The organism is Pseudomonas sp. PA1(2017), from assembly GCF_001945375.1.
GTDB lineage: Bacteria > Pseudomonadota > Gammaproteobacteria > Pseudomonadales > Pseudomonadaceae > Aquipseudomonas.
On the sequence record NZ_MSXU01000002.1, the window covers coordinates 1 to 112,407 of the forward strand.

At 64.0% G+C, this 112,407-nt stretch carries 109 protein-coding genes (1 of these 109 only partly in view); 42 read left to right on the forward strand and 67 right to left on the reverse strand.

The window, feature by feature from the left end; all coding sequences use genetic code 11:
• Positions 1-48: 48 nt before the first annotated feature.
• The gene (locus tag BVH01_RS04235) at positions 49-1,380 is read left to right on the forward strand and encodes an IS4 family transposase (RefSeq protein WP_075929147.1); all 1,332 of its coding nucleotides are present in this window, start codon (positions 49-51) and stop codon (positions 1,378-1,380) included.
• Positions 1,381-1,432: 52 nt separating this feature from the next.
• On the opposite strand, the gene BVH01_RS04240 is transcribed toward BVH01_RS04235, so the two are convergent.
• Both BVH01_RS04240 and BVH01_RS04245 read right to left on the reverse strand, forming a co-directional pair.
• Positions 1,433-1,762, reverse strand: a complete 330-nt coding sequence (locus BVH01_RS04240) for an RnfH family protein (RefSeq protein ID WP_075929148.1) — start codon at positions 1,760-1,762, stop codon at positions 1,433-1,435.
• Entirely contained in the window at positions 1,752-2,189 is a 438-nt protein-coding gene (locus tag BVH01_RS04245) for a type II toxin-antitoxin system RatA family toxin (RefSeq protein ID WP_075929149.1), read from the reverse strand. Before BVH01_RS04245 ends, BVH01_RS04240 begins: the two co-directional genes overlap by 11 nt.
• A gap of 343 nt (positions 2,190-2,532) precedes the next feature.
• On the opposite strand from BVH01_RS04245, the gene smpB reads away from it, so the two are divergent.
• On the forward strand, positions 2,533-3,015 hold the full coding sequence (gene smpB, locus BVH01_RS04250) for an SsrA-binding protein SmpB (protein WP_013792693.1): 483 nt from the start codon (positions 2,533-2,535) through the stop codon (positions 3,013-3,015).
• Between the two features lie 63 nt (positions 3,016-3,078).
• Here smpB and BVH01_RS04255 read toward each other — a convergent pair whose 3' ends face one another.
• Positions 3,079-3,846: a GntR family transcriptional regulator gene (locus tag BVH01_RS04255; protein WP_075929150.1), complete on the reverse strand. Its 768-nt coding sequence runs from the start codon at positions 3,844-3,846 to the stop codon at positions 3,079-3,081.
• Between the two features lie 296 nt (positions 3,847-4,142).
• On the opposite strand from BVH01_RS04255, the gene BVH01_RS04260 reads away from it, so the two are divergent.
• The 6 genes from BVH01_RS04260 (at position 4,143) to BVH01_RS04285 (ending at position 10,841) form a co-directional block, all read left to right on the forward strand.
• Positions 4,143-5,828 carry a lactate permease LctP family transporter gene (locus BVH01_RS04260; RefSeq protein ID WP_075929151.1) on the forward strand — a complete coding sequence of 562 codons (1,686 nt, stop codon included), beginning with the start codon at positions 4,143-4,145 and terminating at the stop codon, positions 5,826-5,828.
• 164 nt (positions 5,829-5,992) lie between these two features.
• Positions 5,993-7,132 carry an FMN-dependent L-lactate dehydrogenase LldD gene (gene lldD / locus BVH01_RS04265; protein ID WP_075929152.1) on the forward strand — a complete coding sequence of 380 codons (1,140 nt, stop codon included), beginning with the start codon at positions 5,993-5,995 and terminating at the stop codon, positions 7,130-7,132.
• Position 7,133: 1 nt separating this feature from the next.
• Positions 7,134-8,840, forward strand: a complete 1,707-nt coding sequence (gene dld, locus BVH01_RS04270; RefSeq protein WP_075929153.1) for a D-lactate dehydrogenase — start codon at positions 7,134-7,136, stop codon at positions 8,838-8,840.
• Positions 8,841-9,162: 322 nt separating this feature from the next.
• Positions 9,163-9,642 (forward strand): Lrp/AsnC family transcriptional regulator, encoded by a 480-nt coding sequence (locus tag BVH01_RS04275; protein WP_027903635.1) that lies wholly within the window; start codon positions 9,163-9,165, stop codon positions 9,640-9,642.
• Between the two features lie 533 nt (positions 9,643-10,175).
• Complete coding sequence (locus BVH01_RS04280; RefSeq protein WP_075929154.1) at positions 10,176-10,379, forward strand: DUF2788 domain-containing protein; 204 nt, start codon at positions 10,176-10,178, stop codon at positions 10,377-10,379.
• 63 nt (positions 10,380-10,442) lie between these two features.
• On the forward strand, positions 10,443-10,841 hold the full coding sequence (locus BVH01_RS04285; RefSeq protein WP_075929155.1) for a globin: 399 nt from the start codon (positions 10,443-10,445) through the stop codon (positions 10,839-10,841).
• 10 nt (positions 10,842-10,851) lie between these two features.
• Here BVH01_RS04285 and BVH01_RS04290 read toward each other — a convergent pair whose 3' ends face one another.
• Both BVH01_RS04290 and BVH01_RS04295 read right to left on the reverse strand, forming a co-directional pair.
• On the reverse strand, positions 10,852-11,421 hold the full coding sequence (locus BVH01_RS04290) for a pseudouridine synthase (RefSeq protein ID WP_168177264.1): 570 nt from the start codon (positions 11,419-11,421) through the stop codon (positions 10,852-10,854).
• 122 nt (positions 11,422-11,543) lie between these two features.
• The gene (locus BVH01_RS04295) at positions 11,544-12,470 is read right to left on the reverse strand and encodes a LysR family transcriptional regulator (protein WP_075929157.1); all 927 of its coding nucleotides are present in this window, start codon (positions 12,468-12,470) and stop codon (positions 11,544-11,546) included.
• A gap of 126 nt (positions 12,471-12,596) precedes the next feature.
• Here BVH01_RS04295 and BVH01_RS04300 point away from each other — a divergent pair, with 126 nt between their 5' ends.
• Both BVH01_RS04300 and lipA read left to right on the forward strand, forming a co-directional pair.
• Entirely contained in the window at positions 12,597-12,992 is a 396-nt protein-coding gene (locus BVH01_RS04300) for a RidA family protein (protein ID WP_075929158.1), read from the forward strand.
• A 126-nt stretch (positions 12,993-13,118) separates the two neighbouring features.
• Positions 13,119-14,171, forward strand: coding sequence for a lipoyl synthase (gene lipA, locus BVH01_RS04305; protein ID WP_075929159.1), 1,053 nt, complete (start codon positions 13,119-13,121; stop codon positions 14,169-14,171).
• 76 nt (positions 14,172-14,247) lie between these two features.
• On the opposite strand, the gene lipB is transcribed toward lipA, so the two are convergent.
• The 11 genes from lipB to BVH01_RS04360 all read right to left on the reverse strand — a co-directional run bounded on the left by lipB (position 14,248) and on the right by BVH01_RS04360 (position 24,418).
• Complete coding sequence (lipB, locus tag BVH01_RS04310) at positions 14,248-14,871, reverse strand: lipoyl(octanoyl) transferase LipB (protein ID WP_075929160.1); 624 nt, start codon at positions 14,869-14,871, stop codon at positions 14,248-14,250.
• Positions 14,871-15,149 (reverse strand): DUF493 domain-containing protein, encoded by a 279-nt coding sequence (locus BVH01_RS04315; RefSeq protein WP_075929161.1) that lies wholly within the window; start codon positions 15,147-15,149, stop codon positions 14,871-14,873. Before BVH01_RS04315 ends, lipB begins: the two co-directional genes overlap by 1 nt.
• A 67-nt stretch (positions 15,150-15,216) precedes the next feature.
• Complete coding sequence (locus BVH01_RS04320) at positions 15,217-16,392, reverse strand: D-alanyl-D-alanine carboxypeptidase family protein (RefSeq protein ID WP_075929162.1); 1,176 nt, start codon at positions 16,390-16,392, stop codon at positions 15,217-15,219.
• Positions 16,393-16,524: 132 nt separating this feature from the next.
• Entirely contained in the window at positions 16,525-17,538 is a 1,014-nt protein-coding gene (locus BVH01_RS04325) for a septal ring lytic transglycosylase RlpA family protein (RefSeq protein WP_075929163.1), read from the reverse strand.
• Positions 17,535-18,548, reverse strand: a complete 1,014-nt coding sequence (gene mltB, locus BVH01_RS04330; protein WP_075929164.1) for a lytic murein transglycosylase B — start codon at positions 18,546-18,548, stop codon at positions 17,535-17,537. Before mltB ends, BVH01_RS04325 begins: the two co-directional genes overlap by 4 nt.
• Positions 18,549-18,565: 17 nt before the next feature.
• The gene (gene rodA / locus BVH01_RS04335) at positions 18,566-19,669 is read right to left on the reverse strand and encodes a rod shape-determining protein RodA (protein ID WP_177344600.1); all 1,104 of its coding nucleotides are present in this window, start codon (positions 19,667-19,669) and stop codon (positions 18,566-18,568) included.
• A gap of 44 nt (positions 19,670-19,713) precedes the next feature.
• Positions 19,714-21,618 (reverse strand): penicillin-binding protein 2, encoded by a 1,905-nt coding sequence (gene mrdA, locus BVH01_RS04340; RefSeq protein WP_075929166.1) that lies wholly within the window; start codon positions 21,616-21,618, stop codon positions 19,714-19,716.
• 12 nt (positions 21,619-21,630) lie between these two features.
• Positions 21,631-22,098 (reverse strand): 23S rRNA (pseudouridine(1915)-N(3))-methyltransferase RlmH, encoded by a 468-nt coding sequence (gene rlmH, locus BVH01_RS04345; RefSeq protein ID WP_013792712.1) that lies wholly within the window; start codon positions 22,096-22,098, stop codon positions 21,631-21,633.
• An 8-nt stretch (positions 22,099-22,106) separates the two neighbouring features.
• Positions 22,107-22,466, reverse strand: coding sequence for a ribosome silencing factor (rsfS, locus tag BVH01_RS04350; RefSeq protein WP_027903646.1), 360 nt, complete (start codon positions 22,464-22,466; stop codon positions 22,107-22,109).
• 42 nt (positions 22,467-22,508) lie between these two features.
• The gene (gene nadD / locus BVH01_RS04355; protein WP_075929167.1) at positions 22,509-23,153 is read right to left on the reverse strand and encodes a nicotinate-nucleotide adenylyltransferase; all 645 of its coding nucleotides are present in this window, start codon (positions 23,151-23,153) and stop codon (positions 22,509-22,511) included.
• Positions 23,153-24,418, reverse strand: coding sequence for a glutamate-5-semialdehyde dehydrogenase (locus BVH01_RS04360; RefSeq protein ID WP_075929168.1), 1,266 nt, complete (start codon positions 24,416-24,418; stop codon positions 23,153-23,155). The genes nadD and BVH01_RS04360 overlap by 1 nt, the downstream gene beginning before the upstream one ends.
• 244 nt (positions 24,419-24,662) lie before the next feature.
• Here BVH01_RS04360 and BVH01_RS04365 point away from each other — a divergent pair, with 244 nt between their 5' ends.
• Positions 24,663-25,979 carry a bifunctional DedA family/phosphatase PAP2 family protein gene (locus BVH01_RS04365; RefSeq protein WP_075929169.1) on the forward strand — a complete coding sequence of 439 codons (1,317 nt, stop codon included), beginning with the start codon at positions 24,663-24,665 and terminating at the stop codon, positions 25,977-25,979.
• On the opposite strand, the gene BVH01_RS04370 is transcribed toward BVH01_RS04365, so the two are convergent.
• From BVH01_RS04370 to BVH01_RS04380, 3 genes are read right to left on the reverse strand one after another with little or no spacing between them, the layout of a single operon-like run.
• Positions 25,973-26,566 (reverse strand): LON peptidase substrate-binding domain-containing protein, encoded by a 594-nt coding sequence (locus tag BVH01_RS04370; RefSeq protein ID WP_075929170.1) that lies wholly within the window; start codon positions 26,564-26,566, stop codon positions 25,973-25,975. The two genes, BVH01_RS04365 and BVH01_RS04370, sit on opposite strands and share 7 nt — an antisense overlap.
• Positions 26,567-26,574: 8 nt before the next feature.
• Positions 26,575-27,291, reverse strand: a complete 717-nt coding sequence (locus tag BVH01_RS04375) for an LrgB family protein (protein WP_075929171.1) — start codon at positions 27,289-27,291, stop codon at positions 26,575-26,577.
• Complete coding sequence (locus tag BVH01_RS04380; RefSeq protein ID WP_075929172.1) at positions 27,288-27,650, reverse strand: CidA/LrgA family protein; 363 nt, start codon at positions 27,648-27,650, stop codon at positions 27,288-27,290. The genes BVH01_RS04375 and BVH01_RS04380 overlap by 4 nt, the downstream gene beginning before the upstream one ends.
• Before the next feature lie 178 nt (positions 27,651-27,828).
• Between BVH01_RS04380 and BVH01_RS04385 the strand changes: the two genes are divergently transcribed.
• Both BVH01_RS04385 and BVH01_RS04390 read left to right on the forward strand, forming a co-directional pair.
• Complete coding sequence (locus BVH01_RS04385; protein ID WP_083659424.1) at positions 27,829-29,508, forward strand: C13 family peptidase; 1,680 nt, start codon at positions 27,829-27,831, stop codon at positions 29,506-29,508.
• Between the two features lie 202 nt (positions 29,509-29,710).
• Positions 29,711-30,352, forward strand: a complete 642-nt coding sequence (locus BVH01_RS04390; protein ID WP_075929174.1) for an oxidoreductase — start codon at positions 29,711-29,713, stop codon at positions 30,350-30,352.
• A gap of 37 nt (positions 30,353-30,389) precedes the next feature.
• Here the strand turns inward: BVH01_RS04390 and BVH01_RS04395 are convergent, their stop codons facing one another.
• The gene (locus BVH01_RS04395) at positions 30,390-31,703 is read right to left on the reverse strand and encodes a CitMHS family transporter (RefSeq protein ID WP_075929175.1); all 1,314 of its coding nucleotides are present in this window, start codon (positions 31,701-31,703) and stop codon (positions 30,390-30,392) included.
• Positions 31,704-31,900: 197 nt separating this feature from the next.
• Between BVH01_RS04395 and BVH01_RS04400 the strand changes: the two genes are divergently transcribed.
• Complete coding sequence (locus tag BVH01_RS04400) at positions 31,901-32,587, forward strand: SDR family oxidoreductase (protein WP_075929176.1); 687 nt, start codon at positions 31,901-31,903, stop codon at positions 32,585-32,587.
• Positions 32,588-32,773: 186 nt separating this feature from the next.
• Here BVH01_RS04400 and BVH01_RS04405 read toward each other — a convergent pair whose 3' ends face one another.
• Positions 32,774-33,868 carry a calcium:proton antiporter gene (locus tag BVH01_RS04405; RefSeq protein WP_075929177.1) on the reverse strand — a complete coding sequence of 365 codons (1,095 nt, stop codon included), beginning with the start codon at positions 33,866-33,868 and terminating at the stop codon, positions 32,774-32,776.
• A 156-nt stretch (positions 33,869-34,024) separates the two neighbouring features.
• Between BVH01_RS04405 and BVH01_RS04410 the strand changes: the two genes are divergently transcribed.
• Complete coding sequence (locus BVH01_RS04410; protein WP_075929178.1) at positions 34,025-34,972, forward strand: adenosine deaminase; 948 nt, start codon at positions 34,025-34,027, stop codon at positions 34,970-34,972.
• A 395-nt stretch (positions 34,973-35,367) separates the two neighbouring features.
• Here BVH01_RS04410 and BVH01_RS04415 read toward each other — a convergent pair whose 3' ends face one another.
• The 4 genes from BVH01_RS04415 to BVH01_RS04430 all read right to left on the reverse strand — a co-directional run bounded on the left by BVH01_RS04415 (position 35,368) and on the right by BVH01_RS04430 (position 38,697).
• Positions 35,368-35,847, reverse strand: a complete 480-nt coding sequence (locus BVH01_RS04415) for a copper chaperone PCu(A)C (protein ID WP_075929179.1) — start codon at positions 35,845-35,847, stop codon at positions 35,368-35,370.
• Between the two features lie 57 nt (positions 35,848-35,904).
• Positions 35,905-37,266: a PepSY domain-containing protein gene (locus BVH01_RS04420; protein WP_075929180.1), complete on the reverse strand. Its 1,362-nt coding sequence runs from the start codon at positions 37,264-37,266 to the stop codon at positions 35,905-35,907.
• Between the two features lie 71 nt (positions 37,267-37,337).
• Entirely contained in the window at positions 37,338-37,721 is a 384-nt protein-coding gene (locus tag BVH01_RS04425) for a DUF2946 domain-containing protein (RefSeq protein ID WP_075929181.1), read from the reverse strand.
• A gap of 58 nt (positions 37,722-37,779) precedes the next feature.
• A complete protein-coding gene (locus BVH01_RS04430) occupies positions 37,780-38,697 on the reverse strand; it encodes a LysR family transcriptional regulator (RefSeq protein WP_075929305.1) in 918 nt (305 codons plus the stop codon).
• Between the two features lie 110 nt (positions 38,698-38,807).
• Here BVH01_RS04430 and BVH01_RS04435 point away from each other — a divergent pair, with 110 nt between their 5' ends.
• The gene (locus BVH01_RS04435) at positions 38,808-39,824 is read left to right on the forward strand and encodes a zinc-binding alcohol dehydrogenase family protein (protein WP_075929182.1); all 1,017 of its coding nucleotides are present in this window, start codon (positions 38,808-38,810) and stop codon (positions 39,822-39,824) included.
• Between the two features lie 78 nt (positions 39,825-39,902).
• Here the strand turns inward: BVH01_RS04435 and BVH01_RS04440 are convergent, their stop codons facing one another.
• The 5 genes from BVH01_RS04440 to BVH01_RS04460 form a co-directional block, all read right to left on the reverse strand.
• Positions 39,903-40,787: a ChaN family lipoprotein gene (locus BVH01_RS04440; RefSeq protein WP_075929183.1), complete on the reverse strand. Its 885-nt coding sequence runs from the start codon at positions 40,785-40,787 to the stop codon at positions 39,903-39,905.
• Between the two features lie 10 nt (positions 40,788-40,797).
• On the reverse strand, positions 40,798-41,565 hold the full coding sequence (locus tag BVH01_RS04445) for a heme ABC transporter ATP-binding protein (protein WP_075929184.1): 768 nt from the start codon (positions 41,563-41,565) through the stop codon (positions 40,798-40,800).
• Positions 41,565-42,602 carry an iron ABC transporter permease gene (locus tag BVH01_RS04450; RefSeq protein ID WP_075929185.1) on the reverse strand — a complete coding sequence of 346 codons (1,038 nt, stop codon included), beginning with the start codon at positions 42,600-42,602 and terminating at the stop codon, positions 41,565-41,567. The genes BVH01_RS04445 and BVH01_RS04450 overlap by 1 nt, the downstream gene beginning before the upstream one ends.
• Positions 42,599-43,486, reverse strand: a complete 888-nt coding sequence (locus BVH01_RS04455) for a hemin ABC transporter substrate-binding protein (RefSeq protein WP_075929186.1) — start codon at positions 43,484-43,486, stop codon at positions 42,599-42,601. Before BVH01_RS04455 ends, BVH01_RS04450 begins: the two co-directional genes overlap by 4 nt.
• A 69-nt stretch (positions 43,487-43,555) precedes the next feature.
• Positions 43,556-44,617 (reverse strand): hemin-degrading factor, encoded by a 1,062-nt coding sequence (locus BVH01_RS04460; RefSeq protein WP_075929187.1) that lies wholly within the window; start codon positions 44,615-44,617, stop codon positions 43,556-43,558.
• Between the two features lie 199 nt (positions 44,618-44,816).
• Here BVH01_RS04460 and BVH01_RS04465 point away from each other — a divergent pair, with 199 nt between their 5' ends.
• On the forward strand, positions 44,817-47,021 hold the full coding sequence (locus BVH01_RS04465) for a TonB-dependent hemoglobin/transferrin/lactoferrin family receptor (RefSeq protein ID WP_075929188.1): 2,205 nt from the start codon (positions 44,817-44,819) through the stop codon (positions 47,019-47,021).
• Positions 47,022-47,106: 85 nt separating this feature from the next.
• Positions 47,107-47,424, forward strand: coding sequence for a Rieske (2Fe-2S) protein (locus BVH01_RS04470; protein WP_075929189.1), 318 nt, complete (start codon positions 47,107-47,109; stop codon positions 47,422-47,424).
• Between the two features lie 97 nt (positions 47,425-47,521).
• Here the strand turns inward: BVH01_RS04470 and sfsA are convergent, their stop codons facing one another.
• Both sfsA and BVH01_RS04480 read right to left on the reverse strand, forming a co-directional pair.
• Positions 47,522-48,232 (reverse strand): DNA/RNA nuclease SfsA, encoded by a 711-nt coding sequence (gene sfsA / locus BVH01_RS04475; protein ID WP_075929190.1) that lies wholly within the window; start codon positions 48,230-48,232, stop codon positions 47,522-47,524.
• Complete coding sequence (locus BVH01_RS04480) at positions 48,222-49,403, reverse strand: pyridoxal phosphate-dependent aminotransferase (RefSeq protein ID WP_075929191.1); 1,182 nt, start codon at positions 49,401-49,403, stop codon at positions 48,222-48,224. Before BVH01_RS04480 ends, sfsA begins: the two co-directional genes overlap by 11 nt.
• Positions 49,404-49,718: 315 nt before the next feature.
• Between BVH01_RS04480 and dksA the strand changes: the two genes are divergently transcribed.
• From dksA to BVH01_RS04495, 3 genes are all read left to right on the forward strand, one after another.
• A complete protein-coding gene (gene dksA / locus BVH01_RS04485; RefSeq protein ID WP_013792734.1) occupies positions 49,719-50,162 on the forward strand; it encodes an RNA polymerase-binding protein DksA in 444 nt (147 codons plus the stop codon).
• Between the two features lie 63 nt (positions 50,163-50,225).
• Positions 50,226-51,113 carry a tRNA glutamyl-Q(34) synthetase GluQRS gene (gluQRS, locus tag BVH01_RS04490; protein ID WP_075929192.1) on the forward strand — a complete coding sequence of 296 codons (888 nt, stop codon included), beginning with the start codon at positions 50,226-50,228 and terminating at the stop codon, positions 51,111-51,113.
• Between the two features lie 52 nt (positions 51,114-51,165).
• Positions 51,166-51,696 carry a hypothetical protein gene (locus tag BVH01_RS04495; RefSeq protein ID WP_075929193.1) on the forward strand — a complete coding sequence of 177 codons (531 nt, stop codon included), beginning with the start codon at positions 51,166-51,168 and terminating at the stop codon, positions 51,694-51,696.
• Positions 51,697-51,738: 42 nt separating this feature from the next.
• On the opposite strand, the gene BVH01_RS04500 is transcribed toward BVH01_RS04495, so the two are convergent.
• Positions 51,739-52,629, reverse strand: coding sequence for a triacylglycerol lipase (locus tag BVH01_RS04500; protein ID WP_075929194.1), 891 nt, complete (start codon positions 52,627-52,629; stop codon positions 51,739-51,741).
• A gap of 159 nt (positions 52,630-52,788) precedes the next feature.
• Between BVH01_RS04500 and BVH01_RS24910 the strand changes: the two genes are divergently transcribed.
• Positions 52,789-52,923: a hypothetical protein gene (locus tag BVH01_RS24910; protein WP_256562701.1), complete on the forward strand. Its 135-nt coding sequence runs from the start codon at positions 52,789-52,791 to the stop codon at positions 52,921-52,923.
• Between the two features lie 120 nt (positions 52,924-53,043).
• Positions 53,044-53,397, forward strand: a complete 354-nt coding sequence (osmE, locus tag BVH01_RS04505; protein ID WP_075929195.1) for an osmotically-inducible lipoprotein OsmE — start codon at positions 53,044-53,046, stop codon at positions 53,395-53,397.
• A gap of 113 nt (positions 53,398-53,510) precedes the next feature.
• Here osmE and cysN read toward each other — a convergent pair whose 3' ends face one another.
• Both cysN and cysD read right to left on the reverse strand, forming a co-directional pair.
• Positions 53,511-55,400, reverse strand: coding sequence for a sulfate adenylyltransferase subunit CysN (gene cysN / locus BVH01_RS04510; RefSeq protein WP_075929196.1), 1,890 nt, complete (start codon positions 55,398-55,400; stop codon positions 53,511-53,513).
• 12 nt (positions 55,401-55,412) lie between these two features.
• The gene (cysD, locus tag BVH01_RS04515) at positions 55,413-56,330 is read right to left on the reverse strand and encodes a sulfate adenylyltransferase subunit CysD (RefSeq protein ID WP_075929197.1); all 918 of its coding nucleotides are present in this window, start codon (positions 56,328-56,330) and stop codon (positions 55,413-55,415) included.
• 620 nt (positions 56,331-56,950) lie between these two features.
• Here cysD and BVH01_RS04520 point away from each other — a divergent pair.
• A complete protein-coding gene (locus tag BVH01_RS04520; protein WP_168177263.1) occupies positions 56,951-59,626 on the forward strand; it encodes an autotransporter outer membrane beta-barrel domain-containing protein in 2,676 nt (891 codons plus the stop codon).
• A 59-nt stretch (positions 59,627-59,685) separates the two neighbouring features.
• Here the strand turns inward: BVH01_RS04520 and BVH01_RS04525 are convergent, their stop codons facing one another.
• On the reverse strand, positions 59,686-60,444 hold the full coding sequence (locus tag BVH01_RS04525; protein WP_075929198.1) for a Nif3-like dinuclear metal center hexameric protein: 759 nt from the start codon (positions 60,442-60,444) through the stop codon (positions 59,686-59,688).
• A 108-nt stretch (positions 60,445-60,552) separates the two neighbouring features.
• Between BVH01_RS04525 and algW the strand changes: the two genes are divergently transcribed.
• From algW to BVH01_RS04540, 3 genes are all read left to right on the forward strand, one after another.
• Positions 60,553-61,698, forward strand: coding sequence for a Do family serine endopeptidase AlgW (gene algW, locus BVH01_RS04530; RefSeq protein ID WP_075929199.1), 1,146 nt, complete (start codon positions 60,553-60,555; stop codon positions 61,696-61,698).
• A 96-nt stretch (positions 61,699-61,794) separates the two neighbouring features.
• On the forward strand, positions 61,795-63,894 hold the full coding sequence (locus BVH01_RS04535; RefSeq protein WP_139317781.1) for a TonB-dependent siderophore receptor: 2,100 nt from the start codon (positions 61,795-61,797) through the stop codon (positions 63,892-63,894).
• 14 nt (positions 63,895-63,908) lie between these two features.
• Complete coding sequence (locus tag BVH01_RS04540) at positions 63,909-64,634, forward strand: DUF4198 domain-containing protein (RefSeq protein WP_075929200.1); 726 nt, start codon at positions 63,909-63,911, stop codon at positions 64,632-64,634.
• Between the two features lie 77 nt (positions 64,635-64,711).
• Here BVH01_RS04540 and hisC read toward each other — a convergent pair whose 3' ends face one another.
• The 10 genes from hisC to BVH01_RS04590 form a co-directional block, all read right to left on the reverse strand.
• A complete protein-coding gene (hisC, locus tag BVH01_RS04545; protein WP_075929201.1) occupies positions 64,712-65,764 on the reverse strand; it encodes a histidinol-phosphate transaminase in 1,053 nt (350 codons plus the stop codon).
• Between the two features lie 74 nt (positions 65,765-65,838).
• Positions 65,839-67,149, reverse strand: coding sequence for a histidinol dehydrogenase (gene hisD, locus BVH01_RS04550; RefSeq protein ID WP_075929202.1), 1,311 nt, complete (start codon positions 67,147-67,149; stop codon positions 65,839-65,841).
• 130 nt (positions 67,150-67,279) lie between these two features.
• On the reverse strand, positions 67,280-67,915 hold the full coding sequence (hisG, locus tag BVH01_RS04555; protein ID WP_075929203.1) for an ATP phosphoribosyltransferase: 636 nt from the start codon (positions 67,913-67,915) through the stop codon (positions 67,280-67,282).
• A 4-nt stretch (positions 67,916-67,919) separates the two neighbouring features.
• Positions 67,920-69,185 (reverse strand): UDP-N-acetylglucosamine 1-carboxyvinyltransferase, encoded by a 1,266-nt coding sequence (murA, locus tag BVH01_RS04560; RefSeq protein ID WP_075929204.1) that lies wholly within the window; start codon positions 69,183-69,185, stop codon positions 67,920-67,922.
• A gap of 15 nt (positions 69,186-69,200) precedes the next feature.
• The gene (locus BVH01_RS04565; protein WP_027909990.1) at positions 69,201-69,440 is read right to left on the reverse strand and encodes a BolA family protein; all 240 of its coding nucleotides are present in this window, start codon (positions 69,438-69,440) and stop codon (positions 69,201-69,203) included.
• Between the two features lie 198 nt (positions 69,441-69,638).
• Positions 69,639-69,947 (reverse strand): lipid asymmetry maintenance protein MlaB, encoded by a 309-nt coding sequence (locus BVH01_RS04570; RefSeq protein WP_075929205.1) that lies wholly within the window; start codon positions 69,945-69,947, stop codon positions 69,639-69,641.
• Complete coding sequence (locus tag BVH01_RS04575) at positions 69,944-70,576, reverse strand: phospholipid-binding protein MlaC (protein WP_075929308.1); 633 nt, start codon at positions 70,574-70,576, stop codon at positions 69,944-69,946. Before BVH01_RS04575 ends, BVH01_RS04570 begins: the two co-directional genes overlap by 4 nt.
• An 11-nt stretch (positions 70,577-70,587) precedes the next feature.
• Positions 70,588-71,061 (reverse strand): outer membrane lipid asymmetry maintenance protein MlaD, encoded by a 474-nt coding sequence (gene mlaD, locus BVH01_RS04580; RefSeq protein ID WP_075929206.1) that lies wholly within the window; start codon positions 71,059-71,061, stop codon positions 70,588-70,590.
• A complete protein-coding gene (mlaE, locus tag BVH01_RS04585) occupies positions 71,061-71,858 on the reverse strand; it encodes a lipid asymmetry maintenance ABC transporter permease subunit MlaE (protein WP_074881392.1) in 798 nt (265 codons plus the stop codon). The genes mlaD and mlaE overlap by 1 nt, the downstream gene beginning before the upstream one ends.
• Positions 71,858-72,667 (reverse strand): ATP-binding cassette domain-containing protein, encoded by an 810-nt coding sequence (locus BVH01_RS04590; RefSeq protein ID WP_075929207.1) that lies wholly within the window; start codon positions 72,665-72,667, stop codon positions 71,858-71,860. The genes mlaE and BVH01_RS04590 overlap by 1 nt, the downstream gene beginning before the upstream one ends.
• A 241-nt stretch (positions 72,668-72,908) precedes the next feature.
• Here BVH01_RS04590 and BVH01_RS04595 point away from each other — a divergent pair, with 241 nt between their 5' ends.
• The 10 genes from BVH01_RS04595 to BVH01_RS04640 all read left to right on the forward strand — a co-directional run bounded on the left by BVH01_RS04595 (position 72,909) and on the right by BVH01_RS04640 (position 79,962).
• The gene (locus BVH01_RS04595) at positions 72,909-73,883 is read left to right on the forward strand and encodes a KpsF/GutQ family sugar-phosphate isomerase (protein WP_075929208.1); all 975 of its coding nucleotides are present in this window, start codon (positions 72,909-72,911) and stop codon (positions 73,881-73,883) included.
• Positions 73,883-74,404, forward strand: coding sequence for an HAD family hydrolase (locus BVH01_RS04600; RefSeq protein ID WP_075929209.1), 522 nt, complete (start codon positions 73,883-73,885; stop codon positions 74,402-74,404). Before BVH01_RS04595 ends, BVH01_RS04600 begins: the two co-directional genes overlap by 1 nt.
• 9 nt (positions 74,405-74,413) lie before the next feature.
• Complete coding sequence (gene lptC, locus BVH01_RS04605) at positions 74,414-74,983, forward strand: LPS export ABC transporter periplasmic protein LptC (RefSeq protein ID WP_075929210.1); 570 nt, start codon at positions 74,414-74,416, stop codon at positions 74,981-74,983.
• Positions 74,970-75,518 carry a lipopolysaccharide transport periplasmic protein LptA gene (gene lptA, locus BVH01_RS04610; protein ID WP_075929211.1) on the forward strand — a complete coding sequence of 183 codons (549 nt, stop codon included), beginning with the start codon at positions 74,970-74,972 and terminating at the stop codon, positions 75,516-75,518. Before lptC ends, lptA begins: the two co-directional genes overlap by 14 nt.
• A gap of 2 nt (positions 75,519-75,520) precedes the next feature.
• Positions 75,521-76,246 carry an LPS export ABC transporter ATP-binding protein gene (gene lptB, locus BVH01_RS04615; RefSeq protein WP_075929212.1) on the forward strand — a complete coding sequence of 242 codons (726 nt, stop codon included), beginning with the start codon at positions 75,521-75,523 and terminating at the stop codon, positions 76,244-76,246.
• Positions 76,247-76,417: 171 nt separating this feature from the next.
• Positions 76,418-77,926: an RNA polymerase factor sigma-54 gene (locus BVH01_RS04620; RefSeq protein ID WP_075929213.1), complete on the forward strand. Its 1,509-nt coding sequence runs from the start codon at positions 76,418-76,420 to the stop codon at positions 77,924-77,926.
• Between the two features lie 88 nt (positions 77,927-78,014).
• Entirely contained in the window at positions 78,015-78,323 is a 309-nt protein-coding gene (gene hpf / locus BVH01_RS04625) for a ribosome hibernation-promoting factor, HPF/YfiA family (RefSeq protein WP_013792760.1), read from the forward strand.
• A 15-nt stretch (positions 78,324-78,338) separates the two neighbouring features.
• On the forward strand, positions 78,339-78,803 hold the full coding sequence (gene ptsN, locus BVH01_RS04630; RefSeq protein ID WP_075929214.1) for a PTS IIA-like nitrogen regulatory protein PtsN: 465 nt from the start codon (positions 78,339-78,341) through the stop codon (positions 78,801-78,803).
• 16 nt (positions 78,804-78,819) lie between these two features.
• Positions 78,820-79,677: an RNase adapter RapZ gene (rapZ, locus tag BVH01_RS04635; protein WP_075929215.1), complete on the forward strand. Its 858-nt coding sequence runs from the start codon at positions 78,820-78,822 to the stop codon at positions 79,675-79,677.
• A 12-nt stretch (positions 79,678-79,689) separates the two neighbouring features.
• Entirely contained in the window at positions 79,690-79,962 is a 273-nt protein-coding gene (locus tag BVH01_RS04640) for an HPr family phosphocarrier protein (protein WP_075929216.1), read from the forward strand.
• Between the two features lie 15 nt (positions 79,963-79,977).
• On the opposite strand, the gene BVH01_RS24915 is transcribed toward BVH01_RS04640, so the two are convergent.
• From BVH01_RS24915 to pmbA, 6 genes are all read right to left on the reverse strand, one after another.
• On the reverse strand, positions 79,978-80,112 hold the full coding sequence (locus tag BVH01_RS24915; protein WP_256562703.1) for a hypothetical protein: 135 nt from the start codon (positions 80,110-80,112) through the stop codon (positions 79,978-79,980).
• Between the two features lie 21 nt (positions 80,113-80,133).
• Positions 80,134-80,745 (reverse strand): superoxide dismutase, encoded by a 612-nt coding sequence (locus BVH01_RS04645; protein WP_075929217.1) that lies wholly within the window; start codon positions 80,743-80,745, stop codon positions 80,134-80,136.
• Between the two features lie 12 nt (positions 80,746-80,757).
• Positions 80,758-81,207: a hypothetical protein gene (locus BVH01_RS04650; RefSeq protein ID WP_075929218.1), complete on the reverse strand. Its 450-nt coding sequence runs from the start codon at positions 81,205-81,207 to the stop codon at positions 80,758-80,760.
• Between the two features lie 45 nt (positions 81,208-81,252).
• Positions 81,253-82,641, reverse strand: a complete 1,389-nt coding sequence (gene fumC, locus BVH01_RS04655) for a class II fumarate hydratase FumC (RefSeq protein WP_075929219.1) — start codon at positions 82,639-82,641, stop codon at positions 81,253-81,255.
• Positions 82,634-83,029, reverse strand: coding sequence for a hypothetical protein (locus tag BVH01_RS24785; protein ID WP_075929220.1), 396 nt, complete (start codon positions 83,027-83,029; stop codon positions 82,634-82,636). The genes fumC and BVH01_RS24785 overlap by 8 nt, the downstream gene beginning before the upstream one ends.
• Before the next feature lie 217 nt (positions 83,030-83,246).
• A complete protein-coding gene (gene pmbA / locus BVH01_RS04665; protein ID WP_075929221.1) occupies positions 83,247-84,593 on the reverse strand; it encodes a metalloprotease PmbA in 1,347 nt (448 codons plus the stop codon).
• A gap of 102 nt (positions 84,594-84,695) precedes the next feature.
• Between pmbA and yjgA the strand changes: the two genes are divergently transcribed.
• Complete coding sequence (gene yjgA, locus BVH01_RS04670) at positions 84,696-85,214, forward strand: ribosome biogenesis factor YjgA (RefSeq protein ID WP_075929222.1); 519 nt, start codon at positions 84,696-84,698, stop codon at positions 85,212-85,214.
• Between the two features lie 38 nt (positions 85,215-85,252).
• On the opposite strand, the gene tldD is transcribed toward yjgA, so the two are convergent.
• The 8 genes from tldD to mreB form a co-directional block, all read right to left on the reverse strand.
• Complete coding sequence (tldD, locus tag BVH01_RS04675) at positions 85,253-86,695, reverse strand: metalloprotease TldD (RefSeq protein WP_075929223.1); 1,443 nt, start codon at positions 86,693-86,695, stop codon at positions 85,253-85,255.
• On the reverse strand, positions 86,692-87,546 hold the full coding sequence (locus BVH01_RS04680; protein ID WP_075929224.1) for a carbon-nitrogen hydrolase family protein: 855 nt from the start codon (positions 87,544-87,546) through the stop codon (positions 86,692-86,694). Before BVH01_RS04680 ends, tldD begins: the two co-directional genes overlap by 4 nt.
• Before the next feature lie 13 nt (positions 87,547-87,559).
• Positions 87,560-91,387, reverse strand: a complete 3,828-nt coding sequence (locus tag BVH01_RS04685; RefSeq protein WP_075929225.1) for a YhdP family protein — start codon at positions 91,385-91,387, stop codon at positions 87,560-87,562.
• 31 nt (positions 91,388-91,418) lie between these two features.
• Positions 91,419-92,876: a ribonuclease G gene (gene rng / locus BVH01_RS04690; protein WP_075929226.1), complete on the reverse strand. Its 1,458-nt coding sequence runs from the start codon at positions 92,874-92,876 to the stop codon at positions 91,419-91,421.
• 82 nt (positions 92,877-92,958) lie between these two features.
• Positions 92,959-93,555, reverse strand: coding sequence for a nucleoside triphosphate pyrophosphatase (locus tag BVH01_RS04695; RefSeq protein ID WP_075929227.1), 597 nt, complete (start codon positions 93,553-93,555; stop codon positions 92,959-92,961).
• 34 nt (positions 93,556-93,589) lie between these two features.
• Positions 93,590-94,078, reverse strand: a complete 489-nt coding sequence (gene mreD / locus BVH01_RS04700; RefSeq protein WP_075929228.1) for a rod shape-determining protein MreD — start codon at positions 94,076-94,078, stop codon at positions 93,590-93,592.
• Complete coding sequence (mreC, locus tag BVH01_RS04705; RefSeq protein ID WP_075929229.1) at positions 94,075-95,067, reverse strand: rod shape-determining protein MreC; 993 nt, start codon at positions 95,065-95,067, stop codon at positions 94,075-94,077. Before mreC ends, mreD begins: the two co-directional genes overlap by 4 nt.
• An 81-nt stretch (positions 95,068-95,148) precedes the next feature.
• Positions 95,149-96,186: a rod shape-determining protein MreB gene (mreB, locus tag BVH01_RS04710; protein ID WP_070884352.1), complete on the reverse strand. Its 1,038-nt coding sequence runs from the start codon at positions 96,184-96,186 to the stop codon at positions 95,149-95,151.
• Between the two features lie 328 nt (positions 96,187-96,514).
• Between mreB and gatC the strand changes: the two genes are divergently transcribed.
• The 4 genes from gatC to BVH01_RS04730 all read left to right on the forward strand — a co-directional run bounded on the left by gatC (position 96,515) and on the right by BVH01_RS04730 (position 100,167).
• A complete protein-coding gene (gene gatC / locus BVH01_RS04715; RefSeq protein WP_013792779.1) occupies positions 96,515-96,802 on the forward strand; it encodes an Asp-tRNA(Asn)/Glu-tRNA(Gln) amidotransferase subunit GatC in 288 nt (95 codons plus the stop codon).
• 15 nt (positions 96,803-96,817) lie between these two features.
• Complete coding sequence (gatA, locus tag BVH01_RS04720; RefSeq protein WP_075929230.1) at positions 96,818-98,269, forward strand: Asp-tRNA(Asn)/Glu-tRNA(Gln) amidotransferase subunit GatA; 1,452 nt, start codon at positions 96,818-96,820, stop codon at positions 98,267-98,269.
• An 11-nt stretch (positions 98,270-98,280) separates the two neighbouring features.
• Complete coding sequence (gatB, locus tag BVH01_RS04725; RefSeq protein ID WP_075929231.1) at positions 98,281-99,729, forward strand: Asp-tRNA(Asn)/Glu-tRNA(Gln) amidotransferase subunit GatB; 1,449 nt, start codon at positions 98,281-98,283, stop codon at positions 99,727-99,729.
• A 63-nt stretch (positions 99,730-99,792) separates the two neighbouring features.
• Positions 99,793-100,167: a septal ring lytic transglycosylase RlpA family protein gene (locus BVH01_RS04730; protein ID WP_075929232.1), complete on the forward strand. Its 375-nt coding sequence runs from the start codon at positions 99,793-99,795 to the stop codon at positions 100,165-100,167.
• 403 nt (positions 100,168-100,570) lie between these two features.
• Here BVH01_RS04730 and BVH01_RS04735 read toward each other — a convergent pair whose 3' ends face one another.
• The 7 genes from BVH01_RS04735 to BVH01_RS04765 all read right to left on the reverse strand — a co-directional run.
• On the reverse strand, positions 100,571-101,431 hold the full coding sequence (locus tag BVH01_RS04735) for a LysR family transcriptional regulator (protein ID WP_075929233.1): 861 nt from the start codon (positions 101,429-101,431) through the stop codon (positions 100,571-100,573).
• An 89-nt stretch (positions 101,432-101,520) separates the two neighbouring features.
• On the reverse strand, positions 101,521-102,651 hold the full coding sequence (locus tag BVH01_RS04740; protein ID WP_075929234.1) for an HPP family protein: 1,131 nt from the start codon (positions 102,649-102,651) through the stop codon (positions 101,521-101,523).
• Between the two features lie 532 nt (positions 102,652-103,183).
• Positions 103,184-103,984 carry a YfaP family protein gene (locus BVH01_RS04745; protein ID WP_075929235.1) on the reverse strand — a complete coding sequence of 267 codons (801 nt, stop codon included), beginning with the start codon at positions 103,982-103,984 and terminating at the stop codon, positions 103,184-103,186.
• Between the two features lie 4 nt (positions 103,985-103,988).
• Complete coding sequence (locus BVH01_RS04750; RefSeq protein WP_139317772.1) at positions 103,989-105,644, reverse strand: DUF2300 domain-containing protein; 1,656 nt, start codon at positions 105,642-105,644, stop codon at positions 103,989-103,991.
• Positions 105,637-110,166 carry an alpha-2-macroglobulin gene (locus BVH01_RS04755; RefSeq protein WP_075929236.1) on the reverse strand — a complete coding sequence of 1,510 codons (4,530 nt, stop codon included), beginning with the start codon at positions 110,164-110,166 and terminating at the stop codon, positions 105,637-105,639. Before BVH01_RS04755 ends, BVH01_RS04750 begins: the two co-directional genes overlap by 8 nt.
• Entirely contained in the window at positions 110,163-110,765 is a 603-nt protein-coding gene (locus BVH01_RS04760) for a DUF1175 domain-containing protein (protein WP_075929237.1), read from the reverse strand. The genes BVH01_RS04755 and BVH01_RS04760 overlap by 4 nt, the downstream gene beginning before the upstream one ends.
• 167 nt (positions 110,766-110,932) lie before the next feature.
• Positions 110,933-112,407, reverse strand: partial view of a DUF2138 domain-containing protein gene (locus BVH01_RS04765; protein WP_075929238.1) — the 3' portion only. 169 nt of this gene lie beyond the right edge of the window; only the last 1,475 of its 1,644 coding nucleotides appear in the window; the start codon falls outside the window, past its right edge — the gene reads right to left on this strand; its stop codon occupies positions 110,933-110,935.

Sequence of the window (112,407 nt, forward strand, 5' to 3'; positions counted from 1 at the left end):
CGGGGTTTCTAGAAAATCCGATACCAGCCTCCTGGTATCGGATTTTTTATGCCCATTCAGCAGCAACTGCTCGACCTCGGCGATCTCTTCAACTTCTCCGACCTCAGCACTTTCACACAGAACATCCCTGTTGAATGGGTCGCCAGTGCGCTCAATCTCTCTACTCAAGCCACCATACGACGTCGGCGCCTGCCGAGTGATCAAGTGCTTTGGCTGGTACTGGGCATGGCCTTGTTCCGCGATGAGCCTGTGCATGAGGTGGCCAGACGCCTGAATATCTGTGCTCAAGGCCTGGCTTCCGATCAGTTGCTGGCGCGCAGCGGAATCACCGAAGCGCGTAAGCGACTGGGAGCTGATCCGGTCGAATCCTTGTTCCGCCAAACAGGCATGCAGTGGGGTTGCGAGCGCTACGAGGGTGATCAATGGCACGGCCTGCAAGTGTTCGCGGTAGATGGCGCATTACTGAGAACCCCTGATTCTCCTGAGCTGAGGGAGCATTTTGGCTCTGGTAATACGGGCACCGAGCGCCAGACACCCTTTCCGATGCTGCGCCTCGTAGCCTTGATGAATGTGCGCTCACACGTGATCCTCGATGCTCAGCTCAGCCCTTATCGGGGCAGCGAGATGCGCTTGGCCGAAACCTTCCTGGGCCAGATTCCGGACAATTCGATCACGTTGTTCGACAAAGGCTTTTGGGGGGCTGATTTGCTGCTGAGCATTGCCGATGGGGGAAACAATCGGCACTGGCTCACGCCGGCTCGCAAGAACCTGGTGATGGAGGAAGTCGAGCGCTACGGCGAGCATGATCGCCGCGTACGGATGAAAGTCTCGCCTCAGGCTCGCAAACGAAACCCGGCTCTCCCCACGCACTGGGAAGTGCGCGAGGTCAGCTATCAAAGCCAGGGGCGTATCAGATCGCTGCTCACGTCGCTGCCGGTCGAGGACTACAGCGCAGAAGCGGTCGCCGAACTATATCTGGAACGCTGGGAAATCGAGCTGGGCTTCCGGGATATCAAAAGCTCAATGCAGCAGAATGCGGTAACGCTGCGCAGCAAGAAGGTCGACCTTATTTATCAAGAGGTCTGGGGACTTTTACTGGCTTACAACATCATCCGTCGAGAGGCCAGCCACGCCGCAATAGCCTTTGGCCGAACGCCTTCAGACATACGCTTCAAACCTGCCTGCCAGTACATTGCGGTACAACTGATCGTCATGGCAGCTGCTAATCCGGTCTCGGCGACAGGCAGAAGGTTGGCTGAGCTGCGGGGAGGTATCGGAGGAATGTTTCTGGATCACCGTCCAAGGCCGGGAAGACCCAGGACGGTGAAGATTTCCAAAACCCGATATCCGGTGGATCGTAAGGCTGCTCCGCTTAAGTGAACAGCATTACGGCACTGCCGGGGCTTTTTCATTGAGCACTGGAACGTGCAAGCTAGCGCCGATCGGCGGTGCCTTGCTGCTTCGCCCGCTCCGCCGCCTGGGCAGCGCGGCGCTTGCGCACTTCCTTGGGATCGGCCAGCAACGGCCGATAGATCTCCACGCGATCACCATCTTCCAGCACTTGCGTATCGGGCGACGCCACCACTTTGCCGAACAGGCCCAGGGGCGCTTCGGCCAGATCCAGCTCTGGGAAATCCGCCTGCAGCCCGGACTGCAAGGCCGCCTGGCGCACCGTGCTGTTCACGGGCAGTTGCAGGGTGATCAGCTTCTGCCGGTCAGGCGCGGCAAAGACCACCTCCACCGACAGCCGATCACTGGCCATGGAGTTCCTTGGCGCGCTGGCAAAAGGCATCGACCATGGTGTTGGCGGCCTGATTGAACAGCGGCCCCAAGGTCGCGCGCATGATCGGGCCGGCGTAGTCGAAGGTCAGATCGAGGCTGATCTTGCAGGCCTTCTCGCCTAGCGCCTTGAACGTCCACTGGCCATGCAGGTGCTCGAACGGACCATCTTCCAGGCTCAGTTCGATCGACTGCCCCGGCACCAACACATTGCGCGTGGTGAAACGCTGGCTCAGGCCGGCCTTGGCCACTTCGAGGCTGGCGACCATGTGTGTGTCGCTGGCCTCGATGACCTCGCTCGACGCACACCAGGGCAGGAACTCGGGGTAGCGCTCGACATCATTGACCAGGTCATAGAGAGCCTGGGCCGGATAAGGGAGCAAGGCCGAGCGCTGGATGTGAGTACTCATAACGATTGAATTTCCACGGTTGACGACATCGCAGCAGCGCGATGTCGCGGGCTGATGCTCTTACAACAGACATCAACCCGAAGCGAGTATCACAATATTGTCGGGGATTCGCCCCGAGGGCTCAAGCGCACGGCCGCCGCCGTGCTTTTTAGGGTCTGCACGAAGAGTTTCCGAGCGAAGGTCAGGCGAGGCAAAAATCGGTGAGGACGCGGAGTTTACGAGCTGTAAATGAGCAGTCCGAACCGATTTTTAACGGAGCATCACCGAGCGCAGGTACTTTTCGTACAGAGCCTAGCGCGCCTGCATGGCGCTCCGTCACCGGACTCCCTATAATGCGCCGCCTATGGCTAAACAAAAGAAACATCCGCAAGGCAGCATCGCCCAGAACAAGAAGGCGATGCACGACTATTTCGTGGAGTCCCGCTTCGAGGCCGGCCTGGCGCTGGCCGGCTGGGAAGTGAAGAGCCTGCGCGCCGGCAAAGCTCAGCTGGTCGACAGCTACGTCCTGCTCAAGGACGACGAAGCCTGGCTGATGGGCTGCCATATCACGCCGCTGAAGACCGCCAGCACCCACGTCATCGCTGATCCGACGCGCACGCGCAAGCTGCTGCTCAATCGTCGCGAGCTGGAAAAGCTGTTCGGCGCCGTACAGCAGAAAGGCCACACCTGCGTGGCACTTTCGCTGTACTGGAAACAGCATCTGGTAAAGTGCGAGATCGCCCTGGCCAAGGGCAAAAAGGATTTCGACAAACGCCATACCGAGAAAGAGCGCGACGCCGATCGCGAAGTGCAGCGCGCCATGCGCAGTAAAGGCAAGGACGAGTAACTGCAGTTCCAGCAACTGCAGTGCCCTGCCCATCACCTCAACTGAGACAATCCCCGCGCCGCTCTAGAGCCCCTTGCGACGCTGCGCACGCAGTTCGCGTACTTCCTGCTGCAACACATCGGCCAACACTTCCTGCACGTAATCGATGTGCTGATTTGACAGCGTACGCGCATCCTCGGCACGCCCCTGCATGATCGCTTCGTACAGGGCGCGGTGCTGCGCGTTCAGCATGCTGCGAGTCTCGCCACGCAAGGCATACATGCCGCCGATGTTGGTGACCACATTGCGCTTGAGCAGGTCGAACAGCCCACGAATGGTGTGCAACAGCACGGCATTGTGGCTGGCCTCGGCGATGGCCAGGTGAAAGCTGGCGTCCGCCGCCCCCTCTTCCGCCCGCGTCACTTCGCCGGCGCGACCGTAGCAATCCTGCAGGCGCTCGAACGCCTCGCTCAGGCGCTGACGATCAACATCGGTGGCGCGCAATGCAGCGTAGTAGGCGCAGGAACCTTCCAGGGTATGCCGGAACTCGAGCAGATCGCGCTGCGCATCGGTATTGCTTTCCAGCAAGTGCATCAGCGGGTCGCTGAAGGTCGAGCCCAGGTTCTCGCACACGTAGGTGCCGCCGCCCTGGCGACTGATGAGCAGGCCCTTGGCAGCAAGTTTCTGAATGGCTTCACGCAGCGACGGGCGAGACACGCCGAACTGCTCGGCAAGCACCCGCTCGGCCGGCAGCCGCTCGCCAGCCTTGAGCGTGCCTTCGAGGATCATGGCCTCGAGGCGCTCGACGATATCGTCTGACAGCCGCCGCTGTCGCAGCGGACCAAAGTTCATTGTTTCAACACTCCACAACCCCCGCAAACGGCGCCAGATCGCCCGGCTGCCGAAAATCCGAGCAGCCTACCCAGTGGCATCTGGCGCCACAAGCACAGCACTCTTAGGCGCCCACTGCGACCAAAGTCGCAACGGTGCAAATTGACGCACCCAAGCAAAAGAAATTATTCTGGCGCTCGCCACTTGTAAATTGGTCTTACCAATAATAACAACCCGTTCGCAAAACTGCTCTGCATTCGGTGAATCACCAGCAGCTCGCGATCAGGCGATACCAACAACAATCAGCGAGCCTCCCCATGCAAACATGGCAACAGTTCTACACGCCGCTCGGCAGCCTTGGCCTGTCCGCACTAGCGGCCGTGATCCCCATCGTCTTCTTCTTTCTCGCCCTCGCCGTATTCCGCCTCAAAGGGCATGTAGCGGGCAGCATCACTCTGGCGCTGTCGATCATCATCGCCATCGCTGCGTTCGGCATGCCGGTGGACATGGCCCTGGCCGCCGCCGGCTATGGCTTCGCCTACGGCCTGTGGCCGATCGCCTGGATCATCGTCGCGGCAGTGTTCCTCTACAAACTGACCGTCAAGAGCGGCCAGTTCGAAGTCATCCGCAGCTCGGTGCTGTCGATCACCGATGACCAGCGCCTGCAGGTACTGCTGATCGGCTTCTCGTTCGGCGCTTTCCTCGAGGGCGCGGCGGGCTTCGGCGCACCGGTGGCGATCACCGCCGCCCTGCTCGTCGGCCTGGGTTTCAACCCGCTCTATGCCGCTGGCCTGTGCCTGATCGCCAACACCGCCCCGGTGGCGTTCGGCGCCCTGGGCATCCCGATCATCGTCGCCGGCCAGGTCACGGGCATCGACGCTTTCAAGATCGGCGCCATGACCGGCCGCCAGTTGCCCATCCTGTCGATCATCGTGCCGTTCTGGCTGGTGGCGATGATGGACGGCTGGAAAGGTATCCGCGAAACCTGGCCGGCTGCGCTGGTGGCTGGCGTGAGTTTCGCCATCACCCAGTACTACACTTCCAACTACATCGGCCCGGAGCTGCCGGACATCACCTCGGCGCTGGTCAGCCTGGTATGCCTGACCCTGTTCCTCAAGGTCTGGCAGCCCAAGCGCGCTGCCGACAGCCAAGTCGCCGGCACTTCCGGTGGCGCTGCGGTAGCCGGCGGTTTCGGCGGCGTGCGCAGCACCACGCCGTCGCCCTACAGCTTCGCGCAGATCCTCAAGGCCTGGTCGCCCTTCCTGATTCTCACTGCCATGGTCACCGTCTGGACGCTGAAACCCTTCAAGGCGCTGTTCGCCCCAGGCGGCGCGCTGGATCACCTGGTGTTCATGCTGCCGATCCCGCATCTGGATCAGTTGGTGGTCAAGGTCGCCCCCATCGTCGCCAACCCGACGCCGATCGCTGCCGTCTTCAAGCTCGATCCGATCTCGGCGACCGGCACTGCGATCTTCTTCTCCGCCGTCCTGTCGATGCTGGTTCTGAAGATCAACATCAAAAATGGTCTGACCACTTTGAAGGAAACCTTTTACGAACTGCGCTGGCCCATCCTGTCCATCGGCATGGTGCTGGCATTCGCCTTCGTCACCAACTACTCCGGCATGTCGACTACCCTGGCCCTGGTGTTGGCGGGAACCGGCGCGGCCTTCCCGTTCTTCTCGCCGTTCCTCGGCTGGCTGGGCGTGTTCCTGACCGGCTCGGATACCTCGTCCAATGCGCTGTTCGGCTCGCTACAAGCCACCACGGCGCACCAGATCGGCGTCAGCGATACCCTGCTGGTCGCGGCCAACACCAGCGGCGGCGTAACCGGCAAGATGATTTCACCGCAATCGATCGCCGTGGCCTGCGCCGCGACCGGCATGGTCGGCAAGGAATCCGACCTGTTCCGCTTCACGCTCAAGCACAGCCTGATCTTCGCCACCTTCGTCGGCCTGATCACCTTGACGCAGGCTTACTGGCTGACCGGCATGCTGGTGCACTGAGGTACGAGCAGCTGCGCGTCGGCCCTGCGGCCACGCGCTGTTCAGAATCACTGAATGCAAACGCAACGCCCTGACGGGGCGTGCTACACACCCAAAGCCCGCGACAGTGTCCGGGCTTTGTCGCTGCCGCGGCGACGCGCCAGCCCAGACACGGAATAGAGCCCATGATCATTTCTGCCTCCACCGATTACCGCGCCGCTGCCCAGCGGCGCCTGCCGCCGTTTCTGTTCCACTACATCGATGGCGGCGCCTATGCCGAGTACACCCTCAAGCGCAACGTCGAAGACCTGGCAGGCATCGCCCTGCGCCAGCGCGTGCTGAAGAACATGGCCGAGCTGAGTCTGGAAACGAGGCTATTCGGCGAAACCTTGTCGATGCCGGTGGCCCTGGCACCGGTCGGCCTGACCGGCATGTACGCGCGCCGCGGTGAAGTGCAGGCCGCCAAGGCAGCGGCGGACAAGGGCATCCCCTTTACGTTGTCGACCGTGTCGGTGTGCCCGATCGAAGAGGTCGCACCAGCGATCAGTCGGCCAATGTGGTTCCAGCTGTATGTACTGAAAGACCGCGGCTTCATGAAGAACGCCCTGGAGCGCGCCAAGGCCGCGGGCGTGACCACTCTGGTGTTCACCGTGGACATGCCCACGCCCGGAGCCCGCTACCGTGACGCCCACTCCGGCATGAGCGGGCCGAACGCTGCCATGCGCCGCATGCTGCAGGCTTTCACGCACCCGGCCTGGGCCTGGGACGTGGGCCTGATGGGCAAGCCTCACGATCTGGGTAACATCTCCACCTACCGCGGCAACCCGACTGGGCTGGCTGATTACATCGGCTGGCTGGGCGCCAACTTCGACCCGTCGATTTCCTGGAAGGATCTGGAGTGGATTCGTGAGTTCTGGGACGGCCCGATGGTCATCAAGGGCATTCTCGATGCCGAGGATGCGCGCGACGCGGTCAAGTTCGGCGCCGACGGCATCGTGGTCTCCAACCACGGCGGTCGCCAGCTCGATGGCGTGCTGTCCAGCGCCCGCGCACTGCCGGCCATTGCCGATGCGGTGAAAGGCGACCTGAAGATTCTCGCCGATTCCGGCGTCCGCAGCGGCCTCGACGTGGTGCGCATGATCGCCCTCGGCGCCGACACGGTGATGCTCGGCCGCGCCTTCGTGTATGCCCTGGCTGCCGCAGGTGGTACCGGGGTGAGCAACCTGCTGAGTCTGATCGACAAGGAAATGCGCGTGGCCATGGTGCTGACCGGCGCCAGGTCCATCGATCAGATCAGTGCCGACTCTCTGGTTCGGGAGCTCTGAGATGATCAGCCGCGACAGCCTGCTCAAACAACTACGCGACGCCGTCGGCCACGACCATGTGCTCACCGACGGGCAAAGCACCCGGCGCTTTCGCAAGGGCCACCGTACCGGCGAGGGCAACGTACTGGCCGTGGTGCGCCCCGCTACGCTGCTGGAACAGTGGCGGGTGCTCGAAGCAGCCGTGGCCGCCGACCGCATCGTCATCATGCAGGCGGCCAACACCGGCCTGACCGGCGGCTCGACGCCGGACGGTAACGATTACGACCGCGAAATCGTGCTGATCAACACCCTGCGCATCACCGGCGTACAACTGATCAACGAGGGCGCGCAGGTGATATGCCTGCCCGGCGCCACCCTCGACCGCCTGGAGCAGGCCCTGGCACCTCTGGGCCGTGAGCCGCATTCGGTGATTGGCTCGTCGTGTATCGGCGCTTCGGTGCTCGGCGGCGTGTGCAACAACTCTGGCGGCTCGCTGGTACGCCGTGGACCGGCCTACACCGAGCTCGCGCTCTATGCCCAGGTGAGGGCCGATGGTTCCTTGGAGCTGGTCAATCACCTGGGTATCGACCTGGGCAACAGCCCCGAGGAAATCCTCACGCGCCTGCAGCGCGGCGACTACAGCCCGCACCAGGTCAGCAACGAGGCAGCCGGCAAAGCCTCGGACCAGCGCTACGGCGAGCACGTACGCGATGTCGACGCCGACACGCCGGCACGTTTCAACGCCGACCCTTCACGGCTGTTCGAAGCCTCGGGCTCGGCAGGCAAGCTGTGCCTGTTCGCCGTGCGCCTGGACACCTTCCCCAAGGAGCCGAGTACGGTCTTCTACATTGGCACCAATGCCGCAGACGACCTGACCGAGGTACGCCGCCACCTGCTCAACCGGCTGCCGAGCCTGCCGATCGCCGGGGAATACATTCACCGCACCGCTTTCGACATCGGCGAGCGGTACGGCAAGGACACCTTTCTGTTGATCGACCGCTTCGGCACCGCCCGGGTGCCTGGGGCCTTCGCCCTGAAAAGCCGGGTCGATGGTTTCTTCGAGCGCTTCGGCCTACGCGGCGTCAGTGATCGTGTCATCCAGCTGGCCATGAACCTGTTACCCAGCCACCTGCCGGCGCGCATGCGCCAGTACCGCGACCGCTTCGAACATCACCTGATGATTCGCGTGGCCAACGACAGCCTGGATGAAACCCGGCGTTTTCTCGCCGAGTACTTCGGCAGCGCCACCACCGGAGCCTTTTTCGAGTGCGACGCCGACGAGGGCCGCAAGGCCTTCCTGCACCGCTTCGCCATTGCCGGCGCGGCGATTCGCTACCGTGAGGCGCACCCCGGCAGCGTCGAGGACATCCTCGCCCTGGATATTGCCCTGCGCCGCAACGACCGCGACTGGGTGGAAACGCTACCGACGCAAATGGAGGCGCAGATCATCCACAAGCTTTACTACGGGCACTTCTTCTGCCACGTGTTCCACCAGGACTACATCGTCAAGAAGGGCGTCGATCCAATCGCCATGGAGCACGCGATGTGGAAGCTGCTCGACGAGCGTCGCGCCGAGTACCCGGCCGAGCACAACGTTGGCCATCTTTACGTCGCCAAACCGGCCCTGGCGGACTTCTACCGCGAGCTGGACCCGACCAATGCCTTCAACCCGGGCATCGGCCAGACGTCGAAGAAAAAGCACTGGGAATCCTGCTGCAAGAATCACTGAGGCACGAAAAGAAGAAAGGGGAGACCTCTCGGCCTCCCCTCTCGTAGATGTCCTGTGCTGGCAATTCTGTCGCCGCTTTCGTCGCCCGCCTGGTTGGGCAGTGCGGACCCGGGTGCCGTGACGACCCGGTAAGGTCGGCGGCGCCAGCTCCCCTGATTGGGCGAGCCGGATGGACGTGTCGTCCGGGCCGTGAAACTGAGGTAAAGATTACGCCCACGGCCGCGACGAAAGATTGCTAACATTGCTGACCATCCGATTATTTGCGCAATAATAAATCGATAAATACACCAAAACAGCAATCTGATAACGAAATCGGTTACCCATGAACAAACTCGATCGCTACGACCTGAACATTCTCGCCGAATTGCAGCGCGACGCGACGCTGTCCAATCAGGAACTGGCCGAGCGTATCGGCCTATCACCCTCGCCCTGCTCACGCCGCGTCAAACAGCTGCAAGATGACGGCTACATCACTGGTCAGGTCGCGCTGCTCGACCGCCGCCAACTGGGTCTCACCCTGACCGCCTATGTACTGATCGGCATGGATCGCCATACGCCCGAACGCTTCGAACACTTCCAGGAAGAAATCCGCAAATGCCCGGAAGTGCTGGAATGCTGCCTGGTCACCGGGATGGACGCCGACTACCAGCTCAAGGTGGTGGTGCCTGACATGGATCATTACCAGAAGCTGCTGCTCGGCACCCTGACCCGGATCGATGGCGTGTCCAGCGTGCGCTCGAGCTTCGTGCTGCAGCAGATCCTCTCCAGCACTCAACTGCCACTGCAGCACCTGCGCGGCTAGGAACCTATTCACAATCTTCCAGCCCAGGCTCGTCGATTCTGGCAGTTAAGTGGCGGGAGCGGCCTTTTGTAGGGTGGACCGGGTCGCGTTGACGACGCTTCACCTACGCGGCCCGACCCGTCCACCGCTCTGCGATCGCAATGGTGGATGACAAGAGCGTCAGCTACACGCCCCGATCCACCCTATGTGGCGGGCGACCGCTTCTGCCTTGTAGTTGCCTCTACATGCGCATACAAGACTTTGAACTTGGCCCGTTTTTGTGGGAGCCGCGACCTCGCGGCGAATTAGTCAGGCTCCGCCGATAGGCAGTTAGGCTGCAATCGTTTCGCCCCGAGGTCGGGGCTCCCACAGGTTGGTTTGAATGTCCGCCTCTGCCTTGTAGCTGCCGCTTCATGTTAATGAAGATCATGAACAGGCTCTAAGACCATCAGGCAACTACGCCTACTGGCCCGCAACGCTGTAATATCCACACCTTTGTTGTGCCTTGCCGCCCGCCCCTGGGCGGCAGCCGATGGATCGTCGCCGAGGTCAGGATGGAACCCGAGTTTTTCGAAGAGCTGATGATGACCCTGCTAGTCGGCGGCCTGGTGCTGTTCATGGCATTCATCGTCTGGGACCTGGCGAAAAAATCCCGCGCCGGCCGCTTCGGCACCTTCATCCTGTTCTTCGCCCTGGGCCTGGGCGTACTCGGCTTTCTCATCAAGAGCTTGGTCATCGCTGGCCTGGAAGGCGTCTGAAACCCACAAAAAAGAATCGCGGCGCCCGCCGCATTGCCTTGTCTGCTGCCCATGGAGAAACACATGAACGCCACCGATCGCGTCATGCAGAGTTACGGACGCTGCTGTGCCAGCCCGGCCATTTTCGACGATTTCTACCGGCACTTCCTCGCCAGCTCACCAGCCGTGCGTGAGAAGTTCGCCAACACCGATATGGCCGCTCAGAAGCTGCTGCTGCGCCAGGGCATTCTCAACCTGGTGATGCACGCCCGCGGCATGCCGGACACCAAATTGCGCGCCCTGGGCTGCACCCATGCGCGCAGCGCCATGGATATTCGCCCCGAGCTCTACGATCTGTGGCTGGAAGCGCTGCTCAAGACCATCGTGGAACACGACCGGCAAGCCGATGCGGCCACCTTGCAAGGCTGGCGCGAGGTGCTGATCAAGGGCATCAGCGTGATCAAGGCGGGTTACGACGGCTAAGCCGCCCGCTTCAATCGAGGCGCGGCGACAGGTCGCGCCACTCCCCCGGCAGTAAGCCATCCAGGGACCAGGGACCGATGCGCACGCGCACCAGGCGAAGGGTCGGCAAGCCGACTGCAGCCGTCATGCGCCGCACCTGGCGGTTGCGGCCCTCGCGAATCACCAACTCCAGCCAGCTGGTGGGCACGCTCTTGCGAAAGCGCACCGGCGGATTGCGCGGCCATAGCTCGGGCTCATCCAATTGCCGCGCCTCGGCAGGCAGCGTCGGCCCATCGTTGAGCTGCACGCCGTCGCGTAATTGCTGTAGCTGCTGCGCGCTGGGCTCGCCTTCTACCTGCACCCAATAAGTCTTGGCCAGCTTGTGCTTGGGGTCGGCGATCTTCGCCTGCAGTTGCCCATCATTGGTGAGCAGCAGCAAACCTTCGCTGTCGCGATCCAACCGGCCAGCCGGATACACGCCGGGCACGACAACGAAATCCTTGAGCGTGGCGCGGCCCTGGTCATCATTGAACTGGGTCAGCACGTCGAACGGCTTGTTGAGCACGATCAACCTCGGCTCGGCGGGCGGGGCCTTGGCCACACGATAGGGACGCGGTGCGGGGCGTTTAGGTCGGGACATGCAACGAACATCATGGCGAAACGGGCGCGCAGTTTACCGCAACGCGGTTGCTATCCGCGGCACGATCGCGTCTGCCCAGGCGTTCAGCGGACGCTGCGGTCGATCACCGGCGCATGCAGCGCCATGAGCTCGATGATCCACTCGATGAACACCCGCAGCTTGGCGCTGACGTGACGGTTGGGCGGATAGGCGATGTACATGGGCATTGGCTCGAACTGCCAATCCGTGAACACCGCGACCAGCTCGCCGCGTTGCACGTACTCATCGGCCATGTAAGTGGGTAGCCAGAGCACGCCCAAGCCGGCCAGGCCGGCAGCCTGATAGGCATTGCCGTCATCCACCGCCAGTACGTAGCGACCTTCCACCTCCAGGCGTTCAGCGCCGCGCTGCATGCGGTAGGCAAACAGCTTGCCGGCCCGTGCCCGCTTGAAGCCGACGATACGGTGGTGGCTGTCGACCAGTTGCTGTGGATGCAGCGGCGTACCACAACGCTGCAGATAATCCGGCGCGGCATAGACGCCGGAACGCAGGTCGCCGACGCGGCGGGCCATCAGTGACTGATCGGTGATCTCCCCGCCGCGGATCACGCAATCGACGTTCTCGCCGAGCAGATCGACGAGACGATCACTGGCGCCGAGATCGAGCTGGATATCCGGATAGCGGGCATGAAAGGCCGGCAGCGAGGGCACTAGGATCATCCGCGCGAACGGGCTCGGCACGTCGACGCGCAGGCGCCCGCGGGGCTGGCTGCTGGCGTCGGACAGGCTGGTCTCGGCGTCGTCCATGTCGGCCAGCAGGCGCACCACGCGCTCGTAATAGGCAGCACCATCAGCGGTCACGGCAACCTTGCGGGTGGTGCGGTTCAGCAGGCGCACGCGCAACCGCGCCTCGAGTTGCTGCACCAGTTGGGTCACGCTGGTCTTGCTCATGTGCAGGGTGTCGGCTGCCTTGGTGAAGCTGCCTGACTCCACCACCCGGGCGAAGGCACGCATCGCATCGAATCGGTCCATCTGCTCAGCCGCTGATTGTTTGGGATTTGCAAACAGTGTTGAACGAACTGGCCTGTTTATCCAGCGCCCCAGCGTTTCTAAAGTGAACCCATCACTTGGACGGGCTACAGGCCCAAAGGAGACGACATGACAACGCGCGACGTGGTATTCCCCGCCGGCCGCCAGGCCCTTTACGAACGCAACCGCTACTCGCCGGCAGTGCGCTCCAACGGCTTGCTGTTCGTATCCGGCCAGGTGGGCAGCCGCCCGGACGGCTCGCCCGAGCCGGAGCTCAAAGCTCAGGTTCGCCTGGCCTTCGAAAACCTCAATGCAGTACTCAAGGCCGCCGACTGCAGCTTCGACGACGTGGTCGACGTGACGGTATTCATCGTCAACCCCGAAGAGCGCTTCGAGACCATCTGGGAAGTGGTGCCCGAGTATTGGGGCGAAGCGCCTTTTCCGAATATCACCTGCGTGGGCGTGACCTGGCTGTATGGCTTCCAGTTCGAGATCAAGGTGATCGCCAAGCTGCCGGACGCTTGATCGCCGCCCCAGGCGGCTCCAAAGGGCAGACGGTCGGGCGCTTGCAACCGCGCGCTGTGATACACTGCGCGGCGGCCAAAAGCTGCCCCTCCGCCACCGCAGCCCCTACCGGAGCCGAGATTTTCGATGTCCGATACTGCCCCCCAAAAGCCCATTGCCAGCGGCGAAAAATTCCGCACCGCGCAGGGTATTACCGCCATCAAGGACGGCCAGAAGCGCCGCGCCTCGACCGAAGCCAAGGTGTACGAGCCCAAGCCGAGCTGGTTGCGGGTCAAGGCGCCGGGCGGCAGCCGTTTCGAAGCGGTCAAGCGTAACGTCGGCGAGCATCGCCTGAGCACCGTCTGCCAGGAATCGCACTGCCCGAACATGGGCGAGTGCTGGTCCAACGGTACGGCCACCATCATGCTGATGGGTTCGGTGTGCACCCGTGCATGCCGCTTCTGTGCCGTGGACACCGGCAACCCGAACGGCTGGCTGGACAAGGAAGAGCCGCAGAACACCGCCAAGTCGGTGGAGCTGATGGCCCTGCGCTATATCGTGCTGACCTCGGTGGACCGCGACGACCTGCCCGACGGTGGCGCCGCGCACTACGCGGCCTGCGTCCAGGCGATCAAGGCCAACACGCCGCAGGTGGTGGTAGAAGCCCTGACGCCGGACTTCGACGGCGACCTGGCGTGCATCGAGCGCGTAGTGGATTCGGGCCTCGAGGTATTCGCTCAGAACGTCGAGACCGTCAACCGCCTGACCCGTGAAGTGCGCGACCCTCGCGCCGGCTACCGCAAGACTCTCGACGTGCTGGCCCACGCCAAGCGCCATCGTCCCGACGTGCTCACAAAGACCAGCCTGATGCTCGGCCTGGGCGAGACCGATGACGAAGTGTTCGAAGCCATGGAGGACATGCGCGCCGTGGGCGTGGACATCCTTACCCTCGGCCAGTACCTGCAGCCAACCCGCAACCACCTGCTGGTCAAGCGCTGGGTGAGCCCGGACGAATTCAACCGTTTCCGCGATATCGGCCTGCAGATGGGCTTCATGGAAGTGGCAGCCGGCCCGCTGGTGCGCTCCAGCTACCGCGCCGACAAGGTGTTCGAGAAGAACAACCTGGGCCTGGCTGCACCGGTTCCGGTGCCGGGCCAGCAGGTCGACAACAGCCTGATCCCCGCGCTGAACGTCAACTGAGCACGCTCTGGTTGAGCCTTCGGGCAACCGGACGAACGAAAAGGGACGCCTCGGCGTCCCTTTTCGTTGCTTGCAGTTAGGCGTAGCCCAACCGTTGGCGCAGCACCTGCTCAAGGCGCTTGGCGACTTCATCGAAAGCAGGCGGCGCCGCCACCAGATCCTTCAACTGGGTCATCTTCAAGCCGGCATAGCCGCACGGATTGATGCGCCCGAAGGGCGTCATGTCCATGTCGACATTGAGCGCCAGGCCGTGGAACGAGCAACCACGGCGCACCCGCAAGCCCAGCGAAGCGATCTTGTCGCCCTTGACGTAGACGCCTGGCGCATCGGCCTTGGGCGCTGCCTGCACACCATAGCTGGCCAATACCTCGACCAGCGCCTGCTCCATCACCGTGACCAGTTCACGCACGCCCAGATCGAGGCGACGCAAATCCAGCATCAGGTAGCCAACCAGTTGGCCGGGGCCGTGGAAGGTCACCTGCCCGCCGCGCTCCACCTGCACCACCGGAATGTCACCCGGTGCCAGCAGATGCTCGGGCTTGCCCGCCTGCCCCTGGGTGAACACCTGTGGGTGCTGCAGCAGCCAGATCTCGTCGGGCGTGGCTTCATCGCGCTCGGCGGTCAGCGTGCGCATCGCCTCGAGGGTCGGCAGATAGTCCACCACCCCGAGGTGCCGCACGATCAACTCGGCTGCGGCCACTACAGCACCATGTGCACGCGGCCGGTGGCACGCAGGTCGACGTGGATGGCCTGCAACTGCTCGACGCCAGTGGCGGTGATCAGCACCTGCACGGAGAGAAAGCGGCCCTTGCTGCTGTCGCGCGTGACCAGGGTTCCGGCATCGAGATCCGGAGCGTGGCGCTGGATCACCTCGATCACCATGTCGGTAAAGCCGTCGCCAGCCTCACCGATCACCTTGATCGGGTAGTTCTTGCAGGGAAATTCGATTTTCGGGGCTTGTACGTCGGTGTCGGTCATGATGTTCCTGATCCAAAATGAAACGCCCTCAGTTCGAGGGCGTTCATCACAACATGGGGGCTGGCTGTCAGTTAAACAACCCGTAGAAGAACAACCGGATGCTATCCCACAGCTGGCGGAAGAAACCACCCTCCTCGACGGCTTCCAGGGCGACCAGGTCAGCGCTGTGCACCACTTGGTCACCCATCTTCACTTCCACCTTGCCGATCACGTCACCCTGGGCGATCGGTGCGGTGATCTGCTGGTTGAGGGTCATGCTCGCCTGCAGCTTCTCCAGCTGGCCTTTGGGCAGCGTGAGGGTCAGGTCATGAGCCAGACCGGCCTTGACCTGGGAGACCTGGCCTTTCCATACCGGTGCCTGGGCCAACTCGGTACCCTTTTGGTAGAAGGTACGGGTTTCGAAGAAGCGGAAACCGTATGTCAGCAGCTTTTGGGTTTCCGCAGCACGGGCGCTTTCGCTGTCGGTGCCAAATACCGAGGTGATCATCCGCGCGCCGTCACGTACGGCCGATGCGACCAGGCAGAAGCCCGCTTCGTTGGTGTGGCCGGTCTTCAGGCCATCAACGGTGCGGTCGCGCCACAGCAGCAGGTTGCGGTTGGGCTGCTTGATGTTGTTCCACAGGAACTCTTTTTGCGAATAGATAGCGTAGTGCTCGGCATCTTCGTTGATGATCGCACGGGCCAGGATCGCCATGTCGTGAGCACTGGAATAGTGATCAGGATGGGGCAGACCGGTGGCGTTCATGAAGTGGCTGTTATTCATGCCCAGGCGCTCGGCGGTGGCGTTCATCATGTCGGCGAAAGCGTCTTCACTGCCGGCGATGTGCTCGGCGATGGCGATGCTGGCGTCGTTGCCGGACTGAATGATTACACCATGCAGCAGCTCGTCGACGGTGGCCTGGCTGTTGACCGGCAGGAACATGGTCGAGCCACCCGAGGCAGCGCCACCGGTACGCCAGGCATGCTCGCTGATGGTGACCTTGTCCTGCTCACCGATCTTGCCGTTGCGAATTTCCAGCGTGGCGATGTAGGCGGTCATCAGCTTGGTCAGGCTCGCCGGCGGCAGGCGCTGGTCGGCATTGTTCTCGATCAGGACGTTGCCACTGGCGCCGTCCATCAGCACATAAGACTTGGCGGCCAGTTGCGGCGGAGCCGGCAGCGGCGCTTGGTTGGCCCAGGCGCTGGAGGCGCCGAGCAACGTAAGTGACAGGAAGATGCGTTGCGCGAAGCTGGTGATTTTCATCCGTCTCTCTAGATCGCTGGAGGGTGGAACAGGCCCTCGCGGGCCGATATGAAACGTGGGCGCCGCACCGCGACGACCCACTGCTTAGTCAGGCGGCGAGCCATTTAGTTGCTCACCCATGAGCCGAAGCCCTCAGTCCGCCTTGACCAGGGTTGCTTGCCCTAGGTTAGCGACACGAATGCTGTCACGCACCCGGTCAGCCTCGCCCTGGCTGCTGATCGGTCCCAGCCGCACGCGGTGCAGTATCTGCTGGTTGCGCACCACTGAGTTGATGAATACCGGCGCACTCACCGACTCGCTCAGCTTGGACTTGAGAAGCTCCGCAGCGTCGGGATTGGCGAAGGCTCCCACTTGGAGATACAGGCCAGACGCTGCGGCTGAACCGTTTTTTTTTGAGTCGATCTGCACCGGCACGGTGGCGGCTGCATGCTGCTGCGGGGGCGGCGAATACTGCTCCACCGGCGCGTTGGCCAGCCTCAGCTGCTCCATCTGCGCGGGTTTGACCTTGGCCATCTGCGGCTGCGCCATCACCATCGGCACCGGGCGGCCCTGCTGGGCCCACCACTCGGTGGGATCGATGCCTTCGACGCGCACCTGGGCCGTGCCCTTTTCGGCGTAACCGAGTTTCTTGGCGGCAGCGAAGGACAGGTCGATGATGCGATCGGAATAGAACGGGCCACGGTCGTTGACGCGCAGAATCACGCTCTTGCCGTTTTCCAGGTTGGTTACCCGCACGTAGCTGGGCAGCGGCAGGGTCTTGTGGGCCGCGGTCATGCCATACAGGTCGTAGGCTTCACCGTTGGCGGTGGCCTGGCCATGGAACTTGGTGCCGTACCAGGAAGCCGGACCGGTGGCCACGTAGCGGCGGGCATCGGAGAGCGGATAGTACTGTTTGCCGAACACCACGTAAGGGCTGGCCTTGACCGGGCCGTAGTGCGGCATCGGGATGGCGTCCTGGATCTTCGAGACGTCTACGTCCCACCACGGCGCGCCATCCTTGTGGGGACGGTTGAAATCATCCGGGCCGGACATCGAGCTACTGGCCTGGGTCGGCGACGAACTGGTCGGCGCCCGGCTGGAAGAACAGCTGGCCAGCAGCAGAACAGCGACGCCGCAGGCGGCCAGCTTGAACGGCAAGCGCGTCATTGATTGGCACCTCGGGCCTGAACCAGCAACTCGGACAACTGATTGACCGCCATGGCGTACATCACGCTGCGGTTGTAGCGGGTAATCACGAAGAAGTTGGGCTGGCCCATCCAGTACTCGGGCCCTTCGGCGCCGTCGAGACGGAACGCGGTCACCGGCAGGTCGTCGGCCAGCACGTCATTGCTCGACCAACCCAAGGCACGCAGCTCACCTACGGTTTTCTCGGGATCCAGACCGGCGCTAAGGCCCTGATCGGCCTGTTCGCCCTTGACGCTTGCCAGGCTGGCTACCGGCTGCCCAGGCTGCCAGTTGTGACGCTTGAAGTAGCTGGCCACGCTGCCAATGGCGTCGGTCGGGTCGCTCCAGATGTTGATGTGGCCGTCGCCGTCGAAATCCACGGCGTAGGCGCGGAAGCTGCTCGGCATGAACTGCGGCAGGCCCATGGCGCCGGCATAGGAGCCCTTCAGGCTGGCCGGGTCGACCTGCTCCTCACGGGTCAGCATGAGAAACTCGCGTAGCTCCTTGCGAAAGAACGGCGCGCGCGGCGGATAATCGAAGGCCAGGGTCGACAAGGCATCGATCACCCGGTAGCTGCCGGTGTTGCCACCGTAGGAAGTTTCCACGCCGATGATGGCGACGATGATTTCGGCCGGTACGCCGTATTCCTTTTCGGCACGCGCCAGGGCTTCGGCGTGCTCGTTCCAGAACGCCACGCCTTTGCTGATGCGCGCGTCGGTGATGAAGATCGGCCGGTATTCCTTCCAGGGTTTGACCCGCTCGGCAGGTCGCGAGATGGCATCGAGGATGGCCTGTTTGCGCTCGACTTCGGCGAACAGCGTGCTCAATTGCTCGCTGGCGAAACCGTAGTCACGGGTCATCTCGGTGATGAACTCGCCGACCTGTGGCGAGTTCGCGTACTCCCCGGCGGCCATCGCCTGCGGCGCCCCGAGCAGGCCGGCGACCGCCAGCCATTGTGCATGTCGTGCGGCCCAGCCACGCAGAATCTGCATTGAATTCATAACCCCAATCAAGCCTGAGCGATCCACTTACGGTGCGTGTGGATGGACATCAGGATTCCGAAACTCGACAACAACGTAATCAATGACGTGCCGCCATAACTGATGAACGGCAGCGGCACTCCCACTACCGGCAACAACCCGCTGACCATGCCGATATTGATGAACACATAAACGAAGAAGGTCATGGTCAAACCGCCGGCAAGCAGCTTACCGAACAGCGTCTGCGCTTGCACGGTAATCACCAGACCGCGTGCAATCAACAAAATGTACAAGAGCAGCAACAGACAGACACCAATCAGGCCGAATTCTTCGGCCAGAACGGCAATGATAAAGTCCGTGTGGCTTTCCGGCAAAAAGTCCAGGTGCGACTGGGTGCCGAGCAGCCAGCCCTTGCCGAACACGCCGCCCGAGCCGATTGCCGCCTTGGACTGGATGATGTTCCAGCCAGCGCCCAGCGGATCGCTTTCCGGGTTGATGAAAGTAAGCACCCGGCGCTTCTGGTAGTCGTGCATGACGAAGAACCACATGGCCACGGCAATCGGTGCGACCGCCGCCACGGCGCCGGCGATCCAGCGCCACTGCAGGCCGGCCATGAACAGCACGAAGGCGCCGGAGGCAAGGATCAGCAGCGAGGTGCCCAGGTCTGGCTGGAGGAGGATCAATACGAACGGCGTGACCACCAGGCCCAGGCTCACCGACACGTGCTTGAGGCTCGGCGGCAGGGTGCGCTTGGACAGATACCAGGCCATGGTCGCCGGCATCAGGATTTTCATGAATTCCGACGGCTGGAAGCGGATCACGCCGGGAATGTTGATCCAGCGCGTGGCCCCCATGGCGTTGTGGCCCATGACGTCAACCACCACCAGCAACCCGACGCCGCACAGATAGCCCAGCGGCACCCAGCGGGCCATGAAGCGCGGCTCGAACTGGGCGATGACCACCATCGCCACCAGGCCGATGCCGAAGGAGCTGGCCTGTTTCATCAGCAGGTCGACATTCTTGCCGCTGGCCGAGTAGAGAACGAACAGGCTACCGGTGGCGAGCAGCAGCAACAACAGCAGCAGGATGCCGTCGATGTGCAGACGCTGCAGCAGGCTGGAGCGGCGGCGCAGAACGTCGTCACTGGACAGCGTGCGGTCGAAGCTGCCGGTCAGGCTCATGGTTGCTTCACCTCTGCATTGAGCGGCGCAGCGGCGCCGGGCTTGGCATATTCGGCCTTGAGCTGGCCGTTCTCGTCGAGCAGCCAGGCATCCATCACCTGCTTGACCACCGGTGCCCCAACAGCACCGCCAGCCTCTCCGTTTTCGACCATCACCGCGACCACGATCTGCGGGTTTTCCGCCGGCGCGAAACCGACGAACAGGGCATGGTCACGGTGGCGTTCCTGCACCTTGTTGCGGTCATATTTCTCACCCTGCTTGATCGCCACGACCTGGGCCGTGCCGCTCTTGCCGGCGATCCGATAGGCGGCAGTATCGCCAACCTTGCGCGCCGTCCCCCGAGGACCGTGCATTACCGATTCCATGCCCTGGCGCGCGTAATCCCAGTACCTGGGGTCGCGCAGTACGATATCCGGGATCGGATTAGGATCGTGGGGCAGGCTGCCGTCGATGGTCCGCGCCAAGTGTGGGCGAACCCACTTGCCCCGGGTCGCCACCAGCGCGGTGGCCTGGGCGAGCTGCAGGGGAGTCACCTGCATATAGCCCTGCCCGATGCCGAGAATCAGCGTTTCGCCGGGGTACCACGGCTGCCGGTAGCGGGCGCGTTTCCAGTCCCGCGACGGCATCAGGCCGGCGGTTTCCTCGAACATGTCCAGGGACACGCGCTGGCCAATGCCGAAACGGGTCATGTAGTCGTGCAGGCGATCGATGCCCATCTTGTGGGCAAGATCGTAGAAGTAGGTGTCGTTGGAGCGCATGATCGCGGTGTTCAGATCTACCCAGCCGTCGCCGGTGCGGTTCCAGTTACGGTACTTGTGGCTGTTGTTGGGCAGTTGATAGAAGCCGGGGTCGAACACCCGCGAGGTGGGCGTCACCACCCCGGCATCCAGGCCGGCAACCGCCACCATCGGTTTGATGGTCGAGCCCGGCGGATACAGGCCGCGCAGCACGCGGTTGTAGAGCGGCCGGTCGATGGAGTCGCGCAGCTCGGCGTAGGCCTTGAAGCCGATACCGGTCACGAAGGGGTTGGGGTCGAAGCTCGGCTGGCTGACCATTGCCAATACCTCGCCAGTCTGCGGCTGGAGCGCCACTACCGCGCCGCGTCGCCCGCCCAGGGCATTCTCGGCGACTTCCTGCAGGTGCACGTCGAGGGTCAGTACCACGTCACGGCCGGGCAATGGGTCGGTGCGGTTGAGCACTCGCAGGACGCGGCCACGGGCATTGGTCTCGACCTCTTCGTAACCGACCTTGCCGTGCAATTCATCTTCGTAGAACCGTTCGATACCAGTCTTGCCGATATGGTGGGTACCGCTGTACTCCACCGGATCGAGCTCTTTGAGTTCCTTCTCGTTGATGCGCCCCACGTAGCCGACCGAATGGGCGAAGTGCTCGCGCTGCGGATAGTGCCGCACCAGTTGCGCGACCACCTCGACGCCGGGCAGGCGGAACTGGTTCACCGCCAGCCGGGCGATCTGCTCCTCGCTCAACTCAAACAGCACCGGCACTGGCTCGAACGGCCGGCGCCCCTGTTTCACGCGGCGCTCAAACAGTTCGCGATCATCGGGCGTGAGCTCCAGCACCTCGACGATCACATCCAGCACCTGCTCCCAGTCGCCGGCGCGTTCGCGGGTCAGGGTGAGGCTGAAGCTGGGGCGGTTGTCGGCGATGATCACCCCGTTGCGGTCGTAGATCAGGCCGCGGTTGGGCGGAATCGGCTGCACGTGAATGCGGTTGTTTTCCGCCAGGGTGGAGTGGTATTCGTACTGGATCACCTGCAGGTAATACATGCGGGCGATCAGTATCAGGGTCAGCATCAGGAATACCGAGCCACCGACCAGCGCGCGCTTGCGAATCAGGCGCGCGTCCTTCTCGTGATCTTTTAGACGGATCGGCTGGGGCATCGGGACCGCTGACTACTTGTGATAAGGGTGACCGGACAACACCGTCCAGGCACGATAGATCTGTTCGCCGACCAGTATCCGTACCAGCGGGTGTGGCAAGGTCAGCGGTGACAGCGACCAGCGCTGCTCGCTGCGGGCCATCACTTCCGGCGCCAGGCCCTCAGGGCCGCCGACCATCAGGTTGACCGTGCGCGAGTCCAGCCGCCACTTGTCCAGCTCGACCGCCAATTGCTCGGTGCTCCAGGGTCGCCCTTCGACTTCCAGGGTGACGATGCGTTCCCCAGGCTGCACCTTCGCCAGCATGGCTTCGCCTTCCTGACGGATCATCCGCGCCACGTCGGCATTCTTGCCACGCGTGGTCAGGGGAATCTCCACCAGTTCCAGGGACAGCTCTGAAGGCATACGCTTGGCATATTCCTGCCAGCCATCCTCGACCCAGCGCGGCATGCGCGAGCCGACCGCGATCAGTTTGATGCGCACGGGAAGCCTTACTCGCGCTCGCCGCCCTGCTGGGCACGGCTCTGCTCGGCGCCCTGCCACAGACGCTCCAGGTCGTAGAACTGGCGGGTGGTCGGCAGCATCACGTGAACGACGATGTCGCCCAGGTCGAGCAGGGCCCACTCGCCGCTGTCCAGGCCTTCGCTGCCAATCGGGCGCACGCCCTGTTCCTTGGTCTTTTCCAGCACGTTGTCGACCAGCGACTTGACGTGACGGCTGGAGGTACCGCTGGCGATCACCATGTAGTCGGTGATGCTGGTCTTCTCACGCACGTCGATGGTGGTGATGTCCTGGGCCTTGATTTCTTCCAGTGCTGCGATGGCCACTTTGACCAGGTCTTCACTGTGCATGGTTTTGTCCGTCATAACGTGCTCGTTTGCCTCGTGTTCGATTCACCCACGGTACAGTCCATGGGCGTTGATATAAGCCAGAACCGCATCGGGCACCAGAAAGCGCACCGAGCGGCCGTTCGCCAGTAGCGAACGAATCTGGGTGGCAGACACCGCCAGGGGCGTCTGCCAGATGAAAGAAATCTGCCCTGCCGGGCCTCTCAGCGCCAGCGGGTCTGCCACGTTGCGCGCGGCTACCAGGTCGCGCAGCGGCTCGCTCGCCTCGCTGTCAGCATCCGGGCGCTGCAGTACCAGAATGTGGCAGTGCTGCAGCAGCTCGGTCCAACGGTGCCAGGCTGGCAAACCGCAAAAGGCATCCCAGCCCAGAATCAGAAACAACTGGTCGTCCGCAGCCAGCTCAGCACGCAGCGACTCCAGGGTATCGATGCTGTACGACGGCTTGTCGCGTTTGAGCTCGCGATCATCCACCTGCAGCGGCGAGAGCCCTGCCACCGCCTGCTCGACCATCGACAGGCGATCCTGCGCCCCGACCTGCGGGGTTTCACGGTGTGGCGGCCGCGCACTGGGGATCAGCCGCAACTCGTCCAGTGCCATGAACTCGGCCACCTCCAGCGCACCGCGCAAGTGGCCGATATGCACCGGGTCGAACGTACCGCCGAGCAGCCCGATGCGCCTGGGATCGGCCATCAGGTGCGCACGTGCCCGTCGCCGAATACAACGTATTTCTCGCTGGTCAGCCCTTCCAGGCCGACCGGGCCGCGGGCATGCAGCTTGTCGGTGGAAATGCCGATCTCGGCGCCCAGCCCGTACTCGAAGCCATCGGCGAAGCGCGTCGAAGCATTGACCATCACCGAGCTGGAATCCACTTCGGTGAGGAAGCGCCGCGCATCGCTGAAGTTCTCGGTGATGATCGCGTCGGTGTGCTGCGAGCCGTAGGTGTTGATGTGCTCGATGGCGGCGTCCAGCGAGTCGACCACACGGATCGCCAGGATCGGCGCGTTGTACTCGGCGTACCAGTCGTCTTCGCTGGCCTCCAGCACGTCATCACCGAGCAGCGCGCGCGTCTGCGCGTCGCCGCGCAGCTCGACGCCCTTGTCGCGGTAGATGGCGGCCAGTGGCGGCAGCACGCGGGCGGCGATATCGGCGTGCACCAGCAGGGTTTCCATGGCATTGCATGGCGAGTACCGCTGGGTTTTCGAGTTGTCGCAAACGCGGATGGCCTTGTCGAAATCGGCGGCGATATCCACGTAAACATGGCAAACACCGTCGAGATGCTTGATCACCGGCACCTTGGCGTCGCGGCTGATGCGCTCGATCAGCCCCTTGCCGCCCCGCGGCACGATGACGTCGACGAATTCGGGCATTGTGATCAGCGCACCCACGGCCGCGCGATCGGTGGTTTCCACCACTTGCACCGCACTGGCTGGCAGGCCGGCCTCGGCCAAGCCGGCCTGGATGCAACGGGCGATGGCCTGATTGGAATGAATCGCTTCCGAGCCGCCGCGCAGGATGGTGGCGTTGCCGGACTTCAGGCACAGGCTGGCGGCATCGATGGTCACGTTTGGCCGCGACTCGTAGATGATGCCGATCACGCCCAGCGGTACGCGCATCTTGCCGACCTGGATGCCGGACGGCAGATAGCGCATGCCCTGGATCTCGCCGATCGGGTCCGGCAGCGTGGCGACCTGACGCAGGCCTTCGATCATGCTGTCGATGACCTTCGGGGTCAGCGCCAGGCGGTCGACCATGGCCGGCTCCAGCCCGTTGGCGCGGGCAGCGGCAACGTCCAGCTCATTGGCGGCAGCCAGCTCGCCACGCGCGGCATCGAGGGCGGCGGCGGCGGCCTGCAGGGCCTGGTTCTTCTGCGCGGTGCTGGCCCGCGCGAGTACGCGCGAAGCCTGGCGGGCAGCGCGGCCCAGGCGGGTCATGTAGTCAAGCACGGACTCGGTCATGGCAACTCAGGTCGGCAGTTGGAAAAAGTTGCTGATTATAGCGGTCATGCCGCCCCGCGCACAGCGGTGCCTGGCAGATGGTCATCAAAGGCTTGTAACCGAGCGTTCGAACGCCCTTTCAATCACCTGGCGCGTTGCTATGATCCACCGCTGTCGCCGCCTGGCCGCGTTCGCCCGCCAAAGGAACCGCTTTTCAGCTGGGCAGGTCGAAGCCTCGATTTCTCCTCTATGAAGGTGTCCATCCATGGGCCAATGGCTCGATAGTCTGACTACCTGGCTGGCGGCCAACCCGCAATGGCTGGGCCTGGCGATCTTCGTGATCGCCTGCATCGAATGCCTGGCCATCGCCGGCATCATCGTTCCCGGCACCGTGCTGCTGTTCGCCGTCGGCGTGATGGCCGGCAACGGCGCCCTGAGCCTGTGGGAAACCCTGGCGCTGGCCTACTTCGGCGGCCTGCTCGGCGATGCCATCTCCTACGCCCTGGGGCGCTACTTCCACCAGGACATCCGCCGCTTGCCGGGTTTGCGCAGCCACCCGCAGTGGCTGAGCGGCGCGGAAACCTATTTCGAACGCTATGGCGTCGCCAGCCTGCTGCTGGGCCGCTACATCGGCCCGCTGCGCCCGATGCTGCCGATGGTCGCCGGCATGCTGAGCATGCCGCTCGGCCGCTTCATCGCCGTCAGCATGCTGGCCGCCGCCGGCTGGTCGGTCGCCTACCTGCTGCCGGGATGGGCCGCAGGCGCTGCCTTGCGCCTGCCGCTACCGGAGGGTTTCTGGCCACAGGCCGCGGTGGTGGCAGGTGGCCTTGCCTTGTTGCTGGTGCTGACGGTTCAGAGCAGCCTTCGCGAACAGCGCCAGGCCAGCGTGATCGCCGCAGGGCTGGGCACCATCCTGCTGGTCGCCCTGTTCATCGGCTGGCCACATCTGATCGCCCTCGACCAGGGCCTGATGACGCTGATCCAGGAACAACGCAATCCGCGCTTCGACCACATCGCCGTGATGATCACCCACTTCGGCGACTTCGACGTGCAATTGGCGGTCGCCGCGCTGCTGTGCATCCTGCTGCTGATCACCCGCAAATGGCAGGCGCTGCTGTTCGCCGGCGGTGCCATGCTCAGCACTGCGCTGGCCAACGGCATGCTCAAGAACTTCTTCGAGCGGGCGCGCCCCGAGGTTCTGCTCGAGCCGCTGCATACCTACAGTTTTCCCAGCGGGCACAGTTCGGCGGCCTTTGCATTCTTCCTTACAGTTGCCATCCTCGCCGGTCGCGGCCAACCGGCCCGCCTGCGCCTGACCTGGATCTTGCTGGCCTGCCTGCCGGCGCTGTTCATCGCCTTGTCGCGGGTCTACCTGGGTGTGCACTGGCCGAGCGACATCATCGCCGGCGCCCTGCTGGCCAGCAGCCTGTGCGCGCTGAGCCTGGCGCTGATGCAGCGCTTCGCCTCGCTACCACCGCTGCCGGCCAGGGTCTGGTGGATGATCGTGCCGGGCTGCGCGTTGCTGCTGACGAGCATGGCGCTGCTGCGTATGTCCGAAGGCGTGGAAATCTATCGCTATTGAGCAGCGCCGTCGCCCTGCAGCTCTTCCACCCAGGCCTGGAGCATCTCCAGGCGCTGGGTGGCATCGGGCTCGGCGAGCAAGGCGACTTTCTGCTCGGCACTGAACGGCAATAGATAGCCGAGCTTGTCGGCCAGCTCGGCCTGGCTGTCGGCGCCGCCGCCCATGTCCAGGCTGGCGACCATCGGATGCTCGGCCAGGGCGCCGAGCAGCGCCAGCAAGTCAGCCTGGTCTTCGCCCAGCGGCAGTTCGGGCTGCTCGTCCAGCCACTCGACCTGAGCCAGGGTCAGCTTGTCCGGCAGCACCTGGGCCTGCTTGACCCGAAAGCGCCGCCCGCCCTGCACACGAATGCCCAGCAGACCGTTGGGGCGCTGCTGAAAATCGGTGATTCGCGCTTCGCAGCCGATCTGCGCGACGCGCTCGGCGGCCTCACCGACCTCGGCGCCTTCGACGATGCACACCACGCCAAAGCCTTCACCCTGTTTCATGCAGCGGCTGATCATGTCCAGATAGCGCGCCTCGAATATCTGCAGATCCAGCGTGCAGCCGGGAAACAGGACGGTGTGCAGCGGAAACAGAGGTAAGGTCATTGCAACTCTCAATTCAGGAAGACGATGGCGAGCGGCAGCAGGATCGCCGTGAACACACCCATCAGGCTCATGGCCAGCGCGGCGAAGGCGCCGCACTCCTCACTCTCCTGCATGGCCCGGGAGGTGCCGACCGCATGGGCGGTCATGCCTAGCGCCATGCCCATGGCGGCATGATTGCGCACACCACACAGGCGCAGCAACGACGGCCCGATGATTGCGCCCAGCACCCCGGTGATCATCACGAACACCGCCGCCAGCGCCGCCAGGCCGCCGATCTGGCTGGCCACCAGCATGGCGATCGGCGAGGTGACGGACTTGGGCGCCATGCTCATCAGCATGTTGTGCTCGGCGCCCAACATCCAGGCCAGGGCGACGCCGAGCACGGTGGCGACCACGCCCGCAACCAGCAGGGTGAGCACCGTGGGCCAGAACACCTGGCGGATGCGCCGCAGGTTGAGATACAGCGGCACCGCCAGCGCGACGGTGGCGGGACCGAGGAAAATGGTCAGCGCATCGGCGCTGATCTTGTATTCGGCAAAGGTCAGGCCGCACAGCAGCAGGATGGCGATCACCAGCATGGTGGACACCAGCACCGCCTGCAGAAATACCAGGCGAGTCTTCTCGTAAACGGCAATCGCCAACTGATAGGCGCCCAGGGTGACGCCCGCGCCGAACAGCGGGTGATGGGTGACGGCCATCCAGGCGCCGTGCCAGTCGAGCATCATGGCAGCTCCCGACGGCGCGCCTGGCGCTCGATCAGCTTCTGCATCATCCAGCCGGCGAACACCAGGGACAGGATCAGCGACAGCACCAGCGCGCCGATCACCGCCCAGAAGTCGGCAGCGATGGCCTCGGCATAAGCCATCACCCCCACCGCTGGCGGCACCAGCAGCAGCGGCAGGTACTTGAGCAAGCCGCTGGCCGCCTGCTGGATCGGTTCGTCGACCTGGCCCCGACAAAGCAGGAACACCACCAAAAGCAGCATGCCGAGAATCGGCCCCGGCAGCATCGGCAGAAACAGCGCATTGATCGCCGTGCCGAGCAATTGACACAGCACCAGCCAGAACAGGCCACGAAGCAGCATGATTATTCCCCGCAAACTCGACGAGCGCGGCCCGTCAACAAGGCGGCATTATAGGCCGCGAATGCAGGCCGCTTAACAGGGGCAGATCCCGCTCCAGCAGCCTGATCAGCATGGCTGCGCGTCGCCAGGCGGTTTGCGGCATACTGCCGGCAACGCTTATCCGACAGGGATGTACTGCATGTTTCGCCTCGCGCCTTTGGCCCTGACCCTCGCCCTCACGGCCTGCGGCCCGAGCACTCAACTGCTTCCTCCCGACGCAATCCTGCCCGACGGTTCGCGCTACCACGGCGAGGTGATCGAAGGCCTGCTGCAGGGCGAAGGCCGCCTGGACTATCCCGATGGCAGCCGTTATGTCGGCCATTTCGTCGATGGCCAACGCCAAGGCGCCGGGGAGTGGCAGAGCGCCGACGGCGAGCATTACGTCGGTGAATTCGCCGCCGGCCGTTACGATGGCCAGGGCACGCTGAGCAAAGCCGATGGCAGCCGCTACAGCGGCGGCTTCCGCCAGGGCCGGTTCAGCGGCGAAGGCGTGCTGGAGGAAGCCGGGCAAACCTACCGCGGGCAGTTCCACGCAGGCCGCTTCCACGGCTTCGGCATTCTCGAACAGGCTGACGGCAGCCGCTTCCAGGGGCTCTTCACCAAGGGTTTGCCAGACGGTCAGGGCCTGCGCGAGGACGAACTCGGCAACCAGCTTTCCGGGCACTTCGCTGGCGGCCAGCTCAAGGGTGCCGGCAGCTACCGCGGCAGTGACGGCGACAGCTACGACGGCGAATTCAAGGACAGCCTGTTCCACGGCAAGGGCCGCTATCAGAACGCGGCCGGCGATGTCTGGAGCGGTACCTTTACAGAAGGCGCGCTCAACGGTAAGGGCGAATACCGCGGCACCGATGGCAGCCGCTATACGGGGCAATTTCGCGACTGGCGCTACCAGGGCGAAGGCCATCTGCAGCAAGCCGACGGCGGCCGCTACGACGGTCAGTTTGCCAATGGCCAGTTCAATGGCCAGGGCACGCTGGTCGGTGTTGACGGTACCCGGCAGCAAGGCACCTGGCGCCGCGGCCTTCGGGTACGCGACGAAAACGGCCTGGCGTTGCCTGATCCGCTGGAAATCGGCCTGCTGAAACAAGGCGATTTGCTCGACCAGGCCATTGCCGCACTGCCGACCTCGACGCCACGTGGCGAACTCTATGCCCTGACCCTGGCCGGAGACGGCAAGCAGAGCGTGTTCCTGCGCGAAGCCGATTACGTGGCGGACCTGCTGGCCGAGCGCTTCGCAGCCCACGGCCGCATCACCCTGGCCAACCATCGTGACCACCTGGCCGATCGTCCCCTGGCGACCCGCGAGAACTTGCGCCGCGCGGTACAGGCCGTTGCCGAACGCACGGGGCCGGAAGACCTGGTGTTCATCTACCTGACCAGCCACGGCTCGCGCACTCACGAGCTGAACCTGGACCAGCCGCGCCTGCAGCTCGCCGACCTGCCCGCCGACGAACTGGCCAGCCTGCTCGAACCGCTGGCCGAGCGCGACAAGGTGGTGGTGATCTCCGCCTGCTATTCCGGCGGTTTCATTGCTGCTCTGAAAAACGAAAAGACCCTGCTGATGACCGCCGCGCGCGCCGACCGGGTGTCATTCGGCTGCTCCGAGGAGGCCGACTTCACCTACTTCGGTCGCGCCCTGTTCGCCGAAGCGCTGCAACAGACCGACGACTTGCAAGAGGCTTTCGAGCTGGCCCGCGCTGCAGTAGCCGAGCGCGAGCAGGCCGATGGCTTCGAGCCGTCCGAACCGCAGATCTGGGCGCCTGCCGCAGTGCTCCAGCACTGGGATGCGCTGCGCCAGGCACACAGCGAAGCGCCTTGAACGATAAATCGGCGATTGCCCTCTAAACTCCATCACAGGCTGCTGAAAAACGTAGGCGAGGCAGCCAGTGCAAGGCAAAAACAGCCGAAAAAGCGCAGTCTACATGCTGTAAATGAGCATTTTGAGGCTGTTTTTAACGCAGCGATGGCAACGCAGGTAGTTTTTCAACGGCCTGATAATGAATAGCAGTCGAGGATCGACAATGTATTTGACTCCCCAGCACATTCTTCTGGCAGGCGCTTCGGGCATGACCGGTGAACACCTGCTGGATCGCCTGCTCAACGAACCCACCGTCGAGCGCGTGCTGGCCCCGAGTCGCAAGCCGCTGGCCGAACATCCTCATCTGGAAAATCCGGTCGGCGAGTTGCTCGATCTGCTGCCCGTGCTCGACGGCCCGGTACACACCGCCTTCTGCTGCCTGGGCAGCACCATCAAGCAGGCCGGTTCCCAGGACGCCTTTCGCGCCGTCGATCACGACCTGGTGCTGGCCTTCGCCGCCCGCGCCCGGGAACTGGGCGCCCGCCATCTGCTGGTAGTCAGCGCCATCGGTGCCGATCCGGGCTCGTCGGTGTTCTACAACCGCACCAAGGGGCAGACCGAAGAGGCACTCAAGGCTCAGGGTTGGCCACAACTGACCATCGCCCGCCCTTCCCTGCTGCTCGGCCCGCGCAACGAGTTCCGCCTCGGCGAGCGGCTGGCCGCGCCCTTTTTGCGCTGGCTGCCGGGCAAGCATCGCGCCATCGAGGTGACCGCCCTGGCCCGTGCGCTATGGCGCCTGGCGCTGGAAGACGGCGAAGGGTTGCGCATCGTCGAGTCCGACGAGCTGCGCCGACTGGGACGCTGATAACGAAAAGGCGCCGTACTCACGGCGCCTTTTCGGTTCAGAACAGCCCAAGTAGCGCCGCAACGCCGAGCATCAGCAGCGAAAACAGCCACATCCACCAGAATGAATAACGGATGTGCTGGCCCATCTGCAGACGGGCCAGGCCCAGCGCCAGCCACAGGGCCGGCGAGAACGGGCTGATGAAGGTGCCGATGATGTTGCCGATCATCAGCGCGTAGACCACGCCGGCAGCCTCCACGCCGTGGCTTTCGACCACCTCCAGCACCACCGGCAGCAGGCCGAAGTAGTACGCATCGGTGCTCAGCAGGAACTCCATCGGCAGACCGAAGAAGCCCAGAATGATGTGCAGCTGGCCGACCATCGGTTCGGGCAGCACCTTGACGAGATCCTGGGCGATGGAGGTGAGCATGCCGGTGCCTGAGAGAATGCCGAGCATCGAGCCGGCGGCCAGGATGATCATGCCCATGCTCAGCGCTGCCGGCGAATGCACTGCCAGACGTTTCATCTGCAACTTGCCGTCCGGGTAGTTGATCAACATGGCCAGGCTCAGGCCGATCATGAACACATAGCCCGCTGGCAGGATGCCGGTGAACAGCGAGACCAGCACCGCCAGGAACAGGCTGGCATTGATCCACATGCGCCCGGGCCGTTCGAGCGCCCGCTCCTCATCGCTGAGCTCACCCGGGTTGCCGATATGATCGCTCTCGCCATCCTCGATCACGGTGCCACCGGTGCGCGCGATGCGGCGCTGCTCACGCCAGCCCAGCAAGGCCGCCATCGCCACCAGCAGCACCACGCCGACACCCTGCACAGCGATCAGCGGTCGCCAAAGTTCGGTGACCTCGATGCCCGTCACCGCCGCCGAACGGCCGAGCGGGCCGGCCCAGGGCACCATGTTGAGAATGCCGGCGCCGATGGCCAGCAGCATCAACATCAGGTACGGGCTCATGCGCAATTGCTTGTAGAGCGGCAGCAGGGCCGGGATGGTCAGCAGAAAGGTGGTCGCACCGGCGCCGTCCAGGTGGGCGAGCATACCGATGATCGCGGTAGCCACTGCCACGGCGATCACGTTGCCGCGGGTCAGCCGCACCATGAAGCCGATGATCGGCCGGAACAAGCCGGTGTCCTGCATCACGCCGAAAAAGGTGATGGCGAAGATGAACATGGTGGCGATGCTGATGACCCGGCCGACCCCATCGTTGAAGAACACCGAGATTTCCGCCGGGCCGAAACCGGCGCAGAAGGCGCCCAGCAGCGGCACCATGATCAGGGGCAATACGGGCGACATGCGCCCGCTGAGCAACAGGGCCACCAGGCAAACGATGGTCAACAGGCCAATCAGGGTCAACAAACCGATTTCTCCTCTTTTTCTTGTTCAGTCGCCACTCGCACGACAGGAGGCGCGGACTCTAGAAAGCCAACCTTTCACGAACCTTTATGATCGGCGTCGCTAAGCCCATGATTTGTCAGTGAATATGTAGTAATCCGAGGTAACAGTTGCGCGCCCTTGCTAAGCTGATGGGCCTTGCCAATTAGCGGAGCTTCGTCATGCCTTCGAACAAAACTGCCTTGATCATCGGCGCCTCGCGCGGCATCGGCCTGGGCTTGGTACGCCAGCTGCACGCCGATGGCTGGCAGGTGACCGCCACCGTGCGCAGCCCGGCGCGTGCCACCGAACTGCAGGCATTGAGCGGTGTGCAGATCGAATCACTGGATATCGATGACGGCGCTGCGCTGGATGCTCTGGTGCAACGCCTGCAGGGCCAGGTCTTCGACCTGCTGTTCGTCAACGCTGGCGTTCTGGGCCCCAGTCACCAGTCGGCTGCACAGGCCACAGCCGAGGAGCTCGGCCAACTGTTCATGACAAACGTCACGGCGCCGATCCGCCTGGCCACGCGCCTGGTCGGCCAACTGCGCCCGCAGACCGGCGTGCTGGCGTTCATGAGCTCGGGGCTGGGTAGCGTGGCCAACCCGGAGGGCAACAACCTGGCGCTGTACAAGGCCAGCAAGGCAGCGCTGAACTCGCTGACCAACAGCTTCGTCTGCGAATTGCCGGAGCCGCGCCCGACCGTACTGTCGATGCATCCGGGCTGGGTGAAGACCGACATGGGCGGCGAGAACGCCATGGTCGAAGTCGCCGACAGTTGCCGCGGTCTGATCGCCCAGGTCGAGCGCTTCGCCGGCCAGGGCGGCCATCACTTCGTCGACTACCAGGGCCAGAAGATCGCCTGGTAAGCGCTTTGAGTTGATGGGCGGGGCGCCCATCCTTCGGCTCTCGCGACACTTCGTGGGAGCGCGCCATGCGCGCGACAAATTCGCGGGCATGGCCCGCTCCCACTGAAGGCGGTGTTAGCCTCAAGGCCGTAGGATGGGCCGGGCCGCTTAGGCGCAGCCCATCGATACCTCGGTAATGACGGCGACCTAAAGCCCCAGCATCGCCAACATGATAAACGTGGCAAACAGCACGAAGTGAGTCATGCCCTCGATGGCATTGGTTTCGCCGTCGTTGAGGTTGATGGCGCAGACGATCAGGGTGATGAACACCATCACCGTCTGCACAGGGGTCATGGCCATCTGGAAGGGCTGCCCACTGTACAACGCCATGGCTTCCATCACCGGTACAGTGAGAATCACCGTCGACAGCGACGCACCCAGAGCGATGTTGACCACCGACTGCATACGGTTCGCCAGCGCCGCCCGCAGGGCGGTGAGGATCTCCGGCGCCGCGGAAATGCCGGCCACCACGATGGCGGTCAGCACGGGCGGCGCGCCGGTACCTTCCAGGCCGACATCCAGCGCCAGGGACATCACCTCGGCGAGCACGCCGATGACGATTACCCCGAACACCAGCACGCCGATCGACCAGGCCACGTTGACCTGAGACTCGTCGTCGCCGTGCCCTTCACCGCCACGGTGCTTCTTCTCCGGGTAGCTGTAGCTGAAGAAATAGCTGTGCGGGCCGACCTGCATGCGCAGGAACACTGCGTAGAGCACCAGCATGGCGCCGATGGTGAACATCGAATACGCCTTCCAGTCCGACTCGGGAATGAACTCGGGCACCACCATGGAAATGCCCATGGCCGTGAGGATCATCACGCTGTAGCTACGTGCCGAGTCATCGTTGTACGGCTGCTCGCCATGTTTGATGCCGCCCATCAGCGCGGCCAGGCCGAGAATGCCGTTGATGTCGAGCATCACCGCCGAATAGATGGTGTCACGCACCAGGGTCGGTGACGCCTGGTTGCTCATCATGATCGCCAGGATCACCACCTCGACCAGCACCGCCGACAGAGTGAGAATCATGGTGCCGTAAGGGTCGCCGACACGCTCGGCCAGTTGCTCGGCATGGTGGGCGACGCGCAGCGATGCGCAGACGATGGCGGCGATCAGCGCGACGGCACCGGCCAGCGCGATGGCCTGGCCATGGCCGAGTAACGCATGCTCCATCGGCAGGGCGATCAGGGCGGCGAGCACGGCCAGCAGCAACCAGTATTCCTGCTTGATGGCATTCAACATGAATGATTCCTTTCAGGGCGATAAGAGCGATCCTGCTCCGACTGCAACATCCTGTAAATAATTCCAGTCACTTACCGTTGATGCCCTCGGATGCCGCACGGTTGAGCGCATAGGGGTAAACTTCGCGGCCACGCTTTGACTGAACGAGATTTACCCATGTACGACTGGCTCAACGCCCTGCCCAAGGCCGAACTGCACCTGCATCTCGAAGGCTCCCTCGAGCCCGAGCTGCTGTTCGCCCTGGCCGAGCGCAACCGCATCGCCCTGCCCTGGAGCGATGTCGAGGCGCTACGCGCGGCTTACGCCTTCAACAACCTGCAGGAATTCCTCGACCTGTATTACCGCGGCGCCGATGTGCTGCGCACCGAACAGGACTTCTACGACCTGACCTGGGCCTACCTGCTCAAGTGCAAGGCGCAGAACGTGGTGCACGTCGAGCCGTTCTTCGACCCGCAGACCCACACCGACCGCGGCATTCCCTTCGACGTGGTGATGCGCGGCATCAAGGGCGCGCTGGTCGATGGCGAGAAGCAGCTAGGCATCAGCCACGGCCTGATCCTCGCGTTCCTGCGCCACCTGCCCGAAGAGCAGGCCTTCCAGACCCTGGAGCAGGCCATGCCGTTCCGCGATGCTTTTATCGGCGTTGGCCTCGACAGCTCGGAGAAGGGGTTTCCGCCACGCCTGTTCGAGCGCGTGTTCGCCAAGGCCCGCAGCGAAGGCCTGCACGCCGTGGCCCATGCCGGCGAGGAAGGCCCGCCGGAGTACATCTGGGAAGCCCTGGATCTGCTGAGGATCGTGCGCATCGACCATGGCGTACGTGCCAGCGAGGACGAGCGGCTGATGCAACGCATCATCGACGAGCAGATTCCGCTGACCGTCTGCCCGCTGTCCAATACCAAGCTGTGCGTGTTCGAGCACATGGGCCAGCACAACATCCTCGACATGCTCGAGCGCGGCGTGAAGGTCACCGTCAACTCCGACGACCCGGCCTATTTCGGCGGCTACGTCACCGAAAACTTCATGGCTCTGCACGAAGGCCTGGGCATGAGCGAAGAGCAGGCCAAGCGACTGGCGCAGAACAGCCTGGACGCTCGACTGGTGTGAAACGTCGCTCAGCCGCCGTGTAGGGTGGACGACGCTTTTATCCGTCCACTGTGGATAGTCAGGATTACCGTGTTGCTTTTGCCTTCAGTTCCGCTCTGACGAGCGGGTTTCTTTTGGCATTGCCCCAAAAGAAACCAAAAGGTCTAGCCCCGACATCCGGCCCCGGCTTCGCCGGGGTTCCCTCGCTACATCGTTGCTCCGAGGGCACGCCGCGAAGGGCCATCCCTGGCCCATCGCGGCTCTCGCGGCATCCATGCCGCTCAACCCTCTACACAACGATTCCACTCGGCCTCCTGAAGGGGCAATTGATGTTGCCTGTGAGCCTTGTGGAAAAAAGCACCTCAGTACGGCGTAGCGAGAACCGTTAGGCAAGTTGCCACGCACGGCAGGTGTGATCAATGCCCCTTATGGTCATGCCCACCTTCCGCCGCTGGCTCATCCTTCTGCACCGCCACCTCAACCGTCACCGACCCGGCCTTCTCGAAGGTCAGGGTCAGCGGAAAGCGTTCACCGGCCTGGGCCTGCTGCTTCAGGTTGAACAGCATCACGTGATAGCCCATGGGCGCGAACTTCACTTCGCCGCCGGCAGGAATCACCACGTTCTGCACCTGCTGCATTTTCATCATGCCGCCTACGTGGGCATGCTCGTGAATCTCCGCCTTGCCGGCCACGGGTGTCTCGACGGTGAGCAGGCGGTCATCGGCATCGCCCTTGTTGTGCACCACGAAATAGGCGGCGGCGGTCGGCGCCACCGGCGGCATTTCACGCGACCAGGGGTGATCGATGTGCAGTTGGCCGACTTCGTATTCATGCGCGTTGGCCAGCAGGCTGGTGGCGAGCAATGCAGCGGTCAGAGCGAGTTTCTTCAGTGTCATGGTGCTTCTCCTTCAATAGAATTCCGGGGCGACCGCCACGGGCAGCCGCCGGTTGGGTCAGGCCAGGCGCCGACTGGCGAGGCGCGACAGCAGCAGATAATCCAGCGCCCAGATAGCCAGCAGCGAGGCGCCGACCAGGGGGAACAGCACACCGAGGCCGATCATGATCGCCACGCCGACCTTCCAGCGTGACAGGTCATGACGCAGCGGCGGCACGCCCAGGCCACCAGCGGGCCGGCGCTTCCACCACATGATCAGGCCGCTGACCGAGCTGAGCAGAACCAGCAGGCACACGGCGAAGATGAACAGCTGGTGCGGCAGGCCATAGAGCTTGCCCATGTGCAGCATCACGCCACTTTCCACCGCGCGCGCCGCCAGGCCGTAGTCGGCCCAACGCACGTCGGCCAGCACCGCGGCGCTGTATTGATCGACATGCAGGGTGGCGTCGTTGCGCGGATCGTCGGCGAACACCGCGATGGTGTAGACGCCGGTCGGCGTGGTCGGAAAGGTGATGCTGTAGCCAGGGTGCACGTTTCGCTCGCTGGCGATGTCCACCACCTGCTGCAGGCCCACGGTCGGGTTGGCGGTGGATGCCGGAGTGGCGCCGCCATTGTGCGCCGCATGGGGGTCGGATTCGGGCAGCGGGGTATTCTCCAGCGCCCAGGGCACAGTCTGTCTGTGGCTCTGATTGAGCTCACCAGCCTGGCGGTCGGAGGTCGGCACCTGATCCCACATGGCGGCCGGAAACTGGTTCCAGGCACCAGCGAACTGCTTGCCCCAGAAGCCGGTCCAGGTCATGCCGGTGAGCAGCATGAACAGTAGTAGCAAGGCGCCCCAGAAGCCGGTCACGGCATGCAGATCACGCCAGAACAAGCGGCCACGAGCCGACAGCCGTGGCCATAGCACACCAGCGCCACGCCCACGCGGCCACCACAGGTACAGCCCGGAAACCACCAGCACCACGCCCCAGCCGGCCGCCAGTTCGATCAGCCGATCGCCCGGCGTGCCGATCAACAGGTCGGCGTGCACTGAGCGAGCCAGGGCCTGCAGGTTGCTGTGGGCGTCCTGGGTACCGAGGATGGCGCCCCCATAGGGGTCGACGAACACGTTGCGGGTGCGCTCGCCGACCTTCACCACGAACTGGGCGCTGTGGTCGGCGTCCACCGGCGGCAAGTACTTGCCGATGCTGCCCTGGGGGTAAACGGCCTGCACGCGGGCGAGCATCTCGTCGGCGGTCAGCGGCTGGCCGCTGGCCTCGACCTGCAGCAGGTCGGCGTACATCAGCCCGTCGAGCTGCGGTTTGAACAGGTAGATGATGCCGGTCAGCGACAGCATGATCATGAATGGAATGACGAACAGCCCGGCATAGAAGTGCCAGCGCCAGGCGAGGTTATAGAACGACGGTGTCGCGTTTTTCATGTGAAGCCCGATCGTATGCATGAGCGAACTGCCCACGGCGACAAGCGCAGCAGGCAACGACAATCAGCGATTCAGGCGATCAGGGGCGAAGCGCGAGGGTTGGCCGAGGGCCACAGGTAACGGACCGCCCCACCGGGCTCGGCGCTGGGGCGTGGGGTGGCGGGGCGCTGCCGGGGCAGCAAGCCGAGCAGGCCGAAGAAGGCCGCCAGGGCCAGGGCCACGAAGGTGGAGCACAACGGACACACCGAGCCCATGAACGGCATCGGCACGCCCGAATCCACGCCGCCCATGTCCATGCTGCCGCTGGCATCCAGGCCGCAGTAGCCGCCATCCATGCCGCTGAGCTGCAGGCCGGTCATCTGCCCATGACTGACCGCACAGGCGAGCGCGCTGAACAGGACGCTGAAATACAGCACCCAGGCGAGCAACGAGCGGTTGGAACGGGACAGGTTCATGGCTGGCGATTTTAGGGGCAGTGGCGGCAAACGGGCTGTGGTGGATTGCCGCAGCAGCTTAACGGCGCCACGGCGCCTGCGCCAGCAACTCGCTACAACGCGCCTGCACGAACTCGCGCAGCAGGTGCACCGGCTTGCTCAACTGCTCGCGGTGGGTGCAGATCAGATTCAACGGGGTCGGCTCGCCAAGCACCTCCGGCAAGAGGATGCGCAAGCGCCCGGCGTGCACGTCGCCGGCCACGTCCAGCCAGGATTTATAGACCACCCCGGCGCCAGCCACGGCCCAGCGCCGCACCACATCGGCATCGTCGCTGAGGCGATCACCCGCCACCTGCAGGCTGTGCGCCCGGTCGCCGTCGTGAAAGCGCCAGCGCTCGTAGGCACGGCCGCCGAGCATATAGATCAGACAGTTGTGCTGGCGTAAATCAGCGATCTGCCGCGGCTCGCCATGGCGCTGCAGGTAGGCTGGCGCAGCGCACAGTACCCGGCGGTTGCCCGGCGCCACCGGCAGCGCCACCAGGCTCGAGTCCTCCGGCTCGCCGTAGCGCAGGGCGATGTCGACGGGCTCACGAAACAGATCGGTGACCCGGTCGCCAAGCAGCAGGCGCAATTGCACCTGGGGATGCGTCTGCATGAAGGTATCGAGCCAGGGCAGCAGCGTGTTACGGCCGAAGTCCGAGGGCGCCGCGAGTTGCAGCGGCCCGCTGATCGCCGACTTGCTGCCAGCCAGTTGTTGGCGCCCCGCCTCCAGGCTCTGCAGCGCTTGGCGGGCATGCAGCAGAAAGGCCTCGCCGTCGGCGGTCAGCCGCAAACTACGGGTCGAGCGTACGAAAAGGCGCGCCTGCAACTGCTGCTCCAGGCGCTTGAGGCCGGCGCTGGCCACAGCGGGCGATATGTCCAGCTGGCGCGCAGCCGCCGACAGGCTGCCTTCCCCGGCAATGCGCACGAACAGTTGCAGGTCATCGAAACGCAGCATGGCGATCATCTTCAAAAAAATATTGAAAGAGACTCTAGCTGCCTATGGTTTTTCCTGGCAATGGATTGGCGCAAGCTGCCCTCCATCCCACGCCCCTACAGGACGCTCCCATGAAAGCCGTTGCCTATCACCAGTCGCTGCCCATCGATAATCCGCAGGCTCTGCAGGACGTCACGCTCGACGCACCGACGCCCGGCCCGCGCGACCTGCTCGTCGAAGTGAAAGCCATCTCCGTGAACCCGGTGGACACCAAGATCCGCCGTAACGTGGCCCCCGACGCCGGCCAGCCCAAGGTGCTGGGCTGGGACGCCACCGGTGTGGTCAAGGCGGTCGGCAGCGAGGTGACGCTGTTCAAGGTCGGTGATGAAGTCGCCTACGCCGGCGCCATCAACCGTGCCGGAGCCAACAGCGAGCTGCACGTGGTCGACGAGCGCATCGTCGGTCGCAAGCCAAGCAGCCTGCCCTTCGCCGAATCCGCTGCCCTGCCGCTGACCGCCATCACTGCCTGGGAACTGCTGTTCGACCGCTTGCAGGTCGCCGATGGCACGGCCGACCAGGGCCAGAGCCTATTGGTCATCGGCGCCGCCGGTGGCGTCGGCTCGATCCTCGTGCAACTGGCCCGACAGCTCACCGGGCTGACCGTGATCGGCACCGCCTCGCGTCCGCAAACCCAGGCCTGGGTTCGCGAACTGGGCGCCCATCATGTGATCGACCACAGCAAGCCGCTGAACGAAGAACTGGCGCGGATCGGCATCGCCCAGGTCACCCACGTGGCAAGCCTGACCCAGACCGACCAGCACTATGACGCCATCGTCGAAGCCCTGGCCCCGCAAGGCCGCCTGGCGCTGATCGACGACCCACTGCAGCCGCTGGACGTGATGAAGCTCAAGCGCAAGAGCATCTCCCTGCATTGGGAACTGATGTTCACCCGCTCGCTGTTCGAGACCGCCGACATGATCGAGCAACACCGCTTGCTCAATCGCGTCGCCGACCTGGTGGATGCCGGCACCCTGAAAACCACCCTGGGCGAGCACTTCGGCACCATCAATGCCGAAAACCTGCGCCGCGCCCATGCCCTGCTGGAAAGCGGCAAGGCCAAGGGCAAGATCGTGCTGGAAAGGTTCTGATCCTGCCTGAGAGGCGCCGATAACCGGAGCGCCTCGCCTCTGGGACAGGCACCTGACCTGCCCTACGGGGATCTTGCGCTAGCGAAATCGTGCGCAATGATCCTCGGGCGGCAAGGCGGCGGTGTACCACACGTAATCCGCTTGCTCGGCGGTCACCGGTTTACCCACTTCGGAAAGGATCAGCACCTGGGTGCCATCCGGCTCGCCCAGGTCACTCAGGTGCAGCGGCACTCCCAGGTCGCGGCGCACGTGAAAGGCGCCAGCGAACAGCATTGCCGGCTGCGGCGCTTTCAACAGTTGCTCGGCCATGCGCCGGTCGCGTTGCTGCTGCACGGCGAGCATCGCTGGCAGCTGGCTGTTCGGCAGCTTGTCGCAATGGGACTCGCGAATCTGCGCCAGCAGCGGTTCCTGCACGGCCGCCGCGGTCGAGGCCTCCCCTCTCAGCAGCGGTTGCTTGCGGTAAATCGTCATGATCTCGACACGGTCGAGATTCGCGGCACGCAGCGGGTAATCCTGCACCAGTGCATGACGCACGATGGGGCCGTACAGCGCCCACGGCCAACCGTTACTCCACTCCAGCGCCTTGGGCAGATCGGCGATCTGCAGGCCTTTATGCAATTGCTGCTTCACATCTTCGACCTGCGGCTGCTGGCTGTTCGCGAGCATTTCCAGCAACAGGCTGCCTTGCGCTCGCCGCGCCTCCAGGGCGCGCAGCAACCACAGCTGCAGGGCATGGTGATCCGGGTTGTCATGCTGCTCGCCGACCAACAACCGGGACGCCTTCGCCAGGTGAGCGACGAGTTGCTCGGGCGTCAACCGTGCGCCGCTATGCAGGTCGATGATCTGCCCCAGGTCGGCGTGCCCGCGCCCCTCTGGGCTTTGCCACGCGGGCACGGGCGCCAGGACGGGCTGGCTTTGGCAGGCAGTGAGCAGCAACAGCAGGGCGAAAAACAGCGTACGCATCGGGTTTCCTTCAGCGGGCAACGATCAACGGGTGCCCGCGTTCGGGGTGGCGCTGCACCAGCACTTCCAGGCCGAACACCGCGTGCAGCGGCTCGGCACGCAGCACCTCGGCAGGCAGGCCGATGGCATGCGCACGACCGTCGTTGAGCAACAGCAGGCGGTCGCAATAACGCGCCGCCAGGTTCAGGTCATGGAGAATGACCATCACCGCGGCGCCCTGTTCGGCGAAGCGGCGCACGGCCTGCAGGGTGGTGTGCTGATGCAACGGATCGAGCATGGAGGTCGGCTCGTCGAGCAGCAGCGTCTGCTCGGCACCGCCCGGCCACAGCTGCGCCAGCACCCGCGCCAGGTGCACACGCTGACGCTCGCCGCCGGACAGCTGCAGATAGCTGCGTTCGGCCAGGTGCTCGGCATCGGCGGCCTGCAGTGCCTCACGGACGATCTGTTCATCACGCTCGCGGCCGGTGTCGTGGGGCATGCGGCCCATCATCACCACATCGCCGACCACGAAACCGAAGCTCAGCGACGAGCTTTGCGGCAGCACCGCCAGGCGCCGCGCGCGTGCCGTGCCCGGCCAGTCCTGCAGCGGCCGATCATCCAGAACGACCTCACCCGCTGCCGGGCTCAACTCGCCGCACAGGGCGCCCAGCAAGGTGCTCTTGCCAGCGCCATTGGGGCCGAGCACGCCCAGCACTTCACCAGGCTGCAGTTGCAGGTCGATATCGGCCAGCACCGTCTTGTCGCCACGCTGGATCGACAGCTTGCGGGCACTGAGCATCAGGTGCGTCCTCGCAGCAGCAGGTAGAGAAAGAACGGCGCGCCGATCAATGCGGTGACGATGCCGATGGGCAGCTCGGCGGGCGATAGGATCAGCCGCGCGAACAGGTCGGCGAGCAGCAGCAAACTGGCGCCTGCCAGCGCCGAGGCCGGCAGCAGCACGCGGTGATCGGGGCCGACCAGCAGCCGCACCAGGTGCGGCACCACCAGGCCGATGAAACCGATCATCCCCGCGGCAGCCACGGCGGCACCCACGCCCAGCGCGGTACAGAACACCAGCTCGCGCTTGAGGCGCTCCACCGCAACGCCCAGGTGGCGGGCCTCGGACTCGCCGAGCAGCAAGGCATTCAGCGCCTGGGCGCGGCGCGGCAGCCACAGCGCCACCGCCAGGGTGACCAGCAGCAGCGGCCACAGCCGGGCATAGCTGGCGCCGTTGAGGCTGCCCAGGTTCCAGAAGGTCAGGGTGCGCAAGGTGGCATCGTCGGCCAGGTAGGTGAACAGGCCGATGCAAGCGAACGCCAGAGCATTGAGGGCGATGCCGGCAAGCAGCATGGTGGTCACGCTGGTCTGCCCGTTGCGGCGCCCCAGGCGATAGACCAGCGCGGTCACCACCAGGCCGCCGAGAAAGGCGCACAGCGATAGCAGGTAAGGCGCGAACAGCTCCGGCATCCCGCCCATGGCGGCGCCCCCAACGATGGCGATGGCCGCGCCGAGCGCCGCACCGCTGGAAACGCCGATCAGGCCGGGGTCGGCCAGCGGGTTGCGAAACAGCCCTTGCATGGCCACGCCGCACAGCGCCAGCACGGCGCCGACCGCCAGGCCCAGCAGGGTGCGCGGCATGCGTATCTGGCCAAGAATCAGCTCGGCCTGCTGCAGGCCATCGTCCGCCAGCGGTAAGCCGGCCAGGCGCAGGGCGGCCCGCAGGGTATCGCCCAGTGGCAGGCTCACCGGCCCAAGGGCCAGTGACAACCACAAGGCGAGTGCCAACAGCAGGCCCAGCGCGACGAACAGTGAGCGCGGGGCAATCACCGGTTTCATGGGGTGGCGGGTGCCAGCGGTGTACGCCCGGGGTAGAAGGCGGCAGAAAGCTCGGCGAGGCCGGCGGGAATGCGCGGGCCGAGCCCACCGACCAGCAGGGTCGGATCGATGGCCACCAGGCGCCCTTGCTTGCCGGCCTTGGTCGAGGCCAGAGCCGGGTTCTGCTTGAGCAGCGCCTGGCGGGCCTCGTCGCCGCTCAGGCGGCGGTCGGCGAAGATCACCACCTCAGGGTCCAGCGCCAGCAGCGCCTCGGTGGACAGCGCCTTGTAGCCTTCGTGGGTGGTCAGGTTCTTGCCGCCAGCCTGCTCGATCATCCAGGCCGCCGTCGTATCCTTGCCGCCGGCCATGGGGCTGCTGCCGGCATGGCCGAGCAGCAGCAGAACGGTCGGTGCCGGGCTTTGCGCCTGGGCCTTTGCGACCCAATCAGCCTGTTCGCTCAGACGCGCCTGATAAGCGGCGAACACGCTCTCGGCCCGCGCCTCGTCGCCCAGCAGCATCCCAATGCGTTTGAGATTGCCATGCAGCACCTGCAGGTCGGCATCGGCAGGCAGCGCCTCGACCTTCACGCCGGCGGCGGCCAGTTGCCCCAGCACCGGCGGCGGCCCCATCTCCTCGGTACCGAGCAGCACCTCGGGGCGCAAGGCCAGAATGCCCTCGGCGGCCAGTTGGCGCTGGTAACCGACGCTGGGCAGCTTCTGCAACGAAGCCGGGTGTTGGCTGGTGGTGTCCACGCCGACCAGTTTGGCCTCACCGCCGAGCTCGACCACCCACTCGCTCAGGGAGCCCCCGGCGCTGACCCAGCGTTGCGGCAGGTTGTCGGCGCTTGCCGCCAGTGGCACCAGCAGGCTGGCGAACAGGGTGAATGCAGCGAGGGGACGGATCATGGAGCAACTCCGGAAGCGGATTCGTATCGGCCGCCGAATATAGGGGCGACCGAGGCTGGCAGTGTAGCGTCAGGCTGGCAGGGCGGGTGTCTGCTCGGCCAGAAGACGCCAATCCTCACGTTCCGGCACGCCCGGTTTGCGCGCACCGAACACCTGCACGATCAGCTCACCGTTGGCATCGAACGCCTCCCAACTGGTGATCACACCGTCGCTGCTCGGTTTGCGTACGCGCCACAGCTCATGAATGTCGCCGGTCTTTAGGTGAAGGTTGAACTGCGGGTCGAGCACGTTGAACCAGGTGTCCATCCACTTCAGGTTGCTGACCGGCCCGGTATGGATCTGGATGCAGTGACGGTTGCCGACGAACACCATGATCGGCACGTCGCCGGCTGCCGCGCGCTCGAACAACCCCGCAAGCGCCTCGGGCGCCAGCGGTTCGGCCCATTCACGGCCGGCCAGGCGTAACGCCTGGGTGCGTGCCGCGCCGTGGTTCTTCAGCAGGGCGAAGAAATGGTGGGTGTCCTTCAGTGCCGCCCAGCCGGCGCGCAAGGCGTCGCCGTCGATGGCGGCGTCCGGCTGAACAGTCGTAGGAGTCGGCATCGGTTTGAGCGCCAGTTCGCTGCTTTGCTGCTCATCGCGTAAACGCGCGAGCAGCGGCTCCCAGGCTTCCAGCTCGCTGTGTTCGGTAAGGTAGACCTTGTGCACCGCGGTGCCCTGGTGATCGAACACCTGGACGCTGCGCAACACGCCGCGCGGCGTCTGCTCGGCCACGGCGAAGACGCTGGCCCAACCACTGAGGAACAGGCGCAGGTCGATATCCGGCGACACCACCAGGCCCATCTGACCATTCCCGGCAATCGTCACCTCGCGGTAAATGCCCTTGCGCTCGTGCACGCAGGATTCGTTGCGGGTCAGCGCCATCACGTGGCCAAGCTCGCCCATCGCGGGCAGCAGCGCTGCCCAGTCAGGGCGCAGGCGCACGGTATCCACAGCCAGGCGGCTGGCGGTCAGCTCGGCCTCGCTGACGCCCAGCTTCGCCGCCGCATCCCGGGCCCGCAGGTGCGGCTGCTCGGCACGCAGGCTCTGCCAGGCGGCATACAGGCCTGCCCCGGCCACGGACTGATCGCTCATCACTTCAACTCCCTTGCAAGGCCCGCTGAACAGGCGAGGAAAAACCATAGACCCGAAGGGTAAACGGCTGGGTTGGAGAGTAAAACCCAGCAAACATTAAATAATCTTAACCGCCATTAAATCCTATTTACAAACGATAATCACTACCATCTAATGCGACATCCTTTTTCTTCGCCTCTCGACATGACAGGAGAATCGCATGTCGCCTACCCCGCCCTTCCCACTTCGCTCCTGCTTGGCCTTTTTGTTGTTCAGTCCTGCATTGGCTGGCGCGCAATCCCTGCAGTTGGAGAAAACCACGATCAGCGCAACGCGCATCGAGCAGAGCACCGACAGCGTCCCCAATACGGTGTCGGTCATCAGCGCGCGGGATGTAGATCGCAAGAACGTGAAGAACATCAGGGATCTGGTTCGTTACGAGCCGGGGGTGTCGGTCAGCGGTACGGGTAGTCGGTTCGGCCTGGCAGGCTTCACCATTCGCGGCATCGGCGGCAATCGCATCCTCACTCAGGTGGATGGTGTGCCGATGCCCGATGCATTCGCCTTCGGCCCGTTCCTCGACGCGCGGCGCAACTACGTCGACCCGGATACGCTCAAGCGCGTGGAGATCATTCGCGGCCCAGCCAGCTCGCTATATGGCAGTGATGCGATTGGCGGCGCGGTCAGCTTCCTGACCAAGGATGCCGCCGACTATCTCGACGCGGGTAATGACGCCTACGCACGACTCAAGACCGGCTACGATGGTGCCGACGACAGCTGGTCGCGCAGTGCCACGTTCGCCGCACGCCAGGGCCAGGTCGATGGCCTGCTGCACCTGGGCCGACGTGACGGCCAGGCGCTCGACACCTTCGGTGGCCGCGGCGGAATCGGGGCAGCACGGGAAGAAGCCAACCCTCAGGACTACACCGCCAACAATCTGCTCGCCAAGCTCGGCTGGAATTACCTCGACAATGATCGCTTGCAACTGACCTATGAGCGCTACGAAGACGATGCCGATACCCGGGTGCTCAGCGAATACAGCACCACGGCCACCGTTCGCACCTCCGACGCGACCGACAATACCGACCGCCAGCGTCTCAGCCTGCAGCACAGCTTCGCCCTGGATACGGCCATCAGCGACAGCGCCGAATGGCAATTGAGTTATCAGGAAAGCCAGATTCGCCAGCGCACTTTCCAGCAGCGGTTCAGCGGTGGCAGCCTGCGTGAGCGCAGCCGCGACTCGACCTATCAGGAAGACCTGTGGGCGTTCAACGCCAAGCTCGACAAAGCCTTCGACACCGGAGCAGCAAGCCACCACCTGATCTATGGCGTCGACTTCAAACGCCTGGAAAGCAGCGACCTGCGCAAGGGCCGCGAAGCATTCGCCAGCACCGGTTTGCCCGTCCCGGCCATCCCCGGCGATGAAAGCTTCCCGCTCAGCGACTTCCCCGAGCCCACCTCGACCGAATACGCCTTCTTCGTGCAGGACACCATCGACATCGGCCGCTGGACGCTGCTGCCCGGCCTGCGCTACGACCATTACAAGATGAAGCCCGAGGTTACGCCTCACTACCTGAACAGCCAGCCGATCAACCGCAACCCGGCTGATTATCGCGACGAGGCGCTATCTCCCAAGCTCGGTATCACCTATCGCGTCGATGACGCCCATAGTGTTTACGGCCAATACGCAGCGGGTTTTCGCGCACCGAACCCGGTGGATATCTTTGGCGAGTTCATCAACTTCGCCCGTAACTATCAGACCATCGCCAACCCCAGCCTCAAGCCGGAAACCAGCGAAAGCTACGAAATCGGCCTGCGCGGTCAGTACGATGCCGGCGCCTTTGGCATCGCGCTCTTCTACAACCGCTACGACGACTTCATCGAGCAGGTCACGCTGCCCAACGATCCAACGGGCGCGGGCCGCATGACGTTCCAGTACCAGAACCTCGACCGTGTGACCATTCGGGGTGCCGAGGCGCGTGGCGAACTGCGCCTGGATCGCCTCGGTCTGCCGGCTGGCAGCCATTTGCGCAGCGCCATCGCTTACGCCCGCGGCAAGGATGAGGCATCCGGCCAGCCGATCAACAGCATCGACCCGCTCAAGGCGGTGTTCGGCCTCGGCTACGATGCACCGAGCGGGCAGTACGGCGGCGAACTGAGCTGGACGCTGGCGGCCGCCAAGAAGCGCGTCGATCAGACGCAGATCGCCAATCAATACGAACCCTCGGGTTACGGCACGCTGGATCTGAGCGCGTACTGGAACATCGGCACTGGCGTATCGGTCAATGCCGGGCTGTTCAACCTGACGGACAAGCAATACTGGCAATGGGGCGACGTGCGCAGCCTCACCGAGAACAGCTCGAGCCTTGGCCGCTACTCCCAGCCAGGTCGCCACGCGGCCTTCAACGTGATCTGGGAAATCTGAGCCCAAAAGCCCCTTGCGCACGGACGCGCGCCCTTCCATCCCCAGGCCGATGCGGGATAATCCCCGCATCGCCCTGGAGAATTCGATGATCCGTCTATGCGCCCCCGATGAGCTGCCGGAAGCTCAGAGCCGGGGCTTCGATGTTGAAGGCATGCAGCTGTTCGCCGTGCGCAAGGGCGGCGAGGTGTTCGTGTACCGCAACCGTTGCCCGCACCGGGGCGTGCCGCTGGAATGGCAGGCCGACCAGTTTCTCGACCCCAGCGCCAGCCTGATTCAGTGCGCACGGCATGGCGCGCTGTTTCTGATCGAGTCCGGTGAGTGCGTGGCAGGGCCTTGCGAGGGGCAAGCGCTGCGGCCTATCGACAGCTGCGAGAATGGCGAAGGGATCTGGGTCGATCTGTAGCACCAATAACCCTGGGTATCGCTTCGCTCAACGCCAGGCTACAAGAGCGACGCCGCCCCGTAGCCCGGGTCGAGCGCAGCGATCCCCGGGAACGCTCTCAAGTCAGCAGCACATTCAGACGGCGTACCACCTCGATCCCCTGAGGCGAAATATCCACCCCATAGGCCAGCACCTCAACGCCCGCCTGCACCGCCTCACGCAGCGCAGCAGCATAGGCCGGATCGATTTCCTCGGCTGGGCGCACGGCCTCGATGCCCGACAGGTTCACGCAATACAACTGCACGGCGCGCACGCCACTGCGCGCCAGGGCAGCCAGCTCGCGCAGGTGCTTGGCGCCACGCTCGGTGCGCGCATCCGGGAAGGCAGCGACCCGGCTGTCGGCAAACCCCAGGGTCACGCTTTTCACTTCGACGAAGGCCACGCCACTCGGATACTCGAGGCAGAAGTCGACCCGGCTGCGCTCCACACCGTAGAGCACCTCGCGGCGCAACGCGCTGAAGCCGGCCAGCTCGGGGATTCGCCCGGCACGCAGGGCCTCTTCGACCAGCGCGTTGGCCCGCGCGGTATTGATGCAGGCCAGCCGGCCATGGGGCGTTTCACCGACTTCCCAGGTGCCGGGCAGTTTGCGTTTGGGGTCGTTGGAGCGGCTGAACCATACCCGACAGCCTTCGCTCATGCAGTTGAGCATCGAGCCGGTGTTCGGGCAGTGGATGGTCAGCAGCTCGCCGCCAGCGGTCTCGATATCGGCGAGAAAGCGCTTGTAGCGGCGCAGCAACCGGGCCTCTTCGAGGGGCGGATCAAACTGCATGGGCTTGCCAGCTCTTCAGGCCACGGGCGATGCGCGCGACGGCTTCTTCGAGACGCGGCAGGCTCTGGGTGTAGGCGAAACGCACATGGTGGCCGGCCTGGTGGCGACCAAAGTCCAATCCCGGCGTGAAGGCCACATGCTCGGTTTCCAGGAAGTGCTGGCAGAAGGCATAGGCATCGCCGCCAAAGGCGCTCACGTCGGCGTACAGATAGAAGGCTCCCTCGGGCTCGACGGCAATGCCGAAGCCGAGCTCGCGCAATGCTGGCAGCAGAAAGTCGCGGCGCTCGGCAAAGGCGGCGCGGCGCTCCTCGAAGATGGCCATCGACTCTGGCTGGAAGCAGGCCAGCGCAGCATGCTGGGCCATGCTCGGGGCGCTGATATAGAGGTTCTGCGCCAGTTTCTCCAGGTCCGCCACCGCCGCCTCGGGCGCCACCAGCCAGCCCAGGCGCCAACCGGTCATGCCGAAGTACTTGGAGAAGCTGTTGAGCACGAAGGCTTCGTCATCCACCTCCAGCACGCTGCTGGCGTCCACGCCGTAGGTCAGGCCGTGGTAAATCTCGTCGACCACCATATGCCCGCCACGGACTTTCAGCGCCTGGGACAGGCCAGCGAGCTCGGCGGCGCTCAGCAGCGTGCCCGTCGGGTTGGCCGGCGAGGCGAGCAAGGCGCCGACGCTGTCGGCATTCCAGTGCTCGGCAACCGTTTCCGGTGTGAGCTGATAACGCTGCTCGGGGCCGACCGGCACCAACTGCGCCGCCCCTTCGACCAGGCGCAGAAAATGCCGGTTGCAGGGGTAGCCCGGGTCGGCCAGTAGCCAGTGCTTGCCGGGGTCGACCAACAGGCTCGCTGCCAGCAGCAGTGCACCGGAGCCGCCCGGCGTGATGAGAACGCGCTGGGGGTCTATGCTCAATCGATAGCGTTGCGCGTAGAAGCCGGCGATCGCCTCACGCAATGCCGGCAAGCCGCGCGCTGCGGTGTAACGGGTATGGCCGGCAGCCAACGCCGCCTGGCCGGCGGCCACGATGGGCGCGGCGGTGGTGAAATCCGGCTCGCCGATCTCCAGGTGAATGACGTCATGGCCCTTGGCCTGCAACTGATTGGCGCGCGCCAGCAGGGCCATCACGTGAAAGGGTTCGATCGCGCGGCTGCGGGCGCTGTAAGGCTGTGCCATGGGAATGCCCCGGGAAACGATAAAGGTGGAATTCTATCAGGGGCGCTCTGTCATACCGTGCCAACGCGCCACTGAAATACGTGTTTACATTGCGATTGCAGGCTTTGGCATCCGCCACGGGGTGGCTCCTCAGGCTCACCACGAAACCCAGGCAGGGCCGGCTGGAAACCAGACGCACAACCGCGACATCCGGGAGTGGCGCGGCTTGAGTCGATCTGGTAAGTTCGCCCGCTTGCAGTCGCAGGGCCGTTATTGTAAACGGCAACGGACACATACCCTGCGCAGTGGATTAGAGAGAGTGAGAGGCGGTCATCCATGCCCACCAAAGCAAAAGCAACAAACGGCCAATTGATTCGTGGCTTCGAACCCTACAAGGAAACCAAGGGCGAGGAGTACATGAGCGAGGCGATGCGCGCCCACTTCACCAGTATCCTGAACAAGTGGAAGCTTGAGCTGATGCAGGAAGTCGACCGTACCGTGCATCACATGCAGGACGAAGCGGCCAACTTCCCCGACCCAGCCGACCGCGCCAGCCAGGAAGAAGAGTTCAGCCTGGAGCTGCGCGCCCGTGATCGCGAGCGCAAGCTGATCAAGAAGATCGACGAGACGCTGCAGCTGATCGAAGACGAAGACTACGGCTGGTGCGACTCCTGCGGTGTCGAGATTGGCATTCGTCGCCTGGAAGCGCGCCCTACCGCCACCCTGTGCATCGACTGCAAGACCCTGGCGGAAATCAAGGAAAAACAGGTCGGCTCCTGAGTCGATCCACAGACGGGGCGCTCAGGCGCCCCGTTTCGTTTCGCCCCGCACAAACGTCCCGCCATGCCTAAACCCGCCTATATCGGTCGCTTCGCGCCCACGCCCAGTGGCTACCTGCACTTCGGCTCGCTGGTCGCCGCCCTCGCCTCCTATCTCGATGCCCGCTCCGCTGGCGGCCGCTGGCTGCTGCGCATGGAAGACCTCGACCCGCCCCGGGAAGTGCCTGGTGCACAGGCCGCCATCCTGCAGACCCTGGAGCGCTATGGCCTGCACTGGGACGGCGAACTGGTGCGCCAGAGCGATCGCCACGGCGAATACGAAACGCTGGTGCAACGCCTGTTCGACCAGGGCCTGGCCTACGCCTGCACCTGTTCGCGCAAGCAACTCGAGGGCAGCGGCGGCATCTATCCGGGTCATTGCCGCAATGCCGGGCACGCCCGCCATGACGCAGCCATCCGCCTGCGCGTCCCCGAGCTGACCTACCGCTTCACCGATCGTGTGCAGGGCGAGTACAGCCAGCACCTGGGCCGCGAGGTCGGCGACTTCGTGATCCGCCGCCGCGACGGCCTCTACGCCTACCAGCTCGCCGTGGTGCTGGACGATGCCTGGCAGGGCATCAACAGCGTGGTACGCGGCGCCGATCTGCTCGACTCCACGCCACGCCAGCTTTACCTGCAAGAGCTGCTCGGCTTCTCCCAGCCGCGTTATCTGCACGTGCCGCTGATCATCCAGCCCGACGGCCACAAGCTCGGCAAGTCCTACCGCTCGCCGCCCTTGCCCGGCGACCAGGCCACGCCACTGCTGATCCGCGCATTACGTGCCCTGGGTCAGCCCGCGCCCGACGAGCTGGCCGACGCCTGCGCCGAAGAACTGCTGCAGTGGAGCGCCAGGCACTGGGACGCCAGCCTCATTCCCCGTACCCGCAACCTGGCGGAAAGCCAGTTGCGCTGAACGCCGCTAACGGGCAGCCTTGCGCACCCAACGTGATCATCAGGAAATCCCCATGCGCGCCCAGCTCGAAGAACTCATCGGCAAAATCAGCTCGGGCTGCCTGCCTCAGAACGAAATCAGCCGCATCGCTGACGAAGCGGCCCAGGCCTATGCCAACCCAGCCGCCTTCCTGGCGGCCAATTCGGACATCAATTACGACGACAGCTTCCCCATTCCCCTGGGCGAGTGGATGGTGGTCGGCAACCTGCCGGAGACCGTACTGTTCCAGGCCGACAGCTACGAAGCGCTGTTCGGCCAGATCACCGAGTCGTTCGGGCCCGAAGTGAGCTTCGTGCTGACCGCCAAGCAGTTGAAGAAAGTCGAACCGCTCAAGGCTCTGAACCGCATCCAGGTGCAGCTCGGCAGCCTGTCGAAGGAAACCCAGGGCTACACGCTGGTCGACTTCAGCGAACCGCTGGATGACGAGCTGCAGGCCGTGCTGGTTTACACCACCGACCTGTCTCGAGTGCTGGAGCTGGCAGTAGAAATCGGCATTTACGCGGCGCCAGCTTACGAAGCGCTGAAGGCTGCTCAGGCGGAATAAAGCCTCCCGGGTATCGCTTCGTTCGACCCAGGTCGCGTCGCTTTACAGACCCGCCTCGTGCAGCCGACGCAGGTGTTCGATGTAAAGGCTGACCGGATCGACACCCTCGCCGACCCGGCCGAAGTGCTGGTTGACGATGTCCAGGTGATCGAGCGGGTAGTCGTCGCGAATCACCTTGCCCAGGTGCGAGCTGACCCGCCCGACCATGCCGTCGCATTGCCCGGCCTCACGCACGAAGGCGCGGGCGAAACGGCGACAGAACCAGTTCGACGGATCACGTCGGTTGCCACCCTGGTCGGTGACGCCCGGCTGCAGGGTGCCGGACCAGGAGTAATAGCGCACGCCATTGACCTCCTCGGGCCCGTCTTCGCCCCAGGTCAGAGGTAAACCCTGCGGGTACTGATGATTGAAGATGCCTACGCCCTCGGTGGTCAGCGAGCGATGGGCAGCGATGGCGTTGATGGGCATCGTCGCGCCGCGCGCGCCGCTATCCAGCAAGGTGAACAGCCGCGCCAGCATATGGGTGCCCATGCGCAGCAGCAGGCTTTTCAGGCCATTCGTGGCGTACTTGCGTTCCAGGTGATCGGCCAGCTCCGAGCCCTGGTTGGGGCCTGCCACCGAGGTGACCGAGGCGATCCATTCCGGCCGGTGTGCGGCAGCGTAGCGACACACCAGAGCACCCTGGCTGTGGCCGATCAGGTGCACCTTTTCCGCACCGCTGCGCCGCCGCGCCTCGGCGATCTGCAAAATCAGCTGCTCGCCGCGCAGCTCGGTTGCATGCACCGGCGACAGGCGCGCCGGATACACGTCCACGCCCTGGTTACGCAGCGCGGTAGTGATGCCGTACCAGTATTCGAAACCGAACAAGCTGACGAAACCCAGCATGCCGGGCACCAGCACCAGTGGATAACGGGGAACTGCACGATGACCCATTTCAGTCTCCATTGGGGCGTCCTTGTCCGAGTCGATGGTCACGCGCAACACGCATCATGACGGTCGATGGCCACTATCGAGCCATTCGACTTCATCCCTGACTGCCTCGCCCCTAGCATGGTTCCGTGAAACACCGAACATAGCGAGACGAGGTACACCATGAAAACCCTCACAATCACTCTACTGCTGAGCCTGCTCAGCGCCCAGGCACTGGCATTACCCAGCCGCCATCCGGCCCCCATCCTGGGCGAAGCCGTCGACAGCAGCCAACAGCAGACCGCCAGCGAGCGATAAGACCAGCGACCGGCAGGCCCACCGGGAACGACCTGCACAGGCCGCCGTGATTTAAGCCGAACTTAATTCCCTGGCCCAGGCTCAGAAAAATGGTCTGGTTCATCACAAGGGAAATTAACCATGTTCAAGCAAAGCCTGGGTGCCGCCTGCGTACTGGCCGTTCTGACCGGTTGTGCCGGCAAGCCCGAGAATCCGGTCGACCATTTCACCTTCCGCAACGAACCGCTGGTCAAGCAGGTGGAAAAGGACATGAGCAAGTCCACCGTGCTGGAGCTGGGTGGCCCACCCTCTTCGGAAGTCAACCGCACCATCGCCCCCGGTACTTGCAACAACTACATCCTCAACAAGGATGGCAAGGAGCAGCCCTACTACGTCGCCTTCAACTCGGCTGACCGTGTGGAAAGCAAAGGCTTCCTGACCTGCGAACAGATGGAGATCAACGAGCGCGAGCGCGCCCGTGGTCACGGCATCTGATCGTCAGAGCTGAAATGAAAATGCCCGCCTCGTGAGAGAGCGGGCATTTTTTATGGCCAGCAAACCTGCTTCTAGCGCAGCTGCACCGAAGTGCAGCTGGCCATAAACAGGTTTTAGATGGCGCCGCGAGCGCGCAGTACGGCCAGCACCTGCTTGACGCCGTCCTCCACCGACACGCTTTGGGTGTCGATGACCAGGTCGGCATCGAGCGGCACATCGTACGGGAAAGACTCGCCCGGGATGTTGTCGCCAGCTGCCGCATACAGCCCCTGCGGATCACGCTCGGCACATGCTTGCGGCGAGGCCTGCACGTAGACGGTGATCAGCCGCTCGGCACCGATCAGCACCTTGGCCTGCTCGCGCCCTTCGGCATCCGGCGCCACGAACGCGGCCAGGGCGATCAGCCCGGCTTCGTTGAACTGACGCGCCACATGGGCGGCACGACGCCAGTTCTCGGCACGGCCGGCACGATCCTGCGGCAGCCCCTTGTTCAGGTCATGGCGCAGGTTCTGGCCGTCGAGCACGTACACCGCACGCCCCATGTCGAACAGCTTGCGCTCCAGGGCGTAAGCCAGGGTGCTCTTGCCAGCGCCGGACAGGCCACTGAACAGCACGGTGGCCGGCTGCTGGCCGAGGCGCGCAGCACGTTCCTCGGTGGACACGTGGCCGCTGTCGGCATGGTGCGCGCCGCTGCTGGCATCGGCGATGATCATGCCGGCGCCCACGGTGCCGTTGGTCAGGCGATCGATGACGATGAACGCGCCGGTGGTGCGGTTATGCTCGTAGCCGTCCAGGGCGATGGGCGCATCCAGCGCGACCTTGACCTTGCCGATCTCGTTGAGCTGCAGGCTGCTCGCCGCGCCCTGCTCCAGGGTGTTCACGTCGACCCGGTGGGTGATGCTGGCGATCGAGCCCGGCACGTAGCTGGTAGCACGCTTGATGTCGTATTTCTTGCCCGGCAGCATCGGCTCTTCGGCCATCCACACCAGCATGGCGTCGAAGGTGTCGACTACCTGCGGGCGGTTGTCGGCGTGCACCAGCATGTCGCCACGCGATACGTCGATCTCGTCTTCCAGGGTCAGGGTGATGGCCTGGCCCGGGCCGGCCTGCTCCAGCTCGCCTTCGAAGGTGACGATGGACTTGACCCGGCTACCCTTGCCCGACGGCAGCGCGATGACTTCGTCGCCCTTGCGCACGATGCCGCTGGCCAGGGTGCCGGCGAAACCGCGGAAGTTGAGGTTCGGACGGTTGACGTACTGCACCGGGAAACGCAGGTCGTCGAAGTTGCGGTCGCCCGCCACTTCGACGCTCTCGAGGATTTCCATCAGCGACTGGCCGGTGTACCACGGCGAGCGCTCGGACTTGTTGACCACGTTGTCGCCCTTGAGCGCCGACATGGGCACGAACTCCAGGGTGCTCGGACGCAGGTTGATCTTCTCGGCGAAGGCCAGGTAGTCGGCCTTGATCTGCTCGAACACGCCCTGGTCGAAGTCCTTGAGGTCCATCTTGTTGATGGCCACGACGATGTGCTTGATGCCCAGCAAGGACGCGATGAAGCTGTGTCGCTTGGTCTGGGTCTGCACGCCGTAACGGGCGTCGATCAGAATGATCGCCAGGTCGCAGGTCGAAGCACCGGTGGCCATGTTGCGCGTGTACTGCTCATGGCCAGGGGTGTCGGCGATGATGAACTTGCGCTTGGCGGTGGAGAAATAGCGGTAGGCGACATCGATGGTGATGCCCTGCTCGCGCTCGGCCTGCAGGCCGTCGACCAGCAGCGCCAGGTCGACTTCCTCACCAGTGGTGCCGCTCTTCTTCGAATCGCGGGTGATGGCTTCCAGGTGATCTTCGTAGATCATCTTGGAGTCATGCAGCAGGCGCCCGATCAGGGTGCTCTTGCCGTCATCGACGTTACCGCAGGTAAGGAAGCGCAGCAGTTCCTTGCGCTCGTGCTGAGCCAGGTAGGCGTGAATGTCCTGGCTGATCAAATCGGATTGGTGACTCATGGTGGGTGATCCTCAGAAATAGCCCTGACGTTTCTTTTCTTCCATCGAGCCGGCGGCGTCGTGATCGATCACGCGGCCCTGGCGTTCGGAAGTCCGGGTCAGGAGCATTTCCTGGATGATGTCGGTCAGGCTTTGCGCCTCAGATTCCACCGCGCCAGTCAGCGGGTAGCAACCCAGGGTGCGGAAACGCACCTTCTTCTTCTGGATGCGCGCCTTCTCCTCATCGCTCAAGTGCTCGAGGATGCGCTCGTCATCGATCATGATCAGCGTGCCGTTCTTCTCGATCACCTCGCGCTCGGCGGCGAAGTACAGCGGCACGATCGGGATCTGTTCCAGATAGATGTACTGCCAGATATCCAGTTCGGTCCAGTTGGAGAGCGGGAACACGCGGATCGACTCGCCCTTCTTGACGTTGCCGTTGTACACGTTCCACAGCTCGGGACGCTGGTTCTTCGGGTCCCAGCGGTGCTTGCTGTCGCGGAACGAGTAGACGCGCTCCTTGGCACGGGACTTCTCTTCGTCACGACGCGCGCCACCAAAGGCGGCGTCGAAGCCGTACTTGTCCAGCGCCTGCTTGAGGCCCTCGGTCTTCATCACGTCGGTGTGCTTGGCACTGCCGTAGGTGAAGGGGTTCATGTCCTGCGCCACACCGTCGGGATTGATGTGGGTGATCAGGTCCAGGCCCATCTCGCTGACCATCTTGTCGCGAAAGCTATACATTTCCTGGAATTTCCAGCGCGTATCGACGTGCATCACCGGAAACGGCAGTTTGCCGGGAAAGAACGCCTTGCGCGCCAGATGCAGCATCACGGCGGAATCCTTGCCGATGGAATAGAGCATCACCGGGTTATCGAATTCGGCGGCCACTTCACGAATGATGTGGATACTTTCCGCCTCGAGCTGTTTCAAGTGCGTCAGTTTGTCGAGCATGGCTACTCACGAGGTCACGGTATTTTATTCAGGCCAGAACGGGCCTTGGACGAGCGCGCACTCTAGCACAGCGCCTACTTCTAATCAGGGCGCCGCTTAGATCGAAACGCTCTAGGTTTATTCCAGTGAAACAGGCACCAGCACCTCGCCTCGTGGCGACTCCGGAGCCAGGGCTGCGGACTGGCAGGCCACCATGGCAACACCGAACATGCCCTGGTGCGGCGACGACAGACCAGACCACGTCCGCACGACAGTGTCGAACCGCCAGCAGTTTCGGAAGAAAAACCTCGGATTTTGTTTCCTGAGATTGTTGAACACTACACAGGGGGCTCCACCGGCTTTAGGCTTGCCAAGCCAGCGGCACTGAGCGCTCTAGCGCGCCCGCCGGCGTTATCGGAACCGGTTACTGCGCTCAAGGAGAGCCCATGCAACAACGCCCCCTTCCACTGTCCCTGCTCACTCTCGCCATTACAGCTGCCAGCCTCTCGGCCCAGGCAGAAACCTATCAGATCGATGACGGCCCCAAAACCTGGGAAAACATCATCATCACAGATGGTCTGAACGTCAGCGGTGAGCTGACCACTGCAGCCGATGCACTGACCCTAAAGCCAGGTACCCAGGTGTTGGGCGATCTGATTGTCGACGCCACCATCAAGACCACGGGCGCCGAGAATGCCCAGGGCCGCTACGCCAGGCCACTGACCCTGGGCAGCCTGAACACTTACCTGAACGACAGAGTGCGCATCGACGGCGACTTGATTAACAAAGGTCGCCTCAGCACTGGCGGCAGTGACGCGATTGGCATCAGAGTGTACAACACCAATATCAGCGGCACCCTTCAAAATGAAGGGACTATTTCCGTTGAAGACAGTACCTTCGAGGGGGTCAACGGCAATGGGGCCGGCAATGCCATGCCCATGGGCCTCAATTTGAACAATGCCAACCTGGGCGGACTGAGCAACAGTGGCCGCATCGCGCTGACCAGCAGCGACATCGCCAGGGGCATCATGATGGGTTACTCCCAGGTAACCGGAGTTCTGGAGAACACCAGCAGCGGCGTTATCGAAGTCACGGGTGATGAGATCCGCGCCATATCCGTCAGCTTCCTGAACGACGTGGGCGAACTGATCAACGCTGGCACCCTGCGCGCCACCGGTATTACTGCACCCGGCGACGCCAGCAACCTCAGCGAAGCCAACGGTATAAGCGTCGGGGATAGTCTCGTTCGCGGCCGGCTGCTCAACAGCGGCAACATCACCGTCAGCGGCTACGAAGCCACAGGCATCGAACTGATCACCTATGGCAGTAACGGCGATCTGGCACGCGTCAATGGTGATCTCGTCAACAGTGGCAGCATTGATGTGAGCGCCGTGGCCGAGCCTGGAGCGACGGCCCGTGCTATCGAGATTTCCAATGCGACCGTCGGCGGAGCACTGAACAACAGCGGCACGATCATCGCGCGCGGCACCGACTCTGCAGCGATCCATGTCGATGGCGGACATATTGCTGGGGATATCTTCAACAGTGGAACGATACAGGGCGGCCGTTACGGTATCTATCTCAAAAATCTGCAGCCCAGTGAAAACCTTCCCGCCCACGTGCCGTTCAGCTTGATTCATCAAAACGCAGGAACGATTGAGGGGAGCGAGTATGCTCTCTATGCCGATCCTGCAAGCACCGAAGCACGGCTGATATGGGCCGGCGGCACGTTGAAGGGCAACATCCACGGCAGTACTTACATCGACGTGATTGGTGATGCTGTGTTCGATGGCACTCACATCAGCGGCTTTGGCTACGGCAACTCTGGTGGGGGTGGCATCGACCTGTTCAATTCAGAGGACAGTCCACTGGGCCGCGCAGCAAGTCTCACCCTACTGCAACCGCACGTGACCATTGATGGCCACCTGGAAATGAACCGTGGCACCGTGCTGCAACTCAACCTGAGCCAGGCTACAGATCCCCAGACGGCGATCGTGAAGGTACGCACGGATGCCTATTTCTCGCCAGGCAGCAGCATCGCCCTGCGCCCGACATCCGAAGACTTCCGCGCCACGGGCCGGGAGTACAAGGTGATCGAGGCGGGTTCTGTAGAGTACGAAGGTACCGATAAGCTGGTGGTCAGCAGCTCGGCCTTGTTGAATATCGACTCGATCGCGATCACCGACACAGAGGTAAGGGCAACGGTCACCACCAAGTCCGACGAGCAGGCCGGAGCGGTCGTCGGTACTGCGGGCGCCAGTGCCAATGCCAGGGCTGCGTTCGCGCCCTTCTACAGCAGTGCTCTGGGCCAACTGGACAACGATGACCCCGTATTCCAGGCGTTCGCCAATGCCGACGAAGCGCAGCTTGCCGCCCTCAGCGAACAGCTTGCGCCTCACGTCGATGGCGCCGTACGTGCTGCTGCCAATTCAGTACAAAGAATGGTCAGCGGCGCCGTTGGTTCTCGAACCTCTTCCCTGCGCGGAGCATCGTCCGGCTCGGCATTCAGCGAAGCGGGCTTTTGGGTACAAGGCCACGACAGCGACCTGCGTCAGGGCCGTCGTAGCGGCATCGCCGGTTACGATGCAGACAGCCGCGGCCTCAGCCTGGGCCTCGATGGCAAACTGAATGAGCAGTGGACGCTGGGTGTTGCCTACAGCAACCTGGACACCAAGGTCAGCGGTCGCAACGGCAACAAGAGCGAGATCGACAGCCAGGTACTGACCCTGTACTCGGGCTTCGAGCAAGGGCCGATCTTCGTCGATACCAGCCTGAGCTACAGCTTCAACGACAACACCAGCAAGCGAGACATCGCAGGTACCCGTGCCAAGGGCGAATTCGACAGCCGCTCCCTGGCGCTGAATCTGGAAGCGGGCTACGGCCTGCATGCCGGCGGCGTTACCCTCGAGCCCCGTGTAGCCACGCGCTACAGCCGTCTGGACATCGACAGCTACCGCGAAAAAGGCTCTTCGGCAGCACTGGCGGTGAGCAGCCAACGCTATGAAGCAATCGAGCTCGGTGCAGGTGCACGCCTGGCCAGTGCCATCGCGCTGGGCCAGGGAACGCTGGAGCCGGAGCTGAAGCTGATGGCCTACCACGACTTCGCAGCCGATCAATCCAGCAGCACGTCGAGCTTCGTGCTCGGTGGCTCGTCTTTCGTGACTCATGGTGCCAAGCCGGCACGCGATAGCTACGAGGCCAGCCTTGGCGTCAACTACCGTATCGGCGCCCTGAGCCTCGGAGCAGGCTACGAGCATGTGGGCCGCTCGGGCTTCGATGCCGATACGCTCCGCGCGAAAGTCCGTTACGACTTCTGATCGTGACCACGTGGCGTTCAGGGCAAAACCTGGACGCCACCTCTCCTCCTACTCCCTTCTCAAATCGGATTCGGGCAATCGATGAACAGATGCTCGAGGGCGAAGCGCCGACTCAGGTATTCGCCCAGGGCCTGCACACCGTAGCGCTCGGTGGCGTGGTGGCCGGCGGCAATGAAGCTGACGCGGTTTTCGCGGGCGCTGTGGTAGGTCTGCTCGGATGCTTCCCCGGTGAGATACAGGTCGACGCCTGCGGCGATGGCCTGGTCGATGTAGCCCTGGCCGCCTCCCGTGCACCAGCCGATACGGCTGACCATTCTATCCTCCTCCACCAGCAGTGGTTCGCGGCCCAGCACCTCGTGGACACGCCGTGCGAAGTCGCGGGCACTCAGCGGTTGCGCCAGGGAGCCGACCAGCCCGACGGTACGCGGGTTATCCGGTTCCAGCGGGCCTTCGACGGTGATATCGAGCTGGCGCGCCAGCTGAACGTTGTTGCCGACCTCGGGGTGCACGTCCAGCGGCAGGTGATAAGCCAGCAGGCTGATGTCGTTGGCCAGCAAGGTTTTCAGACGACGCTGCTTCATGCCGGTGACGCAAGGGTTCTCGCCTTTCCAGAAATAGCCGTGGTGCACCAGCAGTACATCGGCGCGCGCCTCGACGGCGGCTTCGATCATCGCCAGGCTGGCGGTCACACCGCTGACGATGCGCTGAACCTGGGGCCGTCCTTCGACCTGCAGGCCGTTGGGGCAGTAATCGCTGATGCGCGCAGCGCCCAGGTAGCGTTCGGCGTCCTCTACGAGCGTGGTCAGGGCGATGGCCATACAGTTTTCCTCACGAACGGTGGCGAACCGCTGCTTTCTTGGCGCGGTTCTCTATAATGGCGCACCTTAAGGGCCCGATAGGGGCCTCGCAACCCTCAGGATTGATCGATGTTCAAGGCCCTGCGTTTTTTCGGCTGGCCACTCTTGGTTGGCGTTCTGGTATCGCTGCTGATCATGCAGCAGTACCCGCAACTGGTCGGCCTGCCCATGCACGACGTGCAGTTGCGCCAGGCGCCGATCTACGCCCGCTCCCAGGAGGGCCCGGCCTCCTACGCCACGGCCGTCAGCGTCGCCTCGCCGGCGGTGGCCAACCTGTACACCACCAAGTACGTGGGCAAGTCCAACCACCCGTTGCTCGATGATCCGCAGTTCCGCAAGTTCTATGGCGACAACCTGCCAGGCCAGCGGCGCATGGAGTCCAGCCTCGGCTCAGCAGTGATCATGAGCCCGGAAGGTTACCTGCTGACCAACAACCACGTGACCGCCAATGCCGACCAGATCGTGGTGGCCCTAAAGGATGGCCGCGAAACCCTGGCCCGGGTGATCGGCAGCGACCCGGAGACCGACCTGGCGGTACTGAAGATCGACCTCAAGGACCTGCCGGCCATGACCCTCGGGCGCTCGGACAATATCCGCATCGGCGACGTCACCCTGGCCATCGGCAACCCGTTCGGCGTCGGCCAGACGGTGACCATGGGCATCATCAGCGCCACCGGGCGCAACCAGCTGGGCCTCAACACCTACGAAGACTTCATCCAGACCGACGCGGCGATCAACCCGGGCAACTCCGGCGGCGCGCTGGTCGACGCCTACGGCAACCTGGTCGGCATCAACACGGCGATCTTCTCCAAATCCGGCGGTTCACAGGGCATCGGCTTCGCGATTCCGGTGAAGCTGGCGATGGAGGTGATGCAAGCGATCATCGAGCACGGCAAGGTGATCCGCGGCTGGCTGGGCCTCGAAGTACAACCGCTGACCCCGGAGCTGGCCGAGTCATTCGGCCTGGAAGGCCGCCAGGGCATCATCGTCGCCGGCATCTACCGCAACGGCCCGGCGCAGAAGGCCGGCCTGCAACCCAACGACCTGATCCTCAAGATCGACGGCGAACCGGCGGGCGATGCGCGCCGCTCGATGAACCAGGTCGCCCGCGCCAAGCCCGGCGAGACCATTCGCATCGAAGTGATGCGCAATGGCAAGCCGATGGAGCTCAAGGCCGAGATCGGCATCCGCCCGCCTGTCGCCACCAGCAACTGATCCACAGCCAAGGCTGCATCGTCTAGACACAGATGTTGCAGTTGGCAGGCATTAAAATGTAATGTTATTACGTTTTATAATTTGCCAAGGATCTGCATCTTGCGTCGCTCCCTCGCGCTGTTCAGCAGCTTGCCGCTCGGCTTGCTGAGTGTCTCCTCGTACGCCGAAAGTACCGGCATCCTGCAACTCGATGAGAGCGTGATCAGCGCCGAGCATCGCCAGGAGTCGGCCGATGGCCCGGTATTGGGCTACCGCGCCACGCGCTCGGCAACGGCCACCCGTACCGATACCGACATTCGCGACACGCCGCAGAGCATCCAGGTAGTTCCTGCCCAGGTGCTCGAGGATCTCAACTCCACACGCGTCGACCGAGCCCTGGACTTTGCCGGCGGCGTATCGCGGCAGAACAACTTCGGCGGCCTGACCTTCCTCAACTACAGCGTGCGCGGTTTCACCACCGGCGAGCTGTACAAGAATGGCTTCGCCATCAACCGTGGCAGCTACAGCTCGCCGGATACCTCCAACATCGAGCGCATCGAAGTGCTGAAGGGGCCGGCGGCCAGTCTTTATGGCCGCGGCGACCCCGGCGGCCTGGTGAATATCGTCAGCAAGCGCCCGCAGGAAGAGGCCTTCAGCACGCTGTCGTTCAGCGCCGGCAGCTGGGATCGCTACCGCAGCAGCCTGGATGTGAACACGCCGCTAAGCGAAGACGGCAGCCTGCTGTCGCGAGTCAACATGGCAATCGAAGACAACGGCAGCTTTCGCGATCACGTCGACGGCGAACGGCGCATCGTCAGCCCCTCGCTGAGCTGGCAGCTGTCCCCCGACACCCACCTGCTGCTGGACGCCGAGTTTTCGCGAACCGAGTCGGTATTCGACCGGGGCATTCCTGCCGTCAATGGCCAGCTTGGTTCGGTGAAGCGTTCGACCTTCATGGGCGAGCCCAATGACGGTGGCGTTCGCAATGACAACCAGACCCTCGACCTCGCCCTCGAGCATTACCTGAGCGACACCTGGAAACTGCGACTGGCCAACCACTACACACAGGGCACCTTGCAGGGCAACAGCTCGGAACCCCAGGCACTGGTCGGCACGACTATCAGCCGCTTCTATCGCCAGCGCGATTTCGAATGGAACGACAACATCACCCAGGCCGAACTGCATGGTGATTTCAAATTCGCTGGCTGGCAGCACCAGACGCTGATCGGCCTCGAATACGAGAACTACCGCAACAGCCAGAAGTACCCGCAGAGTGCCACGCTGCTCAGCTATGGCCTGGACATCTACAACCCGGTGTACGGCCAGCCCAAACCGGCGCTGACCCGCGCCAACGACTTTCACGAACGCACCGAAAGCTACGCCCTGAACCTGCAGGATCAGATCGCCTTCACCGACCGCTTGCGCGGCCTGGTGGGCGTACGCCTGGAGCGCATCGAGCAGACCGCCCTGAACCGCACCACACGAGTCAGCAACCGTCAGGAGAAGGACGTTGCCACACCCCGCCTCGGCCTGCTCTATCAGCTCACGCCAGCGGTGGGCGTGTTCGCCAATGCGTCCACCTCCTTCAAACCCAACACCATCGGCACCCAGGGCCAGATCTACAAGCCGGAAAAGGGCCTGGGCTACGAGACCGGCGTGAAGCTCGACCTGCTCGACGGGCACCTTGACGGCACCATCGCGCTGTTCCAGATCGACAAGGAAAACGTCATCACCACCGACGCAGTGGGCGACAGCGTCGCGGCCGGCAAGGCGCGCAGCCAAGGCCTGGACATGCAGCTCAGCGGCCAATTGAGCGACGCGGTGCGGATCATTGGCGCCTACGCCTACATCGACGCCGAAGTGACCGAGGGCGATGCAGCGCTGCCCAAGGGCAGTGACCTGCTGGGCATCGCTCGCCATAGCGGCAGCCTGCTGAGCGTGTACGAGTTCCAGAACGGCACCCTGCGTGGGTCCGACATCGGCGCCGCCTTCAACTATGTCGGCGAGCGATCTGGCCAGGCGGGCAGCGACTTTACCCTGCCGTCCTACAGCACGGTCGACCTGCTCGCCCATTACAAGGCCAGCGAAGACGTGACCCTGGGCCTGAACCTCAACAACCTGTTCGACCGCAAGTACTACGAACGCTCGTTCAACAGCGCCTGGGTCGTGCCGGGCGAACCTCGCAACGTCAGCCTCAGCCTGTCTCTCAACCTCTGATCGAAGGAAGCATCATGCGCATCTCACACAAAACCGCCGCTCTACTCGCCCTCCTGGCCTTCGCCGAGCACGCCAGCGCCCATGGCCTGTGGACCGAGCAGCGCCGCGGCAACATCGAAGCAGTCTATGGCCACGGCGCCGAAGACGACGCCTTCAAAGCCGAGAAAATCAGCCGGGCATGGGCCTTCGACGCTGCCGGCAAGAGCATTCCGGTGACCATCGAGCGCCTCGCCGACCACGCACGCCTTAAGCCCCTGAGTGCACCAGCCTCGCTTGCCGTGGCCCTGGATAATGGCGCCTGGTCGAAGACTGCCGAAGGCAAGTGGATCAACCAGGGCCGCAGTCAGGTACCCGGCGCCGTGGAAGCCTTGCACACCTACAAATACAGCCTGTCGATCCTCCAGGCACATGCCCACCTGCCAGACCTTAAAGGGCTGCGCATGGTGATCGTGCCCCTGGCCGATCCTCTGGAGGTCGGCGTCGGCAAGCCGCTTCCCGTACGCGTGCTGATCGACGGCAAACCGGCCGCCGACGTGAAGCTGATCGGTGACTACCGCAGCGCGCCGGATACCATCAGCGCCACCACCGACGCCAAGGGCGAAGCGCAGGTGACGGTGCGCAACGAAGGCCTGAACGTGATCGCCGCCGAGGCCACCCAGGCGGTGAAAGGTGATGCGGACATCGATAGCCGTGGCTATTTCACTTCGCTGACCTTTATCGGCCAGGGCCATCGGCACTGAGCCGCGTCGCGTCACCGACTTCGCGGATACGAAAAAGCCAGGGCCTATGCCCTGGCTTTTTCATGGACGGCTCGTGCTCAGAGCGACGCGAGTGCGTCGAGCAGCGCCTGGTTCTGCTCCGGCGAGCCGATGCTGATGCGCAGGAACTGGGCGATGCGTTCTTGCTTGAAGTGGCGCACGATCACGCCCTGTTCACGCAGCGAGGCGGCAATGCCGGCGGCGTCACGCTGCGGATGACGGGCGAAGATGAAGTTGGCGGCTGACGGCAGCACCTCGAAGCCCAGAGCCTGCAGGCCGGCGACGACCTTTTCGCGGCTGTCGATCACTGCCGCGCAGGTTTGCTCGAAGTAGGCGCGATCCTCGAACGCAGCAGCAGCACCGGCGATAGCGATGCGGTCCAGCGGGTAGGAGTTGAAGCTGTTCTTGATCCGCTCCAACGCCTCGATCAGATCCTCGTGCCCCACCGCCAGGCCGACGCGCAGACCGGCCAGCGAGCGCGACTTGGACAACGTCTGGGTGACCAGCAGGTTAGGGTATTTGCTCACCAGACTGATCGCCGACTCGCCGCCGAAATCGATATAGGCCTCGTCCACCAGCACCACGCTGTCCGGGTTGGCCTGCAGCAGGCGCTCCACCGCCTCCAGCGCCAACAGGCAACCGGTTGGCGCATTGGGGTTGGGGAAAATGATGCCGCCGTTGGGCCGCGCGTAATCCTCGACGCGGATCTGGAACTGCTCGTCCAGGGCGATCGGCTCGGCCTGGATGCCGTACAACCCGCAGTAAACCGGATAAAAGCTGTAGCTGATATCGGGAAACAGCAGCGGCTTGCCGTGCTGGAACAGGCCATGGAAGGCATGGGCCAGTACTTCGTCGGAGCCATTGCCGACGAACACCTGGCTGCTCGGCACGCCATAGTAGGCCGCCACCGCCTGCTTGAGGCGATCGCCGTTGGGGTCGGGGTACAGGCGCAAGTCGTCGTTCAGCTCGGCCTGCATGGCGGCGATGGCTTTCGGCGACGGGCCGCAGGGGTTCTCGTTGGTGTTGAGCTTGATCAGCTTGGTCAGCTTCGGCTGCTCACCCGGCACATAAGGCACCAGGCTCTTGACGAAGGGGCTCCAGAATTTGCTCATCTGCCCTTCTCTCCTCGAAATTGTTCAGACAACGTGATGGACGACGAGAACGTCGTCCACCCTACGATCAGCGATCAGTTCTTGATGCGGTATTCGGCGCTACGAGCATGGGCGGTCAGCGACTCGCCGCGGGCGAGCACTGAAGCCACCTTGCCCAACTCGGAAGCACCGTCGGCCGAACAGTGGATGATCGACGAGCGCTTCTGGAAGTCGTAGACCCCCAGTGGCGACGAGAAGCGCGCAGTGCCGGATGTAGGCAACACGTGGTTCGGCCCCGCGCAGTAATCGCCCAGCGCTTCGGCGGTATAACGGCCCATGAAGATCGCGCCGGCATGGCGGATCTGCGGCAGGTACTGCTCAGGGTTTTCAACCGAGAGTTCAAGGTGCTCGGGCGCAATCCGGTTGGCCACTTCGATGGCCTGGGCCATGTCTTCGACCAGAATCAGCGCGCCGCGGCCTTCGATGGAGGTCCGGGCAATGGCCTCGCGCTCCAGGCTCGGCAGCAGTTTGGCGATGCTCTCTGCTACCTTGTCGAGAAACGCGGCGTCCGGGCTGACCAGGATCGACTGCGCGTCTTCGTCGTGCTCGGCCTGGGAGAACAGATCCATGGCGATCCAGTCCGGGTCGGTCTGGCCGTCGCAGACGACAAGAATTTCCGATGGCCCGGCGATCATGTCGATGCCGACCTTGCCGAACACGTGGCGCTTGGCGGTGGCCACGTAGATGTTGCCCGGCCCGACGATCTTGTCCACCGGCGGTACGCTCTCGGTACCGTAGGCCAGCGCGGCGACGGCCTGGGCGCCACCGATGGTGAACACCCGGTCGACGCCGGCAATGGCAGCGGCGGCCAGTACGATCTCGTTGATCTCGCCACGCGGCGTTGGCACCACCATGACCACCTCGGGCACGCCAGCGACCTTGGCGGGAATGGCATTCATCAACACCGAGGATGGGTACGAGGCTTTGCCGCCAGGCACGTACAGGCCGGCACGATCGAGCGGCGTGACCTTCTGGCCCAGCACCGTACCGTCGGCCTCGGTGTAGGTCCAGGAATCCTGTTTCTGCTTTTCGTGGTAGCTGCGCACCCGGGCGGCGGCGGTTTCCAGCGCCTGGCGCTGCTCGGCGGTAATGCGGGTGAGCGCCAGTTCCAGACGCTCGCGCGGTAGAATCAGGTCGGCCATGGAGGCTACTTCAAGGGCATCGAAACGCTGGGTGAATTCGACCAGCGCGGCATCACCGCGCTCGCGCACCGCCTTGATGATATCCAGCACGCGCCCATTGACGCCGTCGTCGGAGACGCTTTCCCAGCTCAGCAGATGATCCAGATGCTGGGCGAAATCCGCGTCGGCAGCGTTGAGTCGGCGAATGGCAACTGGAGCGGTCATAGCTGAAGCCTCATCTGGATGGCGGTATTCTCAGGCGCCGCTAGAGTAGCAAGCCCACCGTGCGGGCACCTGAGAATTTGGCTATGACACGGATAGGACGTGCGTGGCTGCTAGGCCACGCGAGAGAGGGTCAATGCGGATGATGGCTCTCGACCGCTTCACGCAGCGTGTCGATCAGAGCCTGGACGCGGCCGTGCTGCATCTTCATGGACGCCTTGTTGACGATCAGGCGCGAGCTGATGTGGGCGATCAGTTCCTGAGCTTCCAGGCCGTTGGCCTTGAGCGTGTTACCGGTGTCGACCACGTCGATGATCTTGTCGGCCAGACCTACCAGAGGCCCCAGCTCCATGGAGCCGTACAGCTTGATGATGTCGACCTGGCGGCCCTGTTCGGCATAGTAGCGCTTGGCGACGTTGACGAACTTGGTGGCCACGCGCAGCCGGCCTTTCGGCTCGGGCGCCCCCACCGCACCGGCGGTCATCAGCTTGCAGCGCGCGATACGCAGGTCCAGTGGCTCGTAGAGCCCCTGGCCACCGTATTCGAGCAGCACGTCCTTGCCGGCTACGCCGAGGTCGGCAGCACCATGCTCGACGTAGGTCGGCACATCGGTGGCACGCACGATCAGCAGGCGCACATCGTCCTGGGTGGTCGGGATGATCAGCTTGCGGCTCTTGTCCGGATTCTCGGTCGGCACGATGCCTGCCGCCGCGAGCAGCGGCAGGGTGTCGTCGAGAATACGGCCTTTGGACAGGGCAATGGTCAGCATGTGGTCAGCCCGGCACGCGGCGAATCTTCGCCCCCAGCAATTGCAGTTTTTCCTCGATGCATTCGTAACCACGGTCGATGTGGTAGATGCGATCGATCACGGTGTCGCCCTGGGCGACCAGCGCGGCGATGACCAGGCTCGCCGAAGCGCGCAGGTCGGTGGCCATGACCGGAGCACCCTTGAGCTGCGGCGCGCCGGTGACGATGGCGGTGTTGCCCTCGACCTGAATCTGCGCGCCCATGCGGCTCATTTCGTATACGTGCATGAAGCGATTTTCGAAAATCGTCTCGATCACCGTGCCAGTGCCTTCGGCGATGGCATTGAGGGCGATGAACTGCGCCTGCATGTCGGTCGGGAATGCCGGGTACGGCGCGGTACGCAGGCTCACGGCCTTCGGACGCTTGCCCTTCATGTCCAGCTCGATCCAGTCGGAACCGGTAGTGATCTCGGCGCCCGCTTCCTGCAGCTTGGCCAGTACGGCTTCCAGCGTGCTCGGGTCGGCGTCCTTGACCTTCACGCGGCCACCGGTGGCCGCCGCGGCGACTAGGTAGGTGCCGGTTTCGATACGATCGGGCATCACGTTGAAACGTGCGCCGTGCAGGCGCTCGACGCCATCGATGGTGATGGTGTCGGTACCGGCGCCCTGAATCTTCGCGCCCATGGCGATCAGGCAGTTGGCCAGATCCACCACCTCCGGTTCACGCGCGGCGTTTTCCAGAACGGTGCGGCCCTTGGCCAGGGTGGCGGCCATCAGGATGTTTTCGGTGCCGGTCACACTGACCATGTCGAAGAAGAAGTGCGCACCGCGCAGGCCGCCCTCGGGCGCCTTGGCCTTGATGTAACCGCCTTCGACATCGATGATCGCGCCCATCGCTTCGAGGCCACGGATGTGCAGGTCGACCGGACGCGAACCAATGGCGCAACCACCCGGCAGCGCCACCTCGGCCTCACCGAAACGGGCGACCATGGGGCCGAGCACCAGGATCGAGGCGCGCATGGTTTTCACCAGCTCGTAAGGCGCGACCAGAGTCTTCATGGTGCGCGCATCGACTTCGACGCTGAGCTTCTCGTCGATGATCGGCTCGATACCCATGCGACCGAACAGCTCGATCATCGTGGTGATGTCGTGCAGGTGCGGCAGGTTGCAGATGGTCACCGGCGCGTCGCCCAGCAGGGTCGCGGCCAGGATCGGCAGTGCGGAGTTCTTCGCACCGGAAATGCGGATTTCGCCGTCGAGACGCACGCCGCCCGTAATGCTCAATTTATCCATAGCTAATTCGTCGTCTCAGGAACGCGCGGCCCAGTCGGCACGGCTGAAGAATTTCATGCTCACGGCGTGGATGCTGCCATCGGCGATCCAGGGGTTGAGGTGAGCGTAGATCTGTTGCTGACGCTTGACCGGGCTGAGGCCGGCCAACTCGTCGCTGATCAGGTTGAGCTGGAAGTTGCAGCCTTCGCCGTCGACCTCTACCTGAACATCCGGCAATTTGGTCTCCAAGAAACTTTTTACCTCAAGGGCCTGCATGCTCAACCTCGATCAACGTATTCAATATGCGTGGACGTCGCCTGGCGACGCCTGTGAAAGCAGACCATGTCCGGACAGCGGGACGCGCCTGGCAGCGTCATTCGGTGATGACCGGCAGACATGGGGCCGGCATCATACCAAAAAATCGCCAGCGGCGATTTTCCACTTCAGCCGGCGGCGCGCCTGGTAGCCAAGCGCTCAGGCCGACATCGGCAGCACGTGCTGCAGCTCGCAAACCTTGGCGATTCCGCCCATATCCTGGGGCAGCGCCCGCACGCTCAGTTGCTTGCCAGCAGCGCGCGCATCGCGCATGTAGCACAGCAGCAGCGACAGGCCGACGCTGCTGGATTTCTCGACGGCCGAGCAGTCGATCACGCAAGCCGCCGCCTGAGTGGCACGGATCAGCCGCCCGCCCTGCTCACGCAGGGCCGGGCCACTCTGGTGGTCGAGCACGCCGGAGAGTGCGAACACGCCCGGCGCCTGCTCGACGATGGCCGCTGAACTCACGACGTCCCCCGAGCCTGGCGGGCCCTGGCGACGGTGTCGGCCCAGCTGTCGATGACCTTGTCGAGATCGTTGCGGTTGCTCTGCATCGACTGGGCGAACTGATCGCGGAACAGCTTGCCAACGTTGATGCCGTTGATCACCACGTTACGCAGCTTCCAGGTTCCGTCCATGGCGACCATGGTGTAGGACAGCGGGTACACGGTGCCCTTGCCGTCACGGATCTCCATGTTCACCGAAGTCCGTTGCGAGTCCTGCTTGCCGGAAGCCGGGATCACGCGAATGTCCTGGTTGTTGTATTCCAGCAGCGCGTTGCCGTAGAACTGCATCAGGCTGCGCTTGAAGTTTTCCTGGAAGCGCGTCATCTGCTCGGGCGTGGCTTCGCGGGAGTAGCGCACGGTCATCACGCTGCGCGAAATGCCGTCGACATCAACCACTGGGCCGAGAATCTCGTTGAGCGAGTTGTAGAAGGCCTCGGGATTCTGGCGGTACTCATCCTTGTTGGCTTTCAGATCAGCCAGCAGGGTGTCGGTGGTTTTCTGCACCACTTCGTGGGCAGCAGGCGCAGCCATGGCCATCAATGGCAGGGTGGCCAGCAGAGCGACAAGGCTGTTGCGCAGGGTCTTGATCATCATCGGGTACCTCATTGGCTTTCCTGGTCACGGTTCACCGAATTGAGCAAGAACTTGCCAATCAGGTCTTCCAGCACCAGGGAAGATTGGGTGTCGTGGATGGTTCCGCCATCGGCCAGCAACTCTTCGTCGCCGCCCACGCTGATACCCACGTACTTTTCACCGAGCAGACCAGCGGTCAGGATCGATGCGGTGGAGTCCACCGGAAGATTGTCGACAGCGCTGTCGAGTTCCATCGTTACGCGCCCGGTGTAGCTGTCGCGGTCCAGATCGATGGCGGTGACGCGACCGATATTGACCCCCGCCATGGTCACCTTGGCGCGTACGGTAAGGCCGGCAATGTTGTCGAAATGCGCGTAAACCTTGTAAGTGTCGACGTTGCTACCCGGCGCCAGACCGCTGACTCGCAGAGCCAGCAGCAGCAGGGCCAGCAGGCCGGCGAGCAGGAACAGGCCGACACCGATTTCCATCGTGCGGTTTTGCATCAGAAATCTCCAAACATCAAAGCGGTCAGAATGAAGTCCAGCCCCAGTACGGCCAGCGAGGCATACACCACCGTGCGGGTGGTCGCACGGCTGATGCCTTCGGAAGTGGGTTCGCAGTCATAGCCCTGGAACACGGCGATCCAGGTCACCACGAAGGCGAAGACCAGGCTCTTGATCACGCCGTTGAGCACGTCTTCGCGGAACGAAACACTGTTTTGCATGTTGGCCCAGAACGAGCCTTCGTAGACACCCAGCCAGTCGACGGCGACCATCGCGCCGCCCCAGATGCCGACCACGCTGAAGATCATCGCCAGCAGCGGCATGGAAATGAACCCGGCCCACAGGCGCGGCGCGACGATGTGCTTGAGCGGGTCGACGCCGATCATCGCCAGGCTCGACAGCTGCTCGGTGGATTTCATGTTGCCGATCTCGGCGGTCAACGCCGAGCCGGCACGCCCGGCGAACAGCAGCGCGGTCACTACCGGCCCAAGCTCGCGCAGCAGCGTCAGGGCGACCATCTGCCCCACCGCCTGTTCGGAACCGTACTTGGCCAGAATGCTGAAGCCCTGCAGCGACAGCACCATGCCGATGAACACACCCGATACCACGATGATCGCCAGGGACAGCACACCCACCGAATACAGCTGCTTGATCAACAACTGCAGGCCATTGCCCGAGGTGCCGCGGCCGAACAGCGCGCGCAGTAGAAAGATCGTCGAACGCCCGAGCGCGGCGACCACATCGATACCCGCCCGCCCGAACAGGCGAACGCGTTCGAGTGAAGATGTCCTGCGCATCAGCGCCCTCCCAGTAGATCGTCGTGGTAATTCGGCGCTTGGAAATGGAAGGGAACCGGGCCGTCTGGCGTTCCCTGCATGAATTGACGTACCCGTGGATTATCCGAGTCACGCAGCTCGGCCGGCGTTCCCTGGCCCAGCACCTGACTGTCGCCGACCACGTAGATGTAGTCGGCGATGCTGGCCGTTTCGGCCAGATCATGGGACACCACGATGCTGGTGATCCCCAGCGCATCGTTGAGCAGACGAATCAGCCGAACCAGCACGCCCATGGCGATCGGATCCTGGCCGACGAACGGCTCGTCGTACATGAGAATCTGCGGATCCAGAGCGATTGCCCGCGCCAGCGCCACGCGACGCTTCATGCCACCGGATAGCTCATCAGGCATCAGCTCGATGGCGCCGCGCAAGCCGACGGCCTGCAGCTTCATCAGAACAATGTCACGAATCATTTCTTCGGGCAGCTGGGTGTGCACACGCAGCGGAAAGGCCACGTTCTCGAACACGTCGAGGTCCGTGAACAGCGCGCCGCTCTGGAACAGCACGCCCATCTGCTTGCGCATATCGAACAGCTCGCTGCGCGACAGGTCGGGCAGGTTCAGGTCATTGACCCGAATCTCGCCAGCGCTCGGGCGCAGCTCGGCCGCGATCAGGCGCAGCAGCGTGGTCTTGCCACAGCCGGACGGCCCCATGATCCCGGTGACCTTGCCACGCGGGATGCAGATATCGACGTTCTTGAAGATGTGTCGCTCGCCGCGCTGAAAACTTACGTTCTTAAGCTCGACCGCGTACTGATTTTCCGCGCTCATCGGAACTCCATTGCGTACTGCCTTCCTAATCAGACGCCCGGGATCGGGACAAGGGCACTCCGTTCGCCCCTAGAAAAGGCTGCGGACTATAGCATTTGCGCATTTGCCCGCCAAAGCTGGGCCGCACCAGCGTTCAGGGTTGTGACAGCTTTGCCATTTACCGGTTGCTGCATGAATGATGAGTCCACAGGGCTTTCCCGCTATAATCCCCGTCTTTTTCGTCGAGCAGTCCAAGCCGAGCATGAACCAGACCCGCGACCTGATTGATTCCGCACAGCGCACCATTCGCCTCGAGATCGAGGCGGTGCAAGAGCTGCTGCCTCGTATCGACGCCAATTTCGTCAAGGCTTGCGAGCTGATCCTGGCCAGCAAGGGCCGCGTGGTCGTGGTGGGCATGGGCAAGTCCGGGCATATCGGCAACAAGATCGCCGCGACCCTAGCCAGCACCGGCACCACGGCGTTCTTCGTGCACCCGGCCGAGGCCAGCCATGGCGACATGGGCATGATCACCCGTGACGACGTGGTGCTGGCGCTCTCCAATTCGGGCTCCACCGCGGAAATCGTCACCCTGCTGCCGCTGATCAAGCGCCTGGGCATCACCCTGATCAGCATGACCGGCAATCCCGAGTCGCCACTGTCGAAGGCCGCTGAAGTCAATCTCGACACCCGCGTGGCCAAGGAAGCCTGCCCGCTCAACCTGGCGCCGACCTCCTCCACCACCGCCTCGCTGGTGCTGGGCGATGCATTGGCCATCGCCCTGCTGGAAGCCCGCGGTTTCACGGCCGAGGATTTCGCCTTCTCCCACCCCGGTGGTGCCCTGGGTCGCCGCCTGCTGCTCAAGGTGGAGAATGTCATGCATGCCGGGGACAGCCTGCCTCAGGTCAAGCGCGGCACCAGCCTGCGCGATGCCCTGTTGGAAATGACTCAGAAAGGCCTGGGCATGACCGCCGTTCTGGAAAGCGACGGTCGACTGGCCGGCATCTTCACTGACGGCGACTTGCGTCGCGCCCTGGACAAAGGCATCGACGTACGCGATGCCCGCATCGACGACGTCATGACCCCCCATGGCAAGACCGCCCGGGCCGACATGCTTGCCGCCGAGGCCCTGAAGATCATGGAAGACAACAAGATCAGCGCTCTGATCGTGGTCGATACGGACCATCGTCCGATCGGCGCCTTCAACCTGGGCGACCTGCTGCGCGCGGGGGTAATGTGATGAACGATCTACTGCAACGCACCCACGCCATCAAACTGGCGATCTTCGACGTCGACGGCGTGCTGACCGATGGCAAGCTGTATTTCCTGGTCGACGGTAGCGAATTCAAGACTTTCAACACGCTCGACGGCCAGGGCATCAAGATGCTCATCAACTCCGGCGTGCGCACTGCCATCATCAGCGGTCGCAAAACGCCGGTGGTCGAGCGCCGCGCCCAGAACCTCGGCATCCAGCACTTGTACCAGGGCCGCGAGGACAAGCTCGACGTCCTCGACGAGCTGCTCGGCGAACTGGGCCTGAGTTACGAGCAGGTGGCCTACCTGGGCGATGACCTGCCTGACCTGCCGGTGATTCGCCGCGTCGGCCTGGGCATGGCCGTGGCCAGCGCCAACGACTTCGTGCGCCAGCACGCCCACGGCGTGACCCAGGCACGGGGCGGCGAAGGCGCTGCTCGTGAATTCTGTGAACTGATCATGCGCGGACAGGGCACGCTTGACGCCGCCCAATCCGTCTACCTGTAGGGCTCGCCGATGCTGCGCAAATTCCTCACTCCCGTCCTGCTGACCTTCGGCGCACTGCTGGTGGTGGCGGCCGGCTACTGGAACATCAACCCGGACAGCTTCTCCAGCGCGCCGCAGCACACCGGGCCGGAAAACCCCATCGATTTCTATGCGATCAACGCGCGCAGCGTGCAGTATCTGCCCGACGGTCGCATCCAGAACGACATGACCAGCGAAAAACTCGAGCACGTGCAGAGCACCGACACCACGCTGCTGACCGAACCGCGCATGAACCTGTTCCGCGGCACCGAGCTGCCCTGGAAGGTACGTAGCGCCCGTGGCGAAGTCGGCCCCGACGGCAACGAAGTCGAACTGATCGATCAGGTGCGCGTCGAGCGTACGGACGAAAAGGGCCGCCCCACTATACTCACCACCAGCCGCCTGACCGTATTCCCGCAGAAGGAATATGCGCAGACCCAGCAAGCCGTTAGAATCGACGCGGCCAATGGGGTGACCACGGCACAAGGAATGAAAGCGTACTTGAATGACGGCAGGATGATCCTGCAGTCCAACGTAAGAGGCCAGCATGAGGTTCGTTAAAACCCTCCCCCTACTTCTCAGCCTCGGCGCCACGCTCGGAAGCGTAAGCGCCTGGGCTCTGCCGAGTGACCGCGATCAACCGATCCGCGTGCAGGCCGACAGCGCTGAACTGGACGACAAACAAGGCGTGGCGGTATACCGCGGCGACGTGGTGATCACTCAGGGCACCATGAAGATCACCGGCGACACCGTCACCATCACCCAGAATGCGCAGGGTGAAGTCGACGTGTTCACCTCGGTGGGCAAACCTGCCTATTACGAGCAGAAGCCGGCCGCCGACAAGCAGATCGTCAAGGCGTACGGCCTGACCATCCAGTACTTCGCCGCCAACGAGCGCATCGTGCTGATCGATCAGGCTAAGGTCGTGCAGGAAGGCAACACCTTCGAAGGCGAGAAGATCGTCTACGACACGCGCCGTCAGATCGTAAACGCCGGCCGCGCCACCGGCACCAACGTGTCGAGCCCGCGCCCGCGCATCGACATGGTGATCCAGCCGCAGAAGAAGGCAGCCCCCGCTGCCGAGCAGGGCCAATAACCATGGCGACTCTCAAAGCCCAGCACCTGGCCAAGAGCTACAAGGGTCGCCAGGTCGTGCGCGACGTGAGCCTGAGCATCGAAAGCGGCCAGATCGTCGGTTTGCTCGGCCCCAACGGCGCCGGCAAGACCACGTGCTTCTACATGATCGTAGGCCTGGTACAGGCCGATCAGGGCCGCGTACTGATCGACGACCTCGACGTCAGCCACCAGCCGATGCACGGCCGCGCGCGCGCCGGGATTGGCTACCTGCCCCAGGAAGCCTCGATCTTCCGCAAGCTCAGCGTTTCCGACAACATCATGGCGATTCTGGAAACCCGTAAAGACCTCAACCGCGAACAGCGGCTGCAGGAACTCGAGAGCCTGCTGCAGGAATTCCACATCACTCATATTCGCGACAACCTGGGCATGAGCCTGTCCGGTGGTGAACGCCGCCGCGTCGAAATTGCCCGCGCCCTGGCCACCTCGCCGAAATTCATCCTGCTCGATGAACCCTTCGCCGGCGTGGACCCCATTTCGGTCGGTGATATCAAGCAGATCATTCACCACCTCAAGGCCAAGGGCATTGGCGTGCTGATTACCGATCACAACGTGCGCGAAACCCTGGACATCTGCGAAACCGCCTACATCGTCAGCGAGGGCCAGCTCATTGCCGAAGGCGATTCGGCGGCGATCCTGGCCAACCAGACTGTCAAGGACGTCTACCTGGGTCACGAATTCCGCCTGTAGCGGATCCCTCCCCATGAACCTCTGCAAGAGCCTGTTACCGTCCGAGCGACATCGAAACGAAATGGTAACAGGCTCTAGGCAAAGGGCTTGGATTCAGGCATATAATTTGCTTCCTAGTGGCGCTTCGTCGCCCTGTCGTGGATTACGTACAGACGCCGGATAAGGTCTGCAATGAAACCATCGCTAGTCCTGAAAATGGGCCAGCAGCTGACGATGACACCGCAGCTGCAACAAGCCATTCGCCTGCTCCAACTGTCGACCCTGGACCTGCAACAGGAAATCCAGGAGGCGCTGGAATCCAACCCGATGCTGGAGCGTCAGGAAGAAGGCGAAGACTTCGACAATTCCGACCCGATGGCCGATGGCGCCGAAAGCCCGACCTCGCCCGCCGCCCAGGAAGAGACCTTTCAGGAATCCAGCTTCCAGGAAAGCACCCAGACCGTCGACAACCTCGAAGAGGGTGAATGGGGCGAACGCATTCCCAACGAATTGCCCGTCGACACGGCCTGGGAAGACATCTACCAGACCAGCGCCAGCAGCCTGCCTAGCAACGATGATGACGAATGGGATTTCACCACCCGCACCTCATCCGGCGAGAGCCTGCAGAGCCATATGCTCTGGCAACTCAATCTGGCGCCCATGTCCGACAAGGACCGCCTGATCGCCGTGACGCTCATCGACTGCATCAACGACCAGGGCTATCTGGAGGAAACCCTCGACGAAATCGTCGAGTCGTTCGACCCCGAGCTGGACGTCGAGCTGGATGAAGTCGAAGCCGTTCTGCACCGTATCCAGCAGTTCGAGCCATCGGGCATCGCTGCACGGGATCTGCGCGAGTGCCTGCTCCTGCAACTGCGCCAACTGCCCGCCTCCACGCCCTGGCTCAGCGAAGCGCAGCGCCTGACCAGCGATTATCTGGATCTGCTCGGCAACCGTGACTACAGTCAGCTGATGCGCCGCATGAAACTCAAGGAAGATGAGCTGCGCCCGGTCATCGAGCTGATCCAGAGCCTCAACCCGCGACCCGGCTCGCAGATCGAGTCCAGCGAACCGGAGTACGTGGTGCCGGACGTGATCGTGCGCAAGCACAATGATCGCTGGCTGGTCGAGCTCAACCAGGAAGCCATGCCGCGTCTGCGCGTCAACGCCCAGTATGCCGGCTTCGTGAAGCGCGCCGACTCCAGCGCCGACAACACCTTCATGCGCAACCAGTTGCAGGAAGCACGCTGGTTCATCAAGAGCCTGCAGAGCCGCAACGAAACCCTTATGAAGGTCGCCACGCAGATCGTCGAGCACCAGCGCGGCTTCCTGGATTATGGCGACGAGGCGATGAAACCACTGGTACTGCACGACATCGCCGAGGCGGTAGGCATGCACGAGTCGACCATCTCCCGCGTCACCACCCAGAAGTACATGCACACACCGCGTGGCATTTACGAGCTGAAGTACTTCTTCTCCAGTCATGTCAGCACCTCCGAAGGCGGTGAATGTTCGTCGACCGCGATCCGCGCAATCATCAAAAAACTGGTCGCAGCGGAAAATGCGAAAAAGCCATTGAGCGACAGCAAGATCGCTGGTTTACTGGAAGCACAGGGCATTCAAGTGGCGCGCCGCACAGTCGCCAAGTACCGTGAATCGCTCGGTATAGCGCCTTCGAGCGAACGCAAGCGACTGATGTAAGGGAGCCCTTGTAGCGAAAGCGAAGCCCCAGTGTTCCTGCGGCGGGTTCAACACCCGCCACTCACACACGGCAACAAGGAGAAGCGGTATGCAAGTCAACATCAGTGGACACCAGCTGGATGTGACAGACGCACTACGCAGCTACATCGAAGAAAAGCTCGAGCGCCTCGAGCGACACTTCGACAAGATCACCAATGTGCAGGTCATCCTGGAGGTCGAGAAACTCAAGCAGAAAGTCGAAGCCACCTTGCACATCGCAGGAGGCGAAGTGGTGGCCAATGCCGAGCACGACGACATGTATGCAGCCATCGATCTACTCACCGACAAACTCGATCGCCAACTTATCAAGCACAAGGAAAAACAGCTCGATCGCCAGCAGGGCGCAATGGCCCGCTGAGTTCGTCCTTCTCCTATGATCCGACTTGAAACCATCCTGACCCCCGGCCGTTCCCTGGTGAACGTGCCGGGCGGCAGCAAGAAACGCGTCCTCGAACAGATAGCCAGCGTGATCGCGCGTGACCTGCCCGATCTCGATGGCCAGACCATCTATGAAAGCCTGATCGCCCGCGAGAAGCTCGGTTCGACTGGCTTCGGTAACGGCATCGCCATTCCCCACTGCCGCCTGCCCGGCTGTAGCACGCCGATCAGTGCCCTGCTCAAGCTGAGCACTGCGGTCGACTTCGACGCTATCGATGGCGCCCCCGTCGACCTGCTCTTCGTGCTGCTGGTTCCTGAGGCGGCCACCGACGAACACCTCGAACTGCTGCGCCAGATCGCCAGCATGTTCGACCGTGAGGATGTCCGCGAACGGCTTCGCCAGGCTCAAGACAGCGAATCCCTGTACCAGACCGTCGTGAACGTCCAGAACGGCCAATAGCCTGCGGGGTGAACCCATGCGCCTGATCATCGTCAGCGGTCGTTCCGGCTCGGGCAAGAGCACGGCGCTCGATGTGCTCGAAGACAATGGGTTCTATTGCATCGACAACCTGCCCGCTGGGTTGCTGCCAGAGCTGGCGGAGCGCGCATTACCCAACACCGAATTGCTGCATCCGCAGGTGGCGGTGTCCATCGACGCACGCAACCTGCCCAGCCAGCTCAGGCGCTTCGCCGAACTGCTCGATGAGGTTCGCTCGCGCAATATCCACTGTGATGTGCTGTACCTGGATGCCAGTGAGGAGACCCTGCTCAAGCGCTTCTCGGAAACCCGCCGCCGCCATCCACTGACCAACGATCAGCGCTCCCTGGCCGAGGCCATGGTCGCCGAGGTCAAGTTGCTGAGCCCGATCATCGACCGGGCCGACCTGAAGATCGATACCACGCACCTGAATCTGTATCAGTTGCGCGACATTCTCAAACTGCGCCTGCTCAACCAGTCAGAGCCAGGCACCGCCTATCTGATCGAATCGTTCGGCTTCAAGCGCGGCATGCCGGTGGACGCCGATCTGGTGTTCGACGTGCGCTGCCTGCCCAATCCTTACTGGAAACCCGAGCTGCGTGATTTCACCGGCCTGGAGCAGCCCGTAGAGGAATATCTGGCAGCACAGGCGGATGTCGAGGAAATGTATCAGGACATCTACACCTACCTGCACAAGTGGCTACCGCGCTTCGCCGCCAGCAACCGCTCCTACGTGACCGTGGGTATCGGCTGCACGGGTGGTCATCACCGCTCCGTCTATCTGGCCAATCGCCTGGGCCAGGCCCTCAAGCCGCTACTGAAGAACGTTCAGATCCGCCACCGCGACCTCAGTTAAGGAATTGCTGCGATGCCCGCCCGTGAAATCACCATCATCAACAAGCTCGGTCTGCATGCCCGGGCCGCCGCCAAGTTCGTTGGCGTCGCGGGGCGCTTTCCGTGCCAGATCAAGATTGGTCGTAGTGCCGAATCGATGGTCGACGGCAAGAGCATCATGGCGGTGATGATGCTGGCGGCAGGCAAAGGCACCAACGTGCACCTGCTGACCGAAGGTGAACGCGAGGACGAGGCGCTTCAGGCGCTGGTCGACCTGATCAACAACTACTTCGACGAAGGCGAATAACCGAGGCGCAGCCGCTCAGAGGAACCAGGCCGAAGCGCCGTCGAGGAGTTTGAGGGCGAGGATCAACCCGCCCGCAAAAACCACCATGAAACCCAATGCATAACGCAGCGAGCGGCGGTTGGCCACGATCAGCTCATGCAGTGGGCTCATGGATGCTCCCGAAAACGTGAATCACGCCAGCGCGGCTTGATAGCGACGGGCAACTTCCGCCCAATCGACCACGTTATAGAACGCGCCGATGTATTCCGGACGACGATTCTGGTAACGCAGGTAATAGGCGTGCTCCCACACGTCCAGGCCGAGGATCGGCGTGTTGCCGTTCATCAGCGGGCTGTCCTGGTTACCGGTACTTTCGACCACCAGCTTTTTCTGCGGCGTCACGCTGAGCCAGGCCCAGCCACTGCCGAAGCGGGTCAGTGCAGCCTTGGTGAAGGCTTCCTTGAACGCCTCGAAGCCACCCAACTGGCTGTCGATGGCCGCTTTCAGATCGCCCTGTGGCTCGCCGCCACCGCTGGTGCTCATCACCGTCCAGAACAGCGAGTGGTTAGCGTGACCGCCACCGTTGTTGATCACGGCACCGCGCTTGTCTTCCGGTACCTCCTTAAGACGGGTCAGCAGCTCCTCGACCGGCAACTCGCCCAGTGCGTTGCCTTCCAGCGCGGCATTGAGGTTGTTGACGTAAGTCTGATGGTGCTTGCTGTGGTGAATCTCCATGGTCTGCGCATCGATGTGCGGTTCCAGGGCATCGTAAGCATAAGGCAGAGCAGGCAGGCTATACGGCATGGTTTCACTCCTCTAATGGTACTGACGGGCGGCAGGCATCGGATGCGCTGCCGTTGACGCATCGCCGGACGCATGTGCCTCCAGCAATCGATCTGTACGGGGGTAGGCCCCGTGCTCAGCGACAAAGTTCAATACACCGGCGTAAGTGCGCCGGCTGTGATTCATGGCGGCCTGGCGCAGCGCAGGCGACAGGTGCGCGGCCGCCATGCAGTGCAACAGGTGTTCATGAGAGGCGCACAAATGCTCGGCCGCGCCCTCGGGGTGGCCGATCGTCAACTGCAGGTCGGCCAGGTTGTGCTGCGAGACGACGAACGCGGCCACCGCTGCATCGGCATCGCGCCAGCGCTCGAACAGCACCTGCGCCAGGGCGAGTGCCTGTAGATACTGCTCGCGCGCCTCGACCCAGCGGCCTTCGGCGAAGTAGCGGTTACCGGCTTCGATGAGTCGTTTCCACTGCTCCATGATCTGCCTCCTCGCCTGACGTCAGACACCGATGCGCTGCAACGCCTAGAGACCACCTTCGGTAAGGCGTTCAGGGTTGAGCAGTTGTTCCAGTTCGGCACGGCCCAGCTCGGTCATTTCCTCGGCTACATCGATGATGGGGCGGCCTTCGCGGTAGGCTTTCTTGGCGATTTCCGCAGCTTTCTGGTAGCCGATCAACGGATTGAGCGCGGTTACCAGAATCGGATTGCGCCCCAACGCTTCCTTGAGCTTGGGCTCGTTGACCTTGAAGCTGGCGATGGCGCGGTCGGCCAGCAGGCGGCTGACATTGGCCAGCAGCTCGATGCTGCCGAGCAGGTTGTGGGCGATGACCGGCAGCATGACGTTCAACTCGAAGTTGCCGGACTGCCCGGCCACGGCGATGGCGGCGTCATTGCCGATTACCTGGGCGGCGACCATGGCGGTGGCTTCGGGGATCACCGGGTTGACCTTGCCGGGCATGATCGACGAGCCGGGCTGCAGGGCTTCCAGCTCGATCTCGCTGAGGCCGGCCAGGGGCCCCGAGTTCATCCAGCGCAGGTCGTTGGCGATCTTCATCAGCGAAACGGCAGTGGTCTTGAGCTGGCCGGACAGCGCGACCGCGGTATCCTGGGAGCCGATCAGGGCGAAGAAATTGGTGCCCGGCGTGAACTGCCGACCGGTCAGGGCATTGAGCTCCTGGCAGAACAGCTCGGCAAAACGCGGATGGGCGTTGATGCCGGTGCCCACCGCGGTGCCGCCCTGAGCCAGCGCCTGCAGCGCCGGCAGCAACCCGGTGAGTAGCTGGATGTTGGCCTGGATCTGCTGAGCCCAGCCATCGAGCACCTGGCTCATGCGCACCGGCATGGCATCCATCAGGTGAGTACGGCCGGTCTTCACGTACGGCTGCACCGCCAGGGATTTGTTGCACAGCACTTCGAGCAGATGCCCCAGGGCGGGCAGCAGCTTTTCGCTGACCTCGATGGCGGCACTGACATGGATGGTGGTGGGGATGATGTCATTGCTGCTCTGGCCGCAGTTGACGTGATCGTTGGGGTTGATCGGCTCGCCCAGAATGCGCGTGGCCAGGGTGGCGATCACCTCGTTGGCGTTCATGTTGGAGCTGGTGCCGGAGCCGGTCTGAAACACATCCACCGGAAAATGCTGCATGAAGTCTTCGGCCAGCAATTGCTGGCATGCCGCGACGATTGCATCGCCCTGGGCGGGCAGGATCTGCTCCAGGTCGACGTTGGCGCGAGCGGCCGCCGCCTTGGCCAGCACCAAGGCTCGTATGAACGCCTCGGGCATGGCCTGCCCCGACACCGGGAAGTTGTTGACCGCACGCTGGGTCTGGGCGCCATAGAGCGCTGAGGCGGGCACAGCCAGTTCACCCATGCTGTCGCGTTCGATACGGGTGTCGCTGCGGTGGTTACTCATAAGGATTTCCTTCTGCCAGTTCGGACATCGAAAGCGAGGGCTGCATGCGCAACGTCGCCAGACGATTGCGCGCGCGATTGAGGCTGCCTTGCTGCTCGCGGTCGACCGCCAGGTGCTGCAGGGCATAGAGCGAGCGGTAGGCGTGATCCAGGCAGACACTGCGCCAGTGCCAGGGCAGCGCCGTATCGCAGGCGGTGTCCATGAGCAGGGTCAGGGTGGTCAGCGACATCCGCCAGGGGCACAGGCGCCCGTGTTCGACCAACTGCCTGCCCTGGGCCCAATGCAGTTCCAGCAGCCGCGGCTCGTCCGGCAGCAGCGCGCAGCGAATCCTGAATCCCAGCCAGTGCCAGCAATCCAGACAGGGCGTATTGCTCGTGCGAAATCTCATGGCAATCCCTCAAAAGATAATGATATTAATTCCTAAATAGGAAAAATAATCAATCCCTTGCGGTAAATGCAAACGCAGATGCCGATTCAGCAGGAAGGAGTATCAGGGAATAGGCAGATCTGCCCGGTGAGCCTTATGAAGGGAAACACGAGTATCTAAAACCGTCACCTTGCGCGACGGTTTTCGAGAAAAGGGCACCTGGGATGCCCCGCTGAACTCAACTACCGGCGACGGTCATTTTCTCGATCAACACCGAGCCCGTGCGGATATTGCTGCGCAGTTCCAGATCGCTACCCACCGCGACGATCTGCCGGAACATGTCGCGCATGTTGCCGGCGATGGTCACCTCCTGCACGGCGAACTGGATCTCGCCATTTTCGACCCAGTAACCGCCCGCACCGCGTGAATAGTCACCGGTCACCATGTTCAGGCCGTGGCCCATCAACTCGGTGACCAACAGACCGCGACCCATGCGCTTGATCAGTGCCTGCTGATCTTCCTCGCCGTGGCTGACGAACAGGTTGTGTACGCCTCCGGCATTGGCGGTGCTGGGCATGCCCAGCTTGCGCCCGGAGTAGGTGCTCAGGATGTAGGAAACCAGCCGGCCACCCTCGACGAACGGCTTGGCGTAAGTGGCCAGCCCGTCGCCATCGAACGCGGCGCTGCCCATGGCCCGCGGAATGTGCGGGCGCTCGTCGAGATTCAGCCAGGACGGGAACAGTTGCTCGCCCAGGGTGCCTTCTAGGAACGACGACTTGCGGTACAGGGCGCCGCCTGAGATGGCGCCGAGAAAGCTGCCGAACAGCCCGGTGGCCAACTCCGCGGAAAACAACACCGGCACCTCGCAGGTCGGCACCGGCCGAGCGCCAAGGCGGCTGACCGCCCGTTGCGCGGCGCGCCGGCCGATGCTGGCAGGGTCAGCGAGCAGATTGCCCTGGCGGTTCACGTCATACCAGTAATCGCGCTGCATCTGCCCTTCGCTCTCGGCGATCATCACGCAACTGAGGCTGTGGCGGGTGCTGGCGTAACCGCCGATGAAGCCATGGCTGTTGCCATACACGCGGCAGCCCTGGTGGGTACCCAGGCTGGTGCCATCGGCATTGCGAATGCGCGCATCGGCATCGAAGGCCGCCGCTTCGCAGATCAATGCACGCTCGACGGCTTGCTCGGGGGTGATGTCCCAGGCGTGATAGAGGTCCAGCTCCGGCAGGTCGCGGGCCATCAGTGCAGCATCGGCCAGGCCGGCGCTTTCGTCCTCGGAGGCGTGCTTGGCAATCGCCAGGGCGGCGGCCACGGTTTCGCGAATGGCTGCCTCGCCGGTGGCCGAGGTACTGGCCGAGCCTTTGCGCTGGCCCACGTACAGGGTGATCCCGAAACCCTGGTCGCGATTGAACTCGACGGTTTCCACCTCGCGCTGACGCACCGTGGTGGAAAGCCCCTGCTCTACCGATACGGCGACCTCGCAGGCGGTGGCGCCCTGCTTTTTGGCCTCGGCGATAATCTGTTCGACCTGCGCCTGCAAACCGGGCAACGCGGCGGGTCCGACTACTTCCACTTCACTCATAACGACTCCTGAACGATAGCCACAGCGGCAACGACGCGGGTCGCGCATGCGGCAAGAAACTTGCTGCTATCATGGCGGCGTTTCCCATTGGATCACCGCCCCATGTCTGATTACTCCGATGACTTCTCCGGCGAGAAGAGCAAATCCCAGGTCAAGCGCGAGCTGCATGCGCTCCAGGAACTGGGCCAGCGCCTGGCCGGCCTCAAGCCCGACTTGCAGCGCAAGCTGCCGCTGACCGACGCCTTGCGCCGCGCCCTGGAAGAAGCACCGAAGCACACCGCCAACTCGGCCAAGAAGCGCCATGTCCAGTTCATCGGCAAGCTGATGCGCGAACAGGACATCGACGCCATCGTCGCACTGCTCGACCAGGTCGACGCCTCCACGCGCCAGTACAACGAACGCTTCCACAACCTCGAGCGCTGGCGTGACCGACTGATCGAGGGCAACGACGAAGTGCTGGAGAAATTCATCACCGAGTACCCCGACGCCGACCGCCAGCACCTGCGCGGGCTGATTCGCCACGCCCAGCACGAAGCGGCCCAGAACAAGGCACCGGCCGCCTCACGCAAGATCTTCAAGTACATCCGCGAGCTCGACGACGCCCAGCGCGGCCTGCGCTAAGCATGCCTGCGCGCGGGTGACGCCCTCGCCCGCGCCCTTCACGCGCCGGTACCGCCGACCGTGATCGCGTCGATCTTCAGGGTCGGCTGACCGACGCCGACCGGCACCGACTGGCCATCCTTGCCGCAGGTGCCGACGCCGCTGTCCAGCGCCAGGTCGTTACCGACCATCGATACCCGGCTCATCGCCTCCGGACCGTTGCCGATCAGGGTCGCACCCTTGACCGGTGCGGTGATCTTGCCGTCCTCGATCAGGTAAGCCTCGCTGGTGGAGAACACGAACTTTCCGCTGGTGATGTCGACCTGACCGCCGCCGAGGTTGGCGCAATAGATGCCCTTCTTCACCGACCGGATGATTTCCTCGGGGTCGCTCTCGCCGGCCAGCATGTAAGTGTTGGTCATGCGCGGCATCGGCAGGTGCGAGTAGGACTCGCGGCGGCCGTTGCCGGTGCGCGCCACGCCCATCAGGCGGGCATTGAGCTTGTCCTGCATGTAGCCCTTGAGCACACCGTTCTCGATCAGCGTGGTGCACTGGGTCGGCGTGCCCTCGTCGTCCATGCTCAACGAACCACGGCGCTCGGCCAGGGTGCCGTCGTCAACGATGGTGCACAGCTTGGACGCCACCTGCTGGCCGATCTTGCCACTGTAGTTGGAGCTGCCCTTGCGGTTGAAATCACCTTCCAGACCGTGGCCGACCGCCTCATGCAGCAGCACGCCGGACCAGCCGGCACCCATCACCACCGGCAGGGTGCCGGCCGGTGCGGCGATCGCCTCGAGGTTGACCAACGCCTGGCGCAGCGCCTCGCGGGCGTAGCCCATGGCCCGGTCTTCGTTGAGAAAATAGCGGTAGTCGGTACGCCCACCGCCGCCGTGGCCGCCGCGCTCACGACGGCCGTTCTGCTCGACGATCACGCTGACGTTGAAGCGCACCAGAGGGCGGATATCGGCGCCCAGGCTGCCGTCGGTGGCGGCGACCAGCACGCGGTCCCAGACGCCGGCCAGGCTCACCGTCACCTGCTTGATGCGCGGATCCAGGGCGCGGGTGGCGACGTCGATGCGCTTGAGCAGCTCGACCTTCTGGGCGCGGTCGATCACGTCCAGCGGGTTGTCGGCGGCGTAAAGCGGCATCACTTCGGTAGCCTTGAAGGCCTGCACGCGGCCCTGCTGGCCGGCGCGGGCAATCGAGCGCGCGGCGCGAGCCGCCTGGCTCAGCGCTTCGGGGGTGATGGCATTGCTGTAGGCGAAGCCGGTCTTCTCACCGGACTGGGCACGTACGCCCACGCCCTGGTCGAGGTTGAAACTGCCTTCCTTGACGATGCCGTCTTCGAGCACCCAGGTTTCCGAGACCTGGGTCTGGAAGTACAGGTCGGCGGCGTCGATGCCAGGGCCGGCCAGCTCGCCGAGCACGCCAGGCAGATGCTCCAGGGTCAGGCCGCCGGGGCTCAGCAGTTGCTCGCTGACGGTCGATAACAGGTCGCTCATAAGGTCTCCACATCAGGCTGCCGCGGCTCGGCCGCAGCGAAAAATCGTTTGTGTCGTAGCACAGGCATGCGCTCACGGATCGCCACCTGCTCGCCGGCATCCCGCTCGGCCAGCAGCATCGCTTCACCCTCGGCGTACTCTGCCAGCTTACGCCCCCAGGGGTCGACGATCAGGCTGTGGCCGTGGGTTTCTCGCCCGCCAGGGTGAATGCCGCCCTGGGCCGCCGCCAGCAGGTAGCACTGGGTTTCGATGGCGCGGGCGCGGATCAGCACCTCCCAGTGCGCCGCCCCGGTAACCCGGGTGAAGGCCGAGGGCGCAGTGATCAGCTCGGCGCCTGCCTCACGCAGGGCGCCATAGAGCTCAGGAAAGCGCAGGTCATAGCAAACGGTCAAACCCAGACGCCCGACGGGTGTGTCGGCCAACACTATTTGCCCGCCATGGGCATAGTCGTCCGACTCGCGATAGCGGCCGCGGCTGTCGCTGACGTCCACATCGAACAGGTGCAGCTTGTCGTAGCGCGCGACGAACTGGCCGTGCTCATCGACCAGTAGCGAGCAGGCCCGCGGCTTGCCTTCGGGCTCGCCTTGCGGCGGCAGCGGCAAGGTGCCGGCAACGATCCACAGGCCGAGCTCTCGGGCAGTGCGCCGCAGCCAGGGTAATACCGGCCCCTCGCCGCTGGCCTCCAGCCGACCCAGGGCGGCGGCATCGCGCCGGCCCAGGGCCGAAAAGTTTTCCGGCAGCACGGCCAGTCGAGCGCCATCCGCCGCCGCTCGCTCCAGCAGGCGCCGAGCCTGCTGCAGGTTGGCGGCGATATCGTCCTGGCTGACCATCTGGATCACGGCGAATGGCATCGGCACCTCCGGCTCAGTTGGGCTTCTCGAACGGCTTGTCGAATTTCAGCTCCGGGTCGTGCAGCGTGCCCTTGACGTCGTACTGCACGCTGGCGAAGCGCGCCACGCGGTCGCCGAGCAGCTTGTCGGCGATGAACAGCGCGCCGCCGATAGCCGGTGCCCCAACGATCAATGCGGCGATTGGCAGGTTGTTGGTGACCGGCAGGGTGACCAGCAGCTTGGCATCGATCCCCTCGTTGACCATGTTCAAGGTACCGTTGAGCTCCAAGTTGCTCGACGGACCGGTCATGGTGATCGGCTCCTGGGTGACGAAAACGCCGTCGGTGGCCAGCAGGTTGCCTTTCACCCGGTCGTAGCTCAAGCCCTTGTCGAGCAGGTCGGAAAAATCGAGACGCAGGCGACGGCCGATGGAGTTGAAGTTGAGCAGGCCGAACACTCGCAGCGCCGAGGCCGAGCCCTGTACGTCGACGAACTGACCTTTGCGCAGCGCCGCATCGAGGCTGCCGGAATAGCGCTTGAGGCTGAACCAGGCGGGAGAGCCTGGCCAATGCCCATCAGCATCCAGGCGGAAGCTCTCGCTGGTCGCCGATGGCGCGTAGCCCCACGCCTTGAGCACTTCGGATAATTTCTCGCCCTGCATGCGCCCCTTGTACCAGCTGCGCGTCTGCCCCGGCACGCCCTGCCAGCCGATCGCGCCGCCCAGCTTGAGGCCCTTGAGGTTGATGTCCAGGTCGCTGAACTGCACGCCCTGGGCATCCGGGCGCGCCTTGAGCGACCAGGTGCCCATGTCGTCGTCGCCCTGGAACACGTGGGCGATGCGCAGATCCAGCGCAGGAATCTGCCGCGGGTCGAAGTCGGCCAGCGGGTCTGGTGCTTCCGGCTCCGGCGCGTTCTCGGTCTTCGGCTTGGACGCCGGCAGGCGCACGTATTCCATGTCGGCGACGATAGGCTTGCCGGTTGCCTCGAACAGATCGATACGGCCCTTGGCCAGAGTGCTGTCCAGGCTCAGCGACCAACCGCCATCGAGCGGACGCAAGCCGACATCGAGATCGTCGAGCTGCTGACCGAGCCCCTCGAAACGCCCGATGCGCAGCTCGGCGTCGCTGAACAGTTGCTGGGCATTCTGGCGGGACGACTGCTGGTAGGGCTCGATCGCCTTCTGCCACTCGGCCAGGTTGACCTGGGCGACACGGCCCCGCACGCGCACGCCACGGGTGGTCGGCAGAATCGCCGGGCCGTCACCGAGGCGCAGCTCACCACGGCTCTGGTCGAACTTGCCCGGTGGCGCGGCAAGGGTAAAGCTGGCGACATCGGCGTAGTCGAGCCAGTAGCGCTGCTCGGCGCCGCCGAAAGTCATGCGCCAATCAGCGTAACGCTCTTCGTTGCTCGCCTTGCCGAAGGGTGCCGGCAGCGCAATGCTCAGGCCCTTGAGGTTGGAGTCGACGCGCAACTGGCTTTGCGCTCCCTCCAGGCTCAACCGCAGGCGATACGGCAGGGTGCCTTCGGCGGGCAGCTTCTGCGTGACGCCCAGCCATTGCGTCAGGTTGTTCAGGGCCACCACGCCATTGGCTTCGATATGGCTGCGCGCCTGACCTGGCCGGCCATCGGCCACCGCCTTGCCACGAATGGCATGGCCAAGCGCCCGCGCGGTTATCGACGGCGCGCTCAGGCCCTTGCTCGTGTCGTAGCGGAAATCGCCGGTCACGTCGCTCAACTGCAACTCGGGTTTGCTGATCGCCAGCGAGGCCTTGTCGGCGCTGAAGTCGACGATCACGTTGGCCGGCTCGCCTTTCTGCAACGGGATATCCAGGTCCAGTGCGCCATCCAGGGCGCCCTCGCCCTTCCAGCCAGCGAAGGTATCGGCGACGCCCAACGGGGTTTCCTGAAGGATCTTCAGGCCGTCGCCAACGCTGCTCTGCAGCTTGCCCTTGAGTTTCAGGTGTGGGGTCTGGCCAGCGTCGACATGGGGGATGTCGGCGAACGCTTCGCGCACACGGCTGTTCAGGATGCGGCCTTCGGAAACCCGCACGCGTACGCCGCTGTCTTCGATCAGCACCTGCCCACGGGCATCACGCAACGTGGGCCAGCCGGGCTGAAAGGCCAGCTCGGCGTCCTCCACGTCGAAGAACAGGCTGATGCTGCGCACTGCAGGATCGGGGTTGCGGTTGATCGAACCCTGATACTGAAAGTAGCCCTCGTTGACCTTGCCGCTGTGGATGGCGGTCTTCAGCCATTCGTCGAGGGCCGGGCTGAGCACCGGCGTCGGCAGGTATTTCTCGGTGAAGCGCGCATCGCCGTCGCGCATACCGACGCGCAGGTCCATGTAGTCCTCGCGCTCGGGGTCCTTGAGCATGCGGATCAGGAAGTCGCCAGCCACCTTGCCCTCTTTGCCCACCACCTGCAAATAGGGCGCGCGCAGGGTGAAGCCTTCGTCGTCGAGGGTCCAGGTCAGCCGACCCTTGGCCTCTTGGTAGACCCAGGCCTTTGGGAACAGGGTGGTCAGGTGCAGGGAGAAATCTTCGCTGTCGACCTTCAGCTCGCCGCCGCCGAGGTCGCCGGTGATGCTGCCACTGCCGTTCTCGACGGCAGGCGAGGCATGCCAGGCGGAAAAGCCGACACGCTCCAGGTTGGCAGAGAACTGCAGGCGCTGCGGACCTTGCGCCTCCGGCTGATAGCTGGCGTTGAGGTTACGCAGGCCGCCATGGGGCTTGAGGGTCTGCAACAGATCCAGCGCCGTGTCCGGCAGCGGCGCCAAGCTCTCGACCAACGGCACCAGAGGGCCGACATCGAGGCGGTCGGCGCTCAGCTTCCAACGCTGTGACTGGTCGTCCTTGGCAGCCTGAAGGCCCAGGGCGATGCGTGCTTCACCCCAGCGGTCGTCGCCGCGGCTGAAGGCGAAATCATCCAGCAACAGGTCGAAGTCATCACCGTTGCGCTCGAAGTAGGCATTCAGGGCCAGGTCCTTGAGGGCGACGGACTTGCGCTCGCCATAATGCCCCTTGATGGCCGGGGCATGCAGGCGGGTGACCGCGCGCTGTAACTGACGCTGATCCCACACGCCCCACAGCTCTCCGCCCAGTTGCAGGTTGTCGAGGTGCCAGTCGCGCGTCAGCCTGGGCGGCAGCCAGGCTGCCCAGTCGCTCTGCGGCGCATTCAGATAAAGCTCGGCGCGGGCGTCCTGCCAGTGATCGGGCTGGATACGCGTGCGCAGCTGCAGAGCCAGGGGTTGGCCATCCGGCAGATGCAGGCGCGCGTTCAGGCGCTGACGGCTGCTGCCGTTATCGACGCTGAGGTTGATGTCGGTGAGTTGCAGCGGCTCCTGCCCGAGCGGCTGGACGCTCACCCGGCTGCCGAGCAGGGAAAGATGGCCGAGCACCCGGGACTGGCGCAACGCCTTGGCGACATCCAGCGGCGGCTGATTCTGCCGTTGCGGCAGGCCGTCCACATGCCAGGCGCCCTGCTCGTCCTCGCGCAGGGTCAGGCTCAGGCCATCGAGCTGCAGGTCGGCGAGGCGCGGTTGCCAGGCCATCAGGCTGCCGAGCAGGTCAGGCACCACCTTCACCTGCTCGAGCGCTAGCGCCTGCTCGCCTTCGCCAATACGCAGATCGCGCACGGTCAGCAGCGGCGCGAAACCGCTCCAGTGGCCTTCCAGCGCGCCAATGGCGACCGGCATGCCCAGGGCCTCGCTGGCGCGGGTTTGCGCCTCCTCACGATACTCGGCCACCAAAGGCACCAGCTGGCGACCAAGGCTCACATAAAAGGCGGCCAGCACCAGGCCCAGCGCACACAGCCCCAGGCTCCAGCGCAACAGCGTGGCGAACGCCAGCCCCAAACGCGCCATTCAGTTCATGCTCCGTTCCGGCCGGGCGCCTTCAAAGCAGCACCACATCGTATTGTTCCTGGGAGTACATGGTTTCGACCTGGAACTTGATGGTTCGTCCTATGAATGCTTCGAGGTCGGCGACGTTGCCCGACTCTTCGTCGAGCAGACGGTCGACCACCTTCTGGTTGGCCAGCACGCGATAGCCCTCGGGCTGGTAGGCGCGGGCTTCACGAAGAATTTCGCGGAAGATCTCGTAGCAAGTGGTTTCCGCGGTTTTCAGCTTGCCGCGACCCTGGCAGTGGCTGCACGGCTCGCACAGCACCTGCTCGAGGCTTTCGCGGGTGCGCTTGCGGGTCATCTGTACCAGGCCAAGTTCGGTGATGCCGATGATGTTGGTCTTGGCGTGATCGCGCTCCAGCTGTTTTTCCAGGGTACGCAACACCTGGCGCTGGTGCTCCTCGTCTTCCATGTCGATGAAGTCGATGATGATGATCCCGCCGAGGTTGCGCAGGCGCAGTTGCCGGGCAATCGCGGTGGCCGCTTCGAGATTGGTCTTGAAGATGGTTTCCTCGAGCGTGCGGTGACCGACGAAGGCGCCGGTATTGACGTCGATGGTGGTCATCGCCTCGGCCGGATCGATGATCAGGTAGCCGCCGGACTTGAGCGGCACCTTGCGCTCCAGGGCCTTCTGGATCTCGTCCTCGATGCCATGCAGGTCGAAGATCGGCCGCTCGCCCGGATAGTGCTCCAGACGATCGGCGATCTCCGGCATCAGTTCGGCGACGAAGCTGGTGATCTTGCCGAAGGTTTCCCGCGAGTCGACGCGGATCTTCTCGGAGCGCGGGCCGACCAGATCGCGCAGGGTACGCAGGGCCAGGCTCAGGTCTTCGTAGATCACCGAGGGCGTCGGCGCACTCTTCATCTGTTCGCCGATCTGCGTCCACAGGCGGCGCAGGTAGCGGATGTCGACGAGGATCTCGTCGGCCCGCGCGCCATCGGCCGCGGTGCGCAGGATGAAACCACCGGCTTCGGCAATGCCTTCGGCGGCCACGCAATCGGCGACCACCTGCTTGAGGCGCTCGCGCTCGGCTTCGTCTTCGATCTTCAGGGAGATGCCGACATGACTGGTGCGCGGCATGTACACCAGATAACGCGACGGGATCGACAGCTGGGTGGTCAGGCGCGCGCCCTTGCTACCGATGGGGTCCTTGGTGACCTGCACGGTCAGGCTCTGGCCTTCGTGCACCAGGGCGCTGATGCTCTCCACGGCGCTGCCTTCGCGGCTGGAAATTTCCGAAGCATGGATGAACGCCGCACGCTCCAGGCCGATGTCGACGAACGCCGCCTGCATGCCGGGCAGCACGCGCACCACTTTGCCTTTATAGATGTTGCCGACGATGCCACGGCGCTGGGTGCGCTCGACGTGCACCTCCTGCAGGACACCGTTTTCCACCACCGCCACGCGCGACTCCATCGGCGTGATGTTGATCAGGATTTCTTCACTCATGCGCCCATCTCTTGGCTGAGATGAAGTTGAAAGCAGCGCCGGGCCCATCACGCCCGTACCATCGCGGCCTGCAACCTCTGGGTTATGCGCTGGCAGTCTGTTGCCAGCACGGAATCGCGAATTGCGCGAGCAGTTCGGCAGTCTCGCACAACGGCAGGCCGACCACCGCTGAATAACTGCCCTGCATCTGGCTGACGAACACTGCAGCCAGCCCCTGAATACCATAACTGCCGGCCTTGTCGCGCGGCTCGCCAGTGGCCCAATACGCTTCGATCTGTGTCCGGTCGAGGGGTTTGAAGCGCACCGTGCTGGTCACCACACGGGCCTCGGCGCGGGCCTGGCTGACCAGCGCGACGGCGGTCAGCACCTGATGCTCGCGGCCGGACAGCGCAGCCAGCGTGGCCAGCGCATCCTCGCGGTCGACGGGCTTACCGAGAATACGGCCATCGAGCACCACGGCGGTGTCTGAACCGAGCACCACGGCGTCCTGGTGATCCGCCAGGGTATCGAAGGCCGCCTGCGCCTTGGCCAGCGCCAGGCGCTCGACGTAGGCGGCTGGCGCCTCGCCCGGCTGCGGGGTTTCATCGATGGGCACCACATGAGTGGCGAAGGAAACGCCGATCTGCGCGAGCAGCTCGCGACGGCGCGGCGACGCAGAGGCCAGGTAGAGCGTGGTCATGCACAGGTCTCGCAATCAGGCGCCGCAGCGCGGTTCAGTTGACTCGCATGCGCCGGTGCACCGCGCGCAGCAGGGTGCACACCCAGGGCCAGAGCAGCGCGCTGACCAGAGCCGGCAACACGAAGGCCAAAGTCGGCGGGCGGTTGCCGGTCAGGGCGTTGAGCCACAGTTGCACCAGTTGGGCCACGCCGAACACCACCAGCAGCACCATGCTCTGCTGCCACATGGGAAACATGCGCAGGCGCTGGTGCAGGCTCAACACCAGAAAGGTGATGAGGGTGAGGATCAGCGCGTTCTGTCCCAGCAGCGTGCCGTTGAGCACGTCCGCCAGCAGGCCGATGCAGAAGGCACTGGTCATGCCGACGCGGTGCGGAACCGCCAGCACCCAGTAGGTGAGAAACAGCGCCAGCCACAGCGGCCGGCCGATCTCCATGAAACGTGGCAGCGTGGACACACTGAGCAGCAGCGCCAGTACCAGGCTGGCCCAGATCACCCAGAGGTTGCTGGAACGGGTGGCGATCATTGGCGGGCCTCCTCAGCGCCGGCGGGTTCTGCCGGCGCTGCTTCAGGTGCCGGCGCTTCGACTGGCGGCGCATCCTCGACCGGCGCTTCGGCATCAGGATGCTCGAGGGCGCGGCGATCGACCTCCTCCTGGGCCTCGGCCGACTCGGCAGCGCGCTGCTCCGGCGTGCGCGGGTCGGTGAAAACCAGCAGCATGTAGCGGGTCCGGTTGAGATTGGCGGTCGGCACTGCGCGCACGATGGCGAACGGCTGGCCGGAGTCGTGCACCACCTCGGTCACCGTAGCCACCGGATAGCCGGCCGGGAAGCGCTGGCCAAGGCCGGAACTGACCAGCAGGTCGCCTTCCTTGATGTCGGCGGTGTCGGCCACATGGCGCAGTTCCAGGCGCTCGGGGTTGCCAGTGCCGGTGGCGATGGCGCGCAGGCCGTTGCGGTTGACCTGCACGGGAATACTGTGGGTGGTATCGGTGAGCAGCAGCACACGGGAGGTGTACGGCATCACTTCGACCACCTGGCCCATCAGGCCGCGGGCATCGAGCACCGGCTGGCCGAGCACCACGCCGTCCTTCTCGCCCTTGTCGATGAGAATGCGATGGGTGAAAGGGTTGGGGTCGATACCGATCAGCTCGGTGGCCAGCACCTCGTCGTCGACCAGGGCCGAGGAGTTGAGCAGCTCGCGCAGCCGCACGTTCTGCTCGGTCAGCGCGGCCAGCTTCTGCAGGCGGCGCTGCATCATCAGCTGTTCGGCCTTGAGCTTCTCGTTCTCGGCGGCCAGCTCGTTGCGCGAGCTGAGTTCCTGGGTGGCGCTTTCCCACAGGGTAACCGGCAGGCGGCCGAGCCAGTAGACGGGCTCGACGATCAGGCCGAGCTGGCTACGAACCGACTGCAGGACGGTAAGGCGGGCGTCGACGACCATCAGAGTGGCCGACAGCACGGCGAACACCAGCAGGCGTACACCGAGCGACGGACCTTTGGCGAATAGCGGCTTTATGGCGATTACCTCGTAGCCTGCCCGGAAGCTGCATGCGGCGCGATGGTAGCTTCCGAGCTGCTGCAGCGTGAGGCGTGCGGCTTATTCGGTGGACAGCAGATCCATGGTGTGGCGATCCATCATTTCCAGCGCCTTGCCGCCGCCACGGGCGACGCAGGTCAGCGGATCCTCGGCGACGATCACCGGCAGGCCGGTTTCCTGGCTCAGCAGCTTGTCGAGGTCACGCAGCAGCGCGCCACCACCGGTCAGCACCAGGCCGCGCTCGGCGATGTCCGAAGCCAGCTCCGGCGGCGACTGCTCCAGGGCACTCTTGACCGCCTGGACGATGGTCGCCAGGGACTCCTGCAGCGCTTCGAGCACTTCGTTGGAGTTGAGGGTGAAGCTGCGCGGTACGCCTTCGGCCAGGTTACGGCCACGCACGTCGACTTCACGGATCTCGCCGCCCGGGTAGGCGGTGCCGATTTCCTGCTTGATGCGCTCGGCGGTGGACTCGCCGATCAGCGAGCCGTAGTTGCGGCGCACGTAGGTGATGATGGCTTCGTCGAAGCGGTCGCCACCAACCCGCACGGATTCGGCGTAAACCACACCGTTCAGGGAGATCAGCGCGATTTCGGTGGTACCACCGCCGATATCGACGACCATCGAACCACGGGCTTCTTCTACCGGCAGGCCGGCACCGATGGCAGCGGCCATTGGTTCTTCGATCAGGAACACTTCGCGGGCACCGGCGCCCAGGGCGGATTCACGGATGGCGCGGCGCTCGACCTGGGTCGACTTGCACGGCACGCAGATCAGCACACGCGGCGACGGCTGCAGGAAGCTGTTTTCGTGAACCTTGTTGATGAAGTACTGCAGCATCTTTTCGCAGACGCTGAAGTCGGCGATCACGCCGTCCTTCATCGGGCGAATGGCGGCGATGTTGCCAGGAGTACGACCGAGCATGCGCTTGGCGTCGGTACCGACAGCGACGACGCTCTTCTGATTGCCATGGGTACGAATGGCGACGACCGACGGCTCGTTCAGGACGATGCCGCGCTCGCGTACATAAATGAGGGTATTGGCAGTGCCCAGGTCAATCGACAGATCGCTGGAAAACATGCCACGCAGTTTTTTGAACATGGGATAGGGACCCTAGGCAACGCGTGGTAAAGATCGGCGCAAGAAAACACGCAGGTAAAAAAGTGCGGCAAACTCTAACAACGGCAGGGATTTTGAGCAAGGCACCAATATGTTAGATTGCCTGTTTTTCCGCGGCCTTGAGGCATCTTTCACACGGGTGGCGACAGCACTGAAAAGCTGTCATGCGCTACCGGTAACCGCCCCAAGCCGCACGTCGCCGCCTTAGACCGCCAGCCAAACGCATCCGTTCCCTGCCACCTGTGCACGGGTACCTGCCGATACGCACGCTGGCGACCGCTTTGCGGCCAGTTTTCAAAGGGAGAACCCGATGGCACTTGAACGCTCCGAGGTGGAAAAGATCGCACACCTGGCCCGCCTGGGCCTGAGTGACAGTGAACTGCCACAGACCACCGCAACCCTCAACAGCATTCTGGGCCTGATCGACAACATGCAGGCGGTCGACACCACCGGCATCGAGCCCCTGGCCCACCCGCTGGAAACCACCCAGCGTCTGCGTGCCGACGCCGTTACCGAAGCGAACCAGCGCGACGCCTACCAGGCCATCGCCCCGGCCGTGGAAAGCGGCCTGTACCTGGTTCCCAAAGTCATCGAGTAAGGAAAGCCTTCCGCCATGCATCAATTGACCCTGGCCGAGATCGCCCGCGCACTCGCCGACAAGCAATTCTCCTCTGCCGAGCTGACACAGAGCCTGCTGAGCCGCGTCGAGCAGCTCGACCCGCAGCTCAACAGCTTCATCACCGTCACCGCCGACCAGGCCCTCGAGCAGGCCAAGGCCGCCGACGCCCGCCGCGCCGCCGGTGAAAACGGCCCGCTGCTCGGCGCACCGATCGCCCACAAGGATCTGTTCTGCACCCAGGGTGTGCTGACCAGTTGCGGCTCGAAGATCCTCACCGGCTTCAAGGCACCCTACGACGCCACCGTGGTCGACAAGCTCAAGGCTGCCGGCACCGTCAGCCTCGGCAAGCTGAACATGGACGAGTTCGCCATGGGCTCGGCCAACGAATCCAGCCACTACGGCCCGGTCAAGAACCCCTGGGACACCAGCCGTGTACCCGGTGGCTCCTCCGGCGGCTCCGCGGCTGCCGTGGCGGCACGGCTGATTCCGGCTGCAACCGGCACCGACACCGGCGGCTCGATTCGCCAGCCGGCCGCGCTGACCAACCTCACCGGCATCAAGCCGACCTACGGTCGGGTGTCGCGCTGGGGCATGATCGCCTACGCCTCCAGCCTCGACCAGGGCGGCCCGCTGGCCCGCTCTGCCGAGGATTGCGCCCTGCTGCTCGGCGCCATGGCCGGTTTCGATCCGAAGGATTCGACCAGCGTCGATCAACCGGTCGATGATTACCTGGCCGCCCTCGCCCAGCCGCTGGCGGGCCTGCGCATCGGCCTGCCCAAGGAATATTTTGGTGCCGGCCTGGACGCGCGCATTGGCGAGAAAGTCATGGCCGTGGTCGAGGCGCTGAAAAAGCTCGGCGCCACCGTCAAGGACATCAGCCTGCCGAACATGCAGCACGCCATCCCGGCCTACTACGTGATCGCTCCGGCCGAGGCCAGTTCCAACCTGTCGCGTTTCGACGGCGTGCGTTTCGGCTACCGCTGCGAGAACCCGAAGGACCTGCAGGATCTGTACAAGCGCTCCCGTGGCGAAGGCTTCGGCGAGGAAGTGAAGCGCCGCATCATGGTCGGCACCTATGCACTGTCCGCTGGCTACTATGACGCTTACTACATCAAGGCCCAGCAGATCCGCCGCCTGATCAAGAACGACTTCGTGGCGGCCTTCAAGGACGTCGACGTGATCCTCGGCCCGACCACGCCGAACCTGGCCTGGAAGCTCGGCGAGAAGAACGCCGACCCAGTCTCCGCCTATCTGGAAGACATCTACACCATCACCGCCAACCTGGCCGGCATCCCCGGCCTGTCGATGCCGGCCGGTTTCGTCGATGGCCTGCCGGTGGGCGTGCAGTTGCTTGGCAACTACTTCCAGGAAGGTCGTCTGCTCAACGTCGCACATCAGTACCAGCAGGTCAGCGACTGGCACAAACAAGCACCGAGCGGATTCTGAGGAACACTTTTATGCAATGGGAAACCGTCATCGGGCTCGAGATTCACGCTCAGCTCAGCACCCAATCGAAGATCTTCTCGGCCAGCGCCACCACCTTTGGCGCCGAGCCCAACACCCAGGCCAGCCTGGTCGACCTCGGCATGCCCGGCACCCTGCCGGTGCTCAATGCCGAAGCGGTGCGCATGGCCTGCCAGTTCGGCCTGGCCATCGACGCCGAGATCGCCGAGCGTAACGTCTTCGCGCGCAAGAACTACTTCTACCCGGACCTGCCGAAGGGCTACCAGACCAGCCAGATGGACCACCCCATCGTTGGCAAGGGCTTCCTCGACATCACCCTGGAAGACGGCACCGTCAAGCGCATCGGCATCACCCGCGCGCACCTCGAAGAGGACGCCGGCAAGAGCCTGCACGAAGACTTCCAGGGCATGAGCGGCATCGACCTGAACCGCGCCGGCACGCCGCTGCTGGAAATCGTCTCCGAGCCGGACATCCGTTCGGCCAAGGAAGCGGTGGCCTATGTGAAAGCCATCCACGCACTGGTGCGTTACCTGGGCATCTGCGACGGCAACATGGCCGAAGGTTCGCTGCGCTGCGACTGCAATGTGTCGGTACGTCCGAAAGGCCAGGCCGAATTCGGCACGCGCCGTGAGATCAAGAACGTCAACTCATTCAAATTCATTGAGCGCGCGATCAATACCGAGATCGAGTGGCAAATCGACGAGATCGAGTCTGGCAACAAAATCGTGCAGGAAACCGTTCTGTACGACGTAGCAGCCAACAAAACCAAGTCCATGCGCAGCAAGGAAGAAGCCAACGACTACCGTTACTTCCCCTGCCCGGACCTGCTGCCGGTGGTGATCGAGCGCAGCTTCCTCGACGAACTGCGCAGCGGGTTGCCCGAGTTGCCGCCGCAGAAGCGCGAGCGTTTCGAAAGCCAGTTCGGCCTGTCCACCTACGATGCCAGCGTGCTCAGCGCCAGCCGCGAGATGGCCGACTACTTCGAAGCAGTCGAGAAGACCTGCGGCGACGCCAAGCTGTCCGCCAACTGGGTGATGGGCGAGCTGTCCAGCCTGCTCAACAAGGAAGGCCTGGAGATCGAGCAGTCGCCGGTGTCCGCCGAACAAATGGGCGGCATGATCCTGCGCATCAAGGACAACACCATCAGCGGCAAGATCGCCAAGATGGTCTTCGAAGCCCTGGCCGCCGGTGAAGGCGCAACGGCCGATGAAGTGATCGAGAAGAAGGGCCTCAAGCAGGTCACCGATTCCGGTGCCATCGAGGCGATGCTCGACGAAGTGCTGGCCGCCAACGCCGAGCAGGTAGAACAGTACCGCGCCAGCGACGAAGCCAAGCGTGGCAAGATGTTCGGCTTCTTCGTCGGCCAGGCCATGAAAGCCTCCAAGGGCAAGGCCAACCCGGGGCAAGTGAACGAACTGCTGAAGAAAAAGCTCGAAGGCTGAGCCTATGAAAACGCCGGGTTTGCCCGGCGTTTTCGCATCTGAAGTTCGGGATGGAGAAAAGCAATGCGTCGATTATCGGTACTGCTGGCGCTGTTCAGCCTGCTGCTTGCCGGCTGTAGCAGCTTTGGCGGTGGCGTCCCCGGCGATTACCGCGCCGAGGGCAAGGCCTCCTATTACGGCAAGGCCCACCACGGCAACCGTACCGCCAGCGGCGAGCGCTTCGACCAGAACGCACTGACCGCCGCCCATCGCACCCTGCCCTTCGGCACGATGGTGAAGGTCACCAACCTCAACAACGACCGCAGCGTAGTGGTGCGAATCAACGACCGCGGCCCCTTCGCCCGCGGGCGGATCATCGACGTGTCGCGCAAGGCGGCCGAGGCGCTGGACATGATCCGCTCGGGCGTGGCGCCAGTGCGTGTGGAAAGCCTGAAGTAACGACAACAGCTTAGTTGCACCATCCTGGCGCCGTTTTGCCCAAACGATTCGCCCCGGGGCGGGGCTCCCACATTGACCGCGAGCAACCCAACGACCGTGTAGGAGCGCCGACTCGGCGCGAACTCGATTGTGGCCTTGCTGCAAAACCGGCGTCGTACACACGATTCGCCGCGGGTCGCGGCCACAGTGATCGCAAGCAACCCAACGCCCGTGTAGGAGCGCCGACCCGGCGCGAACTCGATTGTGGCCTTGCTGCAAAACCGGCGTCGTACACACGATTCGCCGCGGGTCGCGGCTCACACAGTGATCGCAAGCAACCCAGCGACCGTGTGGGAGCGCCGACCCGGCGCGAATGGTCGTGGCCTCGACGCGACCTGCACGTCGGCCTACGGCGACGCTTTCCTTACAACGCCGGATCCCAGCGCTGCGACCAGTCGGTGTCCTGCGCGGCGATCTCGCGCAGCAGTTCGAAGCTCTGCTGCAGGGCAGCCGAGTCCCGTTCACGGGAGTACACCAGATAGGTCGGGTAGCTGAACTCCGGCGCCCTGGGCACCCGTTCGAGCACCTTCTTGTCGAGGTAGCTCTGCACCACCCGCGTGCGGAAATAACCGGAGCCGCCATGCTCCAGAATGTACTGCAGGGCAAGCGGCCCGAGATTGAAGGACACCGGTGCTCGCGCTTTGTCCGGCAAGGCGCGGTCATGCTGGGCGCGAAAGCTGTCGCTCCAGTCGATGAACACGTAGGGCTCCGGGTTCGCTGCCCGGACCAGGATCAGCTTTTCCTCGAGCACCTGCTCGACCTGGACACCGGCCCAGTATGTGGGCTGGTAGACCAGCGCCGCGTCCATCACGCCCATCTCCACCTGACGCAACAGGCTGGCACATTCGGCCACCTGGGCGCGCACCGCGTAGCCGTCGATGCCCTGGCGGATGGCGCTGACCCAACGCAGCATCAGCGGATTGCACAGGCTCACCTCGCCGCCGATATGCAGCACGTTGTGATAGCCGTCCGGCAACGGCAGGTCGCGCTGCGCGGCCTCCCAGGTCTGCAGGATCTGGTTGGCGTAGGTGACGAACGCCTCGCCATCGGCGGTCAGCCGCGCGCCGGCGCGATTGCGCACGAACAGCGTGCTGCCCAGGTGACTTTCCAGCTTCTGGATGCGCGCGGTGATCGCCGTCTGGGTCACGTGCATGCGCTCGGCGGCGGCGATGAAACTGCCGCTACGGACGATTTCCAGAAAAGTGCGGGTAAGGTCGATATCCATGGTCGCTGAGCCAGCCCGATTGGTGCTGGCGATTCCTCAAGCCTGATCTGGCGCCCAGTGTACGGGCGCGCGGCGGATCATTCGATGCTTCAGTCGAGGTGCCTGAGCAGATCGCGGTGCAGCGCGGCGACCAGGTCGGTCTGGGTAATCACCCCGGCCAGCCGGCCCTCGTCAAGCACCGGCAGGCAATGCAGGCCATCGTCGGAGAGCAACGCGATCAGGTCGACGACATGGGTATCGACCTCCACCGTGCGCACCGGCGCGGTCATCAGCTCGCCCAGCGTCTGCTTCTTCTGCAGACCAAGAATCGCCCGCAGGTTGAAGGCGCTGGCCCGCGTGGCGCTGACCAGATCGACCAGGCTGACGATGCCGACCAGTCTGCCGGCGTCGAGAATCGGCAGCGCCTTGAGGCCGTGATGGGTGAGCAGGTACAGGCCCTTGGCGACCGCCGTTTGCGGCGTGGCATGAATCAGGTCGCGGGACATCATCTGCCCGGCACGGATCTCGCCCATGCTGCGGCGCAGCGCGTGCTTCTCGGTGCTGCGCACGATCAGCTCAAGGTCTTCGCGGGTGATATCGACGAAGGAACCCAGTTCGTCGAGCGCATAGTCCAGGTCATTGGCATTGATGCCGGTACGCTCGCTTGGCAGCGGGTCGCGGGTGTGATGCACCGCAGGCGTGCCGGGGTGCGGGCGCGGATACGGCACGCGGGTCAGATTGTTGTAGAGCAGCGCGCAGGCCAAGAGGCCGACGCCGGCGGTCATCGCCGCCAGCGCCGGCTGCCAGAACGGCTCGCCCGGCAACGGCGTGGCGAACACCATGCAGAAGGCGATGGCCCCGCCCGGCGGATGCAGGCAGCGCAGCGGGCACATCAATAGCAGGCTCAGGCCCAGGGCCAGCGCCGCACCGAGCAAGCTGTGATCGATGAAATGGCTGATCGTCAGGGCGACGGCACTGGCACATAAGTAACTGCCGAGAATCGACCAGGGTTGGGCCAGCGCGCCTGACGACACGGCGAACAGCAGCACGGCCGACGCTGCCAGGGGGCCGGAGAAATGCACCGCCATGTGCAGACCGAACAATTGGCTGCACACCCAGGCGCTGAACAGGAACCCGGCGGCGGCACCAAAGGCGGCGCGGCTCCACTCACGAGGACGGGTGTGCAGGGCATCAGGCAGAAAGGCGGAGAGCCATTGGGGGAAATGCGCGTGGGACTTCATCGCTACCGTCGAAAAGATCGAGCCTCTCAAATGAGAGGCCCGCTGGGTACCGCTGGAAGCGGCTGGCAGGAGCATCCGTCCCTGGATGATGTACTCGTCTGTTTGCAACCTTGCCCGCCCCGGCAGAGAAACCGTGGCGAGCAATGGAGCAGAGTGTGACGAAGGGTTTAAGCGCGATCAAACGAATAATAATGAAGGATCGATAAGCTTTTTTTGATATTAACCACGAACTTCAGTGTCGTAGCCCGGGTCGAGCGAAGCGACACCCGGGGCCAAAAGCTCCTGGGTATCGCTGCGCTCAACCGCAGGCTACGTATGATCGGCTGTGCCCTTAGAGCCTGTTCAGAGTCTCGCGGGCTAGAGCAATGCAAGGCCTGGGCGGCCCCGCAAAAACAGGCGAGGACCGGTCGGAGTCGCGCCCGACTTTACGAGCTGTAAATGAGCAGTCTGACGGGAACGCCTAGTTTGGGCTGGCAATCCAGCCTGTTTTTAACGCGGCAGTGCCGACGCGCAGCAGACTTTGAACAGCTTCTTACGGATAGCTGAAGCTCTTCACCAGGGTCAGCTCGCCCGGCGTGCGCATCGGTACCAGAAAGCTCTCCTGCTTTTCGTTGACCGAGCCCTCTTCGGTGATCAGGGTGATCTGCCCGGTGGTGAGAATTTGCCCGGCGTTGCTCTCGCCCTCATCGCCTTCGCTGTAACCGCCGCCGTAGTAGTTCACGTAGACCAGGTACTGGCCCTTGAGCGGCGTGGGCGAGGCGATCATTTCCGGGCCGTAGCCGGTGGTCACGTCGACATCCAGGGCGGCGCCGTTGGCCAGCGAACGATTGCCGTACCACACGTGCTCGCCATCGGGTGTGACCAGGTGCAGATCCAGGTCGGTGTTGTCGCTGTCCCACGACAGCACCACGCGCAGGCGCGCCGGGGTTTCGCCGCTGCCGTTGTTGTAGAACTGCACGCGGCGACGCTGGCTGCCATCCGGGCTGCGCACCTCGACGTTGTTGCTGCCGGCCGGGAACACGAATGGTCGGTCGAAGCCGCCGTCCTCGCCGATCTTCAGCGGCATGCTGGTGCCGTTGACCACTAGGCGACCCGGCGCCTTGCTCTCGTCCTTGCCGAGCTGGCTGATCGCGCCCTTGATGCGCGCGGTGTCGGCCTGGTTGGCGGCACTGTTCACCGAAGAGGCTGGGTAATTGACCTCCTGCATGAACTGCGCGCCGTCGCCACCGCCAACGCGCCAGCCGCTACGCGGGGTGTCGAGTTTCACCTCGGCCAGGGCGCAGAGCGGCAGCAATGTCAGGCAAAGGGCGATACGAGGGGTGATCAGGGCCATGATGTCATTCCAGTAACAGGGTGCGGGCGAGGCCTTCGACGTAGGCCTCGTCCTGTCCATTGGGGTGGGCGACGAACGCCAGGTGCAGGTATTCGTGAGTCAGGTCGAGGCGGTCCTGCAGGGAGAAGAAGCCGCGCACGAAAATGCGCTGCCGCTCGCGATCCACATAGGGCCGCCCGGAGGCCAGTTGGCAAACGGTGAACTGCTGGATTTCTTCATATCCCGGCTCCATGTCCAGGCGCGGGCGCCAGTCGCGGCGCTGCTTGCGCAGCCACTGCTCGGCAGCGGCCAGCGGCTGGCAGGCGGCCACGGGTTTGTCCCAGCGGCTCAGGGCGGCACGCGGGAAGGCGCGGGCGAGGATGGCGTCGTAACGCAGGCCACCGTTCGCTTGCTCGACCGCTTGGCTCCAGGCCAGACGATCAGGCCCCGGCTGGGTGCTGTGATAGGTCACCGGCGAGCCGGCCAGCACCAAGTCGGCCGTCCACGCGGCGATATCCTTGGCGCCCTGGCTGGCCGGGCGCGGCGCCACGCGCTGGCTGGCGCTGCTGTCGTCGATGCGCAGGCATTCGCCACGGCGACCGGCGCTCTGCAGCAGGTAAGTGCGCGCAGCGATGGCCAGCGCCTTGGCGGCCTCGGCGGGCTGCGCCGAGGCTTCACGATCCAGCACCCGGGCCACGTAGTCTTCGCGCTGCAGATGGGCCGTGAGCTGCTGGCCCTCGCTCGTACGTTCCAGAAACAGCTCGCCGTGGCTTTCGATGGGCAGGCGGTTGCCATTGACGAACTCGACCTCGTAGCGCCCGTTGAGCACGCCCGCCTCCACGGCCGCGTCACTGCCCTCGCGCCGGAGCTGACGCAGCGGGTAGCGAGCGAACAGGCGCACCTCGACGCAACTGCCGGCCTCGCTTGGCCAAGCCGCTGGCAGCACCTGGCCGAGCGCCTCGGCATGGTGCTTGAGCACCATGCTGCTGGTGCCCGAGCCGCCAGCCCAGACGGGCGTGCCATCGGCCAGCCAGCCGGCGAAACCACCCTGGCGCGCCTGGACATCGCTATCGGCCAGCCAGCTCCAGGTCTTCACTCGCAGCCGGCTGCCCAGGGCGCTGACGGTCGAGCCGTCGCCGGCCAGCACCACGTCCAGCAGCACCTTGCGAGCATCGGCCTGTGCGGGTAATTGCGCCAGCTGCATAAGCAGTTGCTGAACCGAAACACGGGTCGCCGGCGCCAGACGCTGGCGCTCGCGGATCCAGCTCGGCGCCTTGCGGGCCTGCCAGTAGCGCGACCAGTCGCCTTGATCCAGCTGCAGATTCTGCTGCTCGAAATACAGGCCGCAGGATTTGACCAACGCCTGATCCCGATCGATGCGCTCGCCCGGGTTGCAGCAATACACCTCTTCCTTGTCCTGCCCGCGGCACTGGTAGCCGCGATCCGGCTGTTTGGTGTCGACCAGATAGGCGTAGACGAACAATTTCCACAGGCTGCCCAACGGCGCCTGAAGAGTATCGGGCAGCGGTTCGCGGCTGATCAGCCGTTGCCCGTCGAGGCGCAGCAGCTCGCTGCCGTCGGCCCGTTGCCAGGCCAGCGAAAGCGGCGCTTCGCTGGCTATCGCTGAACCGCCGAAGGCGGCCAGCAGGGCCAGCGAAGCGAGGATACTGCGCTTATTCAACGGTGACCTTCTGCAGCGCTGGCTCGGCCTCCAGTGCCTGCTGGCCCGGCGCGTACAAGCGCACGTAGCGAGCCGGCGGCAACACGAACTCGCCTTTCTGCGAGAAGCGCACCAGGTGACGTAGCACCAGCTCGCCTTGCAGGGCGTCCACCGGCACCGCGTAGCTGAGTTCGCCCGGCTCGTTGCGGGCCTTTTCCAGCGGCGCCGCTTCGTCGCCGCCCAGGCCGCTGACCTGGATGCCCCAGGTGGTGCGCTCCACATCGGCGCCCGGCGGTAGCGGCACTTCCAGCATGCCGTAGCGCAGGGTCTGCTCCGAATCGGTGGTCAGGGTGATTTCGTCCAGATAAAGGCTGGCGCTGGAGATGTCGTCCCTGCCCACTTCATGGGCGCTGAAAACGAAGGCTTCATCGCTTTCGACCAGCTCCAACAAGCGCCGCTTGACGGTGACCGGCACATTGCTCGGCGCAGCCTGGGCGCTCTGGTAGTCGAGGCGCACGTCGCTCGGCTGATCCAGATCGCCGGCCACCTGCAGGGACTGGGGCGGTTGCGCGCCGTTCCACTGCCAGTAGTTGTCGCCGCTGGTGCCTTCCACGGCCTGCCAGTCGCCTTCCAGCGCCAGCATCGGCTGGGCACTTCGCAGGTCCAGCGAGGGCTGCAGCCAGGTCAGCGCCAGGGCGCGCTCCAGGCCGGCCTGGGCCGGTGCCAGCTCGCCGAGCAGGCGCTGGGCGCGCTGACGATCCGGGCCATCGAGGTACAGGGCGACGGCCGCCACGAACGGCGACTGGCTCTCGGCCAGGCGACGACGGGCACCATCGAGTTGTACTTGCAGGGCCTCGGCGACCGGCACGCTGTTCTGCTGCGCCAGGCGCACGCCCAGCTCCCGGGCAATCGCCAGGCCCAGGGCCGAATCCGGCGCCGCCATCACCAGGCTGTCGCCTTCGCCGAGCACCACCTCTTCGCCCTCACCCGCGGCGGCCAGGTCGTACACCAGGCCTTCGAGCAGGGTTCTCACCGGCAGGCCCATGTCACGGGCGAACGCCAGAATCAGCGCACGCTGCAGCAGTGGCGTTTCTGGAGCGCGCTTGGCGTACAGCTCCAACACGCGCTGCCAGTGCTCCGGCGGCAACTGGATGGCCAGGGCGCGGCTGGCGTGCCAGTCGGCGTAATAGGCATAGGTGGTCAGGAAGGCATCGCCATCGGCATCGCCGCCCCACCAGGTAAAGGTCGCCTCCGGCCCGGCCATCTGCACCAGGCGCAGGCGGCTGTTCTGCATGATCAGGCGCAGGCGATCCTTGATCCGCGGCTCGCCGGCGGCCAGCGCCGGGTAGGCCAGGCTAAGCGGCAGCAGGCGGCTGGCGGTCTGCTCGACACCGCCGTAGGGGTAGTCGAGCAGGTCGTCCAGCGCGGCGTTGAACAGCCCGGCGCCGCTGTCGGCCACGCGCAGTTGCACCTGGCTGGCATCGGCCGGCAATTGCAGCGGCGTGCTGCCCGGGAACACCGACAGGTGCTCGCTGCGCACCTGCTGCCAACCGGGCGCCACGGTGCTCAGCTTGACGGCCAGGGCGTCGGCGACTTTATCGGCCTGGCGCAACTCGGCGCTGAAGTCGCCGGCGGCGATCACCGCCTCTTCGACCGGCAGGTAGTTGATGCCCTTGGCCAGCGTTACCTCGCGGCGCTGCTCCTGCTCGCCATGACGAATCAGCAGCTCGGCCTTGGCGCCCGCCTCGCCCTGGTTGAAGGCGAACAGCCCCAGCGCCGGCTTGTCGCCGACACGGAAGCGGCTCGGGCCGCTCCACTTCAGGTACAGCGGTTTTTCCGAGCGCACGAACTGGCGCTTCTGGCCGACTTCACCGTCGGCGCTCACCGCCCGGGCGGTAATGCGCCAGCGGGTCAGCGAGTCCGGCATGCGGAAGCTGAAGCTCGCCTTGCCGTTGGCATCGGTGACCAGGTCCGGCTGCCAGGAGGCGGTGTCGACTTCCTCGCGGCGCGGACGCTCCAGCACCTTGACGCCACGCTCGCTGCGGTTGGCGCGGCCCGGTGCACTGGGCATACCCGGCAGGGCCAGGTCGTAGCTGATGAACGACAGGCTGGCGCTGGTGCGCACGTTGTTGCGGCGCGGGTGATAGAAGAACTGGTCGATGCCCGGCGCGATTTCCGGTTGCAGGGCGTAGATCATCTCGTCCACCACGCTGACCGTCAGTCGCGTCGGCATCGGTTTGCCTTCGAACAGGGTGCTCAGCTCGACGGTGACCAGCTCGCCCGGTTGCACCACCTCCTTGTCGGCCTTGATGGCGATGTCGATTTGCGGCGTGGCGACCTTGATGCCGGCGTTCTGGAAGCTGTAATCACCGCCGCGGGTGTACAGCGCCGAGAAGGTGATGTTCGGCGAGAAGCTCTTGCCGACCGGAATCCGCGCGCGGTACTGGGTGTCGGACAAACGCTCGAGCTTGAGCCAGTCGCCGCCCTTGGAGAGCAGCGCAGTGGCTTCGACCTTGTCGCGCTCCAGGGTCAGCAGCGCGTCGCTGACCGGCTCGGGAAAGGTGATCAGCGCCAGGGCTTCGTCGCCGGCCTGATACTCGGCTTTGTCGAGCACGATCTCGATGGTGCCGGCCACCGACTTGACGCCTTCGCCGCTGACCGAATGGCCGGTGGCGCCGAGGATCAGGCCGCTGTCGTCCTTGAGGGTGATGCTGTAGGTGCCGGGGCGCTCGAAATTCAACTCGAAGCCCTTGGCATCTGCCGCCAACTCGCCGTTGCCGGTGCTCTGGTCTTCCAGGCGCACCCACTCGTAACGGGCCGGTTTGCGTTCACTGGCGCCTTCGCTCTGGTAGGCGAAATTCACCGCCTGGCCAGCCGAACTGAAGCGCTGCGGCGCGCTCAGGCGATAGCGGGCGGCGCCGCGCTCGATGAGGATTTCCTTGCTGGTCTTGACCCGGTAGGCGGCGCCATCGCTGGCGAACACGCTGAGCAGGTAGCGGCTCGGTTTGTCGGCAGCCGGCAGGTCGAGCGCCGCGCGGCCCTGGCTGTCGGTGCTGACTTCGCTGCTGGCCAGCTCGACCGGGAACTGGCCGAGGTACTGCAGTTCGTTGTCGACCATCGACAGCTGCTGGGCACGCAGGCTCAGCTGCACCTTGGCGTTGGCCACCGGCTTGCCGTCCGGGTAGAGCAGCACCAGGGCGCCCTTGACCGGCTCACCGGTGCGGAAGTCCGGCTTGTCGAGATCCAGCGACACCTCGAAGTGCGGCTTGATGTACTCGGCGACGCGGAAGGCGCTGCTGTACAGCCCGTCGCGGTAGGCGAAACGCAGTTCGTAGCCGCCGGCCACGGCGTTGTCCGGCAGCTGGAAGCGGCCCTGGCCGCCACGGGCGCTGTCGAAATCGAGCTTCTGGGTCTGCAATACGGTTCCGTTGGCGTCGAGCACGCTGAGGCTGATCGGCGCGGTGCCGGCCGCTACGGATTCACGGGCGTTCTTGAACTCGCGGCCGACGATCTTCACTTCCACCCAGTCGCCGGGGCGGTACAGCGGGCGATCGGTGAAGGCGTACAGCTTGGTGTCGTAGATTTCGCTGTCGTAATAGAAGTTTTCGGAAACGAACACGCCGCCGTCGGCATCCTCACCGATCACGTAGGAGCGCTCCGGGCTGGCGTGGCCCAGGCGCAGCAGGCCCTGGGCGTCGGTCTTGCCGCTGGTCATCACGCCCACGCCATCGCTCCACAGCAGTTTGGCGTCAGCTACCGGCGTGCCCTGGTGCTTGTCGGCCGTCCAGACCAAGAGCTCGCCGCCGGCGATCTTGCTGACCGCCACGGTGTTGGAGACGAATACCACGGTGGTGGCGCGGTACTTGCCGATGATCGCTTCGGCCAGATACAGGCCAGGCTTGAGCTTGCCCAGCGGCACGTAGACGTTGCCCGAGGCGACGCTGACGAAGTTGCTCGACGAGCCGGACAGGTCGACGCCGGCAGGCGGCTCGATCGGCTTGGCTTCCCACAGCGGGTAGCGGAACTCGGCGACCAGCGGCAGCCCCTTCATCGGCGCGAATTGCACCTGCGGGGTGTACTCGGTGGGCGCGGCGATAGCGTTGCCCATCTTCAGCTCCGGCGCCTCCTCGGTGACTTGCTTGCGCGACTCGTAGGAGAAGGCGCGCTGCATCACCCGGCGGGATTTGCGGTACCAGTTGTCCCACAGGTATGACAGGGTGTTGGACAGCCCCTCGCCCTTGAACTGGCCCTCGGCGACCACGCGGTGCAGGTTCTTCTGACGCTTGAGGAACTCCAGCGGCTGGTCGATGCGGTACAGGCGCATGTCCACGCCGCCGTAGCCTTCCATGCGATAGCGGCGGTAATCGCGGCCCGGCGCTTCGAGACGCACGGTGGCCACTTCATCGGCGGCGAAGCTCGAGTCGGCGAGCAGGAAGAACGACTCGCCGGCCAGCGGCGTGTAGCCGCTGCCTGGCACCTCGTCTTCGGCGTGAGCGGCCAGGGGCATGAGCGCCAGCAGCGCGACGGCGAGCAGACGGTTCATCGCGCGAGGAAATTCAGCCGATAGATGCCGATAAAGTTGGGGTTGGCGTCGTCGGGTATCCATCGGGTGTCCTTCCATGTCATGAGTTGTTGCAGGCTGACGGCACGCATGCCGTTATCCGTGGGAGTGGTGGTGCCAGTGTGGTAAACGATGTCGCGGCCCATCCAGATCATCAGGTGCTGGTCATCACCCTGGTCGAAGAACATCAGGTCGCCGGGGCGCGCCTGGTTCAGATCGCGGCCGACCAACTGGCTGTTGAACTGGATCATCTTGATCGCATTGACATAGGCGCCGCGCTTGCCGCCGCCCTGCTCCCAGTTCTGCGCCAGTTGGCGTTGGCCGTCACTGAGCTGCAGCTCTGGCGGCAGGTAGCGGTTGGACAGGCCATTGGCGCGCAGCCATTTAGCGTCGTGCACCTTGAGTGCTTCGTTGGCGGCGAAACGCACCAGGCCCACGCAATCCTGCTGATACCAGCGCGGGCTCGGCCCCTGGCGCAGCTGCTCCTGGGCGATACGCACGAACCAGGCGCGAAAGATCTGCGACTGCTCAGGATCGAGGCCGGGCGCCTGCTCGGCGCGAGCGGAGAGGCTCAGCGACATGAGAGCGGCGAACAGTGCGATAGCTGCAACCCTCCCAGAGGCTCGCGAGCTAGAGCCATGCAAGGCAAAAACAGGCGAGGAAGCGGAGTTTACGAGCTTGTAAATGAGCATTCCGAGCCTGTTTTTAACGCAGCAGGGCCGACGCGCAGCAGCCTCTGGGTGGGTTTTCACAGGGAGCGCCATTCGAGCGGAACCCACTTCCAATCGTCATCGGCTTCGGTGTCTTTCGGCAGCGTCAGCGCGAACTGGCCATAACCGCCCAAGGCCCGCAGTTTGGGCAGCAGGTGGGTATCGGCGGCGTTGCGGAATACCGGCTCGTAGTTGGCCGGCAGGCTGTCCAGGGTTTCCTGTTCGAGCAGACGCGACAGCCCTTCGGGCGCCAGGTAACCGGGCACCACGCCGTCGGCGGGCAACACTTCGGCCAGCGGCGGGAAGCGTTTGTTCAGCGTATCGAGCGCCTTGTTAACCAGCCGGTCATCGAGTGAGAACAGCAAGGTCTGGCCCTGGCGTGCCAGGCTCACCCGGAAGAAGCCCTGGGAGGCCAGTGCGTCGGGGATGGTGGCCTGCTCGGCCGGGTACTGGCCGAAGTTGGAGCCCACCTCGCGGCGCCAGGTGTGGCCATCGGTCGTACTCTGGCTTTCGACCGGAAAGCGACCGTTCTCGGCATTGGGCTCGAAGGCGCCGATCATGCCGTCGAACAATCCGCCGATGGCCTGATCCAGCTCCGGCGTGGCGGCTTCGTCGAGATGGGCGACCAGCAGCGGCGAATGCAACCGCGAGTCGGCGTACCAGCACAGGCCGGCAACGTTGCCCAGCCGCTTGCGCAGGTCTTCGCTGGCCTGCTCGCTGGCGCCGACCTTGGCCAGCAGTTTTTCGGCGCTGCCCGGCGCCACCGGCACCGCCACGCACGCGCTGGCGCCCATGGGCATGGCTTTCCAGATCGGCGTGAAATCCAAGGTCGGCTGGTCGTCCACTTCGTTGAGCGCCAGGAAACTGCTCCAGCCGCCCTCGCCCTTCTCGAATCGCACCCCGGCAAAGGCCGGGAAGAAGCGCTGGTAGCCGAGCGCGACGTATTCGCCGCTCAGGGAAATGCGCTGCTGCTCCGTTTCGCGAGCCTTGAGGCCGAAGCGCTTGGCGAAGGGATTGTCGCCATCGAGCAGTGCCTCGACTGATTCGGTGGCGTCGCGGCCGAGCTTGTCGTCCTCGCCGAACAGCATGCCGGGCGAGGACAGCACCAGCAGTTTGTCGCCATGGCTGGCCAACAGCAGGGCGCGATCACCCAGGTAATTGAGGCGGTACAGCGGCACGCTGCTGCCATCGACGCGCAGCTCGCCGGCCTGGCTGAGTTGGGTGTCGTCCAGCGCCACATGGGCCAGGGGCTCGAGCACCTTGGCCAGACCGCCGCGCTGCATGACCATCACGAAGTGCTTGAGCTTGCCGTCGGCGCCCTTCCACAGGGCAACGTCGGCGGGCTGGTCGAGCAACTCGTCGAGGAGGTTGTCGCGCAGCTTCAGGTCACGCTCGTAGATGATTCGCCGCAGGCTGCCGACCAGCCCGAGGCGGTCGGCGTTGTGCTCGTAATAGAACACGAAGTCTTCGGTGAGGGTGTCGCGCAGCAGCGGCACGGCCAGCAGGTCCTTGG

What these genes read in the sequence shown, in the direction of transcription:
- BVH01_RS04235 (WP_075929147.1), top strand. Translation starts at nt 49, where the DNA reads ATGCCCATTCAGCAGCAACTGCTCGACCTCGGCGATCTCTTCAACTTC.
- BVH01_RS04240 (WP_075929148.1), bottom strand. Translation starts at nt 1,762, where the DNA reads ATGGCCAGTGATCGGCTGTCGGTGGAGGTGGTCTTTGCCGCGCCTGAC.
- BVH01_RS04245 (WP_075929149.1), bottom strand. Translation starts at nt 2,189, where the DNA reads ATGAGTACTCACATCCAGCGCTCGGCCTTGCTCCCTTATCCGGCCCAG.
- smpB (WP_013792693.1), top strand. Translation starts at nt 2,533, where the DNA reads ATGGCTAAACAAAAGAAACATCCGCAAGGCAGCATCGCCCAGAACAAG.
- BVH01_RS04255 (WP_075929150.1), bottom strand. Translation starts at nt 3,846, where the DNA reads ATGAACTTTGGTCCGCTGCGACAGCGGCGGCTGTCAGACGATATCGTC.
- BVH01_RS04260 (WP_075929151.1), top strand. Translation starts at nt 4,143, where the DNA reads ATGCAAACATGGCAACAGTTCTACACGCCGCTCGGCAGCCTTGGCCTG.
- lldD (WP_075929152.1), top strand. Translation starts at nt 5,993, where the DNA reads ATGATCATTTCTGCCTCCACCGATTACCGCGCCGCTGCCCAGCGGCGC.
- dld (WP_075929153.1), top strand. Translation starts at nt 7,134, where the DNA reads ATGATCAGCCGCGACAGCCTGCTCAAACAACTACGCGACGCCGTCGGC.
- BVH01_RS04275 (WP_027903635.1), top strand. Translation starts at nt 9,163, where the DNA reads ATGAACAAACTCGATCGCTACGACCTGAACATTCTCGCCGAATTGCAG.
- BVH01_RS04280 (WP_075929154.1), top strand. Translation starts at nt 10,176, where the DNA reads ATGGAACCCGAGTTTTTCGAAGAGCTGATGATGACCCTGCTAGTCGGC.
- BVH01_RS04285 (WP_075929155.1), top strand. Translation starts at nt 10,443, where the DNA reads ATGAACGCCACCGATCGCGTCATGCAGAGTTACGGACGCTGCTGTGCC.
- BVH01_RS04295 (WP_075929157.1), bottom strand. Translation starts at nt 12,470, where the DNA reads ATGGACCGATTCGATGCGATGCGTGCCTTCGCCCGGGTGGTGGAGTCA.
- BVH01_RS04300 (WP_075929158.1), top strand. Translation starts at nt 12,597, where the DNA reads ATGACAACGCGCGACGTGGTATTCCCCGCCGGCCGCCAGGCCCTTTAC.
- lipA (WP_075929159.1), top strand. Translation starts at nt 13,119, where the DNA reads ATGTCCGATACTGCCCCCCAAAAGCCCATTGCCAGCGGCGAAAAATTC.
- BVH01_RS04315 (WP_075929161.1), bottom strand. Translation starts at nt 15,149, where the DNA reads ATGACCGACACCGACGTACAAGCCCCGAAAATCGAATTTCCCTGCAAG.
- BVH01_RS04320 (WP_075929162.1), bottom strand. Translation starts at nt 16,392, where the DNA reads ATGAAAATCACCAGCTTCGCGCAACGCATCTTCCTGTCACTTACGTTG.
- BVH01_RS04325 (WP_075929163.1), bottom strand. Translation starts at nt 17,538, where the DNA reads ATGACGCGCTTGCCGTTCAAGCTGGCCGCCTGCGGCGTCGCTGTTCTG.
- mltB (WP_075929164.1), bottom strand. Translation starts at nt 18,548, where the DNA reads ATGCAGATTCTGCGTGGCTGGGCCGCACGACATGCACAATGGCTGGCG.
- mrdA (WP_075929166.1), bottom strand. Translation starts at nt 21,618, where the DNA reads ATGCCCCAGCCGATCCGTCTAAAAGATCACGAGAAGGACGCGCGCCTG.
- rsfS (WP_027903646.1), bottom strand. Translation starts at nt 22,466, where the DNA reads ATGCACAGTGAAGACCTGGTCAAAGTGGCCATCGCAGCACTGGAAGAA.
- nadD (WP_075929167.1), bottom strand. Translation starts at nt 23,153, where the DNA reads ATGGCCGATCCCAGGCGCATCGGGCTGCTCGGCGGTACGTTCGACCCG.
- BVH01_RS04360 (WP_075929168.1), bottom strand. Translation starts at nt 24,418, where the DNA reads ATGACCGAGTCCGTGCTTGACTACATGACCCGCCTGGGCCGCGCTGCC.
- BVH01_RS04365 (WP_075929169.1), top strand. Translation starts at nt 24,663, where the DNA reads ATGGGCCAATGGCTCGATAGTCTGACTACCTGGCTGGCGGCCAACCCG.
- BVH01_RS04370 (WP_075929170.1), bottom strand. Translation starts at nt 26,566, where the DNA reads ATGACCTTACCTCTGTTTCCGCTGCACACCGTCCTGTTTCCCGGCTGC.
- BVH01_RS04375 (WP_075929171.1), bottom strand. Translation starts at nt 27,291, where the DNA reads ATGATGCTCGACTGGCACGGCGCCTGGATGGCCGTCACCCATCACCCG.
- BVH01_RS04380 (WP_075929172.1), bottom strand. Translation starts at nt 27,650, where the DNA reads ATGCTGCTTCGTGGCCTGTTCTGGCTGGTGCTGTGTCAATTGCTCGGC.
- BVH01_RS04385 (WP_083659424.1), top strand. Translation starts at nt 27,829, where the DNA reads ATGTTTCGCCTCGCGCCTTTGGCCCTGACCCTCGCCCTCACGGCCTGC.
- BVH01_RS04390 (WP_075929174.1), top strand. Translation starts at nt 29,711, where the DNA reads ATGTATTTGACTCCCCAGCACATTCTTCTGGCAGGCGCTTCGGGCATG.
- BVH01_RS04400 (WP_075929176.1), top strand. Translation starts at nt 31,901, where the DNA reads ATGCCTTCGAACAAAACTGCCTTGATCATCGGCGCCTCGCGCGGCATC.
- BVH01_RS04405 (WP_075929177.1), bottom strand. Translation starts at nt 33,868, where the DNA reads ATGTTGAATGCCATCAAGCAGGAATACTGGTTGCTGCTGGCCGTGCTC.
- BVH01_RS04410 (WP_075929178.1), top strand. Translation starts at nt 34,025, where the DNA reads ATGTACGACTGGCTCAACGCCCTGCCCAAGGCCGAACTGCACCTGCAT.
- BVH01_RS04415 (WP_075929179.1), bottom strand. Translation starts at nt 35,847, where the DNA reads ATGACACTGAAGAAACTCGCTCTGACCGCTGCATTGCTCGCCACCAGC.
- BVH01_RS04420 (WP_075929180.1), bottom strand. Translation starts at nt 37,266, where the DNA reads ATGAAAAACGCGACACCGTCGTTCTATAACCTCGCCTGGCGCTGGCAC.
- BVH01_RS04425 (WP_075929181.1), bottom strand. Translation starts at nt 37,721, where the DNA reads ATGAACCTGTCCCGTTCCAACCGCTCGTTGCTCGCCTGGGTGCTGTAT.
- BVH01_RS04430 (WP_075929305.1), bottom strand. Translation starts at nt 38,697, where the DNA reads ATGCTGCGTTTCGATGACCTGCAACTGTTCGTGCGCATTGCCGGGGAA.
- BVH01_RS04435 (WP_075929182.1), top strand. Translation starts at nt 38,808, where the DNA reads ATGAAAGCCGTTGCCTATCACCAGTCGCTGCCCATCGATAATCCGCAG.
- BVH01_RS04440 (WP_075929183.1), bottom strand. Translation starts at nt 40,787, where the DNA reads ATGCGTACGCTGTTTTTCGCCCTGCTGTTGCTGCTCACTGCCTGCCAA.
- BVH01_RS04445 (WP_075929184.1), bottom strand. Translation starts at nt 41,565, where the DNA reads ATGCTCAGTGCCCGCAAGCTGTCGATCCAGCGTGGCGACAAGACGGTG.
- BVH01_RS04450 (WP_075929185.1), bottom strand. Translation starts at nt 42,602, where the DNA reads ATGAAACCGGTGATTGCCCCGCGCTCACTGTTCGTCGCGCTGGGCCTG.
- BVH01_RS04455 (WP_075929186.1), bottom strand. Translation starts at nt 43,486, where the DNA reads ATGATCCGTCCCCTCGCTGCATTCACCCTGTTCGCCAGCCTGCTGGTG.
- BVH01_RS04460 (WP_075929187.1), bottom strand. Translation starts at nt 44,617, where the DNA reads ATGAGCGATCAGTCCGTGGCCGGGGCAGGCCTGTATGCCGCCTGGCAG.
- BVH01_RS04465 (WP_075929188.1), top strand. Translation starts at nt 44,817, where the DNA reads ATGTCGCCTACCCCGCCCTTCCCACTTCGCTCCTGCTTGGCCTTTTTG.
- BVH01_RS04470 (WP_075929189.1), top strand. Translation starts at nt 47,107, where the DNA reads ATGATCCGTCTATGCGCCCCCGATGAGCTGCCGGAAGCTCAGAGCCGG.
- sfsA (WP_075929190.1), bottom strand. Translation starts at nt 48,232, where the DNA reads ATGCAGTTTGATCCGCCCCTCGAAGAGGCCCGGTTGCTGCGCCGCTAC.
- BVH01_RS04480 (WP_075929191.1), bottom strand. Translation starts at nt 49,403, where the DNA reads ATGGCACAGCCTTACAGCGCCCGCAGCCGCGCGATCGAACCCTTTCAC.
- dksA (WP_013792734.1), top strand. Translation starts at nt 49,719, where the DNA reads ATGCCCACCAAAGCAAAAGCAACAAACGGCCAATTGATTCGTGGCTTC.
- gluQRS (WP_075929192.1), top strand. Translation starts at nt 50,226, where the DNA reads ATGCCTAAACCCGCCTATATCGGTCGCTTCGCGCCCACGCCCAGTGGC.
- BVH01_RS04495 (WP_075929193.1), top strand. Translation starts at nt 51,166, where the DNA reads ATGCGCGCCCAGCTCGAAGAACTCATCGGCAAAATCAGCTCGGGCTGC.
- BVH01_RS04500 (WP_075929194.1), bottom strand. Translation starts at nt 52,629, where the DNA reads ATGGGTCATCGTGCAGTTCCCCGTTATCCACTGGTGCTGGTGCCCGGC.
- BVH01_RS24910 (WP_256562701.1), top strand. Translation starts at nt 52,789, where the DNA reads ATGAAAACCCTCACAATCACTCTACTGCTGAGCCTGCTCAGCGCCCAG.
- osmE (WP_075929195.1), top strand. Translation starts at nt 53,044, where the DNA reads ATGTTCAAGCAAAGCCTGGGTGCCGCCTGCGTACTGGCCGTTCTGACC.
- cysN (WP_075929196.1), bottom strand. Translation starts at nt 55,400, where the DNA reads ATGAGTCACCAATCCGATTTGATCAGCCAGGACATTCACGCCTACCTG.
- cysD (WP_075929197.1), bottom strand. Translation starts at nt 56,330, where the DNA reads ATGCTCGACAAACTGACGCACTTGAAACAGCTCGAGGCGGAAAGTATC.
- BVH01_RS04525 (WP_075929198.1), bottom strand. Translation starts at nt 60,444, where the DNA reads ATGGCCATCGCCCTGACCACGCTCGTAGAGGACGCCGAACGCTACCTG.
- algW (WP_075929199.1), top strand. Translation starts at nt 60,553, where the DNA reads ATGTTCAAGGCCCTGCGTTTTTTCGGCTGGCCACTCTTGGTTGGCGTT.
- BVH01_RS04540 (WP_075929200.1), top strand. Translation starts at nt 63,909, where the DNA reads ATGCGCATCTCACACAAAACCGCCGCTCTACTCGCCCTCCTGGCCTTC.
- hisC (WP_075929201.1), bottom strand. Translation starts at nt 65,764, where the DNA reads ATGAGCAAATTCTGGAGCCCCTTCGTCAAGAGCCTGGTGCCTTATGTG.
- hisD (WP_075929202.1), bottom strand. Translation starts at nt 67,149, where the DNA reads ATGACCGCTCCAGTTGCCATTCGCCGACTCAACGCTGCCGACGCGGAT.
- hisG (WP_075929203.1), bottom strand. Translation starts at nt 67,915, where the DNA reads ATGCTGACCATTGCCCTGTCCAAAGGCCGTATTCTCGACGACACCCTG.
- murA (WP_075929204.1), bottom strand. Translation starts at nt 69,185, where the DNA reads ATGGATAAATTGAGCATTACGGGCGGCGTGCGTCTCGACGGCGAAATC.
- BVH01_RS04565 (WP_027909990.1), bottom strand. Translation starts at nt 69,440, where the DNA reads ATGCAGGCCCTTGAGGTAAAAAGTTTCTTGGAGACCAAATTGCCGGAT.
- BVH01_RS04575 (WP_075929308.1), bottom strand. Translation starts at nt 70,576, where the DNA reads ATGATCAAGACCCTGCGCAACAGCCTTGTCGCTCTGCTGGCCACCCTG.
- mlaD (WP_075929206.1), bottom strand. Translation starts at nt 71,061, where the DNA reads ATGCAAAACCGCACGATGGAAATCGGTGTCGGCCTGTTCCTGCTCGCC.
- mlaE (WP_074881392.1), bottom strand. Translation starts at nt 71,858, where the DNA reads ATGCGCAGGACATCTTCACTCGAACGCGTTCGCCTGTTCGGGCGGGCG.
- BVH01_RS04590 (WP_075929207.1), bottom strand. Translation starts at nt 72,667, where the DNA reads ATGAGCGCGGAAAATCAGTACGCGGTCGAGCTTAAGAACGTAAGTTTT.
- BVH01_RS04595 (WP_075929208.1), top strand. Translation starts at nt 72,909, where the DNA reads ATGAACCAGACCCGCGACCTGATTGATTCCGCACAGCGCACCATTCGC.
- BVH01_RS04600 (WP_075929209.1), top strand. Translation starts at nt 73,883, where the DNA reads ATGAACGATCTACTGCAACGCACCCACGCCATCAAACTGGCGATCTTC.
- lptC (WP_075929210.1), top strand. Translation starts at nt 74,414, where the DNA reads ATGCTGCGCAAATTCCTCACTCCCGTCCTGCTGACCTTCGGCGCACTG.
- lptA (WP_075929211.1), top strand. Translation starts at nt 74,970, where the DNA reads ATGAGGTTCGTTAAAACCCTCCCCCTACTTCTCAGCCTCGGCGCCACG.
- lptB (WP_075929212.1), top strand. Translation starts at nt 75,521, where the DNA reads ATGGCGACTCTCAAAGCCCAGCACCTGGCCAAGAGCTACAAGGGTCGC.
- BVH01_RS04620 (WP_075929213.1), top strand. Translation starts at nt 76,418, where the DNA reads ATGAAACCATCGCTAGTCCTGAAAATGGGCCAGCAGCTGACGATGACA.
- hpf (WP_013792760.1), top strand. Translation starts at nt 78,015, where the DNA reads ATGCAAGTCAACATCAGTGGACACCAGCTGGATGTGACAGACGCACTA.
- ptsN (WP_075929214.1), top strand. Translation starts at nt 78,339, where the DNA reads ATGATCCGACTTGAAACCATCCTGACCCCCGGCCGTTCCCTGGTGAAC.
- rapZ (WP_075929215.1), top strand. Translation starts at nt 78,820, where the DNA reads ATGCGCCTGATCATCGTCAGCGGTCGTTCCGGCTCGGGCAAGAGCACG.
- BVH01_RS04640 (WP_075929216.1), top strand. Translation starts at nt 79,690, where the DNA reads ATGCCCGCCCGTGAAATCACCATCATCAACAAGCTCGGTCTGCATGCC.
- BVH01_RS24915 (WP_256562703.1), bottom strand. Translation starts at nt 80,112, where the DNA reads ATGAGCCCACTGCATGAGCTGATCGTGGCCAACCGCCGCTCGCTGCGT.
- BVH01_RS04645 (WP_075929217.1), bottom strand. Translation starts at nt 80,745, where the DNA reads ATGCCGTATAGCCTGCCTGCTCTGCCTTATGCTTACGATGCCCTGGAA.
- BVH01_RS04650 (WP_075929218.1), bottom strand. Translation starts at nt 81,207, where the DNA reads ATGGAGCAGTGGAAACGACTCATCGAAGCCGGTAACCGCTACTTCGCC.
- fumC (WP_075929219.1), bottom strand. Translation starts at nt 82,641, where the DNA reads ATGAGTAACCACCGCAGCGACACCCGTATCGAACGCGACAGCATGGGT.
- BVH01_RS24785 (WP_075929220.1), bottom strand. Translation starts at nt 83,029, where the DNA reads ATGAGATTTCGCACGAGCAATACGCCCTGTCTGGATTGCTGGCACTGG.
- pmbA (WP_075929221.1), bottom strand. Translation starts at nt 84,593, where the DNA reads ATGAGTGAAGTGGAAGTAGTCGGACCCGCCGCGTTGCCCGGTTTGCAG.
- yjgA (WP_075929222.1), top strand. Translation starts at nt 84,696, where the DNA reads ATGTCTGATTACTCCGATGACTTCTCCGGCGAGAAGAGCAAATCCCAG.
- tldD (WP_075929223.1), bottom strand. Translation starts at nt 86,695, where the DNA reads ATGAGCGACCTGTTATCGACCGTCAGCGAGCAACTGCTGAGCCCCGGC.
- BVH01_RS04680 (WP_075929224.1), bottom strand. Translation starts at nt 87,546, where the DNA reads ATGCCATTCGCCGTGATCCAGATGGTCAGCCAGGACGATATCGCCGCC.
- BVH01_RS04685 (WP_075929225.1), bottom strand. Translation starts at nt 91,387, where the DNA reads ATGGCGCGTTTGGGGCTGGCGTTCGCCACGCTGTTGCGCTGGAGCCTG.
- rng (WP_075929226.1), bottom strand. Translation starts at nt 92,876, where the DNA reads ATGAGTGAAGAAATCCTGATCAACATCACGCCGATGGAGTCGCGCGTG.
- BVH01_RS04695 (WP_075929227.1), bottom strand. Translation starts at nt 93,555, where the DNA reads ATGACCACGCTCTACCTGGCCTCTGCGTCGCCGCGCCGTCGCGAGCTG.
- mreD (WP_075929228.1), bottom strand. Translation starts at nt 94,078, where the DNA reads ATGATCGCCACCCGTTCCAGCAACCTCTGGGTGATCTGGGCCAGCCTG.
- mreB (WP_070884352.1), bottom strand. Translation starts at nt 96,186, where the DNA reads ATGTTCAAAAAACTGCGTGGCATGTTTTCCAGCGATCTGTCGATTGAC.
- gatC (WP_013792779.1), top strand. Translation starts at nt 96,515, where the DNA reads ATGGCACTTGAACGCTCCGAGGTGGAAAAGATCGCACACCTGGCCCGC.
- gatA (WP_075929230.1), top strand. Translation starts at nt 96,818, where the DNA reads ATGCATCAATTGACCCTGGCCGAGATCGCCCGCGCACTCGCCGACAAG.
- gatB (WP_075929231.1), top strand. Translation starts at nt 98,281, where the DNA reads ATGCAATGGGAAACCGTCATCGGGCTCGAGATTCACGCTCAGCTCAGC.
- BVH01_RS04730 (WP_075929232.1), top strand. Translation starts at nt 99,793, where the DNA reads ATGCGTCGATTATCGGTACTGCTGGCGCTGTTCAGCCTGCTGCTTGCC.
- BVH01_RS04735 (WP_075929233.1), bottom strand. Translation starts at nt 101,431, where the DNA reads ATGGATATCGACCTTACCCGCACTTTTCTGGAAATCGTCCGTAGCGGC.
- BVH01_RS04740 (WP_075929234.1), bottom strand. Translation starts at nt 102,651, where the DNA reads ATGAAGTCCCACGCGCATTTCCCCCAATGGCTCTCCGCCTTTCTGCCT.
- BVH01_RS04745 (WP_075929235.1), bottom strand. Translation starts at nt 103,984, where the DNA reads ATGGCCCTGATCACCCCTCGTATCGCCCTTTGCCTGACATTGCTGCCG.
- BVH01_RS04755 (WP_075929236.1), bottom strand. Translation starts at nt 110,166, where the DNA reads ATGAACCGTCTGCTCGCCGTCGCGCTGCTGGCGCTCATGCCCCTGGCC.
- BVH01_RS04760 (WP_075929237.1), bottom strand. Translation starts at nt 110,765, where the DNA reads ATGTCGCTGAGCCTCTCCGCTCGCGCCGAGCAGGCGCCCGGCCTCGAT.